The sequence below is a fragment of the Thauera sp. 63 genome (genome assembly GCF_000310165.2).
GTDB classification, from domain to species: Bacteria; Pseudomonadota; Gammaproteobacteria; order Burkholderiales; family Rhodocyclaceae; genus Thauera; species Thauera humireducens.
Window position 1 is genome coordinate 1 of sequence record NZ_AMXC01000011.1, and the last position, 111,381, is coordinate 111,381.

The 111,381-nt window shown below is 66.4% G+C and carries 110 protein-coding genes (1 of these 110 only partly in view); 46 read left to right on the top strand and 64 right to left on the bottom strand.

Annotated features, from left to right (window positions below; translation table 11 throughout):
• The 3 genes from C664_RS11205 to C664_RS11215 form a co-directional block, all read right to left on the bottom strand.
• On the bottom strand, positions 1–294 hold a 294-nt coding region (locus tag C664_RS11205), incomplete at its 3' end, for a YqjK family protein (protein WP_004259707.1).
• A 20-nt stretch (positions 295–314) separates the two neighbouring features.
• Positions 315–698, bottom strand: coding sequence for a phage holin family protein (locus tag C664_RS11210; protein ID WP_004259711.1), 384 nt, complete (start codon positions 696–698; stop codon positions 315–317).
• Between the two features lie 8 nt (positions 699–706).
• Complete coding sequence (locus C664_RS11215; protein WP_004259715.1) at positions 707–1,018, bottom strand: DUF883 family protein; 312 nt, start codon at positions 1,016–1,018, stop codon at positions 707–709.
• A gap of 225 nt (positions 1,019–1,243) precedes the next feature.
• Between C664_RS11215 and rquA the strand changes: the two genes are divergently transcribed.
• Entirely contained in the window at positions 1,244–2,002 is a 759-nt protein-coding gene (rquA, locus tag C664_RS11220) for a rhodoquinone biosynthesis methyltransferase RquA (protein ID WP_004259720.1), read from the top strand.
• A 10-nt stretch (positions 2,003–2,012) separates the two neighbouring features.
• Here the strand turns inward: rquA and C664_RS11225 are convergent, their stop codons facing one another.
• Entirely contained in the window at positions 2,013–2,795 is a 783-nt protein-coding gene (locus tag C664_RS11225; protein ID WP_004259722.1) for an exodeoxyribonuclease III, read from the bottom strand.
• Between the two features lie 39 nt (positions 2,796–2,834).
• Between C664_RS11225 and pyrE the strand changes: the two genes are divergently transcribed.
• From pyrE to C664_RS11240, 3 genes are read left to right on the top strand one after another with little or no spacing between them, the layout of a single operon-like run.
• The gene (pyrE, locus tag C664_RS11230) at positions 2,835–3,479 is read left to right on the top strand and encodes an orotate phosphoribosyltransferase (protein ID WP_004259726.1); all 645 of its coding nucleotides are present in this window, start codon (positions 2,835–2,837) and stop codon (positions 3,477–3,479) included.
• Complete coding sequence (locus C664_RS11235) at positions 3,460–4,104, top strand: hypothetical protein (RefSeq protein ID WP_038011603.1); 645 nt, start codon at positions 3,460–3,462, stop codon at positions 4,102–4,104. Before pyrE ends, C664_RS11235 begins: the two co-directional genes overlap by 20 nt.
• A gap of 48 nt (positions 4,105–4,152) precedes the next feature.
• Complete coding sequence (locus tag C664_RS11240) at positions 4,153–4,935, top strand: NAD-dependent deacylase (RefSeq protein ID WP_004259734.1); 783 nt, start codon at positions 4,153–4,155, stop codon at positions 4,933–4,935.
• Positions 4,936–5,016: 81 nt separating this feature from the next.
• On the opposite strand, the gene C664_RS11245 is transcribed toward C664_RS11240, so the two are convergent.
• The 3 genes from C664_RS11245 to C664_RS11255 all read right to left on the bottom strand — a co-directional run bounded on the left by C664_RS11245 (position 5,017) and on the right by C664_RS11255 (position 9,878).
• A complete protein-coding gene (locus C664_RS11245; protein WP_004259738.1) occupies positions 5,017–8,898 on the bottom strand; it encodes a DUF3683 domain-containing protein in 3,882 nt (1,293 codons plus the stop codon).
• Positions 8,899–9,064: 166 nt separating this feature from the next.
• Positions 9,065–9,415, bottom strand: coding sequence for a RidA family protein (locus C664_RS11250; RefSeq protein ID WP_004259742.1), 351 nt, complete (start codon positions 9,413–9,415; stop codon positions 9,065–9,067).
• A gap of 61 nt (positions 9,416–9,476) precedes the next feature.
• Complete coding sequence (locus tag C664_RS11255; protein WP_004259746.1) at positions 9,477–9,878, bottom strand: YqaA family protein; 402 nt, start codon at positions 9,876–9,878, stop codon at positions 9,477–9,479.
• 117 nt (positions 9,879–9,995) lie between these two features.
• On the opposite strand from C664_RS11255, the gene C664_RS11260 reads away from it, so the two are divergent.
• Entirely contained in the window at positions 9,996–10,439 is a 444-nt protein-coding gene (locus C664_RS11260) for a PsiF family protein (protein WP_004259750.1), read from the top strand.
• A 54-nt stretch (positions 10,440–10,493) separates the two neighbouring features.
• Here the strand turns inward: C664_RS11260 and C664_RS11265 are convergent, their stop codons facing one another.
• The 3 genes from C664_RS11265 to C664_RS11275 all read right to left on the bottom strand — a co-directional run bounded on the left by C664_RS11265 (position 10,494) and on the right by C664_RS11275 (position 13,209).
• Positions 10,494–11,360 carry an FHA domain-containing protein gene (locus C664_RS11265; RefSeq protein WP_004259755.1) on the bottom strand — a complete coding sequence of 289 codons (867 nt, stop codon included), beginning with the start codon at positions 11,358–11,360 and terminating at the stop codon, positions 10,494–10,496.
• 87 nt (positions 11,361–11,447) lie between these two features.
• Entirely contained in the window at positions 11,448–12,392 is a 945-nt protein-coding gene (ttcA, locus tag C664_RS11270) for a tRNA 2-thiocytidine(32) synthetase TtcA (RefSeq protein ID WP_004259759.1), read from the bottom strand.
• Positions 12,393–12,453: 61 nt separating this feature from the next.
• Positions 12,454–13,209 carry a pteridine reductase gene (locus C664_RS11275; protein WP_004259763.1) on the bottom strand — a complete coding sequence of 252 codons (756 nt, stop codon included), beginning with the start codon at positions 13,207–13,209 and terminating at the stop codon, positions 12,454–12,456.
• Positions 13,210–13,310: 101 nt separating this feature from the next.
• Between C664_RS11275 and C664_RS11280 the strand changes: the two genes are divergently transcribed.
• Entirely contained in the window at positions 13,311–14,486 is a 1,176-nt protein-coding gene (locus C664_RS11280) for a class I SAM-dependent methyltransferase (RefSeq protein ID WP_004259768.1), read from the top strand.
• 18 nt (positions 14,487–14,504) lie between these two features.
• Here the strand turns inward: C664_RS11280 and C664_RS11285 are convergent, their stop codons facing one another.
• On the bottom strand, positions 14,505–15,308 hold the full coding sequence (locus C664_RS11285; protein ID WP_004259771.1) for an alpha/beta hydrolase: 804 nt from the start codon (positions 15,306–15,308) through the stop codon (positions 14,505–14,507).
• A 182-nt stretch (positions 15,309–15,490) separates the two neighbouring features.
• On the opposite strand from C664_RS11285, the gene C664_RS11290 reads away from it, so the two are divergent.
• On the top strand, positions 15,491–15,688 hold the full coding sequence (locus C664_RS11290; protein ID WP_004259774.1) for a DUF2905 domain-containing protein: 198 nt from the start codon (positions 15,491–15,493) through the stop codon (positions 15,686–15,688).
• 21 nt (positions 15,689–15,709) lie between these two features.
• Here the strand turns inward: C664_RS11290 and C664_RS11295 are convergent, their stop codons facing one another.
• From C664_RS11295 to C664_RS11310, 4 genes are read right to left on the bottom strand one after another with little or no spacing between them, the layout of a single operon-like run.
• The gene (locus tag C664_RS11295; protein WP_004259778.1) at positions 15,710–16,966 is read right to left on the bottom strand and encodes a multifunctional CCA addition/repair protein; all 1,257 of its coding nucleotides are present in this window, start codon (positions 16,964–16,966) and stop codon (positions 15,710–15,712) included.
• On the bottom strand, positions 16,966–17,610 hold the full coding sequence (locus C664_RS11300; protein ID WP_004259781.1) for a glutathione S-transferase family protein: 645 nt from the start codon (positions 17,608–17,610) through the stop codon (positions 16,966–16,968). Before C664_RS11300 ends, C664_RS11295 begins: the two co-directional genes overlap by 1 nt.
• 24 nt (positions 17,611–17,634) lie before the next feature.
• Positions 17,635–18,591 carry a complex I NDUFA9 subunit family protein gene (locus C664_RS11305; protein WP_004259783.1) on the bottom strand — a complete coding sequence of 319 codons (957 nt, stop codon included), beginning with the start codon at positions 18,589–18,591 and terminating at the stop codon, positions 17,635–17,637.
• Positions 18,592–18,631: 40 nt separating this feature from the next.
• Positions 18,632–20,572, bottom strand: coding sequence for a lytic transglycosylase domain-containing protein (locus C664_RS11310; RefSeq protein WP_004259787.1), 1,941 nt, complete (start codon positions 20,570–20,572; stop codon positions 18,632–18,634).
• Here C664_RS11310 and C664_RS11315 point away from each other — a divergent pair.
• On the top strand, positions 20,571–21,203 hold the full coding sequence (locus C664_RS11315) for a 5-formyltetrahydrofolate cyclo-ligase (RefSeq protein ID WP_004259791.1): 633 nt from the start codon (positions 20,571–20,573) through the stop codon (positions 21,201–21,203). The two genes, C664_RS11310 and C664_RS11315, sit on opposite strands and share 2 nt — an antisense overlap.
• A 12-nt stretch (positions 21,204–21,215) precedes the next feature.
• Here C664_RS11315 and ilvA read toward each other — a convergent pair whose 3' ends face one another.
• From ilvA to ubiB, 17 genes are all read right to left on the bottom strand, one after another.
• A complete protein-coding gene (gene ilvA / locus C664_RS11320; RefSeq protein WP_004259793.1) occupies positions 21,216–22,736 on the bottom strand; it encodes a threonine ammonia-lyase, biosynthetic in 1,521 nt (506 codons plus the stop codon).
• A 115-nt stretch (positions 22,737–22,851) separates the two neighbouring features.
• On the bottom strand, positions 22,852–23,799 hold the full coding sequence (gene hprK, locus C664_RS11325; RefSeq protein ID WP_004259797.1) for an HPr(Ser) kinase/phosphatase: 948 nt from the start codon (positions 23,797–23,799) through the stop codon (positions 22,852–22,854).
• Entirely contained in the window at positions 23,768–24,253 is a 486-nt protein-coding gene (gene ptsN, locus C664_RS11330) for a PTS IIA-like nitrogen regulatory protein PtsN (RefSeq protein ID WP_004259799.1), read from the bottom strand. The genes hprK and ptsN overlap by 32 nt, the downstream gene beginning before the upstream one ends.
• A 136-nt stretch (positions 24,254–24,389) precedes the next feature.
• Entirely contained in the window at positions 24,390–24,713 is a 324-nt protein-coding gene (gene hpf / locus C664_RS11335; protein WP_004259801.1) for a ribosome hibernation-promoting factor, HPF/YfiA family, read from the bottom strand.
• 17 nt (positions 24,714–24,730) lie between these two features.
• Positions 24,731–26,191 (bottom strand): RNA polymerase factor sigma-54, encoded by a 1,461-nt coding sequence (locus tag C664_RS11340; protein ID WP_004259803.1) that lies wholly within the window; start codon positions 26,189–26,191, stop codon positions 24,731–24,733.
• Between the two features lie 7 nt (positions 26,192–26,198).
• Positions 26,199–26,921, bottom strand: coding sequence for an LPS export ABC transporter ATP-binding protein (lptB, locus tag C664_RS11345; protein WP_004259805.1), 723 nt, complete (start codon positions 26,919–26,921; stop codon positions 26,199–26,201).
• The gene (gene recX, locus C664_RS11350) at positions 26,908–27,357 is read right to left on the bottom strand and encodes a recombination regulator RecX (protein WP_004259807.1); all 450 of its coding nucleotides are present in this window, start codon (positions 27,355–27,357) and stop codon (positions 26,908–26,910) included. Before recX ends, lptB begins: the two co-directional genes overlap by 14 nt.
• A 12-nt stretch (positions 27,358–27,369) precedes the next feature.
• Complete coding sequence (gene recA / locus C664_RS11355; RefSeq protein WP_004259809.1) at positions 27,370–28,404, bottom strand: recombinase RecA; 1,035 nt, start codon at positions 28,402–28,404, stop codon at positions 27,370–27,372.
• A 133-nt stretch (positions 28,405–28,537) separates the two neighbouring features.
• Positions 28,538–29,023, bottom strand: a complete 486-nt coding sequence (locus C664_RS11360; protein WP_004259811.1) for a CinA family protein — start codon at positions 29,021–29,023, stop codon at positions 28,538–28,540.
• Positions 29,024–29,042: 19 nt separating this feature from the next.
• Entirely contained in the window at positions 29,043–29,525 is a 483-nt protein-coding gene (locus tag C664_RS11365) for a phosphatidylglycerophosphatase A family protein (protein ID WP_004259814.1), read from the bottom strand.
• Between the two features lie 75 nt (positions 29,526–29,600).
• Positions 29,601–30,560 (bottom strand): thiamine-phosphate kinase, encoded by a 960-nt coding sequence (gene thiL, locus C664_RS11370; RefSeq protein ID WP_004259816.1) that lies wholly within the window; start codon positions 30,558–30,560, stop codon positions 29,601–29,603.
• 154 nt (positions 30,561–30,714) lie between these two features.
• Positions 30,715–31,260, bottom strand: a complete 546-nt coding sequence (gene ubiT, locus C664_RS11375) for a ubiquinone anaerobic biosynthesis accessory factor UbiT (protein ID WP_004259819.1) — start codon at positions 31,258–31,260, stop codon at positions 30,715–30,717.
• A gap of 102 nt (positions 31,261–31,362) precedes the next feature.
• Positions 31,363–32,274, bottom strand: coding sequence for a U32 family peptidase (locus tag C664_RS11380; RefSeq protein ID WP_004259824.1), 912 nt, complete (start codon positions 32,272–32,274; stop codon positions 31,363–31,365).
• Positions 32,275–32,328: 54 nt separating this feature from the next.
• Complete coding sequence (gene ubiU, locus C664_RS11385) at positions 32,329–33,342, bottom strand: ubiquinone anaerobic biosynthesis protein UbiU (RefSeq protein WP_004259838.1); 1,014 nt, start codon at positions 33,340–33,342, stop codon at positions 32,329–32,331.
• A 109-nt stretch (positions 33,343–33,451) separates the two neighbouring features.
• The gene (locus C664_RS11390; RefSeq protein ID WP_004259843.1) at positions 33,452–34,912 is read right to left on the bottom strand and encodes a sodium:solute symporter family protein; all 1,461 of its coding nucleotides are present in this window, start codon (positions 34,910–34,912) and stop codon (positions 33,452–33,454) included.
• A 122-nt stretch (positions 34,913–35,034) separates the two neighbouring features.
• Complete coding sequence (gene rocD / locus C664_RS21160) at positions 35,035–37,227, bottom strand: ornithine--oxo-acid transaminase (protein WP_004259849.1); 2,193 nt, start codon at positions 37,225–37,227, stop codon at positions 35,035–35,037.
• Between the two features lie 115 nt (positions 37,228–37,342).
• Positions 37,343–38,872: a ubiquinone biosynthesis regulatory protein kinase UbiB gene (gene ubiB, locus C664_RS11400; RefSeq protein WP_004259853.1), complete on the bottom strand. Its 1,530-nt coding sequence runs from the start codon at positions 38,870–38,872 to the stop codon at positions 37,343–37,345.
• A gap of 173 nt (positions 38,873–39,045) precedes the next feature.
• Between ubiB and argS the strand changes: the two genes are divergently transcribed.
• The 4 genes from argS (at position 39,046) to C664_RS11420 (ending at position 42,587) form a co-directional block, all read left to right on the top strand.
• A complete protein-coding gene (argS, locus tag C664_RS11405; RefSeq protein ID WP_004259856.1) occupies positions 39,046–40,809 on the top strand; it encodes an arginine--tRNA ligase in 1,764 nt (587 codons plus the stop codon).
• Between the two features lie 15 nt (positions 40,810–40,824).
• The gene (locus C664_RS11410) at positions 40,825–41,457 is read left to right on the top strand and encodes an SPOR domain-containing protein (protein WP_004259870.1); all 633 of its coding nucleotides are present in this window, start codon (positions 40,825–40,827) and stop codon (positions 41,455–41,457) included.
• Positions 41,458–41,523: 66 nt separating this feature from the next.
• On the top strand, positions 41,524–42,159 hold the full coding sequence (locus tag C664_RS11415; RefSeq protein ID WP_004259874.1) for a thiol:disulfide interchange protein DsbA/DsbL: 636 nt from the start codon (positions 41,524–41,526) through the stop codon (positions 42,157–42,159).
• Positions 42,156–42,587, top strand: a complete 432-nt coding sequence (locus C664_RS11420; protein WP_004259879.1) for a PilZ domain-containing protein — start codon at positions 42,156–42,158, stop codon at positions 42,585–42,587. Before C664_RS11415 ends, C664_RS11420 begins: the two co-directional genes overlap by 4 nt.
• Positions 42,588–42,673: 86 nt before the next feature.
• Here the strand turns inward: C664_RS11420 and C664_RS11425 are convergent, their stop codons facing one another.
• Positions 42,674–45,289, bottom strand: a complete 2,616-nt coding sequence (locus C664_RS11425; RefSeq protein ID WP_004259885.1) for a TRAP transporter permease — start codon at positions 45,287–45,289, stop codon at positions 42,674–42,676.
• Positions 45,290–45,408: 119 nt separating this feature from the next.
• Positions 45,409–46,377: a TAXI family TRAP transporter solute-binding subunit gene (locus tag C664_RS11430; protein ID WP_004259890.1), complete on the bottom strand. Its 969-nt coding sequence runs from the start codon at positions 46,375–46,377 to the stop codon at positions 45,409–45,411.
• Between the two features lie 329 nt (positions 46,378–46,706).
• Between C664_RS11430 and C664_RS11435 the strand changes: the two genes are divergently transcribed.
• The gene (locus C664_RS11435; RefSeq protein WP_004259892.1) at positions 46,707–47,567 is read left to right on the top strand and encodes a helical backbone metal receptor; all 861 of its coding nucleotides are present in this window, start codon (positions 46,707–46,709) and stop codon (positions 47,565–47,567) included.
• Here the strand turns inward: C664_RS11435 and C664_RS11440 are convergent.
• From C664_RS11440 to C664_RS11450, 3 genes are all read right to left on the bottom strand, one after another.
• Positions 47,564–48,004 carry a putative toxin-antitoxin system toxin component, PIN family gene (locus C664_RS11440; protein WP_004259894.1) on the bottom strand — a complete coding sequence of 147 codons (441 nt, stop codon included), beginning with the start codon at positions 48,002–48,004 and terminating at the stop codon, positions 47,564–47,566. The two genes, C664_RS11435 and C664_RS11440, sit on opposite strands and share 4 nt — an antisense overlap.
• Positions 48,005–48,073: 69 nt before the next feature.
• On the bottom strand, positions 48,074–49,903 hold the full coding sequence (gene phaC / locus C664_RS11445; RefSeq protein ID WP_004259898.1) for a class I poly(R)-hydroxyalkanoic acid synthase: 1,830 nt from the start codon (positions 49,901–49,903) through the stop codon (positions 48,074–48,076).
• 38 nt (positions 49,904–49,941) lie between these two features.
• Complete coding sequence (locus C664_RS11450) at positions 49,942–50,961, bottom strand: MBL fold metallo-hydrolase (protein WP_004259900.1); 1,020 nt, start codon at positions 50,959–50,961, stop codon at positions 49,942–49,944.
• A gap of 162 nt (positions 50,962–51,123) precedes the next feature.
• On the opposite strand from C664_RS11450, the gene C664_RS11455 reads away from it, so the two are divergent.
• The 5 genes from C664_RS11455 (at position 51,124) to C664_RS11475 (ending at position 55,892) form a co-directional block, all read left to right on the top strand.
• A complete protein-coding gene (locus tag C664_RS11455) occupies positions 51,124–51,567 on the top strand; it encodes a MerR family transcriptional regulator (protein WP_004259902.1) in 444 nt (147 codons plus the stop codon).
• A 108-nt stretch (positions 51,568–51,675) separates the two neighbouring features.
• Positions 51,676–52,143 (top strand): PaaI family thioesterase, encoded by a 468-nt coding sequence (locus C664_RS11460; protein WP_004259903.1) that lies wholly within the window; start codon positions 51,676–51,678, stop codon positions 52,141–52,143.
• Positions 52,144–52,191: 48 nt separating this feature from the next.
• Positions 52,192–53,334, top strand: a complete 1,143-nt coding sequence (gene can / locus C664_RS11465) for a carbonate dehydratase (protein WP_004259905.1) — start codon at positions 52,192–52,194, stop codon at positions 53,332–53,334.
• 36 nt (positions 53,335–53,370) lie between these two features.
• Positions 53,371–54,582, top strand: a complete 1,212-nt coding sequence (locus C664_RS11470; RefSeq protein ID WP_004259906.1) for an acetyl-CoA C-acetyltransferase — start codon at positions 53,371–53,373, stop codon at positions 54,580–54,582.
• 176 nt (positions 54,583–54,758) lie between these two features.
• Complete coding sequence (locus C664_RS11475) at positions 54,759–55,892, top strand: acyl-CoA dehydrogenase (RefSeq protein ID WP_004259908.1); 1,134 nt, start codon at positions 54,759–54,761, stop codon at positions 55,890–55,892.
• A 54-nt stretch (positions 55,893–55,946) separates the two neighbouring features.
• On the opposite strand, the gene C664_RS11480 is transcribed toward C664_RS11475, so the two are convergent.
• Both C664_RS11480 and C664_RS11485 read right to left on the bottom strand, forming a co-directional pair.
• Positions 55,947–57,152: an MFS transporter gene (locus tag C664_RS11480; RefSeq protein ID WP_004259910.1), complete on the bottom strand. Its 1,206-nt coding sequence runs from the start codon at positions 57,150–57,152 to the stop codon at positions 55,947–55,949.
• A gap of 139 nt (positions 57,153–57,291) precedes the next feature.
• Entirely contained in the window at positions 57,292–58,197 is a 906-nt protein-coding gene (locus tag C664_RS11485; RefSeq protein ID WP_004259914.1) for a LysR substrate-binding domain-containing protein, read from the bottom strand.
• A gap of 111 nt (positions 58,198–58,308) precedes the next feature.
• On the opposite strand from C664_RS11485, the gene C664_RS11490 reads away from it, so the two are divergent.
• The 9 genes from C664_RS11490 (at position 58,309) to C664_RS11530 (ending at position 66,618) form a co-directional block, all read left to right on the top strand.
• Entirely contained in the window at positions 58,309–59,400 is a 1,092-nt protein-coding gene (locus tag C664_RS11490; protein ID WP_004259918.1) for a 4-oxalomesaconate tautomerase, read from the top strand.
• Positions 59,397–60,422 (top strand): amidohydrolase family protein, encoded by a 1,026-nt coding sequence (locus C664_RS11495; RefSeq protein WP_004259921.1) that lies wholly within the window; start codon positions 59,397–59,399, stop codon positions 60,420–60,422. Before C664_RS11490 ends, C664_RS11495 begins: the two co-directional genes overlap by 4 nt.
• A gap of 14 nt (positions 60,423–60,436) precedes the next feature.
• The gene (ligK, locus tag C664_RS11500) at positions 60,437–61,129 is read left to right on the top strand and encodes a 4-carboxy-4-hydroxy-2-oxoadipate aldolase/oxaloacetate decarboxylase (RefSeq protein WP_004259925.1); all 693 of its coding nucleotides are present in this window, start codon (positions 60,437–60,439) and stop codon (positions 61,127–61,129) included.
• Positions 61,130–61,234: 105 nt separating this feature from the next.
• A complete protein-coding gene (locus tag C664_RS11505) occupies positions 61,235–62,149 on the top strand; it encodes an amidohydrolase family protein (RefSeq protein WP_004259928.1) in 915 nt (304 codons plus the stop codon).
• A 2-nt stretch (positions 62,150–62,151) separates the two neighbouring features.
• Positions 62,152–62,595: a protocatechuate 4,5-dioxygenase subunit alpha gene (gene ligA, locus C664_RS11510; RefSeq protein WP_004259931.1), complete on the top strand. Its 444-nt coding sequence runs from the start codon at positions 62,152–62,154 to the stop codon at positions 62,593–62,595.
• Between the two features lie 4 nt (positions 62,596–62,599).
• Positions 62,600–63,454, top strand: coding sequence for a class III extradiol dioxygenase subunit beta (locus C664_RS11515; RefSeq protein ID WP_004259934.1), 855 nt, complete (start codon positions 62,600–62,602; stop codon positions 63,452–63,454).
• The gene (locus C664_RS11520; protein ID WP_004259938.1) at positions 63,454–64,413 is read left to right on the top strand and encodes a Gfo/Idh/MocA family oxidoreductase; all 960 of its coding nucleotides are present in this window, start codon (positions 63,454–63,456) and stop codon (positions 64,411–64,413) included. The genes C664_RS11515 and C664_RS11520 overlap by 1 nt, the downstream gene beginning before the upstream one ends.
• Positions 64,414–64,504: 91 nt before the next feature.
• Positions 64,505–65,506 (top strand): aldo/keto reductase, encoded by a 1,002-nt coding sequence (locus C664_RS11525; protein ID WP_004259942.1) that lies wholly within the window; start codon positions 64,505–64,507, stop codon positions 65,504–65,506.
• Positions 65,507–65,661: 155 nt separating this feature from the next.
• A complete protein-coding gene (locus C664_RS11530) occupies positions 65,662–66,618 on the top strand; it encodes an AEC family transporter (protein WP_004259944.1) in 957 nt (318 codons plus the stop codon).
• 15 nt (positions 66,619–66,633) lie between these two features.
• On the opposite strand, the gene C664_RS11535 is transcribed toward C664_RS11530, so the two are convergent.
• Genes C664_RS11535 through C664_RS11550 form a run of 4 tightly spaced genes read right to left on the bottom strand, consistent with a single transcriptional unit; the run spans position 66,634 to position 70,384 of the window.
• Positions 66,634–67,416 (bottom strand): SDR family NAD(P)-dependent oxidoreductase, encoded by a 783-nt coding sequence (locus C664_RS11535; protein WP_004259947.1) that lies wholly within the window; start codon positions 67,414–67,416, stop codon positions 66,634–66,636.
• Between the two features lie 3 nt (positions 67,417–67,419).
• Positions 67,420–67,776, bottom strand: a complete 357-nt coding sequence (locus C664_RS11540) for an NIPSNAP family protein (protein WP_004259951.1) — start codon at positions 67,774–67,776, stop codon at positions 67,420–67,422.
• Positions 67,766–69,535, bottom strand: a complete 1,770-nt coding sequence (locus tag C664_RS11545; protein WP_004259956.1) for an FAD-dependent oxidoreductase — start codon at positions 69,533–69,535, stop codon at positions 67,766–67,768. The genes C664_RS11540 and C664_RS11545 overlap by 11 nt, the downstream gene beginning before the upstream one ends.
• Before the next feature lie 33 nt (positions 69,536–69,568).
• Positions 69,569–70,384: an SDR family NAD(P)-dependent oxidoreductase gene (locus C664_RS11550; RefSeq protein WP_004259960.1), complete on the bottom strand. Its 816-nt coding sequence runs from the start codon at positions 70,382–70,384 to the stop codon at positions 69,569–69,571.
• 123 nt (positions 70,385–70,507) lie between these two features.
• Between C664_RS11550 and C664_RS11555 the strand changes: the two genes are divergently transcribed.
• Positions 70,508–71,404: a helix-turn-helix domain-containing protein gene (locus C664_RS11555; protein ID WP_004259965.1), complete on the top strand. Its 897-nt coding sequence runs from the start codon at positions 70,508–70,510 to the stop codon at positions 71,402–71,404.
• A gap of 49 nt (positions 71,405–71,453) precedes the next feature.
• Here C664_RS11555 and C664_RS11560 read toward each other — a convergent pair whose 3' ends face one another.
• The 3 genes from C664_RS11560 to C664_RS11570 all read right to left on the bottom strand — a co-directional run bounded on the left by C664_RS11560 (position 71,454) and on the right by C664_RS11570 (position 75,414).
• Positions 71,454–73,109 carry a methyl-accepting chemotaxis protein gene (locus C664_RS11560; RefSeq protein WP_004259968.1) on the bottom strand — a complete coding sequence of 552 codons (1,656 nt, stop codon included), beginning with the start codon at positions 73,107–73,109 and terminating at the stop codon, positions 71,454–71,456.
• Between the two features lie 224 nt (positions 73,110–73,333).
• Entirely contained in the window at positions 73,334–74,359 is a 1,026-nt protein-coding gene (locus tag C664_RS11565) for a TRAP transporter substrate-binding protein (protein WP_004259972.1), read from the bottom strand.
• Between the two features lie 29 nt (positions 74,360–74,388).
• Positions 74,389–75,414, bottom strand: a complete 1,026-nt coding sequence (locus tag C664_RS11570; protein ID WP_004259976.1) for a TRAP transporter substrate-binding protein — start codon at positions 75,412–75,414, stop codon at positions 74,389–74,391.
• A 398-nt stretch (positions 75,415–75,812) separates the two neighbouring features.
• Here C664_RS11570 and C664_RS11575 point away from each other — a divergent pair, with 398 nt between their 5' ends.
• Positions 75,813–76,826, top strand: a complete 1,014-nt coding sequence (locus C664_RS11575) for a TRAP transporter substrate-binding protein (RefSeq protein ID WP_004259980.1) — start codon at positions 75,813–75,815, stop codon at positions 76,824–76,826.
• 93 nt (positions 76,827–76,919) lie between these two features.
• Positions 76,920–77,357 carry a type II 3-dehydroquinate dehydratase gene (aroQ, locus tag C664_RS11580; RefSeq protein WP_004259984.1) on the top strand — a complete coding sequence of 146 codons (438 nt, stop codon included), beginning with the start codon at positions 76,920–76,922 and terminating at the stop codon, positions 77,355–77,357.
• Positions 77,358–77,375: 18 nt separating this feature from the next.
• Here aroQ and C664_RS11585 read toward each other — a convergent pair whose 3' ends face one another.
• The gene (locus C664_RS11585; protein WP_004259989.1) at positions 77,376–78,263 is read right to left on the bottom strand and encodes a LysR family transcriptional regulator; all 888 of its coding nucleotides are present in this window, start codon (positions 78,261–78,263) and stop codon (positions 77,376–77,378) included.
• An 86-nt stretch (positions 78,264–78,349) separates the two neighbouring features.
• On the opposite strand from C664_RS11585, the gene C664_RS11590 reads away from it, so the two are divergent.
• The 7 genes from C664_RS11590 (at position 78,350) to C664_RS11620 (ending at position 84,748) form a co-directional block, all read left to right on the top strand.
• On the top strand, positions 78,350–78,709 hold the full coding sequence (locus tag C664_RS11590) for a protocatechuate 4,5-dioxygenase subunit alpha (RefSeq protein WP_004259993.1): 360 nt from the start codon (positions 78,350–78,352) through the stop codon (positions 78,707–78,709).
• 16 nt (positions 78,710–78,725) lie between these two features.
• Positions 78,726–79,568: a class III extradiol dioxygenase family protein gene (locus tag C664_RS11595; RefSeq protein ID WP_004259997.1), complete on the top strand. Its 843-nt coding sequence runs from the start codon at positions 78,726–78,728 to the stop codon at positions 79,566–79,568.
• Between the two features lie 244 nt (positions 79,569–79,812).
• Complete coding sequence (locus C664_RS11600; RefSeq protein ID WP_004260001.1) at positions 79,813–80,838, top strand: TRAP transporter substrate-binding protein; 1,026 nt, start codon at positions 79,813–79,815, stop codon at positions 80,836–80,838.
• Between the two features lie 93 nt (positions 80,839–80,931).
• Positions 80,932–81,456 (top strand): TRAP transporter small permease, encoded by a 525-nt coding sequence (locus tag C664_RS11605; RefSeq protein WP_004260004.1) that lies wholly within the window; start codon positions 80,932–80,934, stop codon positions 81,454–81,456.
• Entirely contained in the window at positions 81,453–82,778 is a 1,326-nt protein-coding gene (locus tag C664_RS11610) for a TRAP transporter large permease (protein ID WP_004260008.1), read from the top strand. The genes C664_RS11605 and C664_RS11610 overlap by 4 nt, the downstream gene beginning before the upstream one ends.
• Before the next feature lie 173 nt (positions 82,779–82,951).
• Positions 82,952–83,815: a VOC family protein gene (locus C664_RS11615; RefSeq protein WP_004260011.1), complete on the top strand. Its 864-nt coding sequence runs from the start codon at positions 82,952–82,954 to the stop codon at positions 83,813–83,815.
• A gap of 36 nt (positions 83,816–83,851) precedes the next feature.
• Positions 83,852–84,748 (top strand): sugar phosphate isomerase/epimerase family protein, encoded by an 897-nt coding sequence (locus C664_RS11620; protein ID WP_004260014.1) that lies wholly within the window; start codon positions 83,852–83,854, stop codon positions 84,746–84,748.
• A gap of 50 nt (positions 84,749–84,798) precedes the next feature.
• Here the strand turns inward: C664_RS11620 and C664_RS11625 are convergent, their stop codons facing one another.
• From C664_RS11625 to C664_RS11645, 5 genes are read right to left on the bottom strand one after another with little or no spacing between them, the layout of a single operon-like run.
• Complete coding sequence (locus C664_RS11625; protein ID WP_004260018.1) at positions 84,799–86,718, bottom strand: bifunctional sugar phosphate isomerase/epimerase/4-hydroxyphenylpyruvate dioxygenase family protein; 1,920 nt, start codon at positions 86,716–86,718, stop codon at positions 84,799–84,801.
• A 35-nt stretch (positions 86,719–86,753) separates the two neighbouring features.
• On the bottom strand, positions 86,754–87,176 hold the full coding sequence (locus C664_RS11630) for a universal stress protein (protein ID WP_004260022.1): 423 nt from the start codon (positions 87,174–87,176) through the stop codon (positions 86,754–86,756).
• A gap of 5 nt (positions 87,177–87,181) precedes the next feature.
• Positions 87,182–88,066 carry a shikimate dehydrogenase gene (locus tag C664_RS11635; protein WP_004260026.1) on the bottom strand — a complete coding sequence of 295 codons (885 nt, stop codon included), beginning with the start codon at positions 88,064–88,066 and terminating at the stop codon, positions 87,182–87,184.
• Positions 88,067–88,102: 36 nt separating this feature from the next.
• Entirely contained in the window at positions 88,103–89,380 is a 1,278-nt protein-coding gene (locus tag C664_RS11640; RefSeq protein WP_004260030.1) for a TRAP transporter large permease subunit, read from the bottom strand.
• An 11-nt stretch (positions 89,381–89,391) separates the two neighbouring features.
• Positions 89,392–89,970 carry a TRAP transporter small permease gene (locus tag C664_RS11645; protein WP_004260034.1) on the bottom strand — a complete coding sequence of 193 codons (579 nt, stop codon included), beginning with the start codon at positions 89,968–89,970 and terminating at the stop codon, positions 89,392–89,394.
• 138 nt (positions 89,971–90,108) lie between these two features.
• Here C664_RS11645 and C664_RS11650 point away from each other — a divergent pair, with 138 nt between their 5' ends.
• Positions 90,109–90,960, top strand: coding sequence for an IclR family transcriptional regulator domain-containing protein (locus tag C664_RS11650; protein WP_004260039.1), 852 nt, complete (start codon positions 90,109–90,111; stop codon positions 90,958–90,960).
• Positions 90,961–91,029: 69 nt separating this feature from the next.
• Here C664_RS11650 and C664_RS11655 read toward each other — a convergent pair whose 3' ends face one another.
• The 4 genes from C664_RS11655 to C664_RS11670 form a co-directional block, all read right to left on the bottom strand.
• Positions 91,030–92,529, bottom strand: coding sequence for a tripartite tricarboxylate transporter permease (locus tag C664_RS11655; RefSeq protein ID WP_004260044.1), 1,500 nt, complete (start codon positions 92,527–92,529; stop codon positions 91,030–91,032).
• Positions 92,526–93,026, bottom strand: coding sequence for a tripartite tricarboxylate transporter TctB family protein (locus C664_RS11660; RefSeq protein ID WP_004260047.1), 501 nt, complete (start codon positions 93,024–93,026; stop codon positions 92,526–92,528). Before C664_RS11660 ends, C664_RS11655 begins: the two co-directional genes overlap by 4 nt.
• Positions 93,027–93,126: 100 nt before the next feature.
• On the bottom strand, positions 93,127–94,116 hold the full coding sequence (locus tag C664_RS11665) for a tripartite tricarboxylate transporter substrate binding protein (protein ID WP_004260050.1): 990 nt from the start codon (positions 94,114–94,116) through the stop codon (positions 93,127–93,129).
• Positions 94,117–94,394: 278 nt separating this feature from the next.
• A complete protein-coding gene (locus C664_RS11670) occupies positions 94,395–95,204 on the bottom strand; it encodes an IclR family transcriptional regulator (RefSeq protein WP_004260054.1) in 810 nt (269 codons plus the stop codon).
• A gap of 285 nt (positions 95,205–95,489) precedes the next feature.
• On the opposite strand from C664_RS11670, the gene C664_RS11675 reads away from it, so the two are divergent.
• Positions 95,490–97,220: an FAD-dependent oxidoreductase gene (locus C664_RS11675; protein WP_004260057.1), complete on the top strand. Its 1,731-nt coding sequence runs from the start codon at positions 95,490–95,492 to the stop codon at positions 97,218–97,220.
• A gap of 114 nt (positions 97,221–97,334) precedes the next feature.
• On the opposite strand, the gene C664_RS11680 is transcribed toward C664_RS11675, so the two are convergent.
• The 7 genes from C664_RS11680 to C664_RS11710 form a co-directional block, all read right to left on the bottom strand.
• Positions 97,335–98,144 carry a sugar phosphate isomerase/epimerase family protein gene (locus C664_RS11680; RefSeq protein ID WP_004260059.1) on the bottom strand — a complete coding sequence of 270 codons (810 nt, stop codon included), beginning with the start codon at positions 98,142–98,144 and terminating at the stop codon, positions 97,335–97,337.
• A 13-nt stretch (positions 98,145–98,157) separates the two neighbouring features.
• A complete protein-coding gene (locus tag C664_RS11685; RefSeq protein WP_004260063.1) occupies positions 98,158–98,778 on the bottom strand; it encodes an NIPSNAP family protein in 621 nt (206 codons plus the stop codon).
• Positions 98,779–98,822: 44 nt separating this feature from the next.
• Complete coding sequence (locus C664_RS11690; protein ID WP_004260066.1) at positions 98,823–99,875, bottom strand: Gfo/Idh/MocA family protein; 1,053 nt, start codon at positions 99,873–99,875, stop codon at positions 98,823–98,825.
• 8 nt (positions 99,876–99,883) lie between these two features.
• Positions 99,884–100,672, bottom strand: a complete 789-nt coding sequence (locus tag C664_RS11695) for an SDR family NAD(P)-dependent oxidoreductase (RefSeq protein ID WP_004260071.1) — start codon at positions 100,670–100,672, stop codon at positions 99,884–99,886.
• 19 nt (positions 100,673–100,691) lie between these two features.
• Entirely contained in the window at positions 100,692–101,528 is an 837-nt protein-coding gene (locus C664_RS11700) for a sugar phosphate isomerase/epimerase family protein (RefSeq protein ID WP_004260072.1), read from the bottom strand.
• A gap of 32 nt (positions 101,529–101,560) precedes the next feature.
• On the bottom strand, positions 101,561–103,420 hold the full coding sequence (locus C664_RS11705) for an FAD-dependent oxidoreductase (RefSeq protein WP_004260074.1): 1,860 nt from the start codon (positions 103,418–103,420) through the stop codon (positions 101,561–101,563).
• A 100-nt stretch (positions 103,421–103,520) separates the two neighbouring features.
• Complete coding sequence (locus tag C664_RS11710) at positions 103,521–104,339, bottom strand: shikimate dehydrogenase family protein (protein WP_004260077.1); 819 nt, start codon at positions 104,337–104,339, stop codon at positions 103,521–103,523.
• 160 nt (positions 104,340–104,499) lie between these two features.
• Between C664_RS11710 and C664_RS11715 the strand changes: the two genes are divergently transcribed.
• From C664_RS11715 to C664_RS11745, 7 genes are all read left to right on the top strand, one after another.
• Positions 104,500–105,132, top strand: a complete 633-nt coding sequence (locus C664_RS11715; protein WP_004260081.1) for an HAD-IA family hydrolase — start codon at positions 104,500–104,502, stop codon at positions 105,130–105,132.
• A gap of 69 nt (positions 105,133–105,201) precedes the next feature.
• Positions 105,202–106,119, top strand: a complete 918-nt coding sequence (locus tag C664_RS11720) for a LysR family transcriptional regulator (protein ID WP_004260085.1) — start codon at positions 105,202–105,204, stop codon at positions 106,117–106,119.
• Positions 106,120–106,232: 113 nt separating this feature from the next.
• Positions 106,233–107,150 (top strand): NAD-dependent epimerase/dehydratase family protein, encoded by a 918-nt coding sequence (locus C664_RS11725; RefSeq protein WP_038011612.1) that lies wholly within the window; start codon positions 106,233–106,235, stop codon positions 107,148–107,150.
• Positions 107,147–107,890 (top strand): SDR family oxidoreductase, encoded by a 744-nt coding sequence (locus tag C664_RS11730; protein ID WP_004260091.1) that lies wholly within the window; start codon positions 107,147–107,149, stop codon positions 107,888–107,890. Before C664_RS11725 ends, C664_RS11730 begins: the two co-directional genes overlap by 4 nt.
• A 139-nt stretch (positions 107,891–108,029) precedes the next feature.
• Positions 108,030–109,073, top strand: coding sequence for a TRAP transporter substrate-binding protein DctP (gene dctP, locus C664_RS11735; protein ID WP_269745297.1), 1,044 nt, complete (start codon positions 108,030–108,032; stop codon positions 109,071–109,073).
• A 69-nt stretch (positions 109,074–109,142) separates the two neighbouring features.
• A complete protein-coding gene (locus C664_RS11740) occupies positions 109,143–109,667 on the top strand; it encodes a TRAP transporter small permease subunit (protein ID WP_004260096.1) in 525 nt (174 codons plus the stop codon).
• 1 nt (position 109,668) lies between these two features.
• Positions 109,669–110,982, top strand: a complete 1,314-nt coding sequence (locus C664_RS11745) for a TRAP transporter large permease (protein ID WP_004260098.1) — start codon at positions 109,669–109,671, stop codon at positions 110,980–110,982.
• A gap of 86 nt (positions 110,983–111,068) precedes the next feature.
• Here C664_RS11745 and pobA read toward each other — a convergent pair whose 3' ends face one another.
• Positions 111,069–111,381 carry the end of a 4-hydroxybenzoate 3-monooxygenase gene (pobA, locus tag C664_RS11750; RefSeq protein WP_004260100.1) on the bottom strand. 875 nt of this gene lie beyond the right edge of the window, so only the last 313 of its 1,188 coding nucleotides appear in the window; its start codon lies beyond the right edge, outside the window — the gene reads right to left on this strand; the stop codon is at positions 111,069–111,071.

Here is a 111,381-nt window from a genome sequence, read left to right on the forward strand (position 1 = left end):
CAGCAGCGCCGCCAGCGGGCGGCCCCGCGCCTGGCGCAGCAGCAGCCAGCCGACCCAGGCGCGCCTGGCCAGGCGCAGGGTGAGGCGGGGTTTGAGCGCGAGCACGGTCAGCACGCCGATCGACAGCAGCGGCGCCTTTTCCTTTGCCCAGGCGAGGTGCTCGCGCGCGGCGTCGAGGCGATCGAGGGTCGCATCGATGCCCCTCAGGCGATGGACCATGTCGTCGCGCTGCGCTTCGGCGCGAAGCTGAAGGCGCTGCTTGCGCAGGGCGATCTCGACGAGGCGAGGGTTCATGACGGGCCGGTCAGTGGCGCTCAGTCACGCGGTTTCAGTGCGTCGCGGTCGCGCGCGAGTTCGGCAAGACTGGCGGCGAACAGGCGACTGCCGCGCTTGAACTCGCGCGCCGCATTGCTGCCCGCGAGCAGGCCGCCGACCAGACACACCGCGGTCGAGATGCCGAGCGCAAGCAGGCGATGTTCCTCCCAGAACAGCACAGTGAGGAACACCATCAGGAAGACCAGGCCGAAGCCCAGCAGCAGCCCGCACAGCACGATGTTGATCGCGAGTCCGGACAGGCGCAGCTTCTCTTCCTGAAGCTCGAGCGCCAGCAACTCCAGCCGCGTCTGCACCGTCTGCAGGCCGGCATCGACGATGCCGTGCAGACTGTCGGCCAGACGCGACTTCGGTTCGGCAGCCATCTACGGGATCAGCGACGGCCGGCGAGCAGGCCGAGCAGGAAGGCGACGCCGGCAGCGACGCCCAGCGACTGCCACGGATGTTCATGCACGTAGTCGTCGGTGGCGCGCGCGGCCTTCTTGCCCGAGTCGATAATCGCAGCTTCCGCTTCCGAGATGCGTTCCTTGGCTGCGGCGAGGCGCTCGCCCATGCGACCGCGGACATCGCCCAGTTTCTCGCCCGTCTGGCCGGCAGTCAGTTTCAGCAGTTCCTCGGCGTCGGCGATGATGGCCTTGAGGTCGCCAACGAGCTTGTCCTTGGGAGGGGTGGTGGTCGTGCTCATGATGAGTCTCCTTCTTCCGTCATGACAAATGGACAACTGCTCTACTGACACAAGGCTAACCCCCTGTGTTCCCGAAGGCAATCGACGATCGGTAACAAGGCGCGGCCTGGAGCGGGCTTCGCGGGACGCAAGGCCGCACGGTGCGAGCCCAGGGAACAGGATCGAGGGGCGCGTGATTTTCCGTCAGGCAATCCCGGTATAGTCGGTAGAACCCGGAGGTCATCAATGCCGTCCGCAGGCAAGCGGCTGCGGCAAGGTGTGTCGGGCCGACGAACGCACGCCCTGATCTCGATGACGACACCCAACGAAACGACCGCTCCGTCTGCCGCCTTCCTGCCCGACTACCTGTCCCGCACCTACGCCTGGGCGTACCTGAATCCGCGGACGATGCCCTGGCTCGACCGCATGCCCGTCGTCTCGGCGATCCTGTGGGGCAACGCGGGACGGCTGATGCGCTGGGCGGTCGACCGGTTTGCGCCGGGCGAGAGTGTGCTGCAGGCAGCGTGCGTGTATGGCGCGCTGTCGCCGATGCTGGCGCGCCGTGTCGGCGTCGGTGGGCGGCTCGACGTCCGGGATGTGGCGCCCATCCAGATTGCCAACGTGCGCCGCAAGCTTGCGGGGATGCCTCAGGCGCGGGCCGAGGTCTTCGATCTGGAGACGCCCCTGGACGGGCGCTATGACGGGGTATGCTGCTTCTTTCTGCTGCATGAAGTGCCCGAGCCGGAGCGCCGCCGCATCGTCGCCAATCTGCTCGCCGCAGTGAAACCGGGCGGCCGGGCCGTCTTCGTCGATTACCACCGCCCGCGTCGCGGCCATCTGCTGGCGCCGGTCATGGCGGTGGTGTTCCGCTGGCTCGAGCCCTTCGCCGAATCGCTGCTGGACGTGCCGCTCGAGAGCCTCGCGACCGAGGCGCGCGATTTCGACTGGCACAAGGAGACCCGCTTCGGCGGCCTGTACCAGCTTGTCGTCGCCACCCGGCGCTGAGGCGGCCGCCCTACACCTTCCAGTCGTAGTCGATCGTTAGCGGCGCGTGATCGGAGAAGCGCTGCGCCTTGTAGACGGCCGCGGCGGTCGCCGTGCTGGCGATCTCGGGCGTGGCGATCTGATAGTCGAGACGCCAGCCGACGTTCTTGGCCCAGGCCTGGCCGCGGTTCGACCACCACGTGTAGCAGTCATCGGTCGCGTCCGGGTACAGGCGGCGATACACGTCGATCCAGCCCTGTTCGTCGAACAGCCGGCTGAGCCAGGCGCGTTCCTCGGGGAGGAAGCCGGAGTTCTTCTGGTTCGATTTCCAGTTCTTCAGGTCGATCTCGCGGTGCGCGATGTTCCAGTCGCCGCATACGACGACCTCCTGGCCGCTCTCGAACAGCGCGGCCATGTGGGGCAGGAAACGCTCCATGAACCCGAACTTGATCTGCAGGCGCTCCTCGGAGCTGGAGCCGGACGGCAGGTACAGCGACACCACCGACAGTCGTCCGAAGTCGAGCTGCAGGAAGCGGCCTTCGGCGTCGATGTCGGCGATGCCGAGACCCTCGATCACGCGGTCCGGCGTGTGCCGGCTGTAGATGCCGACGCCGCTGTAGCCCTTCTTCTCGGCGTGGTGGAACCAGCCCTTCATGCCGGCGGGCTCGCGCATGTCGGCACTCAGGTCGCCGGCCTGCGCCTTCAGTTCCTGCAGGCAGACGATGTCGGCCTGTTGTTCGGGCAGCCAGTCCAGCAGCCCCTTGCTGACGGCCGAGCGGATGCCGTTGAGGTTGAGGGAGATGATGCGTAACATGGGCGTTTTCCAGGAATGCTGCGCTGCAGCCGGAGAGCCGTGGATTTTAGCCGGGATTTCATCGCCCTCGCCTGCCGCAAGGGTGTGCTGCGCTTCGGCGCATTCGTCACCAAGGCGGGGCGCAATTCGCCCTACTTCTTCAACGCGGGGCTGTTCGATGACGGCGCTTCCTTCCGCGAGCTGTGCGGCTACTACGCGCGTGCGATCCAGGCTTCGGGCGTGGACTGCGACATGCTGTTCGGGCCGGCCTACAAGGGTATCCCGCTGGTCGCCGGCACGGCGATCCGCATGGCCGAAGAGGGCATCGACCTGCCGTTCGCCTTCAACCGCAAGGAAGCGAAGGACCACGGCGAGGGCGGTACGCTGATCGGTGCGCCGCTTCGCGGCCGGGTGCTGATCCTCGACGACGTGATCTCGGCGGGCACATCGGTGCGCGAGTCGGTCGAGATCATCCGTGCGGCGGGCGCGACCCCGGCCGGCGTCGTGATTGCGCTCGATCGCATGGAGCGCGGCAAGGGCGAGTTGTCCGCGGTCCAGGAGGTGCGTGAGAATTACGGCATTCCGGTGATCGCGGTCGCCACCCTGGAAGACCTGATCGCCTACCTCGCAGACAGTCCGGACCTCGCAGCCAACCTCGACGCGGTGCGGGCCTATCGGGAGCGTTATGGGATTGCGTCGCGCTGAGCTCTGGTCGTTGTCGGGTGTGCTGCTGCTGGCGATGTGGGCGCCCGAGGCAGCGTTCGCCCAGGCGCCGCGCGCGCGCACGATCTATTGCTGCGATGTCGGCGCCCAGCCGGTGTGCGGAGACATCCTGCCCGAGGCCTGCTATGGCCGTGCCTACCGCGAGGTGAGCCCTTCGGGGCTGGTGCGGCGCGTCGTTCCTGCACCGCTGTCGGCCGACGAGATCGCCCGCCGCAATGCCGAGGATCGCCAGCGCCGCCTCGACGAGGTGACGCGCATGAAGCAGCAGCGCCTGGACGAGGCGCTGCTCGAAACCTACCGCAGCGTCGAGGATCTCGACCGCCGCCGCGACCGCGAAGTCGCGGATCTCGACCGGACCATCCATACGCTGCGCGAACGCGAGACTGCGCTGCTGGTGCAGCAGAAAGAGCTCATCGAGAAGGGGGCGGGCTACCCCGAGGGCAGCATGCCGGCCGATCTTGAAGACGACATCCGCAGCCTTGACGGTGAGATCATTGCCCAGCGCAGCATCATCGACGCCAAGTTGCGAGAGCGCAGCGCGGTGCTCGATCGCTTCGAGGAAGACCGCAAGCGCTATCTGATCCTCAGCGTACCTGAAGGTCGCTGAGGGCGGCATGGGCCTGTCCTTGCATCACCCGCGCCAGAGGCGCTGCCGATGATCAGCGATCCGGTGCTCGATCGCGTGGCGTCGCTGCTGGAGCGTTCGCGACGCATCTTGTTCATCACCGGTGCGGGCATCTCCGCGGATTCGGGCCTGCCGACCTATCGTGGCATCGGCGGCCTCTACCACGACCGGCTCACGGCAGAGGGGCTGACGATCGAGGAGGCGCTGTCGGGCGAGATGATGGCGCTGCGCCCCGACATCGCCTGGCGTTACATTGCCGAAATCGAGGCCAACTGCCGCGGCGCCCGACCCAACGCCGCGCATCGCCTGATCGCCGCGCTCGAGCAGGAGAAACCGATGGTCTGCGTGCTGACGCAGAACGTCGATGGCCTGCACGCCGACGCGGGCTCGCGCAACCTGATCGAGATCCACGGCACGGTGCACCGGCTGCGCTGCAACGAGTGCACGCATGGGCGAAAGGTGCCGGACTACGCCGGTCTGCAGATTCCGCCCGAATGTCCGCGCTGCGGGGGCTTCATGCGTCCCGACGTCGTGCTGTTTGGCGAGGCGCTGCCGCCGCGGGCCATCGAGCGTCTGGAGCACGTGCTGCAGGGGGGTATCGACCTGGTCGTGTCGATCGGTACGACCAGCGTGTTTCCCTACATCGCGGGGCCGGTCGTGTGGGCTGCGCGCGCGGGCGTGCCGAGCGTCGAGATCAATCCCGGCGACACCGAGGTCAGTCACCTCGTCGATCATCGCCTGCGCATGGGCGCCGCCGAGGCCATGGCGGAGCTGTGGCAGCGCATCCATCCGCACGAGCCGGCCGAGGACTGAGCGCCGCTCGCAGCGGGCGCCGGATGTGACGCGGGCCGGAGGGCTTGCGCCGCTCCGGCCCGCATCGTGCCTGCCTTCCGCTTACAGCAGCACGCGTTCGATGCCGCCGCTGTTGGCCTTGCTGACGTAGTCCGGCAGCCAGTTCTCGCCCAGCAGGTGCTTCGCCAGCTCCACCACGATGTAGTCGGGCTCGATGCCGCCCGCGTCGTTGGCGTAGCGGTGCATGCCCTGCAGGCAGCTCGGGCAGGACGTGAGCATCTTGACCTTGGCGTTCGGGTCGCCTTCGCGCAGCTTGGCCGCGCCTTTCTCGATCTCCTCCTGCTTGCGGAAACGCACTTGGGTGGAGATGTCCGGGCGGGCCACCGCCAGCGTGCCCGACTCGCCGCAGCAGCGATCGGACAGGTCCACGCGCGTGCCCATCAGCTCGTTGGCGACCTTGATGCCCGAATGCACCTTCATCGGCGTGTGGCAGGGCTCGTGGTACATGTACTTCACGCCATTCACGCCCTCGAGTCTGACGCCTTTCTCCATCAGGTACTCGTGGATGTCGAGCAGGCGGCAGCCGGGGAAGATCTTCTCGAATTCGTACTTCTGCAGCTGGTCCATGCAGGTGCCGCAGGACACGATCACGGTCTTGATGTCGAGGTAGTTCAGCGTGTTGGCGACGCGGTGGAAGAGCACGCGGTTGTCGGTGGTGATCTTCTGGCCCTTTTCGTCCTCGCCGGCGGCGGTCTGCGGATAGCCGCAGCACAGGTAGCCCGGCGGCAGCACGGTCTGCGCGCCGACGTGGTAGAGCATGGCCTGGGTGGCCAGCCCGACCTGGCTGAACAGGCGCTCGGAGCCGCAGCCCGGGAAGTAGAACACTGCTTCCGAATCGCCGTTGGCCTTCTGCGGGTCGCGGATCACCGGGATGACCTTGTCGTCCTCGATGTCCAGAAGCGCGCGGCTGGTCTTCTTGGGCAGGTTGCCCGGCATCGGCTTGTTGATGAAGTGGATCACCTGCGCCTTGATCGGCGCCTTGCCGAGCGTGGCCGGCGGCGTCTTCACCTGCGGCTGGATGAGGCCGAACTTCTTCGCCATCTCGTGCGCCCAGCGCTGCGCCTTGTAGCCCCAGTCCATCATGCCGACGCGCATCGCCTTGATGGTCGCCGGGTCCTTGATGGTGAGGAAAGCCATTGCCGCGGCCTTGCCCGGGTTGAAGGACTTCTTGCCCTGCTTGCGCAGCAGGTTGCGCATCTTGATCGACACGTCGCCGAAGTCGATGTCCACCGGACAGGGTTTCTCGCACTTGTGGCAGATCGTGCAATGGTCGGCCACGTCCTCGAACTCTGCCCAGTGCGCCAGCGACACGCCACGGCGGGTCTGCTCCTCGTAGAGGAAGGCTTCGATCAGCAGCGAGGTGCTGAGGATCTTGTTGCGCGGCGAATACAGCAGGTTGGCGCGCGGCACGTGGGTGGAGCACACCGGCTTGCACTTGCCGCAGCGCAGGCAGTCCTTGATGTCGTGGGCGATGTCGCCGACGTCGGTCTGCTCCATGATGATGGACTCGTGGCCCATCAGGTTGAAGCTGGGGGTGTAGGCGTTGTCGAGGTTGCCCTTGATCGGGCCATTGCGCATCAGCTTGCCGCGGTTGAAGCGGCCCTCGGGGTCGACCTTGGCCTTGTAGGCCCAGAACGCGCCCATCTCCTCGTCGGTGAGGTAGTCGAGCTTGGTGATGCCGATGCCGTGTTCGCCGGAGATCACGCCGTTCAGGCTGCGTGCCAGCGCCATGATGCGGTCGACCGCGCGGTTGGCGGTCTGCAGCATCTCGTAGTGGTCGGAGTTGACCGGCAGGTTGGTGTGCACGTTGCCGTCGCCGGCGTGCATGTGCAGTGCGACGAAGACGCGGCCGCGCAGGATCTCGCGGTGGATCTCGGTGATGCGCGCGAGGATGCGGGCGAACAGGGCGCCGTCGAAGGTCTGCTCGAGCAGCGGGCGCAGTTCGGTCTTCCACGACACGCGGATCGAATAGTCCTGCAGACGGTGGAACAGCGTCGGGTTGGCAGCGCGGTTGGAGAGCTCGTCGGCCTCAATGCCGTAGGCGGCGAAGTGCTGCTCGGCCTCGGCGAGCGGCGTGTCGAGGTTATCGAGCAGCCATTGCCAGCGCCGGCGCACCTTGGCGACCTGTTCCAGCGCCTGGGCGCGGTGGTCGGCGAGCAGCGTGTCGCGATCTACCTCCGCGTCCTTGACGTCGAGTGGCAGTTCGCCGCTCAGGAACTCGGTCAGGGCGTCGCACAGCTGGATCTTGTTCTGCGTCGACAATTCGATGTTGATGCGCTCGATGCCGTCGCAGTACTCGCCCATGCGCGGCAGCGGGATCACCACGTCCTCGTTGATCTTGAACGCGTTGGTGTGGCGCGAGATGGCCGCAGTGCGGCTGCGCTCCAGCCAGAAGCGCTTGCGCTGCTCGGGGCTGACGGCGATGAAGCCTTCGGCGCCGCGGCTGTTGGTCATGCGCACGACCTCGGAGGCAGCACTCATCACCGCGTTTTCGTCGAAGCCGACGATGTCGCCGATCAGCACCATCTTCGGCCGGCCATGGCGCTTGGCCTTGGTGGCGTAGCCCACCGCCTTGACGTAGCGCTCGTCGAGGTGCTCGAGGCCGGCCAGCAGCACGCCGGCGCTGTTGCCGGCGCCGCCCGGCTTGAAGTAGTCGGTGATCTCGACGATGGCCGGTACCGCCTCGCGCACCTGGCCGAAGAACTCCAGGCACACCGTGCGGGTGACCGGCGGCATCTTGTGCAGCACCCAGCGCGCGGCGACGATGAGGCCGTCCGTGCCTTCCTTCTGCACGCCGGGAATGCCGCCGAGGAACTTGTCGGTGACGTCCTTGCCCAGCCCGTCCTTGCGGCAATGCGCGCCGGGCATGGACAGGATTTCCTCGCCCAGCGGCTTGTAGGTGAGGCCATCGAAGCGGCGCAGGCGGAAGCGTGCGGTGTGCTGCTCGTGGATCTTGCCGAAGTTGTGGTCGAGACGGTCGACTTCCAGCCAGTTGCCGTCAGGGGTGACCATCTTCCACCACGCCAGGTTGTCGAGCGCGGTGCCCCACAGCACGGCCTTCTTGCCGCCGGCATTCATGGCGATGTTGCCGCCGACACAGGAGGCGCTGGCCGAGGTCGGATCGACCGCGAACACGCGGCCGGCCAGCCCTGCGGCTTCGGACACGCGTTCGGTGACGACGCCGGCGCCGGTGCGGATGGTGGCGTAGGGCGTGGCCATCGGCTGGCCGTCGGCGTTCGGCAGGGTCAGCTCCTCGACCGCGCCGATGTCGATCAGCTTCTCGGTGTTGATCACCACCGAGTTGGCGTCCAGCGGCACGGCGCCGCCGGTATAACCGGTGCCGCCGCCGCGCGGGATGATGGTCAGCCCGAGCGTGATGCATTCGCGCACCAGCGGCGCCATCTCGTCCTCGGTGTCGGGGTAGAGCACGACGAAGGGGTACTCGACGCGCCAGTCGGTGGCGTCGGTGACGTGCGACACGCGGGCGTGGCCGTCGAAGCAGATGTTGTCGCGGCGGGTATGGCGCGACAGTGCCTTCAGCACCGACTTGCGCCGACGGGCCGTGGCGTCGAACCAGCCCTCGAAGCTCGATACGGCCTCGCGTGCCCGCGCGATCAGCAGCGCGACGCGGTCATTGCCCTGACGGCGCTTCTCGATCTCGTTCAGGCGGTGATTGAGCGCGCCAATCAGCGCTTCGCGCCGCTCGCGGCTGTCGAGCAGGTCGTCCTCGAGATAAGGGTTGCGGCGTACGACCCAGATGTCGCCGAGCACCTCGTAAAGCATGCGGGCCGAGCGGCCGGTGACGCGCTCCTCGCGCAGTTCGTCCAGCACCGCCCAGGCTTCGTCGCCGAGCAGGCGCATGACGATCTCGCGGTCCGAGAACGAGGTGTAGTTGTACGGAATTTCGCGCAGACGTTGGGTCATCGGGATACCGGTTTAACAGCTGCAGGGGAACATGCCATTTTAGCGGACCGCAGTGCACCATGCACCAAAAACAAGACCTTATGCCTCATGGGGCTTAGGTTTCCAGGTTGCGGGCCGCCGTCGGGACGGCGTGTCGCGGAAACTGAAAGGTGCCCTTTCGGGCCCGTCAGCAGGCGGCCGTCAGCGCAATCTCGATGCGCCAGCCGGGATCGACCAAGCCGGCGACCTTCACGCAGGCCCGGGCCGGCGCACATCCGGGCGGCAACCAGGCCTCCCACACCGCATTCATGCCGGCACTGTCGGCCAGGTCGGTGAGGTAGATCGTCGCCATCAGGATGCGGGAGCGGTCACTGCCGTGCGCTTCGAGTTGGCGCGCGATGCTGTCGAGCACCTCCTGCGTCTGACGGGTGATATCGCCGTCGGCGCTGGCCGGGACCTCGACGAGATAGATCACGCCGTTGTGGATGACGGCGTCGGCGTAGCGGGCGCTGACGCCATGGCGTTCGATTGCGGGCATGAGCGTTCCTCGATGATCAAGTCCGGAGTATAGGCCAGCCCTGCCGGACACGCGGTACGGCTCAGGTCAGCGCCCAGGCGAGGACCAGATAGCGTGCGCCCTTGCCGATCGCCATCCACACCAGGCAAGCGAACCCGTTCAGGCGCAGCAGTCCGGCGGCTGCGCACAGGCCGTCGCCGAGCAGGGGTAGCCACGACAGCACGAGCGACACGCTGCCATAGCGCCGCACCAGCTCGAGGCGGGGCGGCAGTTCCTTGCGTGGCACCAGGCGACCCAGCGCGTAGGTGCTCATCCCGCCCGCCGTGTTGCCCAGCGTGGCGATAAGAATTGCAGGGAGTGTCAGCTCGGGGCGCAGCAGCAGCAGCCCGGCGAGTGCGGCTTCCGAGCCGCCGGGGAGCAGGGTCGCTGCGAGGAAGGCGGAAACCAGCAGCGAGCCGAGGAGGATGAAGTCCGCTTCAGGCATCGGTCAGCAGGGCGGAGCAGGTCATCTAGAAAATTCGTAAAGCATAAATATTTGACTTCAAAAAATGCGAAAAGAATAATTGCGGCGCGCGCATGCGCACCTCAAAGGAGATTTTCCATGAAGAAGCTCGTTCCAGCCCTCGCCGCAGGCCTCGCCCTGCTGGTCATGAACCCGGTCGACGCCCTCGCCAATCCCCAGCACGAGCGCATGAAGCGCTGTAATGCCGATGCGAAGGAGCAGGCGCTGAAGGGCGATGAACGCAAGGCGTTCATGAGCACCTGTCTCAAGGGCAAGCACGACCCGGCGCCGGCCGCCGGCCAGCAGGCGGCTGCGCCTGCTGGCGCGGGACAGCCGGTCAAGGCGGCAACAGCGCCGGTGCCGGCGGCCGGTGGCGAGGCTGGCGTGAAGGAGGCCAAGGCAGGCAAGGGCAGCCCGGTTGTGCAGGCAGGGGCGACGGTCGACAAGTCGGACAAGACGAAGGCCTGCAATCAGGCCGCGGTCGAGCAGTCGTTGAGCGGCGCGAAGCGCAAGGCCTTCGTGGCTGATTGTGTGAAGGGCTGATCCAGATGTCCGCCGATGGCGCCCGCGCCGCATGCGCCGGGCCATCGGCGGATGTCAGACGAGATCGAAGAACACCAGGTCGCGTTCGATCTCGTCGGCGGAGAAGCCGCATCCCAGACGGCCCGGGCCGCTCAGCACCATGCGCTCCTGCCGGACCAGGCGCTCGCCGCCGCCTTCGATCGAGACAAAAGTGCCGTTGGTGCTCTCGTCGATGAGCGTGAAGCCTTCGCGACGGCGTTCGATGCGGGCATGCTGGCGAGACGCGCGCGGGTCCATGATCACGACGTCGTTGCCGAGTTCGCGCCCAAGCAGCAGCACAGGGCGCTGCTCCTCGACGAAGAGGATGTCCTGCTGATGGCGCAGGCGCAGACGTTGAGATAGGCGCGAGGTGGGCGGAATGGACGTCACCACGCCGGCGCGCTGGCCAATCGCGAACACCGGCCACGCCAGTGCTTCGACGCCCGGGCCCTTGAGCGGCTGGGTGCCGGCGACATGGCGCGCAGCCGGCGTCAGCAGCATCACGACGGTGCCGGTTGCCAGCGCCTGTTCGGCTTCGGCCACGCCGGCCAGGCGGCGCGCGATGTCGATGCCTTCACCCGCCGCCGCTGCCGTATCGACGATGCCGTAATGCAGGCCGACGCGCACCGGTTGCCGCATGCCGCTGAGCGCAGGCAGGCTGCGGATGCGGTCGAGCATCTCGCTGGCCGCGAGCGCGCCGGCATCACAGCGCTCGAAGCACGCCAGGAGGCTACCGTCCTGCATGGCCAGGACTTCGCCGCTGTGCGCCGCAACCGCGCGCTCGATGCGGTTCAGGCAGCGTTCGGTCGCGTGCTTGGCCTCGGTGGCCCCCAGGCGCGTGACGAAACCGTCGTCACCCACAGCAGAGGCGAAGAGGACGCAGATGTTCTTACGGTCGGCCATTGGGCATGTACGGGTCGAGAGCGGGTAGGACTAGCGTCGCATGATGTTCAAATGCAGGGTGCCGCGCAAGCCCTTCCGTGCCGCATCCTACTGGCGGTCGATGCTGAGCGACGACAGGAACTGGACGGCCTGGGCTGCGGGCTTGGGGAGCTCGACCGGGTCGAATGCGGTGTCGCCTTCTTCCACCTGGGTCTGCTGTGTCAGTCCGACGAAGTCGAACAGGCGGGCGTCGGCCAGGTGGGACGGTACGACGTTCTTCAACGACGTTGCCAGGGACTCGATGCGCCCGGGGAATTCGCGCGACCAGCCCTGCAGCATCGCCTTGATCTGCTTGCGCTGTGCGTTCTCCTGCGAGCCGCACAGGTTGCACGGGATGATGGGGAAGTCCATGGCACGGGCGAAGCGCGCGATGTCGGCTTCGGTGCAGTAGGCCAGCGGACGGATGACGACGTGGTTGCCGTCGTCGCTGACCAGCTTGGGCGGCATGGCCTTGATCTTGCCGCCGAAGAACATGTTCAGGAACAGGGTCTCGAGGATGTCGTCGCGATGGTGGCCGAGCGCGATGCGGGTGGCGCCGATCTCCTTCGCGGTGCGGTAGATGATGCCGCGACGCAGGCGCGAGCACAGCGAGCAGGTGGTCTTGCCCTCGGGAATCTTGTCCTTGACGATCGAGTAGGTGTCTTCGGTGACGATGCGGTACTCGACGCCGATCGACTCGAAGTAGGCCGGCAGGATGTGGTCGGGGAAGCCGGGCTGCTTCTGGTCGAGGTTCATCGCCACGATGCGGAAGTTCACCGGCGCGCGCTCGCGCAACGCGAGCAGGCAGGACAGCAGGGTGTAGGAGTCTTTGCCGCCGGAGATGCACACCATCACGGTGTCGCCGTCGCCGATCATGTTGTAGTCGCCGATGGCCTCGCCGACGCCGCGTTCGAGCTTCTTCTTCAGGCGCAGGAAGGTGTTGGAGTGACGGACTTCGGCCTCGGCATCCGCGGCGGAGGCGAGGGGGTCAAGCGGGGCGGTGGCTGCACTCACGGGATCGGCTCGGTCGGCGAAAAAAGCGCCGAATTATACACTTAGCGCCGTCCCGCCGGGCTCAGAGATGGGCGCTGCGGCCGCCGTCCACGGCGATGATCTGGCCAGTGATGTAGGGCGCATCGAACATCAGGAAGCGCACGGTGCGTGCGATGTCGGCCGCCGAGCCGACGCGCTTGAGCAGGGTGTGATCGATGATCTGCTGGCGCTCCTCGGCCGAGAACTGCTCGTCCTCCGGCCAGTCGATGGGGCCGGGCGACACGCCATTGACGCGCGCCTCGGGCGCGAGCTCGATCGCCAGGGCGCGGGTGAGTCCGGCCAGGCCGGCCTTGGCCGCGCTGTACAGCGGATAGCGCTGCAGCGGGCGCTCGGCGTGGATGTCGACGATGTTCACGATCGCGCCGCGCTGCCGTCGGATCGCGGGGGCGAGCGCCTGCGACAGGAAGAGCGGGCCCATCAGGTTCGAGCCCATCAGGTCGTCCCACGCGGCGCGATCGATGCGGCCGAGCGGCGTGGGGAAGAAGCTCGAGGCGTTGTTGACCAGGCCGTCGATGCGGCCGAAATGCCGCAGCGCGGCTGCGGCCACTTCCTCGGCGACGCCGGCATGGCCGAGGTCGCCACCGACGGTGAAGGCCGAGTCGACGCGGAGCGCATTGAGCGCTGCCGCCAGTGATTCGGCTTCGCCCGCGCTGTTGCGGTAGTGCAGCGCGAGCTGTGCGCCGCTGGCGTGGAGCTGGCGCGCAATCTCGGCGCCGACGCGCCGTGCGGCGCCGGTTACGAGAATGACGGGGGCGTCGTTCGGGTCGGGAGTCATCATCGTCGCTGCAGGTGTCATTGATCGTCGTGGTTGCGGCGCGAGCATCGCGGATTCGGCTTGCCGTTACAATCGCGGGCTTCTTCCTGCCGCGAGCCTGCGCCATGACTTCGCTACCCCAGCCCTCCACCGATGCGCTCGCCCAGAGCGCGCGTCTGCGTGCGCTCGTCGAGGCCGACATCGATGCCGCTGGCGGCTGGATCTCGTTCGCCCGCTACATGGAGCGCGTGCTCTATGCGCCGGGCCTCGGGTATTACAGCGGTGGCGCGCGAAAGTTCGGCCCCGGCGGTGATTTCATCACCGCACCCGAGCTTACGCCACTGTTCGGCCAGGCGCTTGCCGTCCAGGTCGAGCAGGTGATGCGGGCGAGCGCACCGCAGTTGATCGAGGTCGGCGCCGGCACCGGCCTGCTCGCGACCGACCTGCTGCTCGAACTCGAGCGCCGTGGCTGCCTTCCCGACGCGTACGGCATTCTCGAGCTGTCGGGCGAATTGCGTGCGCGCCAGCTGGAGACGCTGGCGCAGAAGGCGCCCCACCTCGCCGCCCGCGTGCGCTGGCTCGATGCACTGCCTGCGCAGTTCAGCGGTGCGGTGGTGGCCAACGAGGTGCTGGACGTGATGCCGGTGCACCTGCTCGTATCGCGTGCGGACGGCTTGCTCGAGCGCGGCGTCAGTCTGGCGGAGGACGGCGCCGGCGGGCGCCGCCTGTGCTGGGCCGACGTGCCGGCCGAGGGCGTCGTCCGTGACGCCGCGCGCGCGCTGGACCTGCCCGCGCCGGCGGGCGGCGAGTACGTCACCGAGCTCAACCTTGCCGGTCGCGCCTGGGTGTCGGCCTGGGCGGAGCGGCTGGAACGGGGCGCGATGCTGCTGATCGACTACGGTTATCCGCGCGCCGAGTATTACCTGCCGTCGCGTTCGAACGGCACGCTGCTGTGCTACTACCGCCACCATGCCCACGGCGACCCCTTCCTGTGGCCGGGCCTCAACGACATCACCGCCTTCGTCGATTTCACCGCCGTGGCCGAGGCTGCCTTCGATGCCGGGCTGGACGTGCATGGCTACACCACCCAGGCGCAGTTCCTGTTTAATTGCGGCGTGCTCGAATGCCTGGCGCGGCGCGGTCCGCAGGAAAGCGCCGACTACATTCGCGCCGCGCGTGCGGTGCAGCGCCTGACGGCGCCACAGGAGATGGGCGAGCTGTTCAAGGTGCTGGCGGTCGGGCGCGGCATCGATGCAGCACTGCTCGGCTTCGTGCGCGGCGACCGCCTGCACGGGCTCTGAGCCCGTCCGGCGGCGGGCTTACAGGTTGCGCTCTTCCAGCCAGTCGGCGATGCGCGCAGCCACCGTTTCCCAGTCGCGCTCCAGCATCAGGCCATGGCCCATATCGGGAAAGATCTCCGCGCGGCGGGCGTAGGTGGTCGCGGTCATATGCACCTGGTCGGGCGGAATCAGCGCATCGTGGCTGGCGCCGAGGATCAGCATCGGCACCTGGTGCATGCGGCCCGGATGGGGCAGGTTGAACAGGGTCATGTCCCAGATCGCGCGATGCGACTCCGGCTGGCTGAGTCGGTAGTAGCGCTGCAGGTCGGCGGCATCCACCGGCTGGTGGAACAGCGCCTCGCGCAGGCTGCTGATGTCAACATCGTCGCCCGCCATGATGCGATTGAGGTCGGCGAGCAGCGTCGGCCGTTTCAGCATCAGGCCGAAGGCCGAGCCCATCAGCCCTTGTGGCGGCACGGACGACATCAGCACGGCGGCGGGCGCGTCATGCTGTTCGAGGTATTTCTGCACCACCATGCCGCCCATCGAATGGCCGATGAGGACCGGGGGCGCGGGCAGTCGGGCCGCGACCTCGGCGACGTCGCGCACGTAATCGTCGATGGAATACGAGTCGAGGTGCTCACGGCGCCTGCTGTGGCCATGGCCCGACAGCGACAACGCATAGGCCGCCCAGCCACGTTCGGCGAACCAGGGCAGGAAGTGTTCCTCCCAGCACCAGGCCGAGACGTAGGCGCCATGGACGAACAGCAGAGGCGCAGGCTTGGGTTGGCCGGACGGGGTGCGGCACAGCACCTCGAGGTCGCCGAATCGTCCCGCGTTCATCGCACACCTCCGTGGCGGACGCCGGGCGTTGGGGCGGGTACGGGGAAGGCGGTGGCGTAGTCGGCGTGAGGGCGTTTCGTCATGAGGTGTCCGTCGATCGGGTTTTCGGGGGGTAGAGAAGCCCCTTGCTTGCCGCGCCCCGTGGGCACGGGTCTAATCCGGTTTTTGCTGCGGGGGCGCAGATGCTCAAGTGGGTGCTGGTCGTGGTTCTGCTGGTGCTGGTCACCGGACTGTTGCGGCCAGGCACAGCTCGCCGGCTGCGCCTGGGCCGCCTGCCCGGGGATCTCGCCTTCCGCTTTCGGGGCCAGTCCTATCATTTCCCGTTTGCCACCACGGTACTGATTTCCGTGCTGGCATGGCTGATTCTGCGATCGCTCTAGGCATCAGGGAAGGGCATTCGGTCACGTTCGGGGAGGTGTGCCGGCGTCCGGCGCAGGCGCGCCATCGCGCAGTCTGAGCGCGCGTACGGCTGCCACGCGGGCTTCGTGCACGGCTTGCGGGATGCGGGCCTTGTCGCTGCAGCTGCGCGCGATGGCGCCGGCATCGATGCCGCGCACCGCAGCCAGTGCCGACAGCCACAGCGCTCGCGGCGCCCACTCCGGGCGCGGGCCGCCGCCACGGCCGTGGTGGTCGCAGGCCGTGGCCTCGAGCGCGAGGATGAAGCGCTCCGGGCGCCGCAGGGCGTCGCAGCGCTCCAGGACCTTGACCATCGTCTCCGGACGCAGCACCGGCGCCTCGCCGAAGACGCCGTGTTCGCGGGCAACCATCTCGGCCAGGTCGCGGCATTCGGACGGCGCCTTCAGCCGGGTGGAGACCTCCCTCGCGCGCCGGGCACTGGCGTCCTCGTGGCGGTAGTGGTGCGGCAGGATCCCGGCCGGGGTGTCGGCCTTGCCCAGGTCGTGCATCAGGCAGGCCCAGCGCACCGCCAGCGGCTGGTGCGTGGCTGCGGCGTAGTCGATGACCATCAGCACATGTTCGCCGGTGTCGATTTCCGGATGATGACTGGCCATCTGCGGCACGCCGAAGAGGTGCTCGAGTTCGGGCAGGATGTGGGCGAGCGCACCGCATTCGCGCAGCACGCGGATCATGCGCGAGGGCGTGCCCTCCATCAGGCCGCGCGCGAACTCCTGCCACACGCGCTCGGCCACGAGATGGTCGACCTCGCCCGCCTCGACCATGCGCCGCATCAGCGCGAGCGTTTCAGGGGCGATGCTGAAGTCGGCGAAGCGGGCAGCGAAGCGCGCCACGCGCAGGATGCGCAACGGATCTTCGGCGAAGGCGGGCGACACGTGGCGGAAGATGCGCGCCTCGAGATCCTGCACGCCGCCATGCGGGTCGATCAGGCGACCGTCCTCGCCGCGTGCGATGGCGTTGATCGTCAGGTCGCGGCGCAGCAGGTCTTCCTCGAGCGTGACCTCCGGTGCCGCGTAGCAGACGAAGCCGGTGTAGCCGTTGCCGGACTTGCGTTCGGTGCGGGCGAGCGCGTACTCCTCCTGCGTCTGTGGATGCAGGAAGACCGGGAAGTCCTTGCCCACAGGGCGGAAGCCCTGCGCCAGCATGTCTTCGGGGGAACTGCCGACCACGACCCAGTCGCGGTCCTTGACCGGCAGTCCGAGCAGGGCGTCGCGCACGGCGCCGCCCACCACATAGCATTGCATCAGCCGTACAGGTCCTCGGCAGGGATCGATTCGGTCTCCGTGCGTGCGGCGGCCGCCCAGTCCTGCATGTGCGGATTGGCAAGCATGGTCGCGAGGTACTCGCCGGCCGCGCCTTCCGGCTGCACGCCGTAGGTCTGGAAGCGGAAGCACACTGGCGCGAACGCCGCGTCGGCAAGCGAGAACTGGCCGAAGAGGTAGGGGCCGCCCTGGCCGAAGCGCGCGCGGCAGTCGTTCCAGATCGCGACGATGCGCGCGATGTCGGCGTCGACTTCCGGCGTGTGGCCGAAGCCGCGGTAGTCCTTGCGGATGTTCATCGGCATCTTGCTGCGCAACTGCTGGAACCCGGAGTGCATCTCGGCGGTGACGGCCCGTGCCGTGGCGCGCGCCACCGGATCGGCCGGCAGCAGTGCCGGCTGCTTCTCGGCGAGGTATTCGCCGATCGCCAGCGAATCCCACACCACGACGCCGTGGTCGTTGAGGCAGGGCACCTTGCCCGAGGGCGAATGCGACAGGATGCGCTCGCGGCTGCCCGGTATGAACAGCGGGATGTCGATCTCGTCGAAGGCGATGCCGCTCTCGCGCGCTGCGAGCCAGGCACGCAGCGACCAGGAAGAGTAGTTCTTGTTGCCGATGATGAGTTTCATGGCTTGCTCCGTGGTGGTGAGGCCTTACCGGCGCGCGCGGCGACGGAAGGGGTAGTAGTTGGCGCGCATGGTATCCCTGCCAAGCCAGCCGGGTACGACCGCCTCGATCGCCGTGGGCGTCACGCCGAACGGCAGCGGCTCCCCCGTGGCGACGTTGTCGACGCGCATCGAGCGCACATTGTCGCGGCTCATCAGCGGCTGCGGTGCCAGTTCCATCAGGCGCGCCTGCAGCATGGCCAGCCCCTCGGGCAGGGCGATGACCGGGCGTGGCTTGCCGACCAGGGCGGAAACGTACTCGACCAGCTGGCGCAAGGTGTAGACAGTCGGGCCGGCAAGTTCGTAGGTCTGGCCCGCGGCCTCCGGTGCCGTGAGGCTGCGCCACACGATCTCGGCGATGTCCTCGACGTGAACGGGCTGGAAGCGCGTGTTCGCCCCGGCGAGCGGCAGCACCGGAAAGAGGCCGGCCAACTCCGCGAACATGTTCAGGAAGCGGTCGTCGCGACCGAAGATGACCGAGGGACGCAGGATGACCCAGTCGAGGTCTGCGCCCGTGCTGCGGATCGCGGCTTCACCGGCCGCCTTGGAGCGCTGGTACTCGGACGGCCCTTCGCTGCTCGCTCCGAGCGCGCTGATGTGCACCAGTCGCTTCACGCCTGCGCCGCGACAGGCGGTAACAATCTTCTTCGGCAGCTCGACGTGGGCGCGGGCAAAGTCAGGTCCGTAGGGCTCGCCGCTGCGCGAATGCAGCACGCCGACGAGGCTCACCACCGCGTCCGCGCCGGCGAACAGGCGGGCGAGGGTGGCCGGATCATGCACGTCGGCTTCGACGGCCTCGACGTTGGGCAGCAGGAGGATGTGGCCGGCCCTGCTGCGGCGGCGGGTGGGAACGAGCACGCTCACCCCGGCATTCGCCAGGCGGTTGGCGATGGCCCGGCCAACGAAGCCGGAGCCACCTACGAGAACGACGCGTTTGACTTGCATGGTGGAATCTCGCTGTTGCTGTTTACGTAAAGGTTCGTGTTCATTCGCGCGCCGGGCGGGGGCTGACGACGCCCAGCCGGTCCTTGAGCGACTGCGGCCTGCGGTCGAGCATGGCACCGTAGATCACGGCATTGGTCATCACCTTGCGGACGTAGTCGCGCGTCTCGTCGAAGGGGATGGTCTCGACGTAGATGGCGCCTTCGAGCGGCTTCTCGTCGCGCCAGCGGCGCGCGCGCCCCGGCCCGGCGTTGTAGCCGGCGCTGGCCAGCACCGGGTGGTTGTCGAGTCCCTCGAGGATCAGGCGCATGTAGCTGGTGCCGAGCAGGACGTTCGTGTCCGGGTCGGCGAGCATGCTCTGGCTGTAGTTGCGCAGCCCGATCTGGCCGGCAACCCATTTGCCGGTGGCGGGCATGACCTGCATCAGCCCCTGGGCGCCGGCGCTGGAGCGAGCCGGCACGACGAAGCGGCTTTCCTGGCGCATGAGGCCGTATATCCAGGCCAGGTCGAGCCCCTGGCTGCGCACCTGCGGTTCGATGAGGTCGCGGTAGGGGGTCAGGAAACGCAGTTCGAAGTTCGCACGCGGGTTGGCGAGCTCGGCGGTATTGATCGCGCGGTCGTAGAGTTCGTTGCGCAGGGCGATATGCGCGGCAGCGAGACGGAAGGGCTCGTCGCGGTCCCGCAGCGCCCAGATCCATTCCCGTATCGCCTCGGTGCGCATGTCCAGCCGGTACAGGGCCAGCGCGCGCTGCAGGCCCGGATCGTTTTCCGCTTCGGCGAGCCGTGCTGCAGGCAGCAGGCCATTTGACGGTGGCGGCGAGAACGGCTGGCCAAGCTCCTCCCCGGCAAGGATGCCGTAGAAGTGCGGTTCGCCGGCAATGCGGGCGAACAGGGCCTCGGCCTCGGTCCTGTTGCCGGTGGCGGCATGCGCGCGCCCGAGCCAGTAGGTCCATTCGGGCGCTTCGCGCTCGCCGTCCGGGAGCGCCTCGATCGCTTCCTGCACGCCCTTCCAGTCGAGCGCGCGCAGGGCGGCACGCACCCGCCAGGCGCGCTGCAGCGGCGTCAGCTCGACGCCGGCCGTCGCGCGGTACAGGCCAAGGGCCTCGGGGAACTGGTCCAGCGCCGCGTGCATCGCGATGACGGCCATCATGTGGCCGCGTTCCTCGCTCCCGAGGCGGTCCTGCAGGCGCAGCAGGCGATCGTAGGCGCCGCGTGAGTCCTCGCGCGCGACACGCGTCAGTGCGGCGAGCACCAGTTCGCGGCCGCCGCGGGTGACGGAAAAATTGGCGGGCAGGCGGTCGAGCCAGGCGCCCGGCGACTTCAGGGCGTGCTCGACCTGCGCGGCGGCGGGCGCTGCTTCGGCCGGCAGCCAGCGCCAGGTGATGCGTGCGTCGTCCGGCTTGCGCGTGTCGACCTGGCGGCGGGCGCGTTGCCACACCGCGTCCTCGCTGACGCTGCCGGATTCGAACGCGGCGCGCAGCGGGGTGTCGCAGGCAGCAGGGGCGTCGTCCAGGGTGCGCCACTGCTGTGCAACTTCTTCCAGCGCACTGCGGTCGCCGGTCATCAGGCGTGCGGTCCAGGCGGTGCAGCGCATCTCGTAGTCGGGATTGCGCAGCGCCGGGTAGAGGGTGACGAAGCGTGCCCAGTCGCCGTCCTTGGCCAGCCGGCGCAGCCAGTCGGCGCGAAGTCGCTCGGCGAGCACGGTACCGGCTTCCGCGTGCAGGAATGCATCGAGCTCGGCGTCGGGCGCAGGTTCCGGGCGCGCGAGCACGTTCACCAGCCGCCAGTAGCGGACGTAGACATCGAGGACATGGGGTCCAGTGGTCGCGGCCAACTGCTCCAGCATGCGCTGGTCGCCCTTGCGCAGCGCTTCGCGAGCGGCGACGATGCGGGTGTCGCCGGGTTCGGACACCGTCTGCCCCGGCGCTGCTGTCGATGCAAGCAGTCCGACCGCCAGCAGTGCGGCTGTAACGCCTTTCTTCATGCTCTTCTTGCTCTCCATTGCGACCTACCATACCACAGTGATGACGCCTGTTTTCGACCCCCGGGAGGACCTTGTGCAGCGCCGCAACGGAATGCGACAAAGGGCCCTGAAAGCGCGGCTGGAACTGAGTGCAGGGGACAGGCAGGACCTCACCCGACGGCTGCTGCATCATCTTGATGCGGTGATCCGCGAACTGGCGCCGAGCTCGCTTGGATTCTGCTGGCCCTATCGCGCGGAGCCGGATCTGCGTGACTGGGTCGCGGACTGGCTGACGCAGGGGGGTGAGCGGGTCGCGGCGTTGCCGGTGGTGGTCGAGAAGGACACCGCGATGCATTTCCGGCGTTGGGTGCCGGGGGCGCCGATGGTGCCCGACCGGCATGGCATCCCGCATCCGCTCGACGCAGTGGAAGTGCAGCCCGAGGTGGTGCTGGTGCCGCTGAATGCTTTCGATGCAGCGGGCTACCGCCTGGGCTACGGCGGCGGCTATTTCGACCGCACGCTGGCGCAGATGCGGACGATCGCGATCGGGGTCGGATTCGAACTGGGACGGGTCGACAGCGTGCTGCCACAACCGCACGACCGGCCGATGAACTGGATCGTCACCGAGGCCGGGGCAGCGCGGGCAGCCTGAGCTGCCGCGGGTTCAGCTGGCGAGGAACAGGCGGTAGGCGGGATTGTCCGTCTCGGCGACGTATTCGTAGCCCAGACGCTGCAGGAAGTCGTCGAACGCCGCCTTGTCGGCCGGCGGTACCTGCATGCCGACGAGCACGCGGCCGAAGTCCGAGCCGTGGTTGCGGTAGTGGAACAGCGAGATGTTCCAGTCCGAGCGCAGGTTGGAGAGGAAATTCATCAGCGCGCCGGGCCGCTCGGGAAAAACGAAGCGATAGACGACCTCGTTCTCGGCCTGCGGCGAGTGGCCGCCCACCATGTAGCGCACGTGGGTCTTGGCCAGCTCGTCGTCGGTGAGATCGAGGGCGGGCAGCTCGTGGCGCTCGAGCATCTCGACCAGGCGGCCGGCCTCGTTGCGGTTGTGAACCGTGACGCCGACGAAGATGTGCGCCTGCCTGGCGTCGGCGTAGCGATAGTTGAACTCGGTGATGTTGCGGTTGCCGAGCACGCTGATGAACTTGCGGAACGAACCCGGTTTCTCCGGAATCGTCACCGCCAGCACCGCCTCGCGCTGTTCGCCCAGTTCGGCGCGTTCGGCGACGAAGCGCAGGCGATCGAAGTTCATGTTCGCGCCCGAGGCCACCGCGACCAGGCTCTTGTCGCGCAGCTTGTGGCGCCTGGCGTATTCCTTGGCGCCGGCCACGGCCAGCGCGCCCGCGGGCTCCAGGATGGAGCGGGTGTCTTCGAACACGTCCTTGATCGCCGCGCAGATCGCGTCGTTGTCGACCACGATCATCTCGTCGACGTACTGCTGGCACAGGCGGAAGGTCTCCGCGCCCACTTCCTTGACCGCCGCGCCGTCGGCGAAGATGCCGACCTGATCGAGCGCGACACGCTTGCCCGCCGCCAGCGACTGGGTCATCGCATCGGCGTCGACGGCCTCGACGCCGATGATCTTCGTCTCCGGACGCAGGCGCTTGATGTAGGCCGCCACGCCGGCGATCAGGCCGCCACCGCCGACGCAGCAGAACACCGCGTGGATCGGCTTCGGATGCGCGCGCAGGATCTCCATGCCCACCGTGCCCTGGCCGGCGATCACGTCCGGGTCGTCGAAGGGATGGACGAAGGTGAGCTTCTCTGCCTTCTCGAGTTCGAGGGCGTGCGCGTAGGCGTCGGAGTAGGACTCGCCGGCGAGCACGACCTCGCCGCCGCGCGCCTTGACCGCGTCGATCTTGATTGCCGGCGTGGTGCTCGGCATCACGATCACTGCGCGCACACCGAGCTTGGCCGCCGACAAGGCCACGCCCTGGGCGTGGTTGCCGGCGGAGGCGCAGATCACGCCGCGCTTGAGTGCCTGCGGAGACAGCTTGGCCATCTTGTTGTAGGCCCCGCGGATCTTGAAGCTGAACACCGGCTGCATGTCCTCGCGCTTGAGGAAGATGCGGTTGTGCGCGCGCGCGGACAGATTGGTGGCGAGGTCGAGCGGCGTCTCGACGGCAACGTCGTAGACCTGCGCGTTGAGGATGCGCTCGAGATAATCCGTGGGGGTGCTCATGAGGGGGCTCGCGGTGAAGCTGAAGCAGCAAAGGGATCGAGGGTAGCAGCCGATGCGGCGCTGCGGCAAGGCGGGCTGTCACGACGCCGCGCGGCGGAACGCGACGGGGTGCGAGTCAGGCCTTGGGGTCGTGGCCTTCGGCCTGCATCAACCGCATCTGGCGGTCGATGAGTTCCTGCATCGTGTCGACGCCGCGCAACTGCAGGATCGTCGAGCGTACGGCCGCTTCGAGTAGCACGGCGAGGTTGCGTCCCGCGGCGACGGGCAGCACGACCCGCGCCACCTTCACGCCGAGGATGTCCTTGACCTCCTGCTGCAGGGGCAGGCGGGAGGGGTCGCCCGCGCCCGGCTGACGGCGCTCCAGGTGGCAGACCAGGCGCAAGCGCATCTTGCGCCGGCAGGCCGTCTCGCCAAAGATGGTGCGGATGTTGAGGATGCCCAGGCCGCGGACTTCGATGAAGTCCTGCAGCATCGGCGGGCAGCGTCCTTCGAGCACGGTGGGGGCGACGCGCGAGAACTCGACGACGTCGTCCGCCACCAGGCCGTGGCCACGCGAGATCAGCTCCAGCGCGAGTTCCGACTTGCCTGCGCCCGAATCGCCGGTGATCAGCACGCCCACACCGAGCACGTCCATGAAGACGCCGTGCAAGGAGATCTTCTCGGCCAGTTCCCGTGACAGGTAAAGGCGCAGCTGGTCGATCACGCCGGCCGCGGGCTGCGGCGTGGTGAACAGGGCGACGTCGTGGGCCTCGCAGATGCCGTGGATGATGTTCGAGGCAGCACAGCCGTCGGCGATGATGATGGCCGGTGGCCGGGTCGACAGGATCTCGTTGAGGTGATGGGCGACCTTGTCGGTCGTCTGGCGCCGTGCCCAGGCCAGCTCGGCGGCGCCAATGATCTGCAGGCGCGTGGGGTGGATCAGGTTGAGGTGGCCGACGAGGTCGGCCGGCCAGATACGCTCTTCAGCGACGGCCAGCGTGGCGTCGAGACGTCCGCTGACGTGGGTGAGTTCAAGGCGCTCGCGCTGGGCCTCAAACAGCCTCGCGACGCTTGTCTGCCGCATCGGTACCCCAGTCGAGGAACATCTGGTGGATGTGTTCGGCGTCGGGCGCGTTCAGCAGTGCCTCGCGGAAGGCGCGGTCGCTGAACATCTGCGCGAGCTCGGACAGGAGCTGCAGGTGGGTCTCGTTGGCTTGCTCGGGCACCAGCAGCACGAACAGGAGATTCACCGGGCGGCCATCGGGCGCATCGAACTGCACCGGGGCAGCCAGGCGCAGGAAGGCGCCGGCCGCTTCCTTCAGGCCCTTGATGCGGCCATGCGGGATGGCGATGCCCTGGCCGAGGCCTGTGGAGCCCAGCCGTTCTCGAGCGAACAGGCTGTCGAACACCAGAATGCGGGCGATGCCCTGGTTGTTCTCGAAAAGCAGCCCCGCCTGTTCGAAGACACGCTTCTTGCTGCTTGCATCGAGATCGACCACCACATTGGACAGTGGCAGGAGTTGAGGTATCAGGCTCATTCGCAGTGGAGCTTGCGCAGCGCCGTTGCCGCTGGCGCCGCGCTGGGCGATCGGACGGACCGGGATGCGTTGAAGCCGCGTCTTGAAAACGCGCGCATTATACCCACACCCCGGACATAAAACCGCAACCTGGCAATCAGGCTTCCGGCTCCTGATGCTTCAGGGCTTCGTGGTTGTGGTCGGCCATCTTCTGCTTGTATTTCTGCACCTGACGATCGAGCTTGTCAGCCATCGAGTCGATGGCGGCGTACATGTCTGCGTCGTCGCTTTCGACGAAGAGATCCTTGCCGCGCACGTGCAGCGTGACTTCGGCCTTCTGCTTCAGCTTTTCGACGGAGAGGATCACCGCCACGCTGGTGACGTTGTCGAAGTGGCGGATGACGCGGTCAAGCTTGGTGCTCACGTAGTCACGGATGGCCGGGGTGACCTCGACGTGGCGCCCGGTGATGTTGAGATTCATGGTAACTCCTGTTGTTGTCAGATCGATTTGCGCAGACTGACCGGCGGGATATTCAGTGATTCGCGGTACTTCGCGATGGTGCGTCGTGCGACCACGATACCCTGCTGGCCCAAAACTTCTGCAATCCTTGCGTCGGACAGCGGCTTCTTGCTGTCCTCGGCGTCCACCAGTTGACGAATCAGCGCCCGAATCGCCGTGGAAGAGGCCGCTCCGCCAGTGTCGGTGGAGACGTGGCTGCCGAAGAAATACTTGAGTTCGAACACACCGCGCGGCGTCGCCATGTATTTCTGCGTCGTGACGCGCGAAACGGTGGATTCGTGCAGTTCGAGCTGGTCCGCGATCTCCCGGAGAGTGAGTGGCCGCATCGCCACGTCTCCATGATCGAAGAACTGCCGCTGCTGGTCAACGATGGCTTGGGAGACCCGCAGGATGGTGTCGAAACGCTGCTGGACGTTCTTGATCAGCCAGCGTGCTTCCTGTAACTGGCCGGTCAGGCCGCCGCCCTGGCCGCGGTTCTGCTGCAGCAGGCTGGCGTAGAGCCGGTTGACGCGCAGGCGCGGCATCGCGTCCTGGTTGAGGCTGACGGTCCAGCGTCCGCGGATCTTGCGCACGATGACGTCAGGCAGCACGTAGCGCGTCTCGGAGACGGAGTGGCGCGAGCCCGGATGCGGGTCGAGGCTGCAGATCAGAGCGTGGGCAGCGCGCAGCTGGTCGTCGTCGCAACCGGTGTGTTTCTTGAGGCGCGCGAAGTTGCGCTCGGCGAGCAGTTCGAGATGCTGGTCAACGATCTCGAGCGCGAGCATCTGCGTCGGCGTCTCGGGCATCGCTCGCAGCTGCAGCGACAGGCATTCCTGCGGGCTGCGTGCGCCGATGCCGGCAGGGTCGAGGTGCTGTACGTGGCGCAGCGCGATGGAAAGCTCGTCGAGGTCGATGTCGAGCTCGGGTGGCAGCAACTCGAGCAACTCCTCGAGCGGCTGGTGCAGGTAGCCGTCGTCGTCCAGCGCCTCGATGATGAAGCGCACCAGCGCGCGGTCGCGGTCGGAGAGCGGCGACAGCGCGACCTGCTCGTCGAGGTGGTCGCGAAGCGACAGCTCGGCCGCCTGGAACTCCTGGAAGTCGGTGTCGTCGTCATCGTCGCGCTTGGCCTGGGCGCCACTGCCGACGTTGGACCAGTCGATGCCTTCCTCGTTGTCCTCGCGATCGTTCGCCTTTCCTGCTTCGCCGTCGCTGGTGGCCTCGGCGCTGGTTTCGCGTTCGCGCTCGCGCTCACGTTCGGCAGGCGGGGTGCTGGTGGCGAGACCGGGCTGCGGCACGAAGTCGTCGATCTCCTCGCGCTCGAGCATCGGGTTCTCGAGCAGGAAGCGCTCGATCTCCTGGTTCAGCTCGAGCGTGGACAGCTGCAGCAGCTTGATCGACTGCTGCAGCTGAGGCGTCAGCGTGAGGTGCTGCGAGAGCTTGAGCTGGAGGCTGGGTTTCATTCGGGCGCTAGAGGCGGAAATGTTCGCCGAGGTAGACCTGGCGCACCTTCTCGTTGGCGATGATCTCGTCAGGCTGGCCGCTGGCGAGCACGCGACCCTCGCTGATGATATAGGCGCGATCGCAGATGCCAAGCGTCTCGCGCACGTTGTGGTCGGTGATGAGCACGCCGATGCCGCGTTCCTTGAGGAAGCGGATGATCTTCTGGATATCGATCACGGCGATCGGGTCGACGCCGGCGAAAGGCTCGTCGAGCAGGATCAGGCGCGGATCGGTGGCGAGCGCGCGGGCGATCTCGCAGCGGCGGCGTTCGCCACCCGACAGGGAGATCGCGGTGTTGTCGCGCAGGTGGGTGATGCCCAGTTCCTCGAGCAGTTCCTGCAGGCGCTCGTCGATCTGGCGTGACTCCAGCCCCTGCAGTTCGAGCACCGCGCGGATGTTCTCGGCCACCGTGAGCTTGCGGAACACGCTCATTTCCTGCGGCAGGTAGGACAGGCCGAGGCGGGCACGGGCGTGAATCGGCAGGTGGGTGAGATCCTTGCCGTCCAGCCCGATCTGGCCACCGTCGGCACGCACCAGGCCGACGATCATGTAGAAGCAGGTGGTCTTGCCCGCCCCGTTGGGGCCGAGCAGGCCGACGACCTCGCCCGAGCCGACCTCGAAGCCGACGTCGTGCACCACCGTGCGCGCCTTGTAGCGCTTCTGCAGACCGGCGACCTTAAGCAGACTCATCGTAGGGCTCTTTCAGCAGCTTGCGGATCAGGTCGGGCGCAAAGCCGCGGGTTTGCAGGAAGCGCGCCTGCCGGGCCCACTCGCGGGGGTCGGTCGGCGGCTCGCGGAAGCGGCCATGCAGCACGCTGCGGGCACGCTCGATCTCGGACTCGGTACATTCGCCGGCGATGGCCTCGTCGATCAGTTCGCGCTCGATACCGCGACGGGCCAGCTCGTTGCGCAGCCGGCTCGCGCCAAAACGCGCGGCCTTGCCGCGCACGAAGGCTTCCGCGAAGCGGCTGTCGGACTGCAACCCGAGTTCGCCCATGCGTGCGATGACGACCTCGACCTCGTCGGCCTCGCCATGCGCGGCGAGCTTGCGCGCCAGCTCGGCGCGCGAATGATCGCGGCGGGCGAGGTGGCGAAGGGCGCGCTCGCGCAGGCTGGGCTCGGCCATGGCGTCGGGCGCTCAGGCCTCGGCGGCTGCCGCAGCGGGCGTCGCCGGCGGCATTTCAGGCAGACCGACCGCGACGCGGACCCTGTTCTCGATCTCGCGCGCCAGCGCAGGGTTGTTGCGCAGGAACTCGCGCGAGTTGTCCTTGCCCTGGCCGATCTTGTCGCCCTTGTAGGCGTACCAGGCGCCGGACTTGTCGACGATCTTGTGGTCGACGCCGAGATCGATGATCTCGCCTTCGCGCGAGATGCCCTCGCCGTACAGGATGTCGAAGTGCGCTTCCTTGAACGGGGGCGAGACCTTGTTCTTCACCACCTTGACGCGGGTCTCGGACCCGACGACCTCGTCGCCCTTCTTGATCGTGCCGGTGCGGCGGATGTCCATGCGCACCGAGGCGTAGAACTTGAGCGCGTTGCCGCCGGTGGTGGTCTCCGGGCTGCCGAACATCACGCCGATCTTCATGCGGATCTGGTTGATGAAGATGACCAGCGTGTTGGTGCGCTTGATGTTGGCGGTGAGCTTGCGCAGCGCCTGCGACATCAGGCGGGCCTGCAGGCCGGGGAGCTGGTCGCCCATCTCGCCTTCGATTTCGGCCTTGGGCGTCAGTGCGGCGACCGAGTCGACCACGACCACGTCCACGCCGCCCGAGCGCACCAGCATGTCGGCGATCTCGAGCGCCTGTTCGCCGGTGTCGGGCTGGGAGATCAGCAGGTCCTGGATGTTGACGCCGAGCTTCTCGGCATAGCCGACGTCGAGTGCATGTTCGGCGTCGATGAACGCGGCGGTGCCGCCGAGCTTCTGCATCTCGGCGATGACCTGCAGCGTCAGCGTGGTCTTGCCGGATGACTCCGGGCCGTAGATCTCGACCACACGACCGCGCGGCAGGCCGCCGAGGCCGAGTGCGATGTCGAGCCCGAGCGAGCCGGTGGACACGGTCTGGATGTCGCGTTCGACGTTGCCGTCGCCCATGCGCATGATCGAACCCTTGCCGAACTGCTTTTCGATCTGCGAGAGCGCAGCGGCGAGCGCCTTGGCCTTGTTGTCGTCCATGAAAGTCGTTCCTGAGTGATTGGCGAATTATGGCACAGAGCTTGCTGTGATGGTGTCGGGCATCTCTGACGGCGACAGTGTAAGACCTGTAAATGAATACAGCAATGCCGCGGGTCGGCGCCCGCCAGCCGCTTCAGCGAGCGAGTTCGATCACTTCGCTGAGCGCGTGGATCACGGTCTGACGGCGCACGGCCGTGCGATCGCCGGGCAGCTGAAGCGTACGGACCCGTGTCGGCACCCTGCGTTGCGCCCAGGCCACGCACACCATGCCGACGGGTTTCTGCGCGCTGCCGCCGGTCGGGCCGGCGACGCCGGATACCGCGACGGCAAGGTCCGCGGTGCTGCGCGCCAGGGCGCCCTCCGCCATTTCGGCGACCGTGGCCTCGCTCACCGCGCCGTGGCTGTCGAGGGTGTGCGCAGAGACGCCGAGCATGTCGGTCTTGGCCGCATTCGAGTAGGTGACGAAGCCGCGGTCGAACCAGGCCGAACTGCCGCTGGTGGCGGTGACGACCTGTGCGATCCAGCCGCCGGTGCAGGACTCCGCGGTGGCCAGCATCCAGCCGCGCGCGGCCAGCGCCTCGCCGACCGCGACCGAGAGCGCGTCGAGCTCGGTGTCCATGCCTCTCCTCCCCTTCGGATCAGATGCCGAACAGTGTGACCAGTACCGCCAGCGCCAGCAAGGTGTAGCCCGCCGCAACGAGGTCGTCGAACATGACTCCGAAGCCGCCTTTGAAGCTGCGGTCCGCCCAGCGTACCGGCGGCGGCTTGACGATGTCGAAGAAGCGGAACAGCGCCACTGCGATGGCCTGCCACAGCAGCGTCTTGGGGGCGAATGCGAGCACCAGCCAGGTGGCGACCATCTCGTCCCATACGATGCCGCCATGGTCCGGCACGCCCAGTGCCTGTCCGGTCCGTTCGGCGGCGATCACCCCGGCAACGAACAGGCTGGCGAGCAGGGCGAGGAAGACGAATTCCGACAGCGGGGTGCGGATCAACGGGTACAGCGCCCACGCCAGCAAGGTGCCGACCGTACCCGGCGCCCACGGCGACAGTCCGGCACCGAAGCCGAGGGAGATGAAGTGGGTCGGGTGGCTCAGCAGCAGGCGCGGGGTTGGGCGCATTGAAGGGTCCTGATCGGGGTTCTGCGGTATGTGGGCGTGGCGGCTCGTGTGTGCACGCTCAGGCGAAATGACTACTCAGGCGAAATGATCGTAGCCCGAGGCGCTGGCGGGAGCCAGTATGCCGTCGGATTCGCGCAGCAGGCAGTCGCCTGCCTGGCCGGTGATCTGGCCGATGCGGTGCAGCGGCAGACCCAGTCTGGTGGACAGTTCGAGTAGCGCCGGGCGTGCGCCGACCGGTGCGGTGAACAGCAGCTCGTAGTCGTCACCGCCGGACAGCAGGCAGCGTCTGGCCGTCGCCGCGTCCGCGCCGGTCGCGCGCAGCGCGCAGAGCGGCAGGGCGTTGGCCTCCACGATGGCGCCAACCCCGGAACGCTCCAGAATGTGGGCGAGATCGCCGAGCAGGCCGTCGGACACGTCGAGCATCGCCGTCGCCAGCCCCCGCAGTTGCAGGCCCAGTTCGACGCGCGGCAGCGGACGCTGCAGGGCGCCCACGCAGCGGGTGCGCCCGGCCGCGTCCAGTGCGACCTCGCCGCGCAGCTCAGCCAGTCCAAGGGCGGCCAGTCCGGGCTGGCCCGAGATCCACAGCTCGTCTCCGGCGCGGGCGCCGGCACGGGTGATCGCCTTTCCTGCGGGGACCTCGCCGATGATGGTGACCGACAGGTTCAGCGGGCCGCGGGTGGTGTCGCCACCTGCAAGGTCTACGCCGTAGGCGTCGGCGCAGGCGAACAGGCCGCGCGCGAAGGCCGCGATCCAGGCGTCGTCGGCTGCCGGCAGGGCAAGGGCGAGGAAGGCCCAGCGCGGCTCAGCCCCCATCGCCGCCAGGTCGGAGACGTTGACCGCGAGTGTCTTCCAGCCGAGATCTTCCGGATCGGTGTCGGCAAAGAAGTGGGTGCCGCTGACCAGCATGTCGGTCGAGACCGCCAGCTGCATGCCGGCGCGTGGGCTCAGCAGCGCGGCATCGTCCCCGACAGCGAGGTCGGTATGTCGCGGGGGCCGGCTGAAATGACGCCGGATCAGGTCGAATTCGGAAGGCATCGCGCGTCGGGGCCGGCACGGTATCGAGGGGGTGCAAGCTTAACGCAGATGGCGCGTGCGGGTGGCGCAGGTCACGCCGCCGGCCGTCAGGCTCCGCACCTCCGTCCGGGTGCGCGAGCCGGGCGGATGCCTGAGGTCGGACGTGTCGGAGGTCTCAGCCGCGGCGGCCGGTGAGGCGGGCCTTCAGTGCGTCCCAGTCGACCGCGTCGAGCGTGTTCTTGACCAGCAAGCCGAGGTCGGTGTCGCCTTCCATCCGCAGGCGACGGCTGAAGAACAGGGTGTCGGGGTCTTCCTCGCGCAGTGCCAGCGCCATGAAGTCGCGGGTGGTCGCGGAGATGATCAGGTCCGGCTTCCTGTCCGCCGCCGGCGTGGCACGGCGGAAGCCCTTTTCGGTGAGGGTGAAGTCGAGCGTGAGGCCGGCATCGAGCACGCGCATCTGTAGGTGATGGCCGGTGAGCGGCGCGAGTGTGTCGCGCGGCAGGATGCGATCGAGCGCGAGGTTCAGCGCCAGTGTCAGCGCGTGCGTGGGCGGTTGCTGCGGCAGACGCGACACCAGCTTCGCCACCGGTGCCGGCACGGTGAAGTCGGGAATGCGAAGGTTCTCCAGGCGTTCGCCGATGCGTCGACGCAGGCTGCCGGGCAGCAGGTCTGCGGGCAGGGGCGGGCGAGGCAGGGCTGGAAGCGCGGGAAGGGCAGGCATGTTCGGTCTCCGGGAGTGAGGCGGGCGGGCGACGAGAGCGGGGGGCGAAGACGGGGTTCTGGGCGGGGACGCTGACCGGCAGGGGCGGGCGGTCCCTGCCGGTCAGGCGGCGATGTACTGCTCCACGCCGGCGCGACCGTGCCAGAAGCCGTTGCACGGCGCCTCGACCATCAGCGTGCGGCTGGCAGCGAGCGCGTCGGCCGGCGTGTGGGCGCCGTCGAGCGCGGCGCGGAAGAGTTCGACGATGCCGCGCGTGCTGGCGCCCTGCGGGCTGATGCGCAGCATCTCGGCCTTGCCTTGCACGGCCGGGAGGTCGGCGAGCAGGTTGTGCACGCGCGCCGATTGGGTCTGCACGCCGTTCAGGGTGAGGAAGGGTTCGCCTTCGCGCGTGCGCAGCGTGATGCCGTCCATGATCGACAGACAGCGGAACTCGCAGGTGTCCTTCTGCAGGTTGAAGTGGCGGGCGGTGAAGCAGCGCGCCGAATGCGCCAGCGGCAGCCGGCCGTAGGCGAAGACCTCGGTCTCGATCGGCGTTGCGAGCGCTGCGCGCACCTCGGCCAGCGCCGCGCCCGACATCTCGGGAGCGACGGCCCAGCGCGTGGCGCCGGAATCGACCATCAGCTGCAGCGTCGCCGGATTGAAGATGTTCAGCGTCGGGCCGGCGATCCAGTTCTTCACGCCAGCGTCGGTCAACAGGCGCACCGCGCCCATGTCGTTGGCCTCGACGCGAAAGCCGGGCTCGCCGCTTGCGCTCTGGCGCACGATGCGGCGCAGCACCTTGAGGTCGGACTCGGACTCGATCAGGCCCTGGGTGCTCATCACCACTTCCTTGCCTGCGGCGGCGAGCATCTGGCCGACCTCGAGCCAGTCGTCGAGGCGCAGTTCGTGACGGCGCGAGCAGACCGTCTCGCCGAGATAGACGCTGTCGACCGGGCTTTCGGCGATGTCGGCGTAGAAATCGAGCACGCTTTGGCGCGGCCAGTAATAGAGCAGGGGGCCGAGGGCGAGTTTCATCGGGGGCGTCTCAGTTCGTTCGGATGATGCGGTGCGATGCAGCGTGCGCGGGGCTCACTTCCACGGGCGGTAGTAGGCGCCCAGCGTGTGGCTCTGGCCTTCGGAGACCTTGTTGAGTTCGGCCATCCACGCCGGCAGCACGCTGAAGCCTTCGGCGCCGCCGGACTTGAGCTTGTCGAGCGCAGCGCGCCAGACCTTGGTGACCTGGGCGACGTAGGCCGGGCTGCGCTGGCGACCCTCGATCTTGATCGCGCGGATGCCGATGCGGGCGAGTTCGGGCAGCAGCTCGAGCGTGTTGAGGCTGGTCGGCTCCTCGAGTGCGTAGTAGGTCTCGTCGTTGACCTCGAAGCGGCCCTTGCACAGCGTCGGGTAACCGGCGCGCTCGCCGTCGGCGAAGCGGTCGATGAGGATGCCGTTGAGCCGCGTCTCCATGCCGCGCGGCGTGTCTTCCCAGCGCACGTGCTTGCCCGGCGAGCAGGCACCGTTGCAGTTGGGCGACTCGCCGGTGGCGTAGGCCGACAGCGCGCAGCGTCCCTCGACCATCACGCACAGGCCGCCGAAGCCGAAGACCTCGATCTCGACCGGGGTGTGGGCGACGACGCTCTCGACCTGCGCCATCGACAGCACCCGCGGCAGCACCGCGCGCTGGATGCCGAAGTGTTCGTGGTACCAGTTGATCGCTTCGTAGCTGGTGGCCGAACCCTGCACCGAAAGGTGCAGGCGCAGCTGCGGATGGGTCCTGGTGGCGTAGGCCATCAGGCCGGGGTCGGCGAGGATCAGCGCGTCGACGCCGTATTCGGCGGCGCGGTCGATGGCCTGCGTCCAGCTCGACCAGTTGTCGGTCTGCGGGTAGGTGTTGAGCGCCAGCAGCACCTTGCGCTTGCGTGCGTGGGCATAGGCGACGCCCTCGCGCACCTGTGCCGGGTCGAAGTTCAGCCCGGAGAAGTTGCGTGCGTTGGTGGCGTCCTTGAAGCCGAGATAGACGCAGTCGGCACCGTGGTCGATGGCGGTCTTGAGGGCCGGCAGGCTGCCGGCGGGACAGACGAGCTCGATCGGGGAAGAAGTCATTGAGGCGGGACCAAGGCAGGGGAAAAATGCCCCGCAACCTTAATGCCGCAAAACAAAAGGGGCTTTGACTCGTGTCAAAGCCCCTGCATTGGATGCTGCCCGACCGGGTTCAGCGCGCCGTGTGGTGCGTCCCCGCGGCGGCGTGATGGTGGCTCGCATGCGGCCGGTGGTGCGAGGGCTTGCCGATCAGTCCGCCGACCAGCATGCCGAGCGCGCTGGCCGCGAGGCCGAAGAGTTGCGGCTCGATGTCGCCCTCCTGCACGAACAACTCGAACAGGATCCAGGTCGTCAGGCCGCAGACGATGGCGAGCGCGGCACCGAGGTTGTTGGCACGTTTCCAGAACAGGCCCGCCGCCAGCGGCACGAAGGCGCCCGCCAGGGTGATGCGGTAGGCGTTCTCCACCATCTGGTGGATGCTCGATTCGGTGCTGGTGGCGTACCAGGTGACGAGCACGGTGAAGATGACGACGGTGACGCGGGTCGACCACAGGAACTGGCGGTCGCGCATCGCGGGGAAGAAACCGCGCAGCACGTTCTCGGAGAAGGTGACCGAGGGCGCCAGCAGCGTGCCCGAGGCGGTGCTCATGATCACCGACAGCAGGGCGCCGAAGAACACGACCTGCGCGGTGAAGGGCATGTACTGCAGGATCAGCGTCGGCAGGATCAGTTGCGAGTCCTGTTCCATCAGCCTGCCCACCATGTCCGGGTCGATGATCGTCGCGGTGTAGGCGAGGAACAGCGGCACGGCGGCGAAGAAGAAGTAGCTGACGCCGCCGAGCGTGGTGCCCCACACGGCGACGGTCTCGTTCTTCGACGAGTTGACGCGCTGGAACACGTCCTGCTGTGGAATCGAACCCAGCGCCATGGTGGCGAAGGCGGCGATCCACGCGATCATGTCGACCATGTCGAGCGTGGGCAGCCAGTCGAGCTTGCCGTCCGCTGCTGCCTTGGCGACGACGACATCGAAGCCGCCTGCCATGTCGCCCGCCAGCGTGGTGACGTAAAGCAGGCCGAGCACGATCACGATCATCTGCACGAAGGTCGTCATCGCCACCGACCACATGCCGCCGAACAGGGTGTAGACCAGCACCACGGCGGAACCGATCAGCATGCCCTCGTTCATCGACACCACGTCGGCCGACAGCACGTTGAACACCAGGCCCAGTGCGGTGATCTGCGCCGCCACCCAGCCGAGGTAGGACAGCACGATGCAGATCGACAGGATCAGCTCGGTCGTGCGGTTGTAGCGCATGCGGAAGAAGTCACCCAGCGTCAGCAGGTTCATGCGGTACAGCGGGCGCGCAAAGATCAGGCCGAACAGCACCAAGCACACCGAGGCGCCGAGCGGGTCGGAGATCAGGCCGCGAAAACCTTCGTCGATGAAGGTGGCGGAGATGCCGAGCACGGTTTCGGCACCGAACCAGGTGGCGAACACCATGGCCAGCACCACCACCATCGGCAGGTTGCGGCCGGCGGTGATGTAGTCACGCGCGTTGTGTACGCGGGTAGCGGCATACAGGCCGATGCCGATGGAAACGACGAGGTAGGCGACGACAAGCCAGAGCAGCATGGTTGGGCCCTTCGTGATGGCGCATCCGCGCGTGGTGAGCGAAAAAATGAGGCGCGAGTTTATCAACAGAACGCCCGCGCAGGGGGGGTGATCTGCGTTCCAAGGGCTTGATCGTTCGCAGGTTATTGCATGCGTACAACGTCCGCGTCGACCCCGGCGGGTGTGAGCATCCGCAGGGTGTCGAGGATGCGGCGCGCGGCCTCGTCGAGCGTGGCTTCGTCGATCGTCAGCGGCGGCGCCAGCCGGATCACGTTGCCATGGGTGTCGCGGGTGGCGATGCCGCGCGCGAGCAGCTGCGTGACGACCTCGCTGGCGTCGGCGAGGGCGGGGTCGAGCGCAAGCCCGACGAGCAGGCCGCGACCGCGCACTTCGCGCACGCAGGGCAGTGCGGCGGCGCGCAGCGTTTCCATCAGCTGCGTGCCCAGGCGTGCCGCGCGCTCCCAGGGGCGGGTCTCGGCGAGCAGGGCGAGCACCTCGGTGCCGACTGCGGCGGCGAGCGGATTGCCACCGAAGGTCGAGCCGTGGTCGCCGGGGCCGAAGACGTCCATCACGCGACGGTCGGCGAGAAAGGCCGAAACCGGCAGCAGTCCGCCGCCGAGTGCCTTGCCGAGGATCAGCCCGTCGGGACGCACGCCGTCGTGTTCGCATGCGAGCAGGCGTCCGGTGCGACCGAGGCCGGTCTGTACTTCATCGGCGATCAGCAGCACGTCGTGGCGGCGGCAGATCTCCGCGCAGCGTGACAGGTAGCCCGGTGGCGGCACGACGATGCCACCTTCGCCCTGGATCGGCTCGACCAGGAAGGCTGCGGTATCGGGCGTGATCGCCGCCTCGAGGGCGTCCACGTTGCCGAACGGCACGCGCTCGAACCCGGGCGGGAAGGGGCCGAAGCCGTTACGGTACTGCGCATTGGCGGACAGGCCGACGATGGCGATGGAGCGGCCGTGGAAGTTGCCGTCGCAGGCGAGGATGCGGGCGCGCTCGGGAGCGATGCCCTTGACCTTGTAGCCCCATTTGCGTGCCGCCTTGAGCGCGGTTTCCACCGCCTCGAGCCCGGTATTGACCGGCAGTGCGCATTCGTAGCCGAAGGTGGCGCACAGGCGCTCGAGGAAGACCGGCAGACGGTCGCTGGAGAAGGCGCGCGAGGTCAGCGCGAGGCGCTGGGCCTGATCCACCAGCGCCCTGACGAGGCGCGGGTGGCCGTGGCCGAAACTCATCGCCGAGTAGGCGCTCATCATGTCGAGATAGCGGCGGCCGTCCGTGTCCCAGAGCCACACGCCCTCGCCGCGCTGGAATACCGCCGGCAGCGGTGCGTAGTTGGTGGCACCGAAGCGGCGCTCCGCCGCGCGCAGCCAGTCGGTGGAAGGACCGAGCGCGGCGAGCACGAACTCGGCGATCCAGTCCGCACCCCGGTGGTCGGCATCGAGATCGGGCCGGTACTCGACGATCTCGAGTCCGACCAGGTCGGCGCAGGCGCGCAGTCCGAGCAGGGCGTCGGCGAGCGTGCGCGGCTCGATGCCGCCCGGCTCCGGGCAGGTGACCGCGGGGAAGGCCTGCGGATCGAGCGCGTCGAGGTCGAGGCTGAGGCCGAAGCCGGCGTCCGGATCGGCGCGCGCGAGGCGGAGCGCGTCGGCGAATACCGCGGACAGCCCGCGGGCGCGCACCTCGCTCATCGTGAAGACGCGCACCCCCAGCCGCGTCAGCAGCGCCAGCTCTTCGGGCTCCCAGGCGCGCGCGCCAATGATGCAGGTGCGTGCAGGGTCGAGTGCGGGGCCGGGGATGCCGGTGAGCGCGGCATGGCCTGTGCCCAGCAGCGCGGCGAGCGGCATGCCGTGGATGTTGCCGGAGTGGGTGGTGGCGTCGGTGTGGCTGTCGAGGTGCGCGTCGATCCAGATCAGGCCGGGCGCGCGCGCGCGCCGTCGGCCGATGCCGCGCCAGGTGCCGGCCGCAACCGCGTGGTCGCCGCCGAGCACCAGCGGGAAGCGGTCCGCGGGCAGGGTGGCGATGCGGTCGGCAAGGCAGCGCGCGAAGTCGGCGTTGGCCGCAATGCGGGCAGCCATGTCGCTCCCGGCAATGTGGTCTTCCTTGCCGGCGCGCGCGCGGGCGCTGGTCACGTGGGCGGGCGGAACGTCCGGGCTCAGGATGGCAGCCCATTCCGCCGCCGGCCCGAGGCCGGCGAGGCGCTGCCGTAGCGGGCTGTCCTGCAGGGCAGCGGGGGCGGCAGCCGTGCCCGCATGCGGTGCGCCCAGGGCCGATGCGGCACCGATGATGCTGACCAGAGCGTGGGGCGCCCGCAGTGCGCCGGGATTCGTCGTCATCGCACACCTCCCGTTCGCGGCCATGGCTGAGCCGCTCGCCTTCAGTCGATTCGACGCAGGGGGGTGGGAATCGTTCAGCCGGTCCCGGCGAGGCACGGCGCCATGCCCGGCGGACTCAGCCGAAGAAGCGGTACAGCTCCAGGCCGAGCAGTGCCAGCGCGATTGCGCCGACGGCGAGCAGCAGCCTGCTCTGCCCACGCTGACTGGCGGCGAGTTCGTCAAGGCGCTGCTGTTGTGCGCCCTGGAGGCGGGTGGACTCGGACAGGGCGTGATGCACCAGGCGCGGCAGTTGCGGCAGCGTGCCGGCCCAGGCCGGCGCTTCTTCCTTGACGCCGCGCATCAGTGCGCGCCAGCCCATCTGTTCGTCCATCCAGCGCTGAAGGAAGGGCTTGGCGGTTTTCCACAGGTCGAGCTCGGGGTCGAGCTGGCGACCCAGGCCCTCGATGTTGAGCAGCGTCTTCTGCAGCAGCACGAGCTGCGGCTGCACTTCCATCTCGAAGCGGCGCGCGGTCTGGAACAGGCGCAGCAGGGTCTTGCCGAAGGAGATGTCCTTCAGCGGCTTGTCGAAGATCGGCTCGCACACGGTGCGGATCGCGGCCTCGAACTCATCCACGCGCGTCTTCGCCGGCACCCAGCCGGCCTCGATGTGGGCGAGCGCGACGCGGCGGTAGTCGCGCTTGAAGAAGGCGAGGAAGTTCTGCGCGAGGTAGTTCTTGTCCACCTCGTTGAGCGTGCCCATGATGCCGAAGTCGAGCGCGATGTAGCGCCCGTCCTGATGCACGAAGATGTTGCCCGGGTGCATGTCGGCGTGGAAGAAACCGTCGCGGAACACCTGGGTGAAGAAGATCTCCACGCCCGCGCGCGACAGCGCCTTCAGGTCGGTGCCCTGGGCGAGCAGCGCCGGCGTCTGCGAGATCGGCACGCCGCGCATGCGCTCCATCACCATGACCTTGCTGCCGCACCAGTCCCAGTAGACCTCGGGCACGATCAGCAGCGACGAGTCCTTGAAGTTGCGCCGCAACTGCGAGCAGTTGGCCGCCTCGCGCATCAGGTCGAGCTCGTCGTGCAGGTACTTGCTGAACTCGGCGACGACCTCGCGCGGCTTGAGGCGTCTGCCTTCGGGCCAGATCTTCTCGAGCAGGATCGCAGCCACTTCCATCAGCGCGAGGTCATGCTCGATCACGCGCTCGATGCCCGGGCGCAGCACCTTGACCGCCACCTCGGTGCCGTCGGGCAGCCGGGCGAAATGCACCTGCGCAACCGAGGCCGAGGCCACCGGCGTGCGCTCGAAGTCGTCGAACACCGCGTCGATCGGGCGGCCATAGAAGCCTTCCAGCACGGCCAGGGCCTGCTCGGTGGGGAAGGGGGGCACACGATCCTGCAGCAGCGCGAGTTCGTCGGCGAGATCGGGCGGCAGCAGGTCGCGCCGCGTGGACAGCATCTGGCCGAACTTGACGAAGATCGGGCCGAGCGATTCGAGCGCCTTGCGCAGGCGCACCGCGCGCGACTCGGAAAAACCGCGCCAGAAGAACACGGTGTGCCAGATGCGCGCCAGTCTGCCGCTGCTGTCGGCGTCGAGGATCATGCGGTCGAGGCCGAAGCGCAGACCGACGGAAACGATCTTGGTGAGGCGGAAGAGACGCACGTTGCAGAGCCAGTCAGCCGGAAAGGCCGGACTTTAGCCCGAAAGCCCGAAGCGGTGGAAGTCGCACCCAGGGCAACGCGCCGGCGTCGCGCCGAAACGCCCGCTCACATGCCGGGCCGGGGTGTTCGGCTCGATCCGCTATAATCGCGCGTTTAGTTCGCCTGCCGAGTGCCATGAGCGCCGACCCGAAAGTCCTGCTGACCGATCTGCTGAAGACCGCGCTGAAGAGCGTGGCGCCGGATCATGCCGATACCGCCATCCTGCTGGAGCGCCCGAAACAGGCGAGCCATGGCGACTTTGCCACCAACCTTGCGCTGCAACTGGCCAAGCCGCTGAAGCGCAATCCGCGCGACCTGGCCGCGCTGCTGCTGGCCGAACTGCCGGCCACCGGCCTCGTCGCCAAGGCCGAGGTCGCCGGCGCGGGATTCATCAACTTCACGCTCGCGTCCGATGCCAAGACCGCGGTCGTGCGCGACGTGCTGGCCAAAGGCGCGGACTTCGGCCGCGGCGCGGCCAAGGGCGTCAAGGTGCAGGTGGAGTTCGTCTCCGCCAACCCCACCGGCCCGCTGCACGTCGGCCACGGTCGCGGCGCGGCCTATGGTGCCTCGCTGTCGGACGTGCTGGCTTTCGCTGGCTACGATGTCACCCGCGAGTATTACGTCAATGATGCCGGCCGCCAGATGGACATCCTGGCGCTGTCGACCTGGCTGCGCTACCTCGCATTCTTCGGCATCGAGATTCCCTTCCCGCCCAACGCCTACCAGGGCGATTACGTGATCGACATGGGCCGCGACATGCGCGACGCCCACCAGGATCGCTTCGCCAAGGTCACGGCCCAGCAGGTGCTCGCCGGCACGCCCGGTCTGCCGCCCGCAGAGCGCAAGGACGACGAGTCCAAGCAGCAGCGCGAGGAACACCTCGATGCGCTGATCGCCAACGCCAAGCAGCTGCTCGGCGACGACTACGGTTGGGTGCACGGGTTTGCGCTGAACGAACAGCTCGGCGACGGCCGCGACGACCTCGGCGAGTTCGGCGTGCGCTTCGACAAGTGGTTCTCGGAGCAGAGCCTGTTCGACACCGGCCTGGTCGAGCGTGCGGTGACCCAGCTCGAGAAGCAGGGCCACATCTACGTGCAGGATGGCGCCAAGTGGTTCCGTTCCACTGCCTTCGGCGACGAGAAGGACCGCGTCGTGCAGCGCGAGAACGGCCTGTACACCTACTTCGCCTCCGACATCGCCTACCACCTCAACAAGTACGAGCGCGGCTTCGACCGCGTCATCGACATCTGGGGCGCCGACCACCACGGCTACATCCCGCGCGTGAAGGGCGCCATCGCCGCCCTTGGCCTGCCGCCGGAGAAGCTCGAGGTGGCGCTGGTGCAGTTCGCGGTGCTGTACCGCAACGGCCAGAAGACCTCGATGTCCACCCGCTCGGGCGAATTCGTCACCCTGCGCGAGCTGCGCAAGGAAGTCGGCAACGACGCCTGCCGTTTCTTCTACGTGCTGCGCAAGTCCGACCAGCATCTCGATTTCGATCTCGACCTCGCCAAGAGCCAGAGCAACGAGAACCCGGTCTACTACGTGCAGTACGCCCACGCCCGCGTGTGCTCGGTGTTGAACCAGTGGAGTGGCGAAGCGTCGGAACTCGCAGACGCCGACCTCGGCCTGCTGCAGAACGAGCGTGAGCTGGCGCTGTGCGCCCGCCTGTCGATCTTCCCCGAGCTGGTGCAGAACGCCGCGGCCGATTACGCGCCGCACCAGGTGGCCTTCTACCTGAAGGACCTCGCTGCCGATTTCCACAGCTGGTACAACGCCGAGCGCATGCTGGTGGAGGATGAGGCGGTCAAGCTCGCCCGGCTGGCGCTCGCGGCGGCGGTACGCCAGGTGCTCGCCAGCGGGCTCGCCCTGCTCGGCGTGTCCGCGCCGGAATCGATGTAATCCACGGAGACGCATGTGAGTCGTGATCGCAAGCCTGTTCGCAAGCCCGCGCGCGCGCCGTCGCGCAGTGGGGGCGGCACGCTGATCGGCATCTTCATCGGCCTGGTGTTCGGGGCGCTGATCGCCGCTGGGGCGGCGTGGTACTTCACCCGTTCCAATCCCTTCCAGGCCGCGCCGGTGGCGCCGCGTATCCCGTCGGCCGACCAGCCGCCGGCGGCCCTGCCGGGCAAGCCGGGCGACCGCCCGGTGGTGAAGCAGGACTTCGAGTTCTACAAGATCCTGCCGCAAGGCGACAACGTGCCGGCGGTCGTCGACCCGGCCGCAAAGCCCGGCACGCCAGCCGCGCAGCCCCCCAAGACGCCAGCCCAGCAGGCCCCGGCGCCGGTACAGGAAGCCGCGGCCAAGCCGGTCGAACGCCTTTACCTGCAGGTCGGGGCCTTCGAGAACCCGGGCGAGGCGGACAACCTCAAGGCCCGTCTGGCGCTGGCCGGTATCGAGGCGAGCGCCCAGCGCGCCCAACTGGCCGATGGTCGGGTGGTGCACCGTGTGCGCATCGGCCCGTTCTCGAGTCCGGAGGACATGAACCCGACGCGCGCCCGCCTGGCCGCCGCCGGATTCAATGCCTCGGTGAGTCGCAGCAATCCCTGACCTCCCTGCCGGGAACGCCCCGCGAGTTCCGGCGTCTGAATGCCGTCATCGAACCTGGAGCCCTGCATGAACCGTCGTGATGCCCTGAAACAGCTTGCCGCCTTTGCCGCAGCCCTGCCCGTCGCCAACGCCGCGTGGGCGCGGGATGCGTTTACCGTCCTGAATCCTGCGCAGAAGACCGACGATCCGTCGAAGATCGAGGTCGTCGAGTTCTTCCATTACGGTTGCCCCCACTGCCGCGATTTCGATCCGCTGGTCGAGGCCTGGAGCAAGAAGCTGCCCGCCGACGTGAGCTTCCGCCAGGTGCCCGCGATCTGGAACAACCCGCAGCTGGCCGGGCTGGCCCGCCTGTTCTATGCCGCCCAGGTGTCGGGCGAGCTGCACGCGATCCACGGCAAGGTGTTCGTGGCGGTGCAGGAGGAAAAGCGCCCGCTCCATTCCGAGGAAGGCGTGCGCGAGTGGATCACTGGCAAGGTCGCCGACACGGGCAAGTTCATGGACGCGTACAAGTCCTTCGGCGTCAATTCGATGCTGCAGCGCGCCGACCAGCTCGCCCGTGCGATGCGCATCCAGGGCGTGCCGACCGTCGTCGTCGATGGCCGCTTCGTGACGTCCGCCTCGATGGCGGGCAGCCACCAGAATGCGCTGAAGGTCACCGACGAGCTTATCGAGCGCATCCGCAAGGAGCGCGGCGGCAAATGAGCGAAGTGCGGCCCGCGCAGACGATGCTCGCGGAGGCGCTGGGAGGCGATCGGCGCGGTAGCCAGCGCTTCGTGGCGCGGCGCCGTGGCGAGCCGTGCTTCTGGGTCATGATCGGGGGTGAGCGCATCGCCCTCAACGACATCTCGCCCGAGGGTTTTTCGTTCCAGGCCGACGATCCGCAGGCCTTCGGCGAGGAGCTCGAGTTCGTGCTGCTGCGCGACGGCGTGCCCGACGAGATTCACGGGCGGGCGCGTCGCATGAACTACCTGGACGGGGCGGCGCAGATCGGCTGCCGGTTCGTGGCCTTGGAGGGGGACGGCACCGAACGCCTGCGGGACTGGCTGATCGCCCATGTGATCATGAGCGCCACGGTGCGCATTACGGAGAAAGACGCCGCTGCCATCGTCAGTGGTCGGTCGCTGATCTGAAGCGGCGTCGGGCTCGCATCGGGTAGAAGAAAAAAGCCGCTGACCCCTTGGGGGGCAGCGGCTTTTTTGCGGGCGCCGTATTGTGATCAGGCAGCGACGCGTGGCGCCGGTTCGCGTCGTGCGCGACGTTTCTGCACGAACCACACCAGCCCCAGCAAGGCGAAGGCGGGGATGAACATCCACTCCTTGTCCGGACGGTTGCTTGCGGGCAGTTCGATCGTCTTGATGGTGAAGCCCTGTTCGAGGCCGAGCTTTTCGGCCTGGCTGCCGAAGCGCACCGCGGCGACCTGCACGTCCTCGCCCAGTGCCATCACCGTCAGGCCCATCTGATTCAGGCGCTCGCGGGCGTTCGCCGCGGGTTCGCCGAGCGGCAGCAGTACGCCCTTGGAGATGTCGCGGCCCTCCAGGCTGATGCCTTCGACCCAGACGCGCAGGTTGGCATTGCGCGGCGCCTGCTCGACCAGGCGGGTGAGCTCGGTGGGCGGCACCTCCTCGAAGGGTGGGTACAACATGTCCATCCAGAAGCCCGGGCGGAACAGGGTGAAGGTGACCAGCAGCAGCAGCAGCGATTCGTGCACACGGCTCTTGGTTACGAACCAGCCCTGAGTCGCAGCGGCGAACATCATGCTGGCGAGCGTTGCGCTGACGATGGTCAGGATCAGGTGGAAGGCGTCGGTGATGTCGATCAGCAGCAGCTGGGTGTTGAAGATGAACATGAAGGGCAGGATCGCCGTCCGGCCGCTGTAGCCGAAGGCGGTGAAACCGGTCTTGATCGGGTCGCTCTTGGCGATGCCTGCGGCCGCGTACGAGGCCAGACCCACCGGCGGCGTCACGTCGGCCATCAGGCCGAAATAGAACACGAACATGTGGACCGCGATCAGGGGCACGAGCAGGCCGGTCTGGGCGCCGAGCTCGACGATCACCGGCGCCATGAGCGTCGACACCACGATGTAGTTCGCCGTGGTCGGCAGGCCCATGCCGAGGATCAGGCAGATCACCGCGACCAGGATCAGCATCACCATCAGGTTGCCGCCCGACAGGATCTCGACCAACTCCGTCATCGCGAGGCCGATGCCGGTCAGCGTGACGGTGCCGACGATGACGCCGGCGGTTGCCGTGGCGATGCCGATGCCGATCATGTTGCGCGCACCGGTGACGAGACCGTCGAACAGGTCCTTGAAGCCGTGCTTCAGCGTGGCACCGAAGTTGCCGGTGCCGCGGAAGAAGGCGAACAGCGGGCGCTGGGTGACGAGGATGAAGATCAGGAACAGCGTGGCCCAGAACGCCGACAGCGCGGGCGAGAGTTGCTCGACCATCAGGTTCCAGATCAGCGCCGCGACGGGCAGCAGGAAGTGCAGGCCGGACTTCAGGGTCGGGCCGATCTCCGGCAGGTACTCCATGGTCTCGCCAGGCTTGTCCATGTGCAGCTCGGGATACTTTGCCGCGAAGCGCACGATGGCGACATAGGCGCCAAGCATCAGCGCGCCCATCACCAGGAAGGCACTCTCGCCGAGCACGGTCTTGGCCCATCCCAGGCCCCAGTAGATGGCCGCGGAAAGGATCACCAGGCCGGACACGGTCATCGTCGTCGTCACCGCGACCCGCTGCCAGGGCAGGGGCTCACGCCGCGGCAGGCCCTGCAGGTTCATCTTCAGCGCCTCGAGGTGCACGATGTAGTACAGCGCGATGTAGGAGATCAGCGCCGGCACGATCGCGTGCTTCATCACCTGCACGTAGGTGATGCCCACGTACTCCACCATCAGGAACGCGGCTGCGCCCATCACCGGCGGCATGATCTGGCCGTTGACCGAGGAGGCCACCTCGACCGAGGCGGCCTTGTCCGCGCGGTAGCCGACACTCTTCATCAGCGGGATGGTGAAGGTGCCGGTTGTGACGACGTTGGCGATCGACGAACCGGAGATGAGGCCGGTGCTGGCCGAGGCGACGACGGCGGCCTTGGCCGGGCCGCCGCGCATGTGGCCGAGCAGGGCGATGGCCGACTTGATGAAGTAGTTGCCCGCCCCCGCCGTCTCGAGCAGGGCGCCGAACAGTACGAACAGGAAGATGAAGCTGGTTGACACGCCCAGCGCCACGCCGAACACGCCTTCGGTCGTCAGCCACAGGTGGCTCATGCCCTTGGCGAGCGAGGCACCGCGGTGGGCAATGACCTCGGGCATGTACGGGCCGAAGAAGATGTAGCCGAGGAAGACCACGGCGAGGATCACCATCGGCAGGCCGAGCGCGCGGCGGGCGGCCTCCAGCAGCAGGGTCAGGCCGACGACGGATGCCACCAGGTCGGTGGTGGTCGGCATGCCCGGACGGCCCGCGAGTTCCTTGTAGAAGATGAACAGGTAGGCCGCGCAGAAGGCGCCGGCCGCGGCGAACAGCCAGTCGACGACGGGAATGCGGTCACGCGGCGAGCGCTTGAAGGCCGGATAGGCCGCGAAGGCGAGGAAGACGGCAAAGCCGAGGTGGATCGCGCGTGATTCGGTGTCGTTGAACACGAACACGCCGAGCGAGAAGGGCAGGGGCGAGGCGATCCAGAGCTGGAACAGGGACCAGGCCAGGGCAACGACCAGCAGCAACTGGGCGGTGAAGCCGGTGGGCTTGCGACCCCCTGTGTCCGCTTCAGCCACGATCTGCTTGAGTTGTTCGTCGGTCAGCTCGATGCTGCGCGTATCTTTGTTGTCAGGGCCGGCCATGCGCCACCTCCCTCATTGTGTGTTGCTGGGTCGAACACGAAAAACGGCGAAGGGCTGATGGCCCGCCGCCGTTTCACAGAAAGTCGCGCCGCCCGTGTCGCGGGCGGCGCGCGGCGGAATTACATCCAGCCCTTTTCCTTGTAGTACTTCACCGCGCCATCGTGCAGCGGGGCGGACATGCCGTTCTTGATCATGTCCTTCGGCTCGAGGTTGGCGAAGGCCGGGTGCAGCTTCTTGAAGTCCTCGAAGTTCTCGAACACCGCCTTCACCAGGGTATAGACCGTGTCGGCCGGCACCTTGGACGAGGTCACGATGCTCGCCACGACGCCGAAGGTCTTGGTGGCTTCGGGGTTGTTGGCGTACATGCCGGCCGGGATGGTCGCGGGTGCGAAGTAGGGGTACTGGGCCAGGATCTTGTCCACGCCCGGGCCGGTGATCGACACCAGCTTCGCGCCGCAGGTGGTCGTGGGGTCCTGGATGTTGGCGGCCGGGTGGCCGACGACGAAGGCGAAGCCGTCGATCTTGTTGTCGCACAGGGCGGCGCCGTGCTCGTCGGGCTTCAGTTCCGAGGCGAGCGAGAAGTCGGCGAAGCTCATGCCCATCGCCGGCAGCAGCACTTCGAGCGTGGCGCGCTGGCCCGAACCCGGGTTGCCGATGTTGAAGCGCTTGCCCTTGAAGTCCTCCATCTTGGTGATGTTGGCTTCCTTGCGCGACAGCACGGTCAGCGGCTCGGCATGCAGCGAGAACACCGAGCGCAGGTCGGGGAAGGCGCCGCCGTCCTTGAACTGGACTTCGCCCTTCAGTGCGTTGTACTGGATGTCGGACTGCGACACGCCGAAGTCGAGCTCGCCGGCCTTGATGGTATTGACGTTGTAGACCGAGCCGCCGGTGCTCTCGACCGAGCAGCGGATGCCGTGCTGGGCGCGATCCTTGTTCATGAGGCGGCAGATGGCTCCGCCCGCCGCGTAGTAGACGCCGGTGACGCCACCGGTACCGATCGTGACGAACTTTTGTTGGGCCTGCGCGGGCGTGGCGCCGAGCGTTCCGAAAAGGGCGAAGGCGGCGGCCAGAGCGGTGATTTTCTTCATCTGTTCATCCTCGGAAAGGAAGTGTCTGAGTTGTCGCGTCGCGCCTGCGCAGCCGCCTGTGAGCGCGCTTTGGCGTGTGGAGGCGGTTCCGTGGCTGGACGACAGGCGGAGGATTGCATAGGTCGACTGGATTTGTCAGCTTCGGGTAGTCCGCAATAAGTGCGGAGTCCGGGCAAAGGAGAGCCCAGGCCGGGTGGACGCAGTGCCGATCAGGCGGTAAGGTCGATCGCTGCGGGTCGTCGTGCCCGCGTGATCGCGGCACTGCTTTCCGCGCCCCGGTGCGGGCGGAGCATGGGCCGCGCCGTCCGCCCCTCGATTGCCTGAACGCCATGCATCTCGCCGATCCCCGCTTCACCGATCCCGCTGCGCCCGTGTTGCGCGACGCGCTGGGTACCCTGCATCAGTCTGCGGGCTCGTCTGCGCGCATCGTCTCGCTCGTGCCCTCGCTCACGGAACTTCTGTTCGAGCTGGATCTCGGGGCACAGGTGGTGGGACGCACGGGATTCTGCATCCATCCGCGCGAAGCCCTGCGTGCCGTGCCCAAGGTCGGTGGAACGAAGGACGTGAAGATGGACCGCATCCGCGAACTGGCGCCCACGCATGTGATCGCGAACATCGACGAGAACCGGCGCGAAACCATCGATGAGCTTGCGGCCTTCGTGCCCAATATCGTGGTCACGCATCCCTGTGGGCCGCGCGACAACCTCGCGTTGTTCGACCTCTTTGGCGGGCTGTTCGGGCGCGAACGCGCCGCGCAGGCGCTCGCGGCCGATCTGCGTGCTGCGCTGGGCGAGGCGGAAGCAGTGAGGGCAGCGCTGCCGGCGGAGCGTGTGCTGTATCTCATCTGGCGCGAGCCATGGATGACGGTCGCGCGCGACACCTATGTGTCGGCCATGCTCGCGGAGGTCGGCTGGACCACCTTGCCCGGTGTACACGGCGGTGTCAGTGGTGCCGGGCGCTATCCGGCCTTCGATTGGTCGGCGGGCTGGCTCGGCGACGTGGAGCGCGTGTTCCTGTCGAGCGAGCCCTATCACTTCCAGTTGCGTCATGCCGACGAGGTGACGGCGCTGAGTGGCCGTCCGGCGACATTGATCGACGGCGAGATGGTGTCGTGGTATGGCAGCCGGGTGGTTGCCGGCTTGCGCTATCTGGCGGGGCTGCGTCGGCAGTTGGTCGATTTCGCGCGCTAGTCGTCCGCCAGCTGCGCGACGAGGCGTTCGGGCGTCAGGACAGTGAAGCGGTCGCGCACGAGTCGGTGTCGGGCCGGTTTCAGCAGGGCCTTGTCGCGCGTGACGAGATGGCTCGCGCCGGCGTCACGGGCGATCTCGAGGAACTTCTGGTCGTCGCCGTCCCGGCAGGCGGGCAGTGCTGCGGCATCGGCCGGCGGTGTGTCCGGTAGCAGGCTCAGGCGTACGCGATAGGTTTCGTGCAATAGCGCCTGGGTGGCAGGCTCGAGGCGAAACTGCGGGTAGCCGAGCACGATGCGCAGTTCGTCGAGCGCATCCGCCCGGCCGTGCAAGGAGCAACGGCCGTCCTCGATGAACGCGCGCAGCGGGGCCAGGCGCGGATCGCAGAACATCCACAGCGCGAGGACGGTGTTGGTGTCGAGGACGAGCCTGGCGGTCATGTCGGCGGAGGTGGGAAAAAAAGAAAAAGGGGAGGGTCACCCCTCCCCTGCCTGTAGAGCCGGCGCCTGTCAGGCAGCGGCTTTCTTGGCGTCGATGCGGATCTTGACGAAGGTGCCCGGCGCGTCTTCCAGCACCTTGAGCTTGCCCTTCGCCGGATCGCGCGGCTCGGTCTGCTCGCTGTCCATGGCGGTCAGCCAGGCCTGCCAGTCAGTCCACCACGAGCCGGCGTTCTGCTGCGCGCCGGCCAGCCAGTCGTCGGGCGTGGCGGGCAGCTTGGCGGCCGGGTTGATCCAGAAGCCGTACTTATTGGCCGCCGGCGGGTTGACGATGCCAGCGATGTGGCCAGAGCCACCGAGCACGAAGCGGACCGGGCCGCCGAAGTTGCGGGCACCTGCGTAGGTGCTCTTCCACGGCGCGATGTGGTCTTCGATGGTCGAGATGAAGTAGCACGGGGTCTTGATCTTGCCCAGGTCGATCGCAACACCGTCGATGGTGATGCCGCCCGGCTCGACGAGGCGGTTCTCCATGTACAGCTTGCGCAGGTAGAAGCTGTGCATCTTCGCCGGCATGCGGGTGGAGTCCGAGTTCCAGTACAGCAGGTCGAACGGGAACGGGTCCTTGCCGAGCAGGTAGTTGTTGACCACGAAGGACCAGATCAGGTCGTTGGCACGCAGCATATTGAAGGTGCCGGCCATTTCCGAGCCTTCGAGGTAGCCGCGCTCGAACATCTTCTTCTCGAGGCTGGACACCTGCCCTTCGTCGATGAACACACCGAGTTCGCCCGGGTCGGTGAAGTCGGTCATCGTGGTGAAGAAGGTGGCGGCCGAGATGCGGCTGGCCTGGCGCTTGCCGGCCAGGTAGGCCAGCGTGGTGGCGAGCAGGGTGCCGCCCAGGCAGTAGCCGGCGGCGTTGACCGACTTTTCGCCCGTCTGCTGTTCGATGGCGTCCAGCGCGGCGATGATGCCTTCCTGCACGTAGGATTCGAAGGTCTTGTCGGCGTGACGCTCGTCGGGGTTCACCCACGAGATCACGAACACGGTGTGACCCTGGTCCACACACCACTTGATGTACGAGTTCTTCTCGCGCAGGTCGAGGATGTAGAACTTGTTGATCCACGGCGGCACGATCAGCAGCGGCTTCTTCAGCACCTTGTCGGTGCTGGGCGTGTATTGCAGCAGCTGCATCATGTCGGTCTGGAATACGACCTTGCCCGGCGTGGTGGCGACGTTCTTGCCCAGCTCGAAGGCCGTGGTGTCGGTCATCTTCACGCGCAGGTTGCCGCCGCCTTCCTCGACGTCGCGCAGCAGGTTGTTCAGGCCCTTCAGCAGGTTCTGGCCGTGGCTCTTGACCGTCTCGCGGAAGACCTCGGGGTTGGTCATCGCGAAGTTCGACGGCGACAGCGCGTCGATGTACTGGCGGGTATAGAAGTTGACCTTCTTCTGCGTCTGCTCGTCCAGGCCATCCACGCAGCACACGGTGTCATGGATGTGACGTGCGGCGATCAGGTAGGACTGCTTGATGAAATCGAACAGGAAGTGCTCTTCCCACTCTTCGTCCTTGAAGCGCTTGTCCGACTTCTCGGGCGCGGCGACCGGCGCGGCGTGCAGGCCGGCAAAGCGCATCATCGAGTGCTGCCACAGCGAGAAGTAATCCCACACCAGGTTCATCTGCGCCTGGGCGAGCTTGTACGGGTTGGACAGCAGCTTCGCCATCATGTCCATGAAAGCCTGGGCGATGCCCAGTTCGTCAGCCGGGGCGGCGATGCCCTTCTTGAGCTGGCGATTGACGTGATCGCTGATCAGGTGCGAGGCACGGCGCGCGACCTCGGCATAGGTCTTGGCGACCTCCTGCGGATCGGGCAGTTCGGCGTGAGGGGTTTCGTTCGAGGGTGCAGCCATGTTGTTTGAACTCCTGGTTGGCGACCGGCGGGTCTCTCTCAATTGATTTTGACGAAACGGGTCAGACCATCCGCGCCGACCTCCCGGCGAAGCGCGCTCCGCTTCTCCAGATGGTTGAGGTGAGCAATCGCCTCCCCCATGGCGAACATGACCTGATGGGTATCGAGCTCGCGCGGAAACAGTGTCGCCAACAGTTCTCCAGCGGCTTTTGCTGCACTGCACTCAGCCAGCAGCGCGTCGCAACGCTCGCGGTGGTGGGCGACGAGTTGTTCCACTCTTGACCGGATACCCTTGAAAGGTTTGCCGTGGGATGGTAGCACGAGCGTGTCGTCGGGCAAGTTGCAGAGTTCCCGAATGGAGTCAAGAAAGTAGCCGAGTGCGTCGTCGTGCGGCGTTGCAGCATAGACGCTGACATTGGTCGAGATGCGGGGCAGCAGCATGTCGCCCGAAATGAGCAGTCCGAGTTCGGCGCAGTACAGGCTGGCGTGTTCCGGTGCGTGGCCGTAGCCGATGATGACGCGCCAGCTGCGCCCGCCGATCGACAGCGTGTCGTCGTTGCGCAGGCGGTGGTAGCGCGAGGGCATCTCGGGGACGCCCCGGCGATAGGCGTTGCCGCGCGCGGCCAGCGCGTCGGCGCGTGCGGTGTCGAGGCCGTGAGCGCGGAACTGGGCGACCATGTCGGGTACCGCGTAGCCCGGCAGCTGGTGCCAGATCGCGTGGCCGGCGAGGTACTCGCCCAGCGTCATGTGCAGGCTGGCGCCGTCGCGCGCGGCCAGCCAGGTCGCCAGCCCGAGGTGGTCCGGGTGGTGATGGGTGACAATGATGCGGCCGACGGGCTGGGGCCTCGCGTCGAGGATCGGCGTCCACCCCGCGCGCGAACTGTCTGATCCATAGCCGCAGTCGACGATGACGCGTTCGTCGCCGTCGTCCAGCAGCCACAGGTTGATATGGTCCAGTGCGAAGGGCAGGGCCATGCGCACCCAATGGACACCGGGCGCGACTTCGAGCGTCTGCCCCTCGGCGGGCAGGTCGGGGAAGGGATAGTGCAGTACGGACATGGGACTCCCGGTGTCATGGGGCACGCGACTCGTCGATTTGCGTTGCTCAAATCGTTGAAATCTGCTTAACTTTTGCCAGTATTTGTAAGTTTTCTTATATAAAACAGTATCTTGTCGATTGCGCGGGAATTCTCCCGCGCAATCGACCTGCCGCGGATTGCAATGGGCGACGAACAAACCTACACCATCACCGAACTGGCGCGCGAATTCGACATCACGCCGCGCGCCATCCGTTTCTACGAAGACCAGGGCTTGCTCACTCCGGCGCGCGCGGGACGGGCCCGGGTCTACACCAAGGCCGATCGCACGCGGCTGAAACTCACGCTGCGCGGCAAGCGCCTCGGCCTGTCGCTGGCCGAGATCCGCGAGTTGCTCGACATGTACGGCGGCGTGCGCAATTCGGCGCAGCAGCTCGAAAGCTTCCTCAAGGTGCTGGCCGAGCGCCGCGCCGCGCTCGAGCAGCAACGCCTGGATATCGAGGCCGTGCTCCTCGAGATCGACATGCTGGAGCAGCAGTGCCATGCCTTGCTCGGTCACAACGCCGAAGGGGCGGCTGCAGCCCAGGCCGAACTGGCGCGGCACATCGACGAGGCGGGCATCGGTTGAAACGCGGGGCCTTGCCCCGTTTTTTTGACCTCAAGCTTACGTTGACGTAAACGTAAAAACAACGAAAATACCGTCACAGCGATAAGGATACCCACGGAGACACCGACCATGCGCCCGGAGATGCCGCAGTTCCAGCCCAAGGACCCAGACTACGCCGGTCGCGTCCGCGCCAGCTTCGACCTGCAGCACGCGATGGCCTTGATCGGGGCGCGGCTTGCCGTGGTCGAGCCGGGCTTCGTCGAGATCCATCTGCCGCACAAGACGGAGATCACCCAGCAGCACGGCTACATCCATGGTGGCGTGGTGGGCATGATCGCCGACTCGGCGGCAGGCTATGCGGCCAATACCCTGACGCCCTCGGACACCAGCGTGCTGACGGTGGAGTACAAGCTCAACCTCGTCGCGCCGGCCGATGGCCAGCGCCTGGTGGCGCGCGGCGAGGTCATCAAGCCGGGGCGCACGCTGATCATCACCCGCGCCGAAGTGTTCGCGATCCGCGACGAGCGCTGGACCTTGTGCGCGATCATGCAGCAGACCATCATGGCCATGCAGGGCAAGAGCGAGCGCGGGGGCTGATGCGAACCGGTCCTTCATTGCGCGCGCCGACTGACCGGAGGAACTGACATGACTGTCCGCCTGCGCGTGCTGACCGCATCCGACACGACCGAACTGGGCTACGTGCGCCAGTTCTTCCGCAACTACGCCGCGTGGCTCGGGGTGGATCTGAGCTACCAGGGGTTTGCCGACGAGGTCGCGAACCTGCCCGGGGCCTACGGCGAGGCGGATGGCCGCCTGTTCTTCGCCGAGTACGAGGGGCGCCCCGCCGGCTGCGTCGGCGTGCGCCGCTTCTCGGAAGGCGTGTGCGAGATGAAGCGGCTGTACGTCGACCCCGATGCGCGCGGCCATGGCCTGGGACGCCAGCTTGCACTGGCCGCCATTAGGGCGGCGCAGGAACTGGGCTACCGCCGCATCCTGCTCGACACCCAGCCGGCGATGCGCATCGCGATGAAGCTCTACCGCGAACTGGGCTTCACCGAGGCGCCGGCCTATTACCCGAGCCCGATCGAAGGCACGGTCTTTCTTACGCTGGACCTGTCGCAATGGTCCGAGGACGAGGTGCGCAACGAGAACCTCTTCCATCTGTTCGACTACAACCAGGCCTGGTCGCGCCAGATGCAGCAGCTCGATGCGGGCTTCTTCGAGAAGCTGTCGCACCTGCAGAGCCCGGAGTACCTGTGGATCGGCTGTTCCGATTCGCGCGTGCCGGCCAACCAGATCGTCGGCCTGCTGCCGGGCGAAGTCTTCGTGCATCGCAACGTCGCCAACGTCGTCGTGCACACCGACCTCAACTGCCTCGCCGTCATCCAGTACGCAGTCGATGTGCTGAAGGTGAAGCACATCATGGTCGTCGGTCACTACGGTTGCGGCGGCGTCAAGGCAGCGCTGGATCGCGCCCGCGTCGGTCTGGTCGACCTGTGGCTGCGCCATGTGCAGGACGTGCATGTGCGCCACCTGCGGGCGGTGGACGACTTGCCGCTCGAACTGCGCCACGACCGCCTGTGCGAACTCAACGTCATCGAGCAGGTGGCCAACGTCGCGCAGACCGTCGTCGTGCAGGACGCCTGGCAGCGCGGCCAGCGCCTCACCGTGCATGGCTGGATCTATGGCCTGAAGGATGGGCTGATCCGCGACCTGGGCCTGAATGTAAGCCGCAGCGAGGACCTGATGCCGCGCTATGCCGCTGCGCTCGAAGCGCTCCAGCCCTGAGCGCAACCCACAACACCGATTCAACAGGAGAACCGCATGTCCGATCCCGTCGTCATCGTTTCCGTCGCCCGCACACCGCTGGGCGGTTTCCAGGGCGAGCTTTCCAGCCTGACCACGCCGCAGCTCGGCGCCATCGCCATCAAGTCGGCGGTCGAGCGCGCCGGCCTCAAGCCCGAGCAGGTCGAAGAGGTCATCATGGGCTGCGTGCTGCCCGCCGGCCTCGGCCAGGCGCCCGCCCGCCAGGCTGCGCTCGGCGCCGGCCTGCCGCTGTCGGCCGGCTGCACCACCATCAACAAGGTGTGCGGTTCGGGCATGAAGGCCACCATGCTGGCCCACGACCTGATCCTCGCCGGTACCAACGAGGTGATGGTCGCCGGCGGCATGGAGTCGATGTCCAACGCGCCCTACCTGCTGCCCAAGGCGCGCGGCGGCTATCGCCTCGGCCACGGCCAGATGTTCGACCACATGTTCCTCGACGGCCTGGAAGACAGCTACTCCAAGGAGAACAAGGGCCGCCTGATGGGCACCTTCGCCGAGGAATGCGCGAGCCACTTCAGCTTCAGCCGCCAGGCGCAGGACGAGTTCGCCATCGCCTCGACCACCCGTGCCCAGGCCGCGATCAACAACGGCGACTTCACCTGGGAAGTGGTGCCGGTCACCGTGTCGGGCCGCAAGGGCGATGTCGTCGTCGACAAGGACGAGCAGCCGCTGAAGGCGCAGATCGACAAGATCCCCGGCCTCAAGCCCGCGTTCAAGAAGGACGGCACGGTCACGCCGGCCAACTCGAGCTCGATCTCGGACGGCGCCGCGGCGCTGGTGCTGATGCGCAAGTCCACTGCCGACAAGCTGGGCCTGAAGCCGGTCGCGACCATCGTCGGCCATGCCACCCATGCGCAGGAGCCGGCCTGGTTCACGACGGCCCCGGTGGGCGCGATGCAGAAGGTGCTGGCCAAGGCCGGCTGGTCGACCGACGACGTTGATCTGTGGGAGATCAACGAGGCCTTCGCGGTCGTCACCATGGCGGCGATGCACGAGATGAAGCTGGCGCACGACAAGGTCAACGTCAATGGCGGCGCCTGCGCGCTGGGCCATCCGATCGGCGCCTCGGGTGCGCGCATCCTGGTCTCGCTGATCGGCGCGCTGCGCAAGCGCGGCCTCAGGCGCGGTGTCGCCAGCCTGTGCATCGGCGGCGGCGAGGCGACGGCGATGGCGATCGAGGTCGATGCCTCGGTGGGCTGCGGCGGCTGATTGCCTGTGCATCGAACCGCCAGCCGCGCCGGGGGTTCGTTCCGCAGCCTGCGGAACGAACCCTGCGGGCTCGGACAGTCCTCGGCGGCTTCACCAACTCCCGACACGGCCGGTTTGGCCGTGTCGCATATTGACGAGCAATGGAACGGTGCGTCCGTTCCAGTAGAGGTTTCATCATGATTCTGACCCAGGAACAGGAACTCATCCGCGACTCGATGCGCGCCTTCGCGCAGGAGCGCCTGGCCCCCTTCGCCGCCGAATGGGACCGCAACCACACCTTCCCGCGCGAGGCGCTGAACGAGCTTGCCGAACTCGGTGCGCTCGGCATGGTGGTGCCCGAGGAGTGGGGCGGGGCCGGCATGGACTACATGAGCCTGGTGCTGACGCTGGAAGAGATCGCCGCCGGCGACGGTGCCACGTCGACCATCGTCAGCGTGCAGAACTCGCTGCCGTGCGGGATCATCAACCGCTTCGGCACCGATGCGCAGAAGGAAGCCTGGCTGAAGCCGCTCGCCCGTGGCGAGAAGCTCGGCTGCTTCTGCCTCACCGAGCCGCACGTGGGCTCGGATGCCTCGGCCATCCGAACCACGGCCGTGCGTGACGGTTACGAGTGGGTGCTGAACGGCGTCAAGCAGTTCATCACCACCGGCAAGCACGCCGACGTCGCCATCGTGTTCGCCGTCACCGACAAGGCTGCCGGCAAGAAGGGCATCACCTGCTTCCTGGTGCCTGCCACTGCACCCGGCTACCAGGTCGGCCGCATCGAGGAGAAGATGGGGCAGAAGGCCTCCGACACCACGCAGATCCTGTTCGAGAACTGCCGCATCCCGGCGGACTCGGTGGTCGGTGCGGAAGGCGAGGGCTACAGGATCGCGCTGTCGAACCTCGAAGCCGGCCGCATCGGCATCGCCGCCCAGTGCCTGGGCATGGCCCGCGCCGCGCTGGAGGCGGCGGTGAAGTATGCGCAGGAGCGCGAGAGCTTCGGCAAGCCGATCTTCGAGCACCAGGCGGTGAACTTCCGCCTCGCCGACATGGCCACGCAGCTCGAGGCCGCGCGCCAGCTCGTGTGGCACGCCGCCAGCCTGAAGGATGCGGGCCGTCCGTGCCTGAAGGAGGCCTCGATGGCCAAGCTGTTTGCCTCCGAGATGGCCGAGCGAGTGTGTTCGGATGCCATCCAGGTGCACGGCGGCTATGGCTACGTCACCGACTTCCCGGTCGAGCGCATCTACCGTGACGTGCGCGTGTGCCAGATCTACGAAGGCGCCAGCGACATCCAGAAGCTGGTCATCGGGCGCGCGCTGGCAGCTTGATGCCGCAGGACGGGCGCGGCGGCATGGCGCCCCGCCCGTCCTGCGGCGCGATCGTCAGACGGGCCTGGTGTCGTGGATCTGCCGGTCGCGGCCCGACAGAAAGCCGAATACGGCCATGACGAGGGCGAGCGCGAGGCAGCCGGCCAGCGGTACGTCCCAGCTGCCGGCAGCGTCGTGCATCCAGCCGATCAGTGGCGGGCCACTGGCCGCCAGCAGATAACCGATGCACTGCGCCATGCCTGAAAGTGCGGCGGCCTGCTCGGGGCTGCGCGTGCGCAGGCCCATGAACATCAGGCTCAGCGTCACGCCGGCGCCCGCGCCGAAGCCGAAGCAGACCACCCACAGCGTTGCCAGTGACGGGTGCGCCAACAGCCCGCCGAGCGCCAGTACGATCAGCAGCGACACCGCGACCGCGATCGCCTTCTGATTGCGGCTGCGCTGGATCAGCGGGCCAAGCAGCAGGCCTGGTACGGCCGATGCGAGTTGCATCAGGCCGTGCAGCGATCCGGCGCCGGTGGCCGAATGGCCGTGCGCGAGCAGGATCGTGGGCAGCCAGCCGACGATCACGTAGTACACGAAGGAATTCAAGCCCATGAACAGGGTGACCTGCCAGGCGAGCGCCGACGTCCATACCGGCGCGGCGCGAGTCCCGGCAGTCGTCATCGCGGCCGGATTGTGCCGGCCGGACAGGCGCGTCCACCAGACGGCGAGCGCCGCGAGCGGCAGCACGATCATCGTCGCCAGCGCGCCGTCCCAGCCGAGTCCGAAACGGGTCGCCAGCGGCGTCATCGTCGCCGAGGCCATGGCCGCCGCCATGCCCATCGTCAACGCATAGGCGCCGGTCATGCTGGGGATGTGGGCGGGGAAGTCGCGCTTGATCAGGCTCGGCAGCAAGACGTTGCCGAGTGCGATGCCGATGCCGATCGCCGCCGTGCCGGCGAAGAGACTCCACTGCGGCCCGAGTGAACGCAGGGCGATGCCGCCCGCGATCAGTACCAGTGCGGCGAACAGCACGGCTTCGAGGCCGGTGCGGCGCGCAAGGCGCGGTGCCAGCGGCGAGATGAACGCGAAGGCAAGCAGCGGCAGCGTGGTGAGCAGGCCGGCCAGGGTGGTGTCGAGGTCGAGGGCGGGCTGCAGGATCGGCAGCAGCGGCGGCAGTCCGGTGATCGGTGCGCGCAGGTTGGCGGCGATCAGCAGGATGCCGGCGAGGATCAGGAGCAGACGGGCGTCGCGCGGGGTGGGGTGTCGTGTGTCGGTCATGTGGGGGTGTGTCCATGACGTGGTCTGGCCTGGTGCATGCGCGCCAGGCCGGTGTCGCCAGCGTTCTTCGGGTTGCGGGATGGGTTGGTCGTGGGTCGTCGTGATGCGGGCTGGCCCAAGGCGGCGCGCGGCGCGGTTCTTACGCCGGCGTGATCAGCTCCCTGACCTTCGACTCGATGAGCTCGATCAGATTGCGCTGCACCTGGGTCATCGGGCGCCGTGCGCTGACGGCCCATGACAGGTGTGTCAGCAGGCCGGGGTCGCGGATCGATCGCAGCACGAGATCGTTCTGCAGTCGCGGCGAATGGGCGTCGAATGCGCTGGCAGGGAGTATGCCGGAGCCGAGTCCGTCCGCAACCAGGTCGAGGATGGCCGGCGTGGCCTCCGCCTCGATGGTGATGTGAGGCTGCAGGCCGAGTCGCTGCATCTCGGTCTCGACGATCATCCTGATCGCATTCGGGCGGCCAGGCAGGATGAGCGGCAGCCTGGCTACCTCGCGCAGGCTCACCGGGCCGGTTTCGCTGGTCTGCCGCCTGGCCTGCAACAGGTGAAGCGATTGCGACAGCAGGGGATGGATTTCGAGGTCGGGCGAAGGCCGGGCCTGATAGAGCAGCGCGATGTCGAGGCGGCCCTGGATCACCGATTCCTGCATCGTGAAGGACAGGCCCTCGTTGATCGACAGGATGGCGTCGGGCATCAGTTCGCGGAAGGCATGCGTCAGCGGCACCGTGAGTACGCGCGAGACGCTGGGGGGCATGCCCACCGCCACCCGCCCGACCTCCCCGCCACGCGCGCGCGCCAACTCCTCGCGGACACGCTCGATCTGGTGCAGCACGCCGCGGCCGTGTTCGAGCAGGATCTTGCCGGCCTCGGTGGTCGTCACGCCGCGTCCATTGCGCAGCAGCAGCGGCTGGCGCAGTTCGATCTCGAGCTGGCGGATCTGCCGGCTGAGTGCCGGCTGCGCGATGTCCAGCGCGATGGAGGCACGGGTGAAGCTGCCCAGTTCGGCGACGTGGACGAAGTACTCGATCTGCTTGATATCCATTTCCGATCGACGCTATTTATTATCCCTTCTATGATTCTATATCAAAATGCGATAGCAGATAGAGTCAGTCCACCCTATTGAACAGAGGGGGGTGGTTCCAGAATTGGCGGCATGCAAACACCCATTCCCACCCTGTTCATGCGCGGCGGCACTTCGCGAGGCCCGTTCTTCCGGGAAAGCGATCTGCCTGCGGATGTCTCGACGCGCGATCGAGTCCTGCTTGCCGTGATGGGGTCACCCGACCGCCGTCAGATCGACGGTCTGGGCGGCGCCAATCCGCTGACGAGCAAGGTCGGCATCGTGCGCCCCGGCTCCCGGCCGGGCGTGGATCTGGACTTCCTGTTCGCGCAGCTGCAGCCCGAAAAGGACACGGTCGACACCACGCCCAACTGCGGCAACATGCTAGCGGCCGTCGTGCCCTTCGCGCTCGAGACGGGCATGGTCCGCGCGCAGGGCGAGGAATCGACTTTCCGCGTGCTGACCCTCAATACCGGCATGGCCTGCGACATCACCGTGCAGACCCCCGGTGGTCGGGTGAGCTACGAGGGTGACGCCCGCATCGACGGTGTACCGGGTAGCTCGGCGCCGATCAAGATCAATTTTCTTGATACCGCAGGTTCGGTCTGTTCCGGCCTGCTGCCCACCGGCAAGGTGCGCGATGTCATCGATGGCGTCGAGGTGACCTGCATCGACAACGGCATGCCGCTGGTGATCTTTCGTGCCGCCGACGTCGGCCGTACCGGCTACGAGAGCGTGGCCGAGCTGAACGCCGACACCGAGCTCAAGGCGCGCATCGAGCGCCTGCGCATTGCTTGCGGCCACGCGATGGGCCTGGGCGACGTGAGTGCCAAGAACTACCCCAAGATGACACTGGTTGCGCCGCCGCGCGACGGCGGCAGCCTGACCACGCGCAGCTTCATCCCGCATGTTTGCCACGACGCCATTGGCGTGCTTGCCGCGGTGACCGTCGGCACGGCCTGTGTGCTGCGCGGCTCGATCACCGAAGGCATCGCCGTGGTGCCCGAAGGCCTGGCGCGCACCGTGTCGGTGGAGCACCCGACCGGCGAGTTCTCGGTCGAGCTGGAACTGGATCCGGCCGATCCGCAAAACGTTACCCGCGCTGCGCTGTTGCGCACCGCGCGCCTCATCATGCGCGGCGAAGTCATGGTGCCGGCATCCATCTGGAAAGGAGACAAGCAATGATCATCGACATCCACGGTCACTACACGACGGCGCCGAAGGCGCTGGAAGACTGGCGCAACCAGCAGATCGCCGGCCTGAAGGACCCCTCGGTCGCACCCAAGGTCTCCGACCTGAAGATCAGCGATGACGAACTGCGCGAGACCATCGAGAAGAACCAGCTGCGCCTGATGAAGGAGCGCGGCTCGGACCTGACGATCTTCTCGCCGCGCGCCAGCTTCATGGCCCACCACATCGGCGACTTCAACACCAGCGCGACCTGGTCGGCGATCTGCAACGAGCTGTGCTATCGCGTCTCGCAGCTGTTTCCGGACCACTTCATCGGCGCCGCCATGCTGCCGCAGTCGCCCGGTGTCGACCCGAAGACCTGCATCCCCGAGATCGAGAAGTGCGTCAATGAATACGGTTTCGTCGGCATCAACCTGAATCCGGACCCCTCCGGCGGCCACTGGACCAGCCCGCCGCTGCACGACCGTCACTGGTACCCCATCTACGAGAAGATGGTCGAGCTCGACATCCCGGCCATGGTGCACGTGTCGACCAGCTGCAACGCCTGCTTCCACACCACCGGCGCGCACTACCTCAACGCGGATACGACCGCCTTCATGCAGTGCCTGACCAGCGACCTGTTCAAGGACTTCCCGACGCTGAAGTTCGTGATTCCGCACGGCGGCGGCGCGGCGCCCTACCACTGGGGGCGTTTCCGCGGCCTGGCGCAGGAGCTGAAGAAGCCGCTGCTCACCGAGCACCTGCTGAACAACATCTACTTCGACACCTGCGTGTACCACCAGCCCGGCATCGACCTGCTGACCAAGGTCATCCCGGTCAAGAACGTGCTGTTCGCCTCCGAGATGATCGGTGCGGTGCGTGGCATCGACCCCGAGACCGGCCACTACTACGACGACACCAAGCGCTACATCGAGAGCGCCAACCTGACCGCCGAAGAGCGCCACATGATCTACGAAGGCAACGCCCGCCGCGTGTATTCGCGCCTGGATGCCGCGCTGAAGGCCAAGGGCCTGTAAGAGGAGAGGGGAAGATGACGCAACTGAACCAGCTCGGCATCGTCAAGCGCAACATCGTCCGCGCCGACAAGGCAGCGGTCGAAAAGCTGTCGCGCTTCGGCGTCGCCACCATCCACGAGGCCATGGGCCGCGTCGGCCTGATGAAGCCCTACATGCGTCCGGTCTACACCGGCGCCAGGATGTGCGGCACCGCGGTCACCATCCTGCTGCAGCCGGGCGACAACTGGATGATGCACGTCGCCGCCGAACAGCTGCAGGAAGGCGACGTCGCCGTCGCCGCGTGCACCACCGACAACGCCGACGGCTTCTTCGGCGACCTGCTCGCCACCTCGTTCAAGGCGCGCGGCGCGCGCGGCCTGATCATCGATGGTGGCGTACGCGACGTGGCCGATCTCGAGCAGATGGGCTTCCCGGTGTTCGCCAAGGCCATCCACGCCAAGGGCACCATCAAGGCCACGCTCGGCTCGGTGAACGTGCCGGTGGTGTGCGCCGGTGCGCTGGTCAATCCGGGTGACGTCGTCATTGCCGACGTCGACGGCGTGGTCGTCGTGCCCGCCGCCATCGCCCAGCAGGTGGCCGATGCCGCCGAGAAGCGCGAGTCCTTCGAAGGCGAGAAGCGCGAGAAGTTCGCTGCCGGCGTGCTCGGCCTCGACCTCTACAAGATGCGCGAGCCGCTGGAAAAGGCCGGCCTCAAGTACATCGACTGAGGTTCAGCCGCCGAATACAAAAAGGGACGGTCCGACCGGCGCCGGCTGCAGCGCACCGGCGGGCCCCACCCCCAGCCACAACAGAGAGAACACCAGAGGACACGCATGCAATTCGAAAAGACCCCCGGCTGGCTCGATTGGTACGCCGGCCCGAGCAAGCCCCGCTTCACGCTGCCGGCCGGCGCGGTGGATGCGCACTGCCATGTGTTCGGCCCCGGCGCGGAGTTTCCCTACGCCCCCGAACGCAAGTACACCCCCTGCGACGCGAGCAAGGCGCAGCTCTTCGCGCTGCGCGACCACCTCGGCTTCGCCCGTAACGTGGTCGTGCAGGCCACCTGCCACGGCGCCGACAACCGCGCCATGGTCGATGCGTGCAAGGCTTCGAACGGCAGGGCGCGCGGTGTCGCCACGGTGCGTCGCAGCATCACCGACCAGGAACTGCAGGACCTGCACGCCGCCGGCGTGCGCGGCGTGCGCTTCAACTTCGTCAAGCGCCTGGTGGACTTCACGCCCAAGGACGAACTGCTCGAGATCGCCAACCGCATCGCCCCGCTGGGCTGGCACGTGGTGATCTACTTCGAGGCGGTCGACTTGCCCGAACTGTGGGACTTCTTCACCGCGCTGCCCACCACCGTGGTCGTCGACCACATGGGCCGCCCGGACGTCTCCAAGCCGATCGACGGTCCGGAGTTCGAACTGTTCGTGAAGTTCATGCGCGAGAACCCCAACGTCTGGTCCAAGGTCAGCTGCCCCGAGCGCCTGTCCGTCACCGGCCCCAAGGCGCTGGACGGCGAGCAGAATGCCTACCGGGACGTCGTGCCCTTCGCCCGCCGCATCGTCGAGCAGTTCCCCGACCGCGTGCTGTGGGGTACCGACTGGCCGCACCCCAACCTGAAGGACCACATGCCCGACGACGGCCTGCTGGTCGACTTCATCCCGCACATCGCGCCGACCGCCGAACTGCAGCGCAAGCTGCTGGTCGATAACCCGATGCGTCTCTACTGGCCGGAGGAGTGCTGATCATGGCTTTGGACAAACCTTACCTGGACATTCCCGGCACGATCATTTTCGATGCCGAGCAGTCGCGCAAGGGCTACTGGCTCAACCAGTTCTGCATGTCGCTGATGAAGGCCGACAACCGCGCCCGCTTCAAGGCGGACGAGCGCGCCTATCTCGACGAATGGCCCATGACCGAGGAGCAGAAGCAGGCCGTGCTGGCGCGCGACCTCAACTGGTGCATGCGCACCGGCGGCAACATCTACTTCCTCGCCAAGATCGGTGCCACCGACGGCCTGAGCTTCCAGCAGATGGCGGGCAGCATGACCGGCATGACCGAAGAGGAATACCGCGACATGATGATCAAGGGCGGCCGTTCGCCCGAGGGCAACCGCTACCTGGGCGAAGACGGTGACGCCCAGCCGCAGCACCAGCCGCAAGGTGCGGCGGGCAAGAACAAGGGAGCCTGACAGCATGGCCAAGATTTCCGCATCGGTTTACACCTCGCACGTGCCGGCCATCGGTGCCGCCATCGACCTCAAGAAGACCGGCGAGGCCTACTGGCAGCCGCTGTTCGCCGGCTACGAGTACTCGAAGGAATGGATGAAGGAGAACACGCCTGACGTGATCTTCCTCGTCTACAACGACCACGCCACGGCCTTCAGCCTGGACATGATCCCGACCTTCGCCATCGGCACGGCTGCAGAGTTCATCCCGGCCGACGAAGGCTACGGCCCGCGTCCGGTGCCCAAGGTCATCGGCCATCCGGAGCTCGCCTCGCACATCGCGCAGAGCGTCATCCAGGACGATTTCGACCTCACCATCGTCAACAAGATGGAAGTCGACCACGGCCTCACCGTGCCGCTGTCGCTGATGTTCGGCGAGCCCGACGCCTGGCCGTGCAAGGTCATCCCCTTCGCGGTCAACGTCGTGCAGTATCCGGTGCCGTCGGGCCGCCGCTGCTTCCAGCTCGGCCAGGCCATCCGCAAGGCGGTGGCGTGTTTCGACGACGACATCAAGGTGCAGATCTGGGGCACGGGCGGCATGAGCCACCAGCTTCAGGGCGCGCGTGCCGGCCTGCTCAACCGCGAGTGGGACAATGCCTTCCTCGACCGCCTGATCGCCGACCCGGCGGGGCTGTCCGAAGTGCCGCACATCGAGTACGTTCGCGAGGCCGGCTCCGAAGGCATCGAGCTGGTGATGTGGCTGATCGCACGCGGCGCGATGAGCGACATCCAGGGCGGTCCGGCGCCCACGGTCAAGCACCGCTTCTATCACATTCCCGCGTCCAACACGGCCGTGGGCCACCTGATCCTGGAGAACAACTGATGAGCAAGACGATCAAGGTCGCACTCGCCGGTGCCGGCGCGTTCGGCATCAAGCACCTGGACGGCATCAAGAACATCGACGGCGTCGAAGTGGTTTCGCTGATCGGCCGTGACCTGGAAAAGACCCGCGAAGTCGCCACGAAGTACAAGGTCGGCCACGTCACCAATGACCTCGCCGAGACCCTGGCGCTGCCCGAGGTCGATGCCGTGATCCTTTGCACCCCGACGCAGATGCACGCCGACCAGTCGATCCAGTGCCTGAAGGCCGGCAAGCACGTGCAGGTCGAGATCCCGCTCGCCGACACGCTGAAGGGCGCCGAGGAAGTCGCACGCCTGCAGAAGGAAACCGGCCTGGTCGCCATGGTCGGCCACACGCGCCGCTTCAACCCCAGCCACCAGTGGGTGCACAACAAGGTCAAGGCGGGTGAGTTCAACGTCCAGCAGATGGACGTGCAGACCTATTTCTTCCGCCGCACCAACATGAACGCGCTGGGCCAGCCGCGCAGCTGGACCGACCACCTGCTGTGGCACCATGCCGCCCACACCGTCGATCTGTTCGCCTATCAGGCCAACAGCCCGATCGTGCAGGCCAATGCCATCCAGGGCCCGATCCACCCGACGCTGGGCATCGCGATGGACATGTCCATCCAGCTCAAGGCCGCGAACGGCGCCATCTGCACGCTGTCGCTGTCCTTCAACAATGACGGCCCGCTCGGCACCTTCTTCCGCTACATCGGCGACACCGGCACCTACATTGCCCGCTACGACGACCTGTTCAACGGCAAGGAAGAGAAGATCGACGTCTCCAGGGTCGACGTGTCGATGAACGGCATCGAGCTGCAGGACCGCGAATTCTTCGCCGCCATCCGCGAAGGCCGCGAGCCGAACTCGAGCGTGCACAAGGTGCTGCCGTGCTACCAGGTGCTGCACCAGCTCGAGCAGCAACTGAACGCCGCCTGAGCCCGAGGCATCACGCCTGATCCGTCCCGATCAGGCTTTCCGGCTCCATCCTCACGGCTGGAGCCGTTGTCATTTTCTGCAGGAGCCCCGCATGCAACAACGCAAACTCGGTCCCTTCCAGGTCGGTGCCATCGGCCTGGGCTGCATGAACCTGAGCCACGCCTATGGCGTGCCGCCTTCGCCCGAGGTGGGCGAAGCCGTGTTGCTGCGGGCGCTGGAACTGGGCGTGACGCACTTCGACACCGCCGCGCTGTACGGCTTCGGCGCCAACGAGACGCTGGTGGGCCGTGTGCTGGGCAAGCACCGTTCGCGCTACACGCTGGCGAGCAAGTGCGGCATGACCGGCGTGGACGGCAAGCGCGTCATCGACGGCCGTCCCGCGACCATCAAGCGCACCTGCGAAGAGTCGCTGCAGCGCCTGCAGACCGACGTCATCGACCTGTACTACCTGCACCGCTGGGACAAGGTGGTGCCGATCGAGGACAGCATGGGTGCGATGGCCGACCTGGTGCGCGAGGGCAAGATCCGCAGCATCGGTCTGTCCGAGGTGTCGGCCGACACCCTGCGCCGCGCGCATGCGGTGCACCCGGTCGCAGCGCTGCAGACCGAATATTCGCTGTGGACGCGCAACCCCGAGATCGCGGTGCTCGACGCCTGCCGCGAACTGGGCGTCTCCTTTGTCGCCTTCAGTCCGGTGGCGCGCGGTTTCCTCGCCGGCGCGCTGACCGATCCGGCCCAGGTCGCCGCCTTCGAGGCCAAGGACATCCGTCGCGCGATGCCGCGCTTCCAGAGCGCGCATTTCGCCGCCAACCTGCGGCTGCTCGACGGCTACCTCGGGCTCGCGCGCGAGGCCGGCTGCACGCCCGCGCAACTGGCCCTGGCCTGGTTGCTGGCCAAGGGTACGGACATCCTGCCGATTCCGGGCACGACCAGCCTCGCGCACCTGGAAGAGAACCTGAAGGCCGCCGACATCGTGCTGGCGCCCGACCTCGTCGCGCGGCTCGAGGCCCTGATCAACGCCCGGACCGTCTCCGGCCCGCGCTACCCGGCCGCCACGCAGGTCGAGATCGATACCGAAGAATTCGCTGCGTGAGCGGTGCCGCGGACAACGACTCCCTCTACGGTTCCGTCATCCACCCGGATGCGGAGCCGGTTCCCTCGACCCCCGCGCCGCCTCCCCGCGGCCGGGGGTTCTTTTTGAATCCCTGACCTGCGTGCCGGTCGCAAGCCCGGCCGCCGGAGCCTGACGTGCTCGACATCCTCGCCATCACCACCCCGGTCTTCATCCTGATCGGCCTCGGCTTCGGCGCCGTGCGCCTGGGCCTGTTTTCCAAGCCCGACATGCGCGTGCTCGGCACCTTCGTCATCCGCTTCGCGTTGCCGGCGATGCTGTTCCAGGCCCTGTCGCAGCGGCCTTTCCGCGAGGTGATGAACTCCGGCTACCTGCTCGCCTATGCGCTGGGCTCGCTCGCGGCGATGGCGGCGACGGTGCTGCTGGCGCGCTGGGTGTTCAAGCGCAGCTTCCGCGACAGCGTCGTGTTCGGCATGGGGGCGTCGCTGTCGAACAGCGCTTTCATCGGCCTGCCGGTGGCGCTGCAGGTGCTGGGCCCAATCGCCACCGTGGCGATGGCGCTGACCATGCTGGTCGAGAATCTGCTGATGCTGCCGCTGGTGTTGATCCTGGCCGACAGCGCCGGCAACAGGGGCGCGAGCATCCTGCGCATCCTGCGCGACATCGCGCTCAACCTGCTGAAGAACCCGATGATCATCGCGATCGCCATCGGCTTCAGCTTCGCGCTCACCGGCATCCGCCTGCCGCAGCCGCTGTTCAAGGCGATCGACATGCTGTCGCTGGCCTCGGCCGCGATCGCGCTGTTCGTCATCGGCGGCAACCTCGCCGGCAGCACGGTGAAGGGGATGGGGCGCGAGGTCGCCCTTGTGACTGGCGGCAAGCTCCTGCTGCACCCGCTGGCGGTGTTGCTGGCTGTGTTCCTGGTTCCGGGCATTTCCGCCGAGCTGCAGGTCGCCGCGGTGTTCTTCGCCTGCGTGCCGATGTTCAGCATCTACGCCATCCTCGGCCAGAAGTACGGCCTGGAAGGCCTGTGCTCCGCGGTGCTGGTGATGGCGACCGTGGTCTCCTTCATCACCATCAGCGCGTTCATCTGGCTGGTGAAGGTCGGTGGGGTGATCCCGGGGCTGGGCTGAGCCCCGGGTACTGCCTCACAGCCCGGGCAGGCTGTCCTCGGGCGCGCCCCAGGCGAGCCAGCCGCCGTCGGCGACCAGGGTGCTGCCGGTGACGAAGCTGGCACGCTCGGAGGCGAGGAAGGCGATGACCTCGGCGATCTCTTCCGGGCGCGCCATCCGGCCCATCGGCGTGCGGGACAGCAGGCTGCGAGCGTTCAGCGCACCCTTCGCTTCCAGTTCGGCCACCAGCGCGGTGCGCACATAGCCCGGCGCGACGGCGTTCACGCGCACGCCGTGGCGAGCCCATTCGCAGGCCATCGAACGCGTCATGCCGACGATGCCCGCCTTCGCCGCTGCATAGGCGTTGCGCTGGGGAATGCCGGCGAAGCCCGCGATGGAGGAGAGGTTGACGATGCTGCCGCAGCCCTGCGCAAGCATCACCCGACCCACCGCCTGCGACATCAGGAAGGTGCCGCGCAGGTGCACGCCGATCACCCGGTCGAAGGCCGCGAGCTGCTGATCGACCGTGGCGGCGACCTGCTCGGGGACGCCGGCGTTGTTCACCAGCATGTCGATGCGGCCGAAGCGGTCCACGACAGTGTCGACCAGCGCCGCGACCTCCTCCTGCACGGTCACGTCGGCACCCAGGCCGCAGTGGTGTTCGCCCAGCGCTGCCGCGCGTGCCTGCGCCGTATCCGCACGCAGGTCGGCGACGACCACATGTTCGACTTCCTGGGCCAGGCGCTGGGCCGTGGCCCAGCCGATGCCGTCGGCGCCGCCAGTGACGATCGCCACCTTGCCCTTCGTCGGTGAGCTCATGCTTCAGGTCCTCCGCAGGCTGGGCATGTCGACCATGCGGATCAGCCGGGTTTCCTGGGCGGTGATCAGGTGGCCGGAGGCAGCGAGGTACTTCGGGAAGTCGGGGTGCGTGTCGCGCGCCCTGCAACGCGCCTCGTAGTCCGCCATGCTCTCGTAGGCCCACAGATGGACGAACTGGTTCTGTGCGCCGACGAGGCTGGTGTAGAAACCGACCGGGTGACCGAGGGTCTCGAGCAGGATCGGCATCGCGAGACGGTCGAAGACCTCGATGAACTCGTTCATCTTGCGCAGCTGGATGGTGTAGATGCGGTGATCCACCAGCGGCTTGTCGAGCGGGCGGGGCAGGGCCTCAGGCAACATGGACCATCTCCTTGCGCTCGATCTGCATGGCGGGGATCTGCACCGTTTCCAGCGCACCGGCGATGTGACGGCCCGTGATGTAGCCGAAGGTCATGATCGGCCCGAGCGTGATGCCGGCGCCGGGGTAGTTGCCGCCCATCACGCTGGCGCGGTCGTTGCCCACCGAGAACAGGCCGGGGATGGGGGCGCCGGTGTCGTCCAGCACTTCGCCGACCACGCTGGTGCGGATGCCGTCGAAGGTGCCGAGATCGCCCATCACCACCTTGACCGCGTAGTACGGCCCCTTGCCGACCGGTGCGACGCAGGGGTTGGGCTTGTTTTCCGGGTCGGCCAGGTAGCGGTTGAAGGCGGTGGTGCCGCGGCCGAACTGCAGGTCGTGGCCGCCGGCCGCGCCCTGGTTGTAGGCGGCGACGGTCTTCTCCAGGCCCTCGGCATCGATGCCGGCGTTGCGCGCCAGTTCGGCCAGCGTGTCGCCCTTGATCAGGTAGCCGTTGCGGAGGAACTTGCCGACCGGCATCGGCGCGGGCTTGACATAGCCCAGGCCGTACTTGCTCAGCGTGGCCTGATCGCACACCAGCCACATCGCGGTTTCCTTCTCGTCCTTGCAGGCCTCGATCATGGCGGCGCCGACGTCGTGGTAGGACTCGGACTCGTTGCAGAAGCGCTTGCCCTTGCGCGTCACGCCGATGATGCCCGGCTTGTAGCGGTCGAGCAGGTGGGGAAAGACGCCGAAGCGGCCCTTGCCCAGCGGCACCCGCGACACCGGCATCCAGGCCGAGGTATTGGGGTAGCGGATCTCGACCACGCCGCCGACCTGCTCGGCCATGCGCGCGCCGTCACCAGTGTTGCCGGCCGGCACGGGCGACAGGTGTTCGCCGCCGCGTTGCAGGTGCGGATAGGTCTTCCTGATGCGTGCGACATCGTGTGAGAAGCCGCCACACGCCAGTACCACGCCGCGCTTGGCGGTGATGTGCACGGTATTGCCGTCCGGGCCGTCGGCCAGGGCGCCCACGATGCGGCCGTCGTGCAGCGCCAGTTCCTTGGCGCCGGTGCGCGTGTAGATGGGAATGCCCAGGTCGAGGCAGGACTTGGCCAGCCGCGCGGCCAGCGCATTGCCGCTGGTGACGTTGATGCCGCGTCGGTACAGCGCCAGTTCCTTGACGTGGGTGGCCAGCCGCCGGGCGACGTAGGTGAAGGATTTCAGCGACTTGGTGGCGTTGAAGAAGTGCTTCAGGTCGGCATTGGACGAATTGAACATCATGCCGATGAAGGTGATCGTTTCCAGCGGCGGACGCAGGCGCCCCATGTGCTCGCCCAGCGCGCGGATGTCGAAGGGCGCGGCGAGGATCGAGCGGCCGATGTCGACCCCGCCCGGCACGGTGGGGTGGTAGTCGGGATAGAGGGTGGGGACGAATTTCACCGCGGTCTCGCGCTCGAAGAACTCGACCATCTCCGGGCCGGCGTCGAGAAAGGCCTCGGCCGCGACGGCGTCGTAGAAGGCGCCGGTCTCGTTCTTCATGTATTCGACGGCGGCCTCGCGGCTATCCTGGATGCCGGCCTTCTTCGCATGCGGGTTGCCGGGAATCCAGAGCACGCCACCGGAGAAGGCGGTGGTGCCGCCGAAGACGTCTTCCTTCTCGATCACGACCACATCGAGGCCGTGCTTCTTCGCGGTGATGGCAGTGGACAGGCCGCCGGCGCCGGAGCCGACGACGAGCAGATCGCAGCTGATCCGGCTCGGGGGAACGGGGTGGTTCATGGTCTCTTCCTTGATATGGGGGGCGGGTGCCGCTCAGGCTGCCTTGCCGGTCTGGTTGTAGCCGGGGCGCGGCACCAGATCCATCAGCATGCAGTCCATGCCGCCATCGACCAGGATCTCGGCGCCATTGACGTATGCGGCACGATCGCTGGCGAGGAAGGCGGCGACGTTGGCGATATCGACCGGCTCGCCGATGCGGCGGCTGGCGGTGACGGCCGCGCGCTTCTGCTCGAAGCCCGGTTCCTCGTAGAACTTCGCCGACAGTGCGGTACGGATCATGCCGGGGCATACCGCATTGCTGCGGATGCCCTGCGGGCCCCATTCGGCCGCCATCTGGCGCGACATCAGCAGCACGCCGGCCTTGCTCGCGCTGTAGGCGCCGCTATTGGTCTGCGGATTGAGCGCCGAGATCGAGGCGACGTTGACGATGCTGCCGCCGCCGCGTTCGCGCATGTGCGCGGCGAAGCTGCGCGCGCACAGCAGGTAGCCGGTCAGGTTCACGGCCAGCACCTGGTTCCAGTCGGCGAGGCTGACGTCGGCCAGCGGCGCGGCGCGCAGCAGGCCGGCGTTGTTGATCAGCGCCTGGCAGGGGCCCAGTTCGCCTTGCACGCGCTGAGCGGCAGCCTGCACTGCCGCCTCGTCCGCGGTATCGAGGGCGAGGCCGAGTGTCGTGGCACCGGCAGCGTTGAGTTGCGCCGACAGGCGCGACACGCCTTCGGCATTGAGGTCGAGCAGGGCGACGCGTGCGCCTGCAGCGGCAAGGGTCTCGGCGATGGCGGCGCCGATGCCGCTGGCCGCGCCGGTCACGACGCAGACCTTGCCTTCGAGGCCGAGCCAGTTGTCGATCATGTTGGTGTCTCCCATGGGGGTCTTGGTGTGAGGCCATGTTAGGGAGGTCTATCGTCCGATCAAATCGACAAATGCTTCGATGAGCCGGATAATTCGTGCATCGGCGGAAAGGAGTTCGATGGCGTGAAGACCCTTCCAAATTACGATCTGTATGGCACGGAGGCCAAGCCCGCGTGGCTGGATTCCTTCAGTTTCGAGTGGATTCCCGAGCGTTCCGCGCCCAATAACTGGGAAATCGACGCTCACACCCACGACGCGATGATGCAGCTGCTGTATGTCTGCAGGGGGAGCGGTGAGGCACTGATCGACGGGACGAAATGGGCAATCGAGCCCCCGTGCCTGATCGTGATCCCGGCGCACGTGGTGCATGGCTTTCATTTCTCGCCCGAGATGGACGGACCTGTGGTGACGGCGCCGCAGCGGCCGCTCGAGGCGCTTGCCGCCGTCGGGCGGCCGGAACTGTTGTCGGTGCTGCGTACGCCGGCGGTGATCCCGGTGGCGGAGGAGGCGCGCCATGCGGATGCGCTGATGCCGCTTTTCCTTGCGCTGGAGCAGGAGTCGCGCGCCTATGCGCCGGGGCAGATCGCCGCAGGCAGCGCACTGCTGTTGGCGCTGTTCGTGCAGATTGCGCGCATCGGCGAGAACCGCGAGGCGGGTGCCGGCGTTGAGCGCTCACGCCGCGCGGCGCGTATCGAGCGCTTCCGTGCGATGGTCGACCGCCACTTTTCCGAGCATCTGCCGGTCGAGCACTATGCGGCGGCACTGGGGGTGTCGGCGGGGCAGCTCGCACGCCTGTGTCGCGAATCGCTCGGCATGTCGCCGCTGGATGTCATCAACGCGCGTCTGATGCACGAGGCACAGCGCGAACTGGTGTATTCGACCCTTGCCGTCAAGCAGATCGCCGGCTTTCTCGGCTTCGAGGACGAGGCTTACTTCGGTCGCTTCTTCAAGAAGCACGCCGGCCGTACGCCCACGGCATTCCGCGAGCTGGCCCGACGGCAGCTGGCCGACGAGCGCTGACGCGCCCTCGTCGGCAGGCGCGCCGGCGAGGGTGGCAGTGGTCGGCGGTTCAGCCCTGCAGGCGGAAGCGGCGCACGGTTTCGCGCAGTTGCGCCGAGAGCGCGGCGAGCTGGCGCGTGGCCTTGTCCACGTCGCGTGCCGAGGTGCTGTTGCGGCCGCTCATGTCCGCGATCTCGGCGATGCCGCGGGCGATGTCGCTGCTGGTCTGCGATTGTTCCTGAAGAGCGCTGGAGACGTCGCTGACAGTCGCCACCACCTTTTCCGATGCGGCGTTGATGCGGGCGATGGCCTCGCCGGCTTCGCCCGCCAGCGCGACGCTCGCTTCCACGCTGCGCACCTGGGTGTCCATCGCCTTCACCGCCGAGTCGGTGCCCGCGGTGATCTGGCCGACGATGCGGGCGATGTCCTGGGTCGATGCGGCCGTGCGCTCTGCGAGCTTGCGCACCTCGTCGGCGACGACGGCGAAGCCGCGCCCCTGTTCCCCGGCGCGAGCGGCTTCGATCGCGGCGTTGAGCGCGAGCAGGTTGGTCTGGTCCGCCACTTCCTTGATCACGGTGACCACCGAGGCGATGGCCTGGCTGTGCTGGCCGAGATCACGCACGGCAGCAGACGCCTCGTTCACCGAGTCGGCGATGCGCTCGATGTCGCCGACCACGCGACGGATCACCTCGGCCCCGGTGCGCGACGCCGCGCCCGAGTCGGTTGCGATGTCCTTGGCCTCGGCGGTGAAGTTCGAGACCTGGCCGATCGAGCCGCTCATCTGGTCGATCGCGGCGGCGATCGACTCGGCGGCGCTGGACTGCTGGACGGTCGCGGCCGAGATGGTGCCGGTGCTGCTGGCCAGGTTCTCGCTTGCCGAGGCGATCTGTTCGGCGTTGTTCTGGATCAGCTGCACCATGTTGCGCAGTTCCAACTGCATCGTCTGCAGGCCTGCGGTGAGGCTGCCGATCTCGTCGTCGCGCTGCACCTCGATGCGGCTGCCGAGGTTGCCGGAGGCAATGTCGTTGGCGAAGCGGCGGGCGTCGTCCAGCGGACGCATCAGGAAATTGCGCGCGAAGATCACGCCGCCGATGCCCGACAGCGTCGCGGCGGCGACGATCATCAGGATCATCAGCGTGAGCGCATCGTGGAAGTTCGCCTGCTCGGCCTCGTAGTCACTGCGCGCCTGCTCCAGCTGGGTTTCGATCAGCTGGCGCAGGACCTCGGTGATCGGGTCCAGCGTCGGGTAGAGGGTCTGTTCGGCGATGCCGTGGATCTCGAACAAGGCGTTGAGCTTCAGGCGCTCGACCATCAGGTCGACCAGGGCGTTGCCCTTTTCCATCGCGGGTTCGGCCTTGGCGATCAGGGCGCGCTCCGCCTCCGACAGGTGGGTGCTGGCGGTATAGGCCTTCCATTTGTCGTCGATCAGGCCGCGCGCGCGCTCCATCGTCGCGGCGGCCGTGTCGGCCTGGATGGTGCCGTCGCGCACTTTCTGCGTCGCGTCGACGATGGCCACCGCGTATTCGTCGGAGATGACCTTGAGGTCGCGCAGGGGGATCACGCGGTCGTTGTAGACCTCGTTGAGTCCGTTCAGCGTCGAGTACATGCCGCGCAGGCCGAGCAAGCCGAGCGCGACCGCCAGCACGATCTGGAAAGCGATGGCGATGTACAGCAGATTGCGTACGGAAAGGCTGCCGCTGCGGGCGGACGTATGCGTGCTCTTCATGAGTCTCCCCTGATTATTGTTCGAGATTCCGGCGCAGGCGCGTGTGCAGCCGAATTCGCGCGGGCGGCTGATGGTAGAGGAGCCCAACGGCGCCCGCGCTCACGAAACGTGATAGCAGCTAGAACGCTTCATGCATAACACGAGCCGGTGGAGTACGAAAAAGCGCCGAACCCCGGCGGTGTGACCGGGCGTTCGGCGCGGGATCGAGGCATGCCGGCAGCGGATTACTTCGAGTAGCTGGCCATCAATGCGGCGGCCTCGTCATGCAGGCGCTGACCGTCGAGCCCCTTCTCGTTCGTCTCCTTGATCCAGTCGCCGGCGATGCCGGCCGTCGCCGCCTTCCAGCGCTCGACCTCGGCGGGGGGCAGCACATAGACCTTGTTGCCGTTGGCAATGGTCTGATCGCGACCGACGGTGGCCTGCGCATGCAGCACCGCCGCGGCCTGGGCCGAGAACTCGCGGCCGGTGCTGTCGTCGATGATCTTCTTCAGGTCGTCAGGCAGGCTGTCGTACTTCTTCCGGTTCATCGCGATGATGGTCGTCGCGGCCGACATGCGGTACTCGGCATTGGCATCAAAGCTGAACCGGGTCAGTTCGTGCAGCTTGGCCGAGGGCACGGACTCCCACGGATACAGCGCGCCGTCGATCACGCCCTTGGCGATGCCCTCGGACATCTGCGGCGCCGGCATGCCGACCGGCGTGGTGCCGAGCGCGGCAAGCAGCTTGTTGCCCAGGCGCGAGGGTGTGCGCACCTTCGCGCCCTTGAGGTCCTCGAGCCGGGTCACTTCCTTGCCGTTCATGTGGAAGGCGTAGGCGCCGGGCGTCCAGGTGGCGAGCGGCTTCATGCCGGGAAACTCGTCGAGCGCGTTCTTCTGCACGAAGTCCCACATTGCGCGGGCCGTCGCCTCGGGCGTGGTGGTGAAGAAGGGCAGTTCGAACACTTCGAGCTTGGGGAAGCGGCCGGCGTTGTAGCCCGGCATGGTCCAGATCACGTCGGCCACGCCGTCGCGTACCTGCGTCAGCAACTGGGTCGGCGTGCCGCCCAGCTGCATGGCGGGGTAGATCTGGCACACCATGCGGCCCTTCGATTCGGCGGCGATCCGGTCGCACCAGGGCACGATGACATGCACGTGATAGGGGTTGGTGGTCGGCATGAAGTGGGCGAACTTCAGCGTCACTTCCTGCGCTTGCGCGGCGGCTGGGGCCAGCGCCGCGGTGGCGAGGCCGAGGGCGATGCGGCGAATCTTCATGGCGGTCTCCTGAGGACGTTGGGGAGCGCTCAGTTCGAGTACTTCTGCACCAGCGCTGCGGCTTCGTCGTGCAGCTTGCGGCCGTCGAGGCCCTTGGCGTCCATGTCCTTGATCCATTCCTGGGCGACCGGGGCGGTGGTCTGCTTCCAGCGCTCCAGCTCTTCCGGTGCGAGCTGGTAGACCGTGTTGCCGTTCTTCAGCGTGATGTCACGGCTCGCGTTGCCGGCCTCGGCCAGCTGGCCCGCAGCGAAAGCGGAGACTTCGCGGCCGCGGTTGTCGTCGATGACCTTCTTCAGGTCGGCCGGCAGGCTGTCGTACTTCTTCTGGCTCATGACGAAGATCGTCGTCGCCGTGCTGAGCGCGATCTTGCCGGTCGGCTCGGCGTGGTACTTGGTCAGTTCCTGGATCTTCAGGGCGGGCACGACTTCCCACGGCAGCAGGGCGCCGTCGATCACACCCTTGGCAAGACCTTCGGTCATCTGCGGTGCCGGCATGCCGACCGGGGTGGCGCCGAGTGCGGCGAGCATCTTGTTGCCCAGGCGCGAGGGCGTGCGCACCTTCAGCCCCTTCAGGTCCTCCAGCGCATTGACCTGCTTGTTGCGGAAGTGGAGCAGGTAGGGACCGGCCGACCAGGTGGCGATCGGGCGCAGGCCGGCGAACTCGCTTGCCGCGCTGCCTTCGATGAAATCCCACAGCGCACGCGAGGTGGCTTCGTAGCTCGTGCTGAAGAACGGCAGCTCGAACACCTCGGTGATCGGGAAGCGGCCCGGCGTGTAGCCCGGCAGCGTCCACACGATGTCGGCGACGCCGTCGCGCACCTGGTTGAGCAGTTGCGGCGGCGTGCCACCGAGGCTCATTGCCGGATAAAGCTGGCATTTCATCCGGCCCTGCGACTGCGCTTCGATCTTGCCGCACCACGGCTCGATGAACTTGACGTGGGCCGGCGTCGTGGGCGTCAGGAAGTGGGCGACCTTGAGCACGACTTCCTGTGCCTGGGCGGCGCCCGGAGCGAGTGCTGCGGCAGCGATACCGAGGGCGAATTGGCGGGCCTTCATGGGCGTGTCTCCTGTTTTCATGGGTTCTGGCTGCATTCGGCAACCGTTATGAAGTGAGGACATGGTAGGTCGGACGGTTTGCGGATAAAAACCACAAATCGCTCGATGAATAGGACAAAACCGGCACTCGAGCTTTGGCGGGCGATGCGGGCCGGGTGCGTCGGGATGGGGAGACAGCAGCCTGCGTGTCGGGTAAATTGTGCGCCAGGCGAACAGTTGCGCGCCTCCCGCCTTGGCGTGGGCAGGTCCGGGGCATAGATTGCAGTGATGCGGCAATCAGATGGAGCTGTTCGTCGCAGGGCTGCGTGCCCGAGTTCCGGTTTCTGTAGAGTGTGACGGCACGCCGCACCCTGCACCCATCGATTGCGTGCCGCATACGAGCCAAACAGGAGACATTCATGAAGCGTCGTCTGATGATGAAGACCGCCCTCGCAGCGCTGGCTGCCGTCAGCTTCGGCACGGCGGTCCATGCCGCGGACTTTTCCGAGCGTTCGCTCAAGTTCGGGGTGCAGAACCCGAAGGGCCATCCGGCGGAGATCGGCGCGCAGAAGTTCGCCGAACTCATCGCCGAGAAGTCCGGCGGCAAGATCAAGGTCCGGGTGTTCGCTGGTGGGGTGCTGGGCGGTGACCAGCAGACCGTCTCGGCGCTGCAGGGCGGCACCATCGAGATGACCGCGCTGAACTCCGGCATCCTGGCCTCGCATGTCAAGGAAATGGCGATCTACGATTTCCCCTTCCTGTTCGGCAACGCGCAGGAAGTCGACGCCGTCGTCGATGGCCCGTTCGGGCAGAGCCTGCACAAGAAGCTGGAAGAGAAGGGCATCGTCGGTCTCGGCTACTGGGACCTGGGGTTCCGCAACATCACCAACGGCGTACGCCCGATCAACAAGGTCGAGGACATCGCCGGCCTCAAGCTGCGCGTGATCCCCAACCCGATCAACCTCGACTGGGTGAAGGCGCTCGGCGCCAACCCGGTGCCGCTGGCCTGGCCGGAGGTGTACACCGCGCTGGAGCAGAAGGCGATCGACGGCCAGGAGAACCCGGTCACCGTGATCCACGCCAACCGGTTCAACGAGGTGCAGAAGCACCTGGCGCTGACCAACCATGTGTATAACCCGCAGTCGATGATCATCAGCAAGAAGGTGTGGGACACCTTCAGCGCCGACGAGAAGAAGGCTTTCCAGGATGCTGCCGCCGAGGCGATCGCGCATCAGCGCAAGGTGTCGCGCGAGCAGGCGTCGACCGCGATCGAGGCGCTGAAGAAGGCGGGCATGCAGGTGACCGAACTGCCGCCCGAGGAGGTGGCCAAGCTGCGCGAGAAGATGAAGCCGGTCCTTGCCACGCATGCGGCCGCGGTGGGGCAGGAGACGGTCGACGCGATCAACGCCGAACTGGCCAAGCTGCGCAAGTAAGCGCCGCTGGCATCGCGGGCCGTGGGTGGGGCGCATGCGCCCGCTGCGCGGCCCCTTTTGCATTCAAGAACCCCTGCAACGGAGCCTGGCCGCATGAGCAAAGTCCTCGTCATCAACGGTCCCAACCTCAACCTGCTTGGCACGCGCGAGCCGCACATCTACGGCTCGACCACGCTGGCCGACGTCGAAAACGGCCTGCGTGCCCAGGCCAAGGCGCTTGGCCTGGAACTGGAGTGCTTCCAGAGCAACCACGAAGGCGGGATCGTCGACCGCATCCACGAGGCGCGCACCGAGGGTGTGAAGTTCGTCATCATCAACCCGGGCGCTTACACACACACCAGCGTGGCCATTCGCGATGCCTTCGGCGGCGTGGCGATTCCCTTCGTCGAGGTGCACATCTCCAACGTGCACAAGCGCGAGGCTTTCCGCCACCACTCCTACCTGTCCGACATCGCCGAGGCGGTGATGGCCGGCTTCGGCACCCTGGGCTACAACCTCGCGTTGCAGTTCGTCGCCAGCAAGCTGCGCTGAGCCGGCAGGTGTCGCACGCTACACCAGCGCCTCCAGCTCCGCGCGCAGCCAGCTGTGCGCGGGATCGTGGCGATGGCGCAGGTGCCAGATCATGTACATCGGCATGCGCGGCGCGTCGAACGGCGGGGCGCAGTGCGCCAGCCCCTGCATCGCACCGGATTCCAGCGCGCCGGGGACGGTGGCGAGCAAGGTGCTGCCGCGGATGAAGGCCGGGATGCCGGAGAAGCCCGGCACCATGACGGCGAAGCTGCGGCGGATGCCGCGTTCGGCGAGCTCGTCGTCGAGATCCAGCGTGCGGCGGGGCATGTAGAGCACGGTGACGTGGTCGGCGGCGAGGTAGTCCGCCAGTGTCGCGGGCGCCTTGCGCTGGCTGGCGTCGTAGAACACGCGGTAGCCGTCGTCGAACAGGCGCTTGTGAAGGATGTCGCTGGCATCCGGCGGGCGCGGTGAGATCACGAGCTGGCAGCGCTCCTCGCGCAGCATGTCCGCGTCGGGGATGTCCGAGGGAATCACGCGCAGCGACACCCGGGGAGCGCGCGCGCGTAGCCTTGCCAGCAGGCGCGGCAGCAGCAGGTCGCGCTGGAAGTCGTTGGCGGCGATGGTGAAGGTGGTGCGCAGGCTTGCCGGGTCGAAGTTCTCGGCCGTGGCGAAGCGGCGCATGTCCTCGAGCAGCACGCGGGCTTCGCGCGCCAGCAGTTCGGCGCGGGCGGTGGCGACGATGCCACGCCCGGACTTGACTACCAGCGGGTCGTCCACGATGGCGCGCAGCTTGCCGAGCAGGTGCGATACCGCCGACTGGGTGACGCCGAGTCGCTCGGCGGCGCGGGTGATCGAGCCTTCTTCCACCACGGCGACGAGCAGCTGCAGCAGTCGGCCGTCGAGGTGTGAATAATCGAAATCGCTCATGAATTTGATGAGTGTTAATGTGTTTATCGATGCATTCGACTCCGTGATACTGCCATTTCCCGCATGAGGATGGAGAGGAGATTCGAATGAACGCGGCATCGCAGAAGCTGGAGATCCCGGGCACCCGGGTGTTCGACGGCGAACTCGCGCAGAAGGGCTATGCGCTCAACAAGATGTGTTTCTCCTTCAACAGTGCCGAGAACCGTGAGGCCTTCCGCCAGGACGAGGCGGGCTATTGCAGGCAGTTCGGACTCAATGCGGAACAGTACGAAGCGATCCGTACGCGCAACGTGCTGGGCCTGCTGGCGGCGGGCGGCAACGTGTATTACCTCGCGAAGTTCGCCAGCATCCTCGGGCTCGATGTGCAGGACCTGGGGGCCGCGCAGACCGGGATGAGCAAGGACGAATTCAAGGCCATGCTGCTGGCCGCGGGCAAAGGCATCTGAGGAAGGAAACCGACACATGGCAAAGATCGTAGGCGCAATCACCACCTCACACGTCCCGGCCATCGGCCGCGCCATCGCCGGCAAGCTGCAGGACGACCCGTACTGGAAACCCTTCTTCGACGGTTTTCCGCCGGTTCATGCCTGGCTCGACAAGGTCAGGCCCGACGTTGCGGTCGTGCTCTACAACGACCACGGGCTCAACTTTTTCCTCGACAAGATGCCGACCTTCGCCGTTGGCGCGGCACCCGAGTACCACAACGCCGACGAGGGCTGGGGCATCCCGACCCTGCCGCCGTTCAAGGGGCACCCGGAGCTTTCGTGGCATGTCATCAACGAACTGGTGGCAAGGGAGTTCGACCTCACCACTTGCCAGGAAATGCTCGTGGATCACGCGTACTCGCTGCCGCTGAAGCTGCTGTGGCCGAACGACGAGAAGTGCCCGGTGCCGACCGTGCCGGTGTGCATCAACACCGTGCAGTATCCGCTACCGAGCGCGAAGCGCTGCTACAAGCTGGGCAAGGCGCTCGGCGAAGCGATCGGGTCGTGGGACAAGGATCTGCGCGTCCTCGTGATCGGTACCGGTGGGCTGTCGCACCAGCTCGACGGCGAACGTGCGGGTTTCGTCAATCCGGAGTTCGACAAGGCCTTCATGGACAGCCTCGTCTCGGACCCGGAGTGGGTGACCCAGTTCAGCAACGAGCAGATCGTGGAGAAGACCGGCACGCAGGGCGTCGAGTTGCTGATGTGGGTGGCGGCCCGGGCCGCCCTGCCGGGCAGGGTGGGGCTGGTGCATTCGAACTACCACATCCCTATTTCCAACACGGCCGCGGGCTTGATGGTGATGGAGGTTGCGGCCTGATCCGGGCGTGAGGTCTTCAGGCCGTGCGGGTGCGTGCGCAGAGGGACGACGGCCGGCCTGAGTCACCCAATGGGGATACGTATTGCAATAGCGGGTATTCAGCTATTTCAAAATTTTATAACTGATAGTGTTTATCCGGACTTTTTTCTGCCGGGCCAACGCGCGAGACTCGTGATGTCTGGAAGACTTGTGGTGTTCCGTGCCGCAGACTTCCTTGTTGCAAGAACATCACGAGGAGACATCTATGAAGATTCGTTCGCTGGCGCTGGGTCTTGCCGCCGCCGCTCTGGTCCCGACCGTTGCCCAGGCCGAGGAAGTCATCCTGAAGGTCGCGCATTTCCTGCCGCCGGTTTCTCCCGCCCATACCAAGTTCATCAGCCCGTGGTGCGACAAGATCGCTGCCGAGTCGCAGGGCAAGATGAAGTGCCAGATCTATCCGGCAATGAGTCTCGGTGGCACGCCGCCGCAGTTGCTGAACCAGGTCCGCGACGGCGTGGCCGACATCGTGTGGACGCTGCCGGGCTATACCCCGGGCCGTTTCCCGACCTCCGAAGTCTTCGAGCTGCCCTTCATCACCACCACCCATGAGGCGTCGTCGCGCGCCATGTGGGACTTCGTGCAGGCGCACTCGATGAAGGAATTCGCCGGCATGAAGCCGATCGCGACCTGGGTGAACGGTCCGAACGTGCTGCACTTCCGCGACAAGGAAGTGAAGACGCTGGAAGACCTCAAGGGCATGAAGGTGCGTGCGCCGTCGCGCCTCGGCACCAAGCTGCTGGCCGCGCTCGGCGCGACTCCGGTCGGCATGCCGGTGCCGCAGATGGCGGAGAGCCTGTCCAAGGGCGTGATCGAGGGCGCGCTGATCCCGTGGGAAGTCGTCCCCGCGACCAAGACGCACGAACTGACCAAGTTCCATGCCGAAGCGGGCGGGTCGCATGCGATGACCACCGCGACGATGATCTTCGTCATGAACCAGAAGAAGTACGACAGCCTGTCGCCTGAACTGAAGAAGGTCATCGACGACAACAGCGGCCGCGAGACCTCGGCCTGGGTGTCGGCGCAGTTCAAGGATGCCGACGCGGGTGGCCGCGAGGCTGCCGTCGGTCGCGGCAACACCGTCTATGCCCTGCCGGCCGAAGAGATGGCCAAGTGGCAGGCGGCTTCGAAGCCGGTCGCCGAGGAGTGGATCAAGGAGATTTCCTCCAAGGGCGTCGATGGTCAGAAGCTGTTCGACGACGCCAATGCGCTCGTGACCCAGTACTCCAAGTAATCCAAGCAACCCGACGAAGGCCGGCCCCTGCGCCTCGACGGCGCGGCCGGCCTTGTTGATCAGAGCCTGAAGAATGCCGGAAGGAGACGTGTGATGGCGGAGGCGATGGACCAACCGTATGTGGCCCCGACAGGGCCGGTTGGCAAGAGTATCGAATGGGCCTGCGCGGCGATGGCGATTCTCGCCGGCGTGATGTTCTGCATTGAGTCGGTGATGTCGGTTGTGAGCGTGGTCGGACGTGCCACGATCGGAGAGCCGGTGCCGGGCGACTATGAACTGGTGCAGATGCTCTCGGCGATGGGGATTGCGATGTGCCTGCCCTACTGCCAGCTGAAGAAGGGTCATGTGTTCGTGGATTTCTTCACCCTGTGGGCCCCGGCCGGCCTGAAGCGTCTCCTCGATTCGATCGCGGCGTTGCTCATGGCGTTCTGCGCCTTCGTGCTGGCCTGGCGGATCTGGGAAGGCATGCTGGAGATGCGTGAATACGGCGAGACCTCGATGGTGATCTCGCTGCCGGTGTGGTGGGGCTATGTCCCGGTGGTGCCGGCCTTCGTGCTGCTCGGCATCGCGGCGCTGTACACCTTTGTCCAGGAACTGCGCTCGGGAGCGGCAGCATGAGTGGAACGACGATCGGCCTGATCATGGGCGTGGTGATGATGTCGATGCTGGCGCTGCGCGTGCAGATCGGCATCGCGATGTTCCTCACCGGCGCCATCGGCTACATCTGGGTGTCGGGGCTGGACCCGCTGCTCGCCTATCTGAAGAACGCGCCCTATGGCCGTTTCTCGCTGTACGACCTGTCGGTGGTGCCGCTCTTCCTGCTGATGGGGCAGTTCGCCACCCACGGCGGGTTGTCGCGTGCGCTGTTCAAGGCGGGCAATGCCTTCATCGGCCACTGGAAGGGTGGCATGGCCATGGCGGGCGTGGCCTCTTGCGCCGGCTTTGGCGCGATCTGCGGCTCCTCGCTGGCAACCGCCGCGACGATGTCGCACGTGGTGCTACCCGAGCTCAAGCGCCATCAATACAAGCCCAGCCTGGCGACGGGTTCGCTGGCTGCGGGCGGCACGCTCGGCATCCTGATCCCGCCGTCGGTGCCGCTGGTGATCTACGCCATCCTGGCCGAGCAGAACATCGCCAAGCTGTTCCTGGCCGCCTTCGTCCCGGGCATCCTGGCGGCGATCGGCTACATGCTGGTGATTGCCATCGTGTGCCGCGTCGATGCCGCTGCAGGCGGTCCGGGCTCGCCCAAGCACAGCTGGGCCGAGCGCCTCAGGACGGTGATCGATACCTGGCCGGTGCTGCTGATCTTCCTGGTGGTGATCGGCGGTATCTACGGCGGTCTCTTCACCCCGACCGAAGCCGCGGCCGTCGGTGCGCTGGCGACCGGTATCGCTGCGTGGCGGTCGGGCGGCCTGAAAGGGCGCGGTTTCATGGAGTGCATCTATGGCACTGCCACCGGCACCGGCATGATGTTCCTGATCCTGCTCGGGGCCGATACGCTGAACTCGTTCATGGCGCTGTCGCAGCTGCCGGCCGAGGCCGCGGCGTGGGTGCAGGAGATGGGCTTCGGTCCCTTCACGGTGCTGTTCGCAATCATCCTCATCTACCTGGTGCTCGGCTGCGTGATGGACAGCCTGTCGATGATCCTGCTGACGGTGCCCATCTTCCTGCCGATCATCCTGGGCATGGACTACTGGGGCCTGGGCATGGAAGAGAAGGCGATCTGGTTCGGCATGGTTGCGCTGGTGGTGATGGAGGTGGGCCTGATCACGCCGCCTGTGGGGATGAACGTCTACATCATCAACGGGGTGGCGAAGGACGTGCCGATGGCGACGATCTTCCGCGGCGTGCTGCCTTTCCTCGCCTCGGACATCATCCGCATCTTCCTGCTGGTGTTCTTCCCGAGCATCTCGCTGGTGGCGCTGTGGGCCGTATCCTGAGCTGAGCATCCGTGATGTCTGACGCGTCGGCCGGTCCGGGCCTCCTTGGAGGGGCAGGGCCGGCCGACGCATTTGCAGCACGAGGCGCCATCGGCTAGGCTCGGGGCGTCGTCCGATGCGGTGCCCCGAGGTGGTGCCACCCACGCTGTGTTCTTCCATTTCAAAGCGAGCCCATGACTGCGCGAGACCTGGTTCCAGAACCGCTCAACCCCCTCGGTATCGACGGGGTGGAATTCATCGAATTCGTCACCGGCCGGCCACAGGCGCTGGGCGGCGTGCTGCAGCGGCTCGGCTTCGCACCGATCGCGCGCCACCGCTCGCGCGAGGTCGTGCTCTACCGCCAGGGGGCGATGAATCTCATCGTCAATGCCGAACCCGGCGGGGCCGATCCGTCAGCCACCTTCGTCTCTGCGGTCGCCTTCCGCGTGCGTGACGCCGCCTACGCCATGCGTCATTCGCTCGATGCCGGTGCATGGGAGGTGCCGCGCCGCGCCGCAGCGATGGAACTGAACATTCCGGGCATCCTCGGCAGCGGCGAAAGCGCGATCTATTTCGTCGACCGCTACAAGGACTTCTCGATCTACGACGTCGACTTCGTGCCGCTGCCCGGCACGGACTCGAACCCACCTGCCCTTGCCGGGCTGCATTACTTCGGCCTGGTGCAGGCGGTGGGTGCCTTCCGCAGCAGCGAGTGGGTGGATTTCTACCGTCAGATGCTGGGCTTCCGGCAGCTGACCGAGGCGGACTTTGTCGGCATCCTGCCCAAGGGCACGCTTCTGCAGAGCCCCTGTGGCCGCTTCTACCTGCAGCTTATCGAGCCGCCGGAAGGGGCCGAGGACATCCATTGGGACGATGGCCTGGTACGCATCGGCCTGGGGACGCCCGACGTGCTGGAGGCGATGCGGGTGTTGCGCGAGCGCGGCGTGGTCTTCATCGACGAGGGGGCACTGCATCCGGGCGAGAAGGGCGCGCTGACGCAGGTCTATCTCGGCAGCGTCACCTTCGAACTCGTCGCCAGCCGGCTCGCCGCGGGCTGAGCCCGGCGACGCTCGTCATTTCCTGCGGAGGACGTCTTGGATTTCGATTCTGTCGCGCTCGACACCAGCGCCATGGCCGGCCCGCTCGAGGTACGCCTGGGGGCGGCCATGGCCAGCGGCTTCCGGCAGGTCGTGGTGTCGGCTGCGGATCTGGTGAGCCATCCGCGCGGGGTGGACGAGGCGGTGGCGCTGGTGCGCCACAGTGGCGTCCGGGTGCAGGCCTTGCGCCAGTTGCAGGACTACGAAGGACTGTCGGGGCCGTTGCACCAGTACAAGGTGAACATCGCCAAGGGGCTGCTCAACCTGTGCCGTGCCGCCGGGGCGCCGCTACTGCTGGTCACGGCCAGCACCGTCGCGGAGGCCGGCGAAGACGCCGAGCACGTGGCGCGCGACCTGGCCAAGCTCGCCACGCTGGCCGTGCCCAAGGGTATCGACATCGCCTATCAGGCGCAGCCCGGCTCGCGCGTCGCGGCGGACGTGGTGAGCGCCGAGGCCTGCGTGAATGCGGCCGATCGCGCCAACCTCGGCATGGCCATCGACACCGGCCATCTCTTCACTGGCGATGGCGGGCTCGATGCGCTCGATCGCTGCTATGCAGACCGCCTGTTCCTGGTCGGCCTGAGCGACACGATCGCGATGCGCGCGGGCGACGCCGCATCACCCGCCGCAGGGGAGCGGACGCAGGACTACGTGCGCGTGTTCCCCGGCGACGGCAGCAGCGCCGAAGCCCTGCTGGAACTGATTCGCCGTCTGCGGGTGATTGGCTTCCACGGCGGCTTCTGCCTCAACGCCGCGAATGCCGACCATGCCCAGCTGCCGGCCGCCTTCGTGGCCGAACAGGCCCGCGACTCGCTGCACTGGCTGCTCGCCCGCCTGCGTCACATCGATCTGCCACGCCGCCGGACGCCGCGCCCCTCACTGCCGAAGGACTGAGTACGCCGCGCCGTCCTCGCGCGGGCGGTTCCGGGTAGTGGGCGTCGCGCTCAGCGGTTCGTGCGCAGGTGGGCCATCATGCGCGCCGGCGCGTTCGCTGCGCCGTACCCGTCATAGGCGCCGTTGCGCTGCACGATCTCGAAGAAGAAGCGTTCGGCGAACACCTGGGTGTAGACATGGAAGTACTCGCCCTCGGCCGTCGCGTCATACAGGATGCCGAGCGCAGCCATGCGGGCGACGAGTGCGTCGTCCAGTACGAAGCGGGTCGGCAGGTCGTCGTAGTAGTTCGGCGACACCGGGATGAAGCTGACGCCGTTGGCACGCAGCCGCTCCACCGTCGCGAAGATGTCGGCACAGCTGAAGGACACGTGGTGCACGCTGGCGCCCGCCAGTTGCGTGATGGTGCGCGCCGTGGCGGTGGTGTCGCTGTCCGACACGTCGAGCACGAAGCGCAGCTTGCGGTCTGCCGTTGCGACCCCGCGGGTGCTGATCAGGCCGTAGGGATCGACGAGGTCCATGCTTTCACCGGGCTCGCCGCCGAGGATGGCACGATAGAACAGGGTCCAGGCATCCTGGCGCAGCTGCGGCAGGCCCTGCGCGATGTGGTCGACCGCCTGGAGGTCGGTGGGCGAGGGCGCGCTTGCGGTCTCGTCCTCGAGCAGGAAGTCGATCTCGAACAGCCGCTTCGAGCCTTGAGTGGACGGTACGAAGTAGATCAGGCTGCCGTCGGGTGCGCGAATCGCTGGAATCTTCAGCTCGTTCGGGCCGATGCGGCCTTCGAAGCGGGGGCAGCCGAAGGCGGTGGCGCGATTCAGGGCGCGCAGGCTGTCTTCGGTGGCGATGCCCAGTGCGCAGATCGAGGGCCCGTGCTGCATGAAATGGCTGCGCGCGAAGGAACCGGGCTCCGCATTCAGGATGATGTCGATGTCGCCCTGGCGGTACAGCGTGACGGCCTTAGAGCGGTGCTCGCCGGCGCGGCGAAAGCCCAGCGCGCCCAGCACCTGGGCCAGGGCGCGTTCGGATTCGGTGTCGACCGCGAACTCGATGAAGGCCAGGCCGTCCAGTGCCGGGATGCGGGGCGGGCTGAACAGTTCGACGCGCGCAGCGGCGGCCTCGCGTGCCTGGTTCAGTAAGACGTCATCGCCGGGGGCGGCGAGCCGGCGTTCCACGGCTTCCTCCAGGTACAGCAGGGAGCGGTAGGCGTCGATTGCGGTCGGGCGGGTCGGCGCCGCGCGGAAATGGTCGTTGAACACCTCGAGCGACAGCGGTCCGGTGTAGCCGGCGAGCAGGACCTTCTCCAGGAAAGTGACCAGGTCGAAATTGCCCTGTCCCGGGAAGCAGCGGAAATGCCGGCTCCACTGCAGCACGTCCATGACCTTGTAGGGGGCGTCGGCCAGTTGCAGGAAGGCGATCTTGTCGCCCGGAATGTCCGCGATGGCGGCGGGGTCGTCGCCCAGCGACAGGATGTGGAAGCTGTCGAGCAGGATGCCGAGGTGCGGGTGGTTGGCCTCCTTCACGATCTTCCAGGCGTGCTGGTAGTGCCGGATGTGGCGCGACCACGCCAGCGCCTCGAAGCCGATCGTGATGTTGCGGCGGGCAGCGCGCTCGGCCAGTTCGTAGAGCTGGGCAGCCGAGCGCGCATCGTCGGCGATGGCGTCCGGCGCGCAGCTCGAGCACACCAGCAATTGCGGGGCGCCCAGTGCTTCCATGATGTCGAACTTGCGCTCGACGCGATCGAGGTTGCGCCTGAACTGTGCGTCGCTGACGCCTTCGAAGTCGCGGAAGGGCTGGTAGAGGTCGATCCCGAGGCCGAGGTCGTGACACAGGCGGCGCACGTCGGCCGCGGTGCCGTGGTAGTTGATGAAGTCGTTCTCGAAGATCTCGACTGCGTCGAAACGCGCCGAGGCGATGGCCTCGAGCTTTTCCTCGAGCGTGCCGCTGAGGCACACGGTGGCGATGGAACGACGCATCGGTCGGGTTTCCTGGGTCGGGGCGGGAGGCCGCGTCAGCGCACCACCAGCACCGGTATGCTGGTGCGCTTGAGGACGTCGGCGGTGACGCTGCCGAGCAACAGCTCGACGACGCCGCGGCGGGCGTGCGAGGCCATGTGGATCAGGTCGCAGCCGCGCTTGCGTGCAGTTTCGACGATCTCGTCGGCGGGCGAGTCGCTCTCGACGTAGAAGCACTCGGCCTCGACTCCGGCCTGTCGCGCCAGCGCGCCGATCGGGCGCAGGAAGCCCTGCGCCATCTCCGTGCGGGCGGCCTCGTCGCGGGTGGACTTGCCCAGGCCGGCCGCCACGGCGCTGTCGGTCAGCACGTAGAGCACGGTGGCGCGGGCGCCGTGGATCTTGGCGAAGTCGAGGGCGCGCCTGGCGGCGTCGGTCGACATGTCGGAGCCGTCGATCGGAATCAGGATGTGCTTGTACATGGTGATCAGTCCTTCTTGTTCGCGACCATCGACAGGAAGTGCGCGCGCATGCGTTCGGCGTCGGGTTCGAGGCCGGTGAAGTGGCGGAAGGCGCCGACGGCCTGGAACACCGCCATGCCGCCGCCGTCGAGCGTGCGGCAGCCCTTGGCGCGGGCCACGCGCAGCAGTTCGGTCTCGAGCGGAAAGTAGACGATCTCCGCCACCCAGATGCGGCCGTCGATCAGCTCGGCCGGCAACGGCAGGCCAGGCAGCTTGGCCATGCCGGTGGGGGTGCAGTGGATCAGGCCGTCGGTCTCGGCCATTGCGGTCGCGAGGTCATTGCCCGCGATGCAGCGCCCGGCGCCGAAGCGCGCGCACAGGCTGGCCGCGAGCTCGCGCGCGCGCGCCGGGTCGATGTCGAACACCGTCAGTTTGCGCGCGCCCAGGCCGAGCGCCGCATGCGCCACCGCGGCACCGGCGCCGCCGGCACCGAGCTGCACCACCCTGTCCATCTTCGCGCCCGGCAGGCCGCGGCGGAAACCTTCGGCAAAGCCCGAGCAGTCGGTGTTGTGTCCGATCAGGCGGCCGTCCCTGATCACCACGGTGTTCACCGCGTTGAGTGCACGCGCCTCGTCCGACAATTCATCGAGCAGCGGCACGATCGCCTGCTTGCACGGGAAGGTGATGTTCAGTCCCGAGAAGCCCATGCGCCGGGCGGCGGTCAGCAGCTCGGGCAGGTCGTCGGCCGTCAGGCCCAGCGGGTCGAGATCGATCTTCTTGTAGACATAGCGGAAGCCCTGGGCTTCGCCCTCCTGCTCGTGCATTGCCGGCGTCAGCGAGGCCTGGATGCCCGAGCCGATCAGGCCGCAGACCATGGAGGGAAGCGATGGCGTGTTCGGCGTATTGCTCATCGGGTGTTTCCTTGGAGAGGTGTTGTGGGTGCGTGCTTAGGTCAGCCAGCGCAGCGGGGTCAGGACCAGCTCGGGGAAAAGCACGAGCAGGAACAGCACCGCGAACTGGGCGAGCAGGAAGGGCCACACGCCGCGCACGATCTCGTCCATGCTCATCTTGCCGGTCCCGGCCACGACGTTGAGTACGGTGCCGACCGGCGGGGTGATGAGGCCGATCGAGGTGTTGATGATGAACAGCACGCCGAAATACACCGGGTCGATGCCCGCAGCCTTCACCACCGGCATCAGCACCGGTGCGAGGATCAGGATGGTGGGCGTCATGTCCATGCTGGTGCCGACGAGGATGATGGTGATCATGATCGCCAGCAGCAGCAGCGTCGGGCTGTCGAGCAAGGGCTCGAGCAGCTCGACCAGCAGGAAGGGCAACTCGGCCACCGTCACCATCCACGACGACACCATCGCCGCGGCGACCAGCAGCATCACCACCGAGGTGGTCTTGGCGGCCGACACCACGACGTCGTAGATCTGCGACAGCTTGAGCTCGCGGTAGATGACGATGGCGACGAACAGCGCATAGACAGCCGCGACCACGGCCGCCTCGGTCGGCGTGAAGATGCCGAACTTGAGGCCGAGGATGATGATCAGCGGCAGGCCCAGCGCCCAGCTGCCCTCGATGACCGCACGGCGGATTTCTCGTGCGGATTTCTTCGGCTGGGGTTGCACGTCTTCGCTGCGGGAGTAGATCCACCACGCTGCCGCCAGCGCCAGGCCCATCATCAGGCCGGGGAAGATGCCGGCGAGGAAGAGCTTGGAGATCGACACGCCGGTGGCGACGCCGAACACGATGAAGCCGATCGAGGGCGGGATCACCGGGCCGATGATGCCACCGGCGGCAATCAGGCCTGCGGAGCGCTTCCTGTCGTGCCCGGCGGCGACCATCATCGGCACCAGCAGCGCAGACAGCGCAGCGGCGTCGGCCACCGCGGAGCCGGACAGCGAGGCGAGGATGCAGGACGCGAGGATGGCGACGTAGCCCAGGCCGCCTTTGACGTGGCCGACGGTGGCGAGCGCGATGTTGACGATGCGCTTCGACAGCCCGCCGGCGTTCATGATCTCGCCCGCCAGCATGAAGAAGGGCACGGCCAGCAAGGGGAAGCTATTGGCGCCGTTGATCAGGTTCTGCGCCACGATCTGGGCGTCGAACATGTCGAGGTGCATCATCATCGCCACGCCTACCAGCAGCAGGGCAAAGGCGATGGGCAGGCCGAGGGCGATGGTGCCGATCAGCGAGGTGATGAAAATGGTGACGGCCATGTCGTGTCTCCTCAGGCCTTGGCGCCGGGCGCACTGCTTTTGCCCGCGTGTTGTTGTTCGTGCTGCAGGCGCTCGACTTCCTCGGCTGCGTCGTTGCTGGCGACCATGACCAGTTCGTGATCGCCGGTACGGCCGAAGGCAATGCGCACCGCCTCGTAGAGCAGGACGGCCGCGGCCGAGATGCCGAACAGCACGCCCACGCCATAGAACGCGCCCATGGACAGGCCGGTTGCGGGCGCGGGGACGGAAAGGTTGATCTGCGTCTGCTGCCAGCTGCCGGTGGTGATCAGCCAGCAGACATACAGCATCAGCATGTGGCCGAGCAGCAGGGCGAAGCGGCGGCCCAGTGGCGGCAGGCGGCGGATCAGCGTGTCGACGCCGAGGTGGGCATGTTCGCGCAACGCCACGATGGCACCGAGGAAGGTCATCCACACGAACAGGAAGCGGGCCAGCTCTTCGGACATGGTCAGGCCCGAGTTGAAGGCATAGCGCATCACCACGTTGCCGAACACCATGACGACCATGCCGACCATGCACAGGAACATCAGCAGCTTGAGCAGCCGGAAGTAGCCATCGACGAGTGTTTTCATTGTTCCTCCTGGGTGGCGGAGTCCCGCCTGGATGTGCCCGAACTCTAGTCTTCGGGAGACTTGCGTGAAAGGCTGCATTGTCCCTATTGTGCGCAGTGCGCACAAATATCGGGTGGCGCCAACAGAGGGGGCAGCGACATGAAGCATGTGCCGAACAGGAGTGCCGACGCGCCAACCGGCGGCGCGCTGCCGGGCGAGCCGGATGCCGAGGTGCCCGAGGGCGATGACCTCGCGGACTACGCCACCGATCGCAACTTCGTGACCGCACTGGCACGCGGGCTGGCGGTGATCCAGGCCTTCACCAACCAGGGCCGGCAGATGTCGATCTCGCAGATCAGCTACCGCACGGGCATCACGCGCGCGGCGGTGCGGCGCTACCTGCACACGCTCACCGCACTGGGCTACGCGCGCTGCCACGACGGCACCCGCTTCTCGCTGACGCCCAAGACCGTGTCACTGGGCAATGCCTATCTCTCGGGCACGCCGCTGTCGGGCAAGGGGCAGCCGGTGCTGGACAAGCTCAGCGAGACGGTGGGCGAAGCCTGCTCGATGGCGGTGCTCGACGGCACGGACATCGTCTATATCGCCCGCGCGGCGGCGTCGCGGATCATGTCGCCGTCGCTGAACGTCGGCAACCGCCTGCCCGCCTATGCGACCTCGATCGGCATGGTGCTGCTGGCCCACCTCCCCGAGGCCGAGCTCGACGCCTGCCTGGCGCGCACGAGCTTCCTGCCTTTCACCCAGAACACCATCGTCTCGCCCGCCGAGCTGGGCAAGGTGCTGCAGCAGGTGAGGACGCAAGGCTACGCCATTGCCAACCAGCAGATGGAGATCGGCCTGCGCTCGATCGCAGTGCCGGTCCGCGACAAGGCCGGCACGGTCGTCAGCGGCATCAACATCATCGGCCCGACCTCGCGCATGGGCATCGAACACATGCGCACGCGCTTCCTGCCGCTGCTGCGGGAGGCGGCGGAGGCGCTGCGTATCTGAACGGAAGATAAAAAATGCCCCGTGGATGCTTTCCACGGGGCATCGGACAGGGCTCCGACAGTCGGTCGTTCAGGCCGCCTTATCCTTGCGCCAGCGTTGCCACCAAGGCGTTTGGCTGATCAGCGTCAAGGCCATCGCCAACGCGATCGTGAGCGAGATCGGCGAGGTGAAGAAGCTCGCGAAGTAGGTGATCAGGTCGCCTTCGGCCGAAATCATCGCCTGGCGGTAGCTGCGATCCATGAGTGGGCCAAGGATGATGCCGAGGATGATTGGCGCGACCTGGAAGCCGTACATTTTCATGAAGTAGCCGAACAACCCAAAGCCGAGCATCCAATAGACATCGACCACGTTATTGTTGATCGCATAGGCGCCGATCGTCGACAGCACGAGGATGAGGGGCAGCAGGATGGGCTTGGGAATCTCCATGATCTTGCAGAACACCTTGATGCCGGTGAGCCCGAAGATAAGGAGGAAGACGTTGGCGAGGCACAAGGCGCCGACGAGGAACCAGAACAGATGCGGCGTCTGGATCATCAGCATCGGTCCGGGGTTGAGCCCGTGGATGTAGAGCGCACCGATGATCACCGCAGTGACTGCGTCGCCCGGGATGCCCAGCGTCAGCATCGGCACATGGGCGCCGCCGACCGCTGCGTTGTTGGCCGATTCGGGCGCAACCAGTCCCTCGTAGGCGCCCTCGCCGAAGGGGCGCGACGGATTCTTTACGCTGCGTTTGGCGTGGTCATAGGCGAGCAGTGCAGCGATGTCGCCGCCAGCACCCGGAAGCGCGCCGACAACGACGCCGATCCCCGATGTCCGCATCGACAGGGGCAGGTATTTCTTCACCATGGCCCACGACGGAAGGATCTTGGATACGTCCTGTCGGACGGCCTTGAGCTTGATGTCGTGCACCTGAGACAGTACCTCGGCGACACCGAAGAAGCCGATCATCGCGGCGACATAGGAGATGCCGGCCGATAACTGCATGGAGCCGAAGGTCAGACGGGGTTCCGCGGTCAGCGGATCGAGGCCTACCGTGCCGATGGTGACACCGAGTGCACCCGCGAAGATGCCCTTGTACAAGGACTCGCCGGACAGGCTGCCGACCAGCAGGATGCCCCAGATCGCCAGCAGTAGGTAGTCGCGTGAATGGAACTGCAGTGCGAAGTCCGACATTGCTGGAGCGGCCAGGGCCAGAGCGCCAATGCCGACGAAACCGCCGATGACCGACACGATCGTGGTCAGTCCGATTGCTGCGCCTGCCTCGCCGCGCTTGGCCATTGGATAGCCGTCGAAAGCGGTGGCGATGGCTGATGGCGCGCCCGGGATGTTGAGTAGGATCGCCGTGCGCGAGCCGCCATAGACTCCACCGAGGTAGATGCCGCACATCAACGCCAGCGCCTCGTTGACCTGCCATTTGAAAGTGAAGGAGATCAGGATCGATACGGCCATCGTCACTGACAGCCCGGGGATGGCGCCGATATAGATGCCTGCGAGCGTGCCCGCGGCAACCAGCCCGATCAGGCCTGGATCCATCCACGAAATGAGGAAGTAGCCGAGCGCTTCGTTCATTTGAACAGTCCTTGGATCAGCGTGCCCTTGGGTACGACGACCGAAAAGATGGTTTGAAACACGACGTAGATGAAGCCGATCATGGCAGCGCTGACGAGCAAGTTGATCATCAGCTTGCGGCTGCCCAGCAGCCACATCGAGATAACGAGGAAAACGTAGGAACTGAGGATGAAACCCAGTTGCTCCAGCGCCAGCATGTAACCGATGATCGCCGCGGTGAAGGCAACGATGAGGGTTGGCGTCACGTGGGCATAGAACTGAAAGATCAATGATTGTCCGGGTTCGCCTTCGACGCGGCCGACGCGCAGGGTCTGGAACAGGATGATGATCGCGCTGATGCTCATCACCGCCGTCGTCACCATCGGGTAGGCGCCGGCCGAGGTAAAGGATGAGAAGCCGGAGATCTTGTATGAATGCCAGAACAGGAAGAGGCTGGCTGCGAGCAACAGCAGCGCGAAAACGACCTCACCGGCCAGGCGGCGGCGTTGGATGTGCATGATGGCCTCCAGTGGTGATGTTCTTGTTTTGTGTGTTGCGCCGCGCCACGGCGTCGGGCGCCGTGGCGGGCAGACAGAGCGGTAGCGTATCCGGTGCGGATCAGGGCTTCGGAATGCCCAGTTCGGCGGGGTTCTTCTTGGCGACCCCCGCGTCCTGATAGACCCATGCAGTCACAGACTGCCAACGGTCGATGAACTGCTTGGCTTCGTCACCGGAGATGTTCAGCATGACGTTTCCGCGGCTTTCCATCATGGCCCGGTATTCCGGGGTGTCGACCGCAGTCTTGAACGCCGCAGCCAGCTTCTGCTTGGCCTCGTCCGGAATATCCTTCTTGGCGAAGACGCCGAAGAAGGAGCCCCATGGCACGTATTTCTTGAGATCCGGTAGCGCTTCGGTCATCGGCGGAATGTCCATGTAGGGCTTGGAATCGAGCACGCCGAGCACTTTCAGGCGACCCGCCTTGATGTGTTCCTGCACGGCGCCCGCTGCGATGAAGCCGAAGTCGACGTGGCCGCCCAGCATCGCAGTAATGCCCGGACCATCGCCATCGAACGGGACCGGATTGACCGGGAACTTAGTCAGCGACGCGATCATGGCGCTTGAAGTGAAGGGCACGGTGCCAATTCCGGCGGTGTACATCTTGATCTTGCCCGGGTTGGCCTGGACGTCCGTCAACAGATCCTTGAAGCTGTTCCAGGACTTGTCCTTGTTTGCCACCAGCAGCACGTTGCCGCGCGAGATGATGTTGACCGGGTAGAAGGCGTTGTAGTCAAAGTCGGCGAGACCCATTACCTTGTACAGGGCCGGGTTCTCGGCCCCCATCAGCAGGGTGTAGCCGTCTGAAGGCTGCTGCAACACGAAATTGGCGCCAATCACGCCAACGCCCCCAGCCTTGTTCTGTAACACGAGCTTCTTGCCGAGGGCCTGTTCAGCTTGGGCTGCCATGCCGCGCACAGCAACGTCGGTCGCACCACCCGGACCCCACTGGATCACCCCCGAAACTTCACGTTCGGGAAAACTCTGTGCTGCTGCCAGGCTGCTGAGCAGTGACAGGGCAGCGACGCCCGCCAGCTTGCGGTAATTCATCATGGTTGTCTCCTCTGGTTAGGATGTGGTGTGCAAGGTGCTTCAGGTGACTTGTGTGCGGCGCACCTGATCAGGCCGCAAACCGTAGTGCACGATTACGCTCGCGGATCTCGCGCCGTGCTTCCAGCGGGTGCCCGCTGGTCTCCTTTTCCCGATGCGTTCTGCTGTTGTCGCGACGTGCGTCCAATCTAGTTCAGGGTTGGGCATCGTAGTGTCCCCTGTGATACGTGTTTGTGCGCACAGCGAACAAACTCCAGCAGAGGCCACGCGAACGATGCGCCTCAATGGCTACGCGCACGGCCGCCGAACAAGCTCGAGTTCTGGTAGCCCAGTCCCAGCTCTTCTGCGGTCTTCAGGAGTTCAGGCGCCAGGGCCTGCATCCGCTCCTCGGTCAGGCGGGCGCTCGGGCCCGAGACGCTCAACACACCGATCACGGCTTTCGTCACCGGGTGCTTGACTGCCGTCGCAATGGCCGCGAGTCCTGGTTCTGAGCAGTCCGTGACCATGGCGTAGCCTCGTTCGCGCGCGAGTTCGATGCAGGACAGCACTTCCTTCAGTGTCCGCGGTGCATTGCGACCGAGCTCTGGCCCCAGTGCGATGCCCTGACGCGACACCAGTTGCAGCGCGTCTTCGTCACTCAGGCAGGCCAGCCAGGCAAACCCGGTCGACGTGCACGACAGGGGGGCTGCGCGCCCCATGTCGGGGTCGTAGCGCAGGCCTTGCTGCGCCCCCTGTGCCTTGCCGACCCAGACCTGGCTCTGGTTGGGTGGATCGCCTTCGATGACACTCAGGCGTACCAACTCACCGGTCGAGGTGGCAAGTCGATCCATCAGCGGTTGGGCGATGTCGTTGATGCCGCTGCGGGCGAGGAAGCCCAGTGCGACCGTCAGCAGACGCATCGTCAACATGTAGTGGGCGCTTGCGGTGTCCTGTCGCACGTAGCCGTACTCCACCAGTGAGGCCAGCAGGCGGTGCGCGGCGCTCTTGGGAATGTTCAGCGAATCGGCGACATCCTGCAGGGCAATGCCCTGTGGGTGGTTCGCAAGCAGTTCGAGGGCGCCAAAGGCGCGCGAGAGAAGTGATCCGGCCATGGGTTCGATAATAGAGAATGAGGTTCTAGAATGGAATAGTGTTCAAGAAAAATTTTTATTCAAGTAAAAGGGAAATCTTGAACGCTGGCTTCGGGTCGATGGAAACGGGATTTGGTTCCACTTCGGAACCATACGCCTCCTCCTGGCTGGACACCTGCATGCGTGAGAAACGGCGCCGAAAAAGCGCAACCAGGCATGCTCAAAAAATACTGGTACAACCTTTTAAAGTGGAATACAGTTCTAAAAATAACATCCAGTACATCATCGAGAAGAACGAGGAGCCTCATGCTGAAACGTATCGAAGACATCCAGGACGGTGAGCGCTACGACGTCGTTGTCGTCGGCGCCGGTGGCGCTGGCATGTCCGCAGCGCTGTATGCCGCTATCGACGGTGCCAAGGTCCTATTGGTCGAGTCGACCGAATATGTGGGCGGCACGACGGCCTATTCGGGCGCGACCACCTGGATCGTGGGGACGCGGCATGCCCCCAAAGTGAATCCGAAGGATTCATTGCAGGATGCCAAGCGATTCCTTGATCTGGCGGTGGGCGAGCGCTCGGATCCGCGTGTCCGGCAGGCTTTCCTCGACAACGGCGCAGATGCGGTGGCGAAGATCGAGGACAACTCGCACGTCAAGTACCGCCCGCGCGACTTTCACCCCGACTACCTGTCCGAGCTCGAAGGATCGACCACGTGTGGCCGCGCGCTGGAGCCCTATCCGTTTGATGGCCGCTTGTTGGGCGAACACTTCAACCTCATCCGCCCGCCCATTCCGGAGTTCACCGTGCTGAAGGGCATGATGGTCGACCGTGACGACATCTTGCGGTTGATGGCCTTCATCAAGCAGTGGTGGGGCTCATGGGACACTTTCAAGTACGTCACCCGCATCATGTTGCGCCACGCCGGCGACCGACTGCGCTACCCGCGTGGCACACGATTGGTGATGGGTAACGCGCTGATCGGACGTCTGTTGTTGTCCATCCGCGAGCGTGGCGTGAGCCTGATGACGGAAACGCGTGTCACGGAGTTGAGGCGTGGCGCCGAAGGGGTCGATGCGCTGGTCTTGAGTCAGCGCGGCGTGTCGCGTCGTATCGAGGTGACGGGCGGGGTGATCATGGCGACCGGCGGCTTCAATCGCCACCCGCAGCGCCGTGCGCAACTGATGCCGGGCGCCGACGTCAATTGGTGTCCGGGCGGTCCAGGTCACACGGGGGCCTTGCATGAGCTGGCCGAAGCGGTGGGTGCGCGCTATGGCGAGGGTGAACTCAGCCCGTGCTTCTGGGCGCCGGTGTCGATCCGCAAGCGCAAGGATGGCAGCCTGGCGGTGTTTCCGCACTTCGTTTTCGACCGTGCCAAGCCGGGCATGATGATCGTCAATCAGCACGGCAAGCGTTACTACAACGAGTCGATTTCCTACCATCTCACCGGCATCACCATGCAGGCGGCGAACAAGACTACGCCGTCGGTCCCATCCTTCCTCGTCACCGATGCAGAAGGGATGCGCAAGTATGGTATGGGCATGGTGCGGCCCAACAAGATGGGGTTGGCCGAGGCGCTGGCCGATGGCTATGTCGTTTCCGGCAAGACGCTCGCGGAGTTGGCGCACAAACTTGGCGTCGATGCCGCGAATCTCGAGCAGTCCGCGGCCGACATCGGGCGCTTCGCCAGGACCGGCGTGGATGAACACTTCCAGCGCGGTACGACGCTGTATCAGCGAGCCAACGGCGATGCAAACTGGAGCGGCCCCAACCCTAGCCTGGGTCCGATCGAGACGGCGCCGTTCTACGCTGTGCGTCTCTATCCGGGTGATATCGGCGCGGCAAAAGGCTTCCTGACCGACGATAACGCGCGTGCGCTCGATGCGGCCGAACAGTCGATTCCTGGGTTGTATGCCATTGGCAATGACCAGCAGTCGATCATGGGCGGGACTTATCCGGGACCGGGGATCACCGTTGGACCGGGAGTAGTGTTTGCCTATCTGGCGGCTCGGGACGCCGTAGCCCGGGCACGGCGTTGAGTGCGGCACCTCAGCCCTGCCTGGCAGGGCTGAGGTGCCAGAGGCATTGACGCAAAAAGGAGGGGTCATCCCCTCCCTTCTTGCGTCAGCGTGCTCACCCGTCAGGGCCGCATCTCAGCAGCCTGCCAGCAGATGTTGGCAAGCCTCGCGCAGACGGCGTGCGCGTTCGAACGGGCCCACAGTGCGGGCCAATGCCATCTGCGGCACCTCGATCGACAGCGTAATACCTGCCGGCAATGCCCCTAGCAGTTCGCGCAGTGGCAGTCCGCCTTCAGCCGGAGGCAAACGTTCGGCGCGGGCCTGAAACAGGATTTCCTCGGTGGTTGTCGGGCGTGCGGCCGGCGCATCGCAAAACTGCATGTAGCGGAAGCGCGATGGTGGGATGGCGGCAAGCCCGTCAATGGTGTCGCCGCTGCGGTCGAAATGGATCGGATCGATAATGATGCCGCCATTATCGCGCCCGGCGGCGCGGATGATCGCGTCGGCTTCGGCGACGTTGCGCACGTCGGTCCACGGCATCGGTTCGAGGTGGGCCGCCAGACCGTAGCGTGCCGCCAAATCGCAGGTGGCGCCAAAGTTGTCGACCAGGCGTGCTTGATCGGGGTCGTTGCCTGCGAGCAAGACATGCTGCGCACCCAGGCGGGCGCCAGTTTCGAAGAAGGCTTCGAAATCGGCAACCCGCGTGTCGGGCTTCAGGCGCAGGATCTCGATGTCCAGCACCCTGATCCCGGTATCCTGCAGGCGCGCAAGCACCTCGCGGATCACGGGGGTATCGCCGATGGTGGAGTAATGCGCCTCGGTCGGCGTTGCCGGGTTGAGGCGCAGACCGACGTGGGAATAGCCCGCCCACGCGGCGCAGCTCACCATGTCGGCGGGGGAGAGGTCCAGCACGGTGAGTGCTGCGAGCGAGAGCGGGCGATTCATCGGGTCTGAGCTCTCAACGCAGCGGCGAATTCGGTGCCGGCAGGAAGATGGCGCTGTGCAGCGTGGTCAGGTGGGCCGGGCCACCCTTCGGCGGCCACACGCCTTGTGCCACGGAATCGGCCCGGGCCTTGGCGCGGGCGTCGGTGCTCGCATAGGGCCAGATGTTCATGAAGCGCGGGCCTTGGCCGTCCAGCGCATACATCGCGATCAACAGCGGCGACACCGCGTGGCGCGCGGCGTAGGCGCCTTTCCAGGCTTCGATGGTGGCAGCGACGCCTTCGGGTTTGATGCCATAGGTGCGCACTTCGTACACCGGGCCACGCGCACCGGTCTCGACCGGCGGCAGGAAGGGGAAGGCCGCGTAGGTCGACAGATTCAGGCCCAGCATCAGTTCGTTGTCGAGGCCAAAGGGCTTGCCGCCCAGCATCATGCGTTCGCGCTCGGCGTCGAGATCGGAGGCGGTCTCGAATTCGCGCAGCACCATGACCTGGTTCAGTTCGCCGATGTCCGAATACCAGATGGCGAGCAGGCGACCGAGAGCCTGTGGCGCGGTGGCGTAGGCCTCGATCAACGGATAGACCTTGGCATTGGAGAACATCGGGATGTCGATGAGGGCGACTTCATATTTTTTCATGTCGGTTTCCTTCGGTGAGAAAAGGGAGGGGATGAGGGGGAGGTTCAGGGGTAAGTCGGCGTCACCGCGCGGCGTTCTCGCGCCGCCTGGTGGATCGCGTCGACCACGGCGATGGTGCGTGCGGCGTCTTCAACACTGATCAGTGGGGCGACTTCGCCGCGTGCCACGCGCACGAAGTGACGTAGCTGCAGCACTTGCGGGTCTTCGGCCTGGTAGCCGATTTGCTGTTGCGACAGGGGGGCCTCCCAGTCGGCGCGTTCGCCATAGCGCCACAGCTTGAGTTGCGGAATGGACAGCGCGCCTTCGGTGCCCGACAGCAACAGGCAGGGCTGGTCGTATTCCTTGGCGAACTTGGGCACTTCGTTGAGGTTCTTTTCCCAGCCCCAGGGCGAGGCGACGGCATCCGAGCCGACGATGCTGGCCAGTGCGCCGCTTTCGAAACGTAAGTTGATCGTCGCAGTGTCTTCCACCGCAAAGCCGCGTAGCGCATTGCTGGTGAAGGCCTGCACTTCGAGCACTTCGCCATAGAGGTGGCGGAGCAGATCGGTTTCGTGCACCAGGTTGATCAGGATGACTCCGGCGCCGGCTTCGCGGCGCCAGGCCATGTCGTAATAGGCGTCGGGCTTCTTCGTTTGCCACAGTGCGGTCGCCAGGCTGGGACGGCCGAGCGCACCGGATTCGATGATCTCTTTGGCGCGCGCAATCACCGGGTTGTGGCGGCGATGGTGGCCGACGAGGATGGGGGTCGGGCTGTCGCGCAGTGCGGCGATCAGACGACGTGCGTCATCCAGCGAGGTCGCGACCGGCTTCTCGAGCAGGGCAGGTACGCCCGCGGCGATGCAGTCGAGTGCGGTCGGCACATGGAGGTCGTTGGGATTGACGATCAGCGCGGCGTCCGGCTTCACCACGGAGAGCATCGTCCGGGCGTCGGTGAAGGCGGCGACGCCTTCTTCGTCAGCCAGGCTGCGAGTGAAGGGGTCGACCACTGCGACCAGTTCGACGTCGGGCACGCGTTTCATTGTGCCGACGTGCTGGCGACCCATGATGCCTGCGCCGATCAGGGCGATACGTAGCGGCGTGGAATGGGAGGTGTGCATTGCGTCGCTCAGTCCGTCTTGGGCATGCCGGGGATGGTGCTCATCAACGAATGGGTGAATCCGCCATCGACGCAGATGTTCTGCCCGGTGATGTAGGTCGCGCCCGGACTGAGCAGGAAAGCGACAGTGTGGGCGATGTCCTCCGGTTGGCCGATGCGATGCAGCGGGACGATGGCCTTGCGGCGCGCGGCGACGTCGGCGTTCTGGTACAGACGGTCGGTCAGGGTGGTATGCACCATGCCGGGCGACAGGCTGTTGACGCGGATACCGTCGGTAGCCCACTCCAGCGCCAGTTGCTGGCACAGCATGATCATCGCCGCCTTGGATGAGGAGTACGCGCCGCTGTTGGGGTGGGCTTGCATGCCGGCCATCGAGGCCACGGCGACCATTGCACCGCAGCTGTTCTTCAGTGCCGGGTAGGCGGCCTGGGCCAGAAGCCAGGTGGCGCGGGTGTTGACGGCGAACAGGCGGTCCCAGCTGTCGATGTCGAGCTGGGCGAGTGAGCTGGGGCCGAGGATGCCGGCGTTGCAGACCAGGGCGTCGAGCCCCCCGCAGAATTCCTCCGCCTCGGACACCAGGCGTGCCGGCACGGCTGGGTCGGACAGGTCGCCCAGCACGGCTACGGCGTCGGCGCCCAAGCTTTTCAGCTCGGACAACAGATTGGCGAGGTGCTCGCCCGGGTGGGTTGCGCCGATGGCCAGGCGGACGGTCTGTCCGGCGGCCCGGGCGTCACGTGTCAGCTGAAGGGCGATGGCGGCGCCGATGCCACGGCTGGCGCCGGTAATGAGTGCGCGCATGGGGTGTCTCCTCGGTGTGTCAGGCAGCGGTTCTGGCTTGGATCACGATGGCCTTGGCGGCTTCGAGCGCACTGCGGGCCCAGTGCTCGACACCGACCAGGGGAACGCGTGCGTCGTTCGGAATCTCGACGCCCACCGGCAGATCCGCCGGCAACGACTTCCAGATGCCGGCGAGGTCGATCGCGCCTTCGCCCGGCAGTAGCCGCTCGCAGCGTGCGGCATGGATCAGGCCCTCCGTGGTGGTCGGCCGTTCGGCGGGACCGTCGCAGATCTGTGCGTAGTGCAACCATTCGCGCGGGAGCCCGTCGAGGTCGGCCAGCGTGCCGCCGGAGCGGTCGAAATGTAGTGCGTCGATGAGGATGCCGCCGTTGCCCGGCCGGGCTGCGGAAATGATTTCGATGGCGTCGTGGATACCCGGCGCGGCGGTCCAGGGCATGAACTCGAGGTCGCCCGACAACCCGTAGGGCTTTGCGGCTTCGCACAGCCGGGCGTAAGAGTCGATCAGACGCGCGCGGTCGGCGTCGTCGCAGGCGACCAATATGCATTGCGCTCCCAGGCGTTGGCCCACCTCGAAGAAGCGCGTGTACTGCGCCGGATCGAAGTCGGCATTCAGACGGATCATCTCCAGGTCGAAGATCTTCACGCCGGTATCGGCAATACGCGCAAGTGTTTCCCGCAGCAGTGCTTCGTCGTCCATCAGCGGATAGGCGGCGCCGCCAGGCGCCGCGGGCAGCAGCCGGATGCCGGCGTGGCTGTAGCCGCAGCGTGCCGCCAGTTCGACAAGTTGTGGCGGTTTGTGGTCCAACGCGGTGAGCTGCGACAGGGAAAACGGCGGTAGGGCGGGGGTGGGGATCATTGTCTCTTCCGTGTTGTGGTTATTAGGGGGTGTCATGCGCGGCGGCGTTCGCTGCTTTCGTCAGGCCTCCAGACGGCAACGGTTTCGTGCGGGATGTGCGGAGCGCTGCCCGTCATGGCATGGCATTGCGTAGATGCGGGGGCACCTTCCAGCGCGACACCTGCTGCGTGGTGAGCTGCGATGTAGCCGAAGGTCATTGCCGGACCCAACGTGATGCCACCGCTTGGATAGCGCCCGCCCATCACGCTCGACATGTCCGCACCGCAGGCGTACAGGCCGTCGATGGGCTGGCCGTCGGCATCCAGCACGCGGGCCGCGGCGTCGGTGCGCAGGCCGGCAAAGGTGCCCAGGCTGCCGGGCAGCACGTGAACCGCGTAGTAGGGGCCGCTTTCGATCGGGGCGACGCAGGGGTTCGGTTGATGGCCTGCGTCGCCATTGATGCGGTTGTATGGGGTATCGCCACGACCAAAGGCGGGGTCTTCGCCGCGCTGGGCGTAGCGGTTGTATTGCGCCACGGTCGCAGCTAGGCCGGCTGCGTCGATGCCGCAGGCATGTGCCAGCGCTTCGATGCTGTCGCCGCGTTTCAGGTAGCCCGAGCGCAGCATGGGGCCGAGCGGAAAAGGTGCGGGACGCACACGGCCCAGCCCGTAGCGACGGATGAAGCGGTGGTCGCACAGCAACCAGGCTTCTGCCGCGTCGCCTTGATGTGTGGTGGCGAATAGCGCAGAAATGAAGTCGTAGTAGGACCCGGCTTCATTCACGAAGCGGTTGCCGTCGCGGCGCACGGCGATGATGCCCGGCTTGGCACGCTCGATCAGATGCGGGAAATGACCTACGCTGCCGTCCTTGCGTTCCACGCGAGACACGGGCGCCCAGGCGCCGGCCGCCGGCAGTGTGTCCGGGACCGTGCCGCCCGCGCTTTCGCCCAGGCGCAGACCGTCGCCGGTGTTGCTGAAAGGCGCGGCGGACCAGTGCTCGCGTCCTGTCGGTGTATGTGGAAACAAGCGTTGAGCCCGTTTGGGATCGTGCGGAAAGCCGCCAGCGGCCAGCACTACGCCACAACGGGCGCGAACTTCGATGTCGCCGCGTGGGGCACCGCCGAATGCCGTGCTCACCAAGGCGCCATGCACCTTGCCATTCTCGACGATCAACTCGCGCACCGGACTATCGGTCCAGATCCGCACGTCGCGATCGAATGCGGACTTGGCCAGCCGCGCGACCAGGGCGTTGCCGTTGACCAGCCTCATGCCGCGGCGGTGGAGGAGCAGATCCATGAAATGCACCAGTACGCGGCGGGTAACGTGGCGGAAGGATTCCCACGACCGCAGGCTGTTCATGAAATGACGCAGGTCGGTCCCCGATGCGATGCCCATGCCCCAGGGTGCGATGAGGTCCAGCGGCGGACGCAGACGCTTGACGTGCGCCCCAAGTTCGCGTGCGTCGAACGGTGCCGCGCACACCGAGCGTCCGCCGGTAGCCGCGCCTGGCTGCTTGCCGTGGAAATCGGGGATCAGGTTGCCGTCGATGAACTGCACGGTGGTTTTCTTGCGGAAGAAGTCCACCATGCGCGGGCCATGCGTCAGGAAAGCATCGACGCGGTCGGCGTCGTAGTGCTCGCCCAGTTCATTGCGCAGATAGGTGCGTGGCACCTCGATGTCTTCGACGATACCGGCTTCCACAGCCAGCGGATTGCGCGGAATCCATAGCCAGCCGCCCGACCAGGCCGAGGTGCCGCCATAGACGGATTCCTTCTCGACCACCAGGACTTTCAGGCCGAGCTCGGCGGCGACCACTGCGCTCGACAGGCCGCCTGCTCCGGAGCCGACCACCAGCAGGTCGACTTCGATGGGCGCGTTGGAAACGGGTGAGGCAGAGGCGGTCGCAGCGTTCATCGGATTGATCCGGTTCGAGCAAAAAGATGGGGCGGGCGGAGGAGTTCTGTGGCCTGCCGGCTTGGCCAGGGCGCCCGCCCCGAAGGGACGCGGTAGACGCTCAGCGGGCCAGTGGACCGGCTTCGAGCAGGAAGTCGATCATCCGATCGCGCACGGCAGCGAACATGCCGGTGCCGATCTGCGTCAGGCAGCCCTTGTCCCGCGCGGCCTGGATCATCGGTGTGACGGCAGGTACGGTGATCACGTCGCCGACGAACATGCCCGCGACGAACTTGTCGGCCTGAACCGGCAGTGGGTCATCGGCGCGCATGCCGGCGGGCGTGGCGTTGACGATGACGTCGAAGCCGCTCGGGTCATTGCTGCCGGCGATGACCTTGTCGCCATGCACGCTGCGCAGGCGGGTGATCAAGGCATCGCAACGTTGGGTGTCACCGTCATGCACGGCCAGTTCGGAGACGCCGGCGTCGAGCAGAGCCAGGGCGATGGCCGAGCCTGCGCCACCGGCGCCGACCAACAGAGCGCGCTTGCCTTCGGGCTGACAGCCCACCGCGCGCGCCGCGGCAACGAAGCCTTCGCCATCACACATGTCGCCATGCCAGCTGCCGTCAGGGTTGCGGCGCATGATGTTGCAGGCGCTCAGGAAATTCGCACGATCGGTGGCGGTGGCACACAGCGCGTGGGCGGCGAACTTGTGCGGCACGGTCATGCTGATGCCGTCGAAGTTCTTGGCAAGGCTGATGCCGCTCACCAGCGTGGCGAGGTCGGCCGGGCTGACATGGACCGGCACCATGACTGCATTCACGCCCCGTTCGTGCAAGGTCGCGGTAACGCCTGCGGGCGATTTCACCTGTGCAATCGGGTCACCCATGATCGCGAGGACACGGGTTTCGCCGCTGAGGGACTGAAGGGGGTGGCTCATGTATCGTCTCCGTGAAGCCCGTTTTTGTAAAAATTGAAATGCAGTTCCAAAATGAAAACATATTTCAGAAGTAACTGCAACGCGTGCATGATGTCTGCGGTGTAACAGGGCTGCGCAGTGGCAAAGTCAACGAGGTCGGTAGCGGCCTTCAGGAGGACGAATGAAGATCGATGGGGTGATATTCGATTGCGACGGCACGCTGGTTGACAGTGAAGGGCTGGCCGTCGAGATCGTGTTGGAACTGCTGGCGGAAGCCGGCGTGAGGCTGAGCGCGGCTGAGCTGATGCCACGCTTTCACGGCCGGCGCTTTGCGACAGTGGTCGACGAACTGTGTCAGGCGTTTCCGGTGCTGGATGCGCAGGCTCTCACGGCGCACTTTCGCGCACGTACGCCGGTGGTGTTCCGTCAGCGGCTCAAGGCCATGCCTGGTGCGCTGGCGTTGGTGAGTGGCCTGGAGATCGAGAAATGTGTGGCGTCGAACGGGCCCGTCAGCAAGATCGAGACCTGCTTGGCGGTGACCGGGCTGCTGCCGCATTTCGAAGGGCGGATCGTCAGTGCCTTCGAAGTTGAGGCGTGGAAACCGGACCCGCGTCTGATCGAGGTGGCTGCGCAGCGCATGGGCGTGGCGATCGATCGGTGCCTGCTGGTCGAGGACAGCCTGCCCGGTGTGCAGGCTGGACTGACTGCGGGCGCGCGGGTTGTCGCCTACCGGATGAGCGATCTGCAGCTCGGGGCGCTGGCCGGGCATGTGACCCGGGTCGACACCTTGAGCGAGATCCGGGCGTTGTTCTGAGCAGGGGGCATTAGCATGGGCAGCATTCCCGCGAGCGCAGCGCCCCCTGGGGCGCTTCATGAAGCGCCCTTGGTCGACGTCAAGTACCTCCGCTTTCTGGACGTTCTCTACAGTACCCGCAGGCTCAGCCACACCGCCGAGGTGCTCGGGCAGAGCGCTCCGACGATGAGCATCTGGCTGGGAGCCCTGCGCGAGCTGACCGGTGATCCGCTGTTCGTCAGAACGCCGGCGGGCATGCAGCCGACGCCGCGCGTCGAGACGATGATGCCGCTCGTGCGCAGCGCCCTGGCGGCCATGTATGCGCTGACGAGGGAGCCCGATGCGTTCGATCCGCGGGCAGCCAGCCGGCGTTTCCGCGTGTGCCTGAGTGACGGCGCGATACTGACGCTGCTGCCCAGGATACTTGCACTCCTGCGCCGCAGGGCGCCGCAGGTGAGGCTGGAAGCGGTCAAGCTCGATGGCAACGCGTCGAGCCTGCTTGCAAGCGGTGAGGCGGATCTGTCACTGGGCTATATCCCGACCCTCGAAACTGGATTCTACCAGCAGGCCTTGTTCGATCAGAGCTGGGTCTGCTTGGTGAGCCCGGAGCACCCGATCATCCGTTCGCGGTTCGGTGTCGACCTGTATGCAGAGGCGGAGCATGTCGATATTCCGCATGGCACGGGACACGCGATGCTAACGGCCGCAATGGCCCGCCATCAGGTGCAACGCAAGGTGTGCGTGGAGATCCCTGTCTACCTGGGGCTGCCCGCGATGATCTCCGGCAGCGACCTGATTGCGACGGTTCCGAGTCTGACCGGATATACCCTGGCACAGATGTCCGGGCTGGATGTCCATCCGTGTCCGGTGCCGATTCCGCCGTTCACCGTCATGCAGTACTGGCACGAGCGCTTTCATCTCGATCCGGGCAATCGTTGGCTACGCCAGTTGGTCCATGAGGTGTGTGCCGACCCGGGACGGGCCGGTGCGGCGACCCTGGCCGTCTGATCGCCAGGAGGTCTGCCAGCAAGTTTGCGAGACGCAAGCTTGCACCTTGCGTTTCGCCTAGTTCCCCGCCCGCTCGCTTTTCCTAGAATCGATAAAAAATTCAAGGAGGTGAAGTGAGAATACTTATAACAGGCGGCAGCGGCTTCCTCGGCGCTTGGATTGTCCGCCAGCTGGTCGAACGGGGTGTCGAGCCGCGCGTGTTCGATGTCACCAACAACCGCCACCGGATGGCGGAGATCGCCGGGCAGCATGTGGCGCGTGATCTGGTGTGGGTGGTCGGTGACATTCGCAATCGCGATGACGTCTTGCTTGCCGCAGAAGGCTGCCAAGGGATCATCCACCTGGCTGGAGTGCTGACGCCGGCGTGTGCGGCGGACCCGGTCTTGGGGGCCGAGGTCAATCTGATCGGTACCTTGAATGCGTTCGAAGCGGCGCGCCGCCATGGTATTGGCGCGGTGATTTATGCGGGTAGCGCGGGTGTGTTCGGACCGCATAGCGGGCAGGTACCGGAGCCTACGACGCACTACGGTGCCTTCAAGCTCGCCTGTGAAGGTTCGGCGCGGGCCTACTGGCACGATCACGGTATCGCGAGCGTTGGTTTCCGGCCCTTCGTGGTGTATGGCCCGGGGCGTGATACCGGCCTCAGTGCCGGACCAACGCTGGCGTGCAAGGCGGCCGCGCAGGGCGAACCGTATGTGCTGCCCTTTACCGGTTCGTCCGGGCTGGTGTATGTGGAGGACGTGGCGGCAGCCTTTGTCCATGCCGTGCTTGGCAAGCCGCAGGGCGCGCGGGTATGCAACTTCGTGGGCGAGACGGCTAGCGTGGACGACGTGCTGGTGGAGATCCGTCGCATCGTGCCCGATGCCCGCGTGAGTGCCGAAGGGCCGCCGCTGCCGATTGCGATCGGACAAAGCGAGGCGGAGCTCGATGACTTCTTTCCGAATCGCCCGCGAACGTCGCTCGCGGAAGGGGTCGCACTGACGATCGCGCATTACCGGACGGTCGATGCCGCGCGTAGGGTGCCGGCATGAGCAGCGAGGACACGCAGGGCAAGGTGGCTCTGATCACGGGCGCCGGAGGGGGTATCGGCGCGGCGATTGCGCGCCGCTTGGTGCGGGATGGCATGGCCTTGGCCTTGATCGATCGTGATCTGGCTCGAATCCAGACATTGGCGGACGAATTTCCGGGAGCCCTGGCGTTGCGGTGCAACGCCACCGATGCGGCCGACGTCGAGCGCGTCGTCGGAGAAATTTGTGCGCATTTCGGCCGGCTGGACGTTCTTGTGCATGGAGTCGGGGTGACCGGCCCGTCGCGACCGGTGCATGAAGTCAGTGTTGATGAATGGGACAGCACCCTGGCCATCAATCTACGTAGCGCCTTCTTGTGCTCGCGTGCAGTGGTAAAGCCGATGTTGCGGGGCGGGTATGGACGGATCGTCCACATCGCCTCGATTGCCGGCAAGGAAGGCAATGCCGATCAGGCTGCTTACTCGGCCGCCAAGGCCGGCGTCATCGCCTTGGTCAAGTCGCAAGGTAAAGAACTCGCCCGCACTGGCATTCGCGTCAATGCCGTCGCACCCGCGGCAGTCAAGACCGCGCTGGTGGAGCAGATGTCGCCCGAGTTGCGGGCGGCACTGCTGGCCAAAGTACCGATGGGCCGTCCCGGCCTTCCCGAGGAGGTTGCCAACATGGTGGCCTGGCTCGCATCGGAAGAATGTTCGTTCACCACGGGCGCGACATTCGACCTCTCCGGCGGTCGCGCGACTTATTGAGCGCTGCCTGAGAGGTGGCTCCCGCCCGCGCGTCGTCGGGCGGGGGGAGCCATGCCTGCAGTTCCCGGGAGCGCTGCGGGCGCCGGTTCAATCATAACCATCAAAAGGAGACACCATGATCAAGCATTCACACCCTCTGATGAGCGACGCCCTGAGCCGTCGACGTTTTCTGAAAGGCTGTGGAGGTATGGCTGCCGCAGCGGCCGCGACGGGCTTCGCCGGAAGCGGCTTTGCCGCGGACAAGGCGATGACGCTGAAGGCCGTAGTGCAGCACCGCAACGGCGAGTCATACAAGAAGTGGCTGTGGTTGCAGGACCAGGTTGCGGCGCGCAGCCAGGGGCGGTTGGCCATCGAGATCACCACCATCGGCGAGCTTGGCCTTGGTGGCCCCGAGATGCTGCGTGTACTCAAGAGCGGCGTGATCGACATGGCGGAAGTCCTGCCGGGCTACGTGGCGAGTGACTTCCCGCTGATCGAGGCCTGCGACCTGCCGGGCATCTCCACCAGTTTCGAGCAGTCACGTCAGCTCTATGACGTGTGGACGGAGAACGTGGTGGCGAAGAACGAAGTCGTGATCGGGGGACGCATCGTCGGCTCGTTCTGCTGGTCCACCATGTTCATGTACACCAAGTTCCCGCTGGAGACCCTGGAAGACTTCAAGGGCAAGAAGATCCGCGTGTTCGCCCCCGCACAGGCGCGATTCCTGACGGAGCTCGGTGCCGAGCCCCTGAGCATGACAACAGCCGATGTATACCCGTCCCTGCAGCGCGGCGTGATCGACGGCGCAATCACCGGGACCGAGCATGTCAAGGCGAGCAGCCTGTGGGAGGTCACCAAGTACATGACGAACGTGAACATCCCGCCGATGGGTTCCTACATCGTGATGGGGTCGCGTAGCCTGGCAAAAATACCTGCCGACCTGCGGAGCATCTTCACGGACGTCAGCAAGGAACTGACCGATCTGGGCTGGCAACTGGGGCGCGACAACGACACCCTGGGCTTCGAGTACGCCCTTGAGAAGGGCATGGTCCTGACGCGCGAGGCCAAGCCGGAGTGGGTTCCGCGCCTCACCAAGATCTCCGCCGAGAATATCGTGCCGTGGTGGGCGGGACGCTCCGGACCGAAGGCAAAGGCGGCCTTCAACGAGTTCATCGCGCCGATCGTGGGTTACACCCTGAGCTGAACCGATTGACCCGATTCACCCCCTGGCCGGCGTTCGCGCTGCCCCGGGGGCTTTCACAGGGGGACTCCCGTGACATTTTTCAGACGACTGCTGGCGCGTCTGGCCTTGTGGATGGCCTGGGTGAGTGGCTTGCTGTTTCTGCTGCTCGCTTTCTACATGACCGCCGATGGGCTTAGCCGTACGCTCGGCGGCCCGTTTACCGGCGTATCGGACCAGATCGCCGCGATGGTGCTCGCATTGGGCGCAACTTGGGCGCTCGCGCTGGGTGTGAATGCAGGAACGCATGTCCGTTCCGACGTGGTGCTGCCCTTGTTGCCGCGAGCGGCAAGGCGTGTGTTCGACATCTTCGCCTTATTCGGCCTCGCATCGCTAGGGTGGTTGCTCGCTTACGCGTTCTACGTGATGACGATGGAGTCCTACGACATCGGGGCCATGTTGCCGCAGTCCATCATCGAGATGCAGCTCTACATTCCCCAAGCGGTATCGACCTTCGGCATGTTGATTTTTGCGCTAACGGCAACCGTCGCATTGCTGGATGCGTTCCTTGCCGCCCGCGTCGGCGTCCGTGGTTCTACTTACAGCCAAGGACAATGACATGATCGCCATCGTTGTAACTTCATTGCTGGTTCTCTTCAGCCTGTTTGCGCTGAGTTTTCATGTCGCGAGCGCGCTCGGGCTGACCGCCGCGATTACCGGTGCGCTGCACATCGGCGACATTTCGAGCTTTTTCGGCCAGATCCCGTGGAACAGCTTCAGCAACAGCGGCATGATCGTTGTCCCGCTGTTCATCCTGATGGGTGAGTTGCTGTTGCGTAGCGGGGTGACCGAGGAACTGTACACCATCCTTACCAAGTGGATGGGGCGTGTGCCAGGCGGACTGCTGCACTCGAACGTGCTGGCCTCCGGCCTGTTTTCGTCCATCTGTGGTTCGAGCGTCGCGACAACCTCCACCATCGGCGCAGTCGCGCTGCCGGAGATGCGCCGCCATGGCTACGATGAGAAGCTTGCCGTGGGTTCGATCAGCGCCGGTGGCACTCTCGGCATCCTGATTCCGCCCAGCGTGATCATGATCATCTACGCGATCATGGCCGAGGTCTCGATCGCCCAGCTCTACATGGCGGGTGTCGTCCCTGGATTGCTGATGATGCTGGCCTTCATGGTGGTCATCTTCGGCGCCGCGCTATTTGCACCGCACAAGGCACCGCGCCTCGATCTGAAGGTGAACTGGGCGGAGCGGCTGGGGGGCTTGGTGGCGGTGCTGCCGGTGATCTTCCTGATGGGCATGGTGCTGGGCACGATCTACGCGGGCGTCGCGACCCCGACCGAGGCCGCGGCCTTTGGCTCGGTGGGGGCCTTCCTGATGGCCCTCATCAAGGGGCGTGTGAGTCGCATCATGCTGCGCGAGGTCTTTATCGCCACCGCGTCGACAACGAGCATGGTCTTGCTGGTTGTGGCGTCGGCGTTCGTGCTGCAGTTCGTACTCACGCTCGGTGGCGTGCCCGCGGCGATCTCGAACTGGATCGCTGGCCTGGGCCTGAGCCAGCTGCAGCTCATCCTGATCATCGCCCTGATCTTCATCGTGCTGGGGATGTTCATGGAGAGCATGGCGATGATCGTCTGCACCCTGCCGATCCTGCTGCCCATCCTCAAGATGGCGGGGGTCGATCTGGTGTGGTTCGGTGTGCTGGCGGTGATCCTTGTCGAGCTCTCGCTGATTACGCCGCCGGTCGGCATGAACCTCTTCGTGATGCAGGGCCTGCGCACGCGTATGGACGGCGCACGGGTGGGACCGATGACCGAGGTGTTCGCTGGCAGCATGCCTTTCGTACTGGCAATGTTGGTGGTACTGGGCCTGGTGATTGCCTATCCCGGTATCGCAATGGGCTTAGTTCACAGCATGAATAACTGACGCGTTTCAAGTCGAAAAAACGGGCGACACCTTGTGGGTGACGCCCGTTCTGGCATGCGGCGCCGCTTTCCGGCGCGCGATGAGGCTTACTTGAAGGTCGGGTCGAACGGCAGGCCGACGTAGTTCTCGGCGATGGTCGTCTTGCCGGCGGTCGAGCTCATCAGGTAGTCCAGCTCGGCGATCTGGATCTTGTGCTCGATTGGGTCGTCGTTGAACTTGTGCATGATCGAGGTGAACCACCACGAGAAGCGCACGGCGGCCCAGACGCGGCGCAGCGCAGTCTCCGAGTAGCGGTCGAGCAGGTCGTCGCGGCCTTCGGTGTAGTGGGCGATCAGTGCGGTCGACAGGTAGTACATGTCGGACGCGGCCAGGTTCAGGCCCTTGGCACCGGTCGGCGGC

Excerpts from the sequence above, each read along its gene's own strand:
- C664_RS11565 (WP_004259972.1), bottom strand. The coding sequence starts at position 74,359 with ATGAAGATTCGCCGCATCGCCCTCGGCCTCGCCACCGCGGCGCTGGCC.
- C664_RS11285 (WP_004259771.1), bottom strand. The coding sequence starts at position 15,308 with ATGAACGCGGGACGATTCGGCGACCTCGAGGTGCTGTGCCGCACCCCG.
- C664_RS11715 (WP_004260081.1), top strand. The coding sequence starts at position 104,500 with ATGAAGATCGATGGGGTGATATTCGATTGCGACGGCACGCTGGTTGAC.
- C664_RS11630 (WP_004260022.1), bottom strand. The coding sequence starts at position 87,176 with ATGTACAAGCACATCCTGATTCCGATCGACGGCTCCGACATGTCGACC.
- C664_RS11495 (WP_004259921.1), top strand. The coding sequence starts at position 59,397 with ATGATCATCGACATCCACGGTCACTACACGACGGCGCCGAAGGCGCTG.
- C664_RS11710 (WP_004260077.1), bottom strand. The coding sequence starts at position 104,339 with ATGAGCCACCCCCTTCAGTCCCTCAGCGGCGAAACCCGTGTCCTCGCG.
- C664_RS11665 (WP_004260050.1), bottom strand. The coding sequence starts at position 94,116 with ATGATGAATTACCGCAAGCTGGCGGGCGTCGCTGCCCTGTCACTGCTC.
- C664_RS11420 (WP_004259879.1), top strand. The coding sequence starts at position 42,156 with ATGAGCGAAGTGCGGCCCGCGCAGACGATGCTCGCGGAGGCGCTGGGA.
- lptB (WP_004259805.1), bottom strand. The coding sequence starts at position 26,921 with ATGAGTCTGCTTAAGGTCGCCGGTCTGCAGAAGCGCTACAAGGCGCGC.
- C664_RS11670 (WP_004260054.1), bottom strand. The coding sequence starts at position 95,204 with ATGGCCGGATCACTTCTCTCGCGCGCCTTTGGCGCCCTCGAACTGCTT.
- C664_RS11635 (WP_004260026.1), bottom strand. The coding sequence starts at position 88,066 with ATGAGCAATACGCCGAACACGCCATCGCTTCCCTCCATGGTCTGCGGC.
- C664_RS11250 (WP_004259742.1), bottom strand. The coding sequence starts at position 9,415 with ATGCCCGCAATCGAACGCCATGGCGTCAGCGCCCGCTACGCCGACGCC.
- C664_RS11380 (WP_004259824.1), bottom strand. The coding sequence starts at position 32,274 with ATGAAACTCGCCCTCGGCCCCCTGCTCTATTACTGGCCGCGCCAAAGC.
- recX (WP_004259807.1), bottom strand. The coding sequence starts at position 27,357 with ATGGCCGAGCCCAGCCTGCGCGAGCGCGCCCTTCGCCACCTCGCCCGC.
- C664_RS11280 (WP_004259768.1), top strand. The coding sequence starts at position 13,311 with ATGACTTCGCTACCCCAGCCCTCCACCGATGCGCTCGCCCAGAGCGCG.
- C664_RS11210 (WP_004259711.1), bottom strand. The coding sequence starts at position 698 with ATGGCTGCCGAACCGAAGTCGCGTCTGGCCGACAGTCTGCACGGCATC.
- C664_RS11360 (WP_004259811.1), bottom strand. The coding sequence starts at position 29,023 with ATGGACACCGAGCTCGACGCGCTCTCGGTCGCGGTCGGCGAGGCGCTG.
- C664_RS11450 (WP_004259900.1), bottom strand. The coding sequence starts at position 50,961 with ATGTCCGTACTGCACTATCCCTTCCCCGACCTGCCCGCCGAGGGGCAG.
- C664_RS11275 (WP_004259763.1), bottom strand. The coding sequence starts at position 13,209 with ATGATGACTCCCGACCCGAACGACGCCCCCGTCATTCTCGTAACCGGC.
- C664_RS11525 (WP_004259942.1), top strand. The coding sequence starts at position 64,505 with ATGCAACAACGCAAACTCGGTCCCTTCCAGGTCGGTGCCATCGGCCTG.
- C664_RS11640 (WP_004260030.1), bottom strand. The coding sequence starts at position 89,380 with ATGGCCGTCACCATTTTCATCACCTCGCTGATCGGCACCATCGCCCTC.
- C664_RS11645 (WP_004260034.1), bottom strand. The coding sequence starts at position 89,970 with ATGAAAACACTCGTCGATGGCTACTTCCGGCTGCTCAAGCTGCTGATG.
- C664_RS11260 (WP_004259750.1), top strand. The coding sequence starts at position 9,996 with ATGAAGAAGCTCGTTCCAGCCCTCGCCGCAGGCCTCGCCCTGCTGGTC.
- C664_RS11485 (WP_004259914.1), bottom strand. The coding sequence starts at position 58,197 with ATGGATATCAAGCAGATCGAGTACTTCGTCCACGTCGCCGAACTGGGC.
- ubiU (WP_004259838.1), bottom strand. The coding sequence starts at position 33,342 with ATGACTTCTTCCCCGATCGAGCTCGTCTGTCCCGCCGGCAGCCTGCCG.
- C664_RS11625 (WP_004260018.1), bottom strand. The coding sequence starts at position 86,718 with ATGCGTCGTTCCATCGCCACCGTGTGCCTCAGCGGCACGCTCGAGGAA.
- ptsN (WP_004259799.1), bottom strand. The coding sequence starts at position 24,253 with ATGAGCCTGATACCTCAACTCCTGCCACTGTCCAATGTGGTGGTCGAT.
- C664_RS11470 (WP_004259906.1), top strand. The coding sequence starts at position 53,371 with ATGTCCGATCCCGTCGTCATCGTTTCCGTCGCCCGCACACCGCTGGGC.
- C664_RS11590 (WP_004259993.1), top strand. The coding sequence starts at position 78,350 with ATGAACGCGGCATCGCAGAAGCTGGAGATCCCGGGCACCCGGGTGTTC.
- hprK (WP_004259797.1), bottom strand. The coding sequence starts at position 23,799 with ATGCGGCAGACAAGCGTCGCGAGGCTGTTTGAGGCCCAGCGCGAGCGC.
- C664_RS11430 (WP_004259890.1), bottom strand. The coding sequence starts at position 46,377 with ATGAAGAAAATCACCGCTCTGGCCGCCGCCTTCGCCCTTTTCGGAACG.
- C664_RS11215 (WP_004259715.1), bottom strand. The coding sequence starts at position 1,018 with ATGAGCACGACCACCACCCCTCCCAAGGACAAGCTCGTTGGCGACCTC.
- C664_RS11545 (WP_004259956.1), bottom strand. The coding sequence starts at position 69,535 with ATGAACCACCCCGTTCCCCCGAGCCGGATCAGCTGCGATCTGCTCGTC.
- argS (WP_004259856.1), top strand. The coding sequence starts at position 39,046 with ATGAGCGCCGACCCGAAAGTCCTGCTGACCGATCTGCTGAAGACCGCG.
- C664_RS11365 (WP_004259814.1), bottom strand. The coding sequence starts at position 29,525 with ATGCGCCCAACCCCGCGCCTGCTGCTGAGCCACCCGACCCACTTCATC.
- C664_RS11655 (WP_004260044.1), bottom strand. The coding sequence starts at position 92,529 with ATGAACGAAGCGCTCGGCTACTTCCTCATTTCGTGGATGGATCCAGGC.
- C664_RS11535 (WP_004259947.1), bottom strand. The coding sequence starts at position 67,416 with ATGAGCTCACCGACGAAGGGCAAGGTGGCGATCGTCACTGGCGGCGCC.
- C664_RS11290 (WP_004259774.1), top strand. The coding sequence starts at position 15,491 with ATGCTCAAGTGGGTGCTGGTCGTGGTTCTGCTGGTGCTGGTCACCGGA.
- C664_RS11560 (WP_004259968.1), bottom strand. The coding sequence starts at position 73,109 with ATGAAGAGCACGCATACGTCCGCCCGCAGCGGCAGCCTTTCCGTACGC.
- hpf (WP_004259801.1), bottom strand. The coding sequence starts at position 24,713 with ATGAATCTCAACATCACCGGGCGCCACGTCGAGGTCACCCCGGCCATC.
- C664_RS11550 (WP_004259960.1), bottom strand. The coding sequence starts at position 70,384 with ATGATCGACAACTGGCTCGGCCTCGAAGGCAAGGTCTGCGTCGTGACC.
- C664_RS11300 (WP_004259781.1), bottom strand. The coding sequence starts at position 17,610 with ATGAAACTCATCATCGGCAACAAGAACTACTCTTCCTGGTCGCTGCGT.
- C664_RS11705 (WP_004260074.1), bottom strand. The coding sequence starts at position 103,420 with ATGAACGCTGCGACCGCCTCTGCCTCACCCGTTTCCAACGCGCCCATC.
- C664_RS11680 (WP_004260059.1), bottom strand. The coding sequence starts at position 98,144 with ATGAATCGCCCGCTCTCGCTCGCAGCACTCACCGTGCTGGACCTCTCC.
- ligA (WP_004259931.1), top strand. The coding sequence starts at position 62,152 with ATGGCTTTGGACAAACCTTACCTGGACATTCCCGGCACGATCATTTTC.
- C664_RS11650 (WP_004260039.1), top strand. The coding sequence starts at position 90,109 with ATGAAGCATGTGCCGAACAGGAGTGCCGACGCGCCAACCGGCGGCGCG.
- recA (WP_004259809.1), bottom strand. The coding sequence starts at position 28,404 with ATGGACGACAACAAGGCCAAGGCGCTCGCCGCTGCGCTCTCGCAGATC.
- C664_RS11520 (WP_004259938.1), top strand. The coding sequence starts at position 63,454 with ATGAGCAAGACGATCAAGGTCGCACTCGCCGGTGCCGGCGCGTTCGGC.
- C664_RS11315 (WP_004259791.1), top strand. The coding sequence starts at position 20,571 with ATGCTCTTCTTGCTCTCCATTGCGACCTACCATACCACAGTGATGACG.
- C664_RS11225 (WP_004259722.1), bottom strand. The coding sequence starts at position 2,795 with ATGTTACGCATCATCTCCCTCAACCTCAACGGCATCCGCTCGGCCGTC.
- C664_RS11540 (WP_004259951.1), bottom strand. The coding sequence starts at position 67,776 with ATGTTGCCTGAGGCCCTGCCCCGCCCGCTCGACAAGCCGCTGGTGGAT.
- C664_RS11585 (WP_004259989.1), bottom strand. The coding sequence starts at position 78,263 with ATGAGCGATTTCGATTATTCACACCTCGACGGCCGACTGCTGCAGCTG.
- C664_RS11435 (WP_004259892.1), top strand. The coding sequence starts at position 46,707 with ATGCATCTCGCCGATCCCCGCTTCACCGATCCCGCTGCGCCCGTGTTG.
- ligK (WP_004259925.1), top strand. The coding sequence starts at position 60,437 with ATGACGCAACTGAACCAGCTCGGCATCGTCAAGCGCAACATCGTCCGC.
- C664_RS11605 (WP_004260004.1), top strand. The coding sequence starts at position 80,932 with ATGGCGGAGGCGATGGACCAACCGTATGTGGCCCCGACAGGGCCGGTT.
- C664_RS11480 (WP_004259910.1), bottom strand. The coding sequence starts at position 57,152 with ATGACCGACACACGACACCCCACCCCGCGCGACGCCCGTCTGCTCCTG.
- thiL (WP_004259816.1), bottom strand. The coding sequence starts at position 30,560 with ATGCCTTCCGAATTCGACCTGATCCGGCGTCATTTCAGCCGGCCCCCG.
- C664_RS11675 (WP_004260057.1), top strand. The coding sequence starts at position 95,490 with ATGCTGAAACGTATCGAAGACATCCAGGACGGTGAGCGCTACGACGTC.
- C664_RS11235 (WP_038011603.1), top strand. The coding sequence starts at position 3,460 with ATGGGATTGCGTCGCGCTGAGCTCTGGTCGTTGTCGGGTGTGCTGCTG.
- C664_RS11595 (WP_004259997.1), top strand. The coding sequence starts at position 78,726 with ATGGCAAAGATCGTAGGCGCAATCACCACCTCACACGTCCCGGCCATC.
- C664_RS11340 (WP_004259803.1), bottom strand. The coding sequence starts at position 26,191 with ATGAAACCCAGCCTCCAGCTCAAGCTCTCGCAGCACCTCACGCTGACG.
- phaC (WP_004259898.1), bottom strand. The coding sequence starts at position 49,903 with ATGGCTGCACCCTCGAACGAAACCCCTCACGCCGAACTGCCCGATCCG.
- C664_RS11690 (WP_004260066.1), bottom strand. The coding sequence starts at position 99,875 with ATGCACACCTCCCATTCCACGCCGCTACGTATCGCCCTGATCGGCGCA.
- C664_RS11440 (WP_004259894.1), bottom strand. The coding sequence starts at position 48,004 with ATGACCGCCAGGCTCGTCCTCGACACCAACACCGTCCTCGCGCTGTGG.
- C664_RS11615 (WP_004260011.1), top strand. The coding sequence starts at position 82,952 with ATGACTGCGCGAGACCTGGTTCCAGAACCGCTCAACCCCCTCGGTATC.
- C664_RS11505 (WP_004259928.1), top strand. The coding sequence starts at position 61,235 with ATGCAATTCGAAAAGACCCCCGGCTGGCTCGATTGGTACGCCGGCCCG.
- C664_RS11730 (WP_004260091.1), top strand. The coding sequence starts at position 107,147 with ATGAGCAGCGAGGACACGCAGGGCAAGGTGGCTCTGATCACGGGCGCC.
- rquA (WP_004259720.1), top strand. The coding sequence starts at position 1,244 with ATGCCGTCCGCAGGCAAGCGGCTGCGGCAAGGTGTGTCGGGCCGACGA.
- C664_RS11240 (WP_004259734.1), top strand. The coding sequence starts at position 4,153 with ATGATCAGCGATCCGGTGCTCGATCGCGTGGCGTCGCTGCTGGAGCGT.
- ubiT (WP_004259819.1), bottom strand. The coding sequence starts at position 31,260 with ATGCCTGCCCTTCCCGCGCTTCCAGCCCTGCCTCGCCCGCCCCTGCCC.
- aroQ (WP_004259984.1), top strand. The coding sequence starts at position 76,920 with ATGAGCAAAGTCCTCGTCATCAACGGTCCCAACCTCAACCTGCTTGGC.
- rocD (WP_004259849.1), bottom strand. The coding sequence starts at position 37,227 with ATGACGACGAATCCCGGCGCACTGCGGGCGCCCCACGCTCTGGTCAGC.
- C664_RS11700 (WP_004260072.1), bottom strand. The coding sequence starts at position 101,528 with ATGATCCCCACCCCCGCCCTACCGCCGTTTTCCCTGTCGCAGCTCACC.
- C664_RS11610 (WP_004260008.1), top strand. The coding sequence starts at position 81,453 with ATGAGTGGAACGACGATCGGCCTGATCATGGGCGTGGTGATGATGTCG.
- dctP (WP_269745297.1), top strand. The coding sequence starts at position 108,030 with ATGAGCGACGCCCTGAGCCGTCGACGTTTTCTGAAAGGCTGTGGAGGT.
- C664_RS11295 (WP_004259778.1), bottom strand. The coding sequence starts at position 16,966 with ATGCAATGCTATGTGGTGGGCGGCGCCGTGCGCGACGCCCTGCTCGGA.
- C664_RS11425 (WP_004259885.1), bottom strand. The coding sequence starts at position 45,289 with ATGGCCGGCCCTGACAACAAAGATACGCGCAGCATCGAGCTGACCGAC.
- C664_RS11660 (WP_004260047.1), bottom strand. The coding sequence starts at position 93,026 with ATGCACATCCAACGCCGCCGCCTGGCCGGTGAGGTCGTTTTCGCGCTG.
- ilvA (WP_004259793.1), bottom strand. The coding sequence starts at position 22,736 with ATGAGCACCCCCACGGATTATCTCGAGCGCATCCTCAACGCGCAGGTC.
- C664_RS11570 (WP_004259976.1), bottom strand. The coding sequence starts at position 75,414 with ATGAAGGCCCGCCAATTCGCCCTCGGTATCGCTGCCGCAGCACTCGCT.
- C664_RS11415 (WP_004259874.1), top strand. The coding sequence starts at position 41,524 with ATGAACCGTCGTGATGCCCTGAAACAGCTTGCCGCCTTTGCCGCAGCC.
- C664_RS11305 (WP_004259783.1), bottom strand. The coding sequence starts at position 18,591 with ATGCAAGTCAAACGCGTCGTTCTCGTAGGTGGCTCCGGCTTCGTTGGC.
- C664_RS11600 (WP_004260001.1), top strand. The coding sequence starts at position 79,813 with ATGAAGATTCGTTCGCTGGCGCTGGGTCTTGCCGCCGCCGCTCTGGTC.
- C664_RS11745 (WP_004260098.1), top strand. The coding sequence starts at position 109,669 with ATGATCGCCATCGTTGTAACTTCATTGCTGGTTCTCTTCAGCCTGTTT.
- C664_RS11455 (WP_004259902.1), top strand. The coding sequence starts at position 51,124 with ATGGGCGACGAACAAACCTACACCATCACCGAACTGGCGCGCGAATTC.
- C664_RS11390 (WP_004259843.1), bottom strand. The coding sequence starts at position 34,912 with ATGCTGCTCTGGCTTGTCGTCGCCTACCTCGTCGTTTCCATCGGCATC.
- C664_RS11475 (WP_004259908.1), top strand. The coding sequence starts at position 54,759 with ATGATTCTGACCCAGGAACAGGAACTCATCCGCGACTCGATGCGCGCC.
- C664_RS11685 (WP_004260063.1), bottom strand. The coding sequence starts at position 98,778 with ATGAAAAAATATGAAGTCGCCCTCATCGACATCCCGATGTTCTCCAAT.
- C664_RS11245 (WP_004259738.1), bottom strand. The coding sequence starts at position 8,898 with ATGACCCAACGTCTGCGCGAAATTCCGTACAACTACACCTCGTTCTCG.
- C664_RS11265 (WP_004259755.1), bottom strand. The coding sequence starts at position 11,360 with ATGGCCGACCGTAAGAACATCTGCGTCCTCTTCGCCTCTGCTGTGGGT.
- C664_RS11310 (WP_004259787.1), bottom strand. The coding sequence starts at position 20,572 with ATGAAGAAAGGCGTTACAGCCGCACTGCTGGCGGTCGGACTGCTTGCA.
- C664_RS11490 (WP_004259918.1), top strand. The coding sequence starts at position 58,309 with ATGCAAACACCCATTCCCACCCTGTTCATGCGCGGCGGCACTTCGCGA.
- C664_RS11460 (WP_004259903.1), top strand. The coding sequence starts at position 51,676 with ATGCGCCCGGAGATGCCGCAGTTCCAGCCCAAGGACCCAGACTACGCC.
- C664_RS11515 (WP_004259934.1), top strand. The coding sequence starts at position 62,600 with ATGGCCAAGATTTCCGCATCGGTTTACACCTCGCACGTGCCGGCCATC.
- C664_RS11695 (WP_004260071.1), bottom strand. The coding sequence starts at position 100,672 with ATGCGCGCACTCATTACCGGCGCCAGCCGTGGCATCGGCGCCGCCATC.
- C664_RS11255 (WP_004259746.1), bottom strand. The coding sequence starts at position 9,878 with ATGCCTGAAGCGGACTTCATCCTCCTCGGCTCGCTGCTGGTTTCCGCC.
- can (WP_004259905.1), top strand. The coding sequence starts at position 52,192 with ATGACTGTCCGCCTGCGCGTGCTGACCGCATCCGACACGACCGAACTG.
- C664_RS11575 (WP_004259980.1), top strand. The coding sequence starts at position 75,813 with ATGAAGCGTCGTCTGATGATGAAGACCGCCCTCGCAGCGCTGGCTGCC.